Annotated in this window: 100 protein-coding genes (1 of these 100 running past the window's edge); 42 read left to right on the top strand and 58 right to left on the bottom strand. The window is 61.0% G+C overall.

Annotated elements, in window-relative coordinates; translation table 11 throughout:
• Positions 1-48 carry the beginning of a 2-aminoethylphosphonate--pyruvate transaminase gene (locus tag BMZ46_RS22635; RefSeq protein ID WP_074689039.1) on the bottom strand. It extends 1,062 nt beyond the left edge of the window, so 48 of the gene's 1,110 nt are visible here — the first part of the coding sequence; its start codon is at positions 46-48; the stop codon falls past the left edge of the window.
• Between the two features lie 113 nt (positions 49-161).
• Here BMZ46_RS22635 and BMZ46_RS22630 point away from each other — a divergent pair, with 113 nt between their 5' ends.
• The gene (locus tag BMZ46_RS22630) at positions 162-1,022 is read left to right on the top strand and encodes a LysR substrate-binding domain-containing protein (RefSeq protein ID WP_074689037.1); all 861 of its coding nucleotides are present in this window, start codon (positions 162-164) and stop codon (positions 1,020-1,022) included.
• 149 nt (positions 1,023-1,171) lie between these two features.
• Here the strand turns inward: BMZ46_RS22630 and BMZ46_RS22625 are convergent, their stop codons facing one another.
• Entirely contained in the window at positions 1,172-2,044 is an 873-nt protein-coding gene (locus tag BMZ46_RS22625) for a LysR family transcriptional regulator (protein ID WP_074689036.1), read from the bottom strand.
• A 270-nt stretch (positions 2,045-2,314) separates the two neighbouring features.
• On the opposite strand from BMZ46_RS22625, the gene BMZ46_RS22620 reads away from it, so the two are divergent.
• Both BMZ46_RS22620 and BMZ46_RS22615 read left to right on the top strand, forming a co-directional pair.
• Positions 2,315-3,640 (top strand): MFS transporter, encoded by a 1,326-nt coding sequence (locus BMZ46_RS22620; protein ID WP_074689034.1) that lies wholly within the window; start codon positions 2,315-2,317, stop codon positions 3,638-3,640.
• Between the two features lie 66 nt (positions 3,641-3,706).
• Positions 3,707-5,104, top strand: a complete 1,398-nt coding sequence (locus BMZ46_RS22615) for an FAD-dependent oxidoreductase (RefSeq protein ID WP_170844910.1) — start codon at positions 3,707-3,709, stop codon at positions 5,102-5,104.
• 3 nt (positions 5,105-5,107) lie between these two features.
• On the opposite strand, the gene BMZ46_RS22610 is transcribed toward BMZ46_RS22615, so the two are convergent.
• Positions 5,108-6,514, bottom strand: a complete 1,407-nt coding sequence (locus BMZ46_RS22610) for a type VI secretion system Vgr family protein (protein ID WP_074689030.1) — start codon at positions 6,512-6,514, stop codon at positions 5,108-5,110.
• Between the two features lie 220 nt (positions 6,515-6,734).
• On the opposite strand from BMZ46_RS22610, the gene BMZ46_RS22605 reads away from it, so the two are divergent.
• Positions 6,735-7,439, top strand: a complete 705-nt coding sequence (locus tag BMZ46_RS22605; protein ID WP_011335021.1) for a YebC/PmpR family DNA-binding transcriptional regulator — start codon at positions 6,735-6,737, stop codon at positions 7,437-7,439.
• Positions 7,440-7,477: 38 nt separating this feature from the next.
• Here BMZ46_RS22605 and BMZ46_RS22600 read toward each other — a convergent pair whose 3' ends face one another.
• Together BMZ46_RS22600 and zapE are read right to left on the bottom strand one after the other, a co-directional pair.
• Positions 7,478-8,791 carry a leucine-rich repeat-containing protein kinase family protein gene (locus tag BMZ46_RS22600; RefSeq protein ID WP_074689028.1) on the bottom strand — a complete coding sequence of 438 codons (1,314 nt, stop codon included), beginning with the start codon at positions 8,789-8,791 and terminating at the stop codon, positions 7,478-7,480.
• Positions 8,792-8,853: 62 nt separating this feature from the next.
• Positions 8,854-9,987, bottom strand: coding sequence for a cell division protein ZapE (gene zapE / locus BMZ46_RS22595; RefSeq protein WP_074689026.1), 1,134 nt, complete (start codon positions 9,985-9,987; stop codon positions 8,854-8,856).
• 287 nt (positions 9,988-10,274) lie between these two features.
• Between zapE and BMZ46_RS22590 the strand changes: the two genes are divergently transcribed.
• The 7 genes from BMZ46_RS22590 (at position 10,275) to BMZ46_RS22560 (ending at position 16,698) form a co-directional block, all read left to right on the top strand.
• Positions 10,275-10,784, top strand: a complete 510-nt coding sequence (locus BMZ46_RS22590) for a Csu type fimbrial protein (RefSeq protein ID WP_039767541.1) — start codon at positions 10,275-10,277, stop codon at positions 10,782-10,784.
• A gap of 101 nt (positions 10,785-10,885) precedes the next feature.
• Positions 10,886-11,419: a Csu type fimbrial protein gene (locus tag BMZ46_RS22585; RefSeq protein WP_074689024.1), complete on the top strand. Its 534-nt coding sequence runs from the start codon at positions 10,886-10,888 to the stop codon at positions 11,417-11,419.
• Between the two features lie 20 nt (positions 11,420-11,439).
• On the top strand, positions 11,440-11,976 hold the full coding sequence (locus tag BMZ46_RS22580) for a Csu type fimbrial protein (protein ID WP_039767536.1): 537 nt from the start codon (positions 11,440-11,442) through the stop codon (positions 11,974-11,976).
• A gap of 4 nt (positions 11,977-11,980) precedes the next feature.
• The gene (locus BMZ46_RS22575; RefSeq protein WP_074689022.1) at positions 11,981-12,481 is read left to right on the top strand and encodes a Csu type fimbrial protein; all 501 of its coding nucleotides are present in this window, start codon (positions 11,981-11,983) and stop codon (positions 12,479-12,481) included.
• A 24-nt stretch (positions 12,482-12,505) separates the two neighbouring features.
• Positions 12,506-13,288 (top strand): fimbrial biogenesis chaperone, encoded by a 783-nt coding sequence (locus BMZ46_RS22570; RefSeq protein ID WP_039767533.1) that lies wholly within the window; start codon positions 12,506-12,508, stop codon positions 13,286-13,288.
• A gap of 84 nt (positions 13,289-13,372) precedes the next feature.
• Entirely contained in the window at positions 13,373-15,730 is a 2,358-nt protein-coding gene (locus tag BMZ46_RS22565) for a fimbria/pilus outer membrane usher protein (protein WP_074689020.1), read from the top strand.
• The gene (locus BMZ46_RS22560) at positions 15,727-16,698 is read left to right on the top strand and encodes a Csu type fimbrial protein (RefSeq protein ID WP_039767528.1); all 972 of its coding nucleotides are present in this window, start codon (positions 15,727-15,729) and stop codon (positions 16,696-16,698) included. Before BMZ46_RS22565 ends, BMZ46_RS22560 begins: the two co-directional genes overlap by 4 nt.
• 5 nt (positions 16,699-16,703) lie before the next feature.
• Here the strand turns inward: BMZ46_RS22560 and BMZ46_RS22555 are convergent, their stop codons facing one another.
• Complete coding sequence (locus tag BMZ46_RS22555; RefSeq protein ID WP_074689018.1) at positions 16,704-17,456, bottom strand: anti-sigma factor family protein; 753 nt, start codon at positions 17,454-17,456, stop codon at positions 16,704-16,706.
• Positions 17,453-17,959, bottom strand: a complete 507-nt coding sequence (locus BMZ46_RS22550; protein ID WP_011335011.1) for an RNA polymerase sigma factor — start codon at positions 17,957-17,959, stop codon at positions 17,453-17,455. The genes BMZ46_RS22555 and BMZ46_RS22550 overlap by 4 nt, the downstream gene beginning before the upstream one ends.
• A gap of 157 nt (positions 17,960-18,116) precedes the next feature.
• Here BMZ46_RS22550 and BMZ46_RS22545 point away from each other — a divergent pair, with 157 nt between their 5' ends.
• Together BMZ46_RS22545 and BMZ46_RS22540 are read left to right on the top strand one after the other, a co-directional pair.
• Entirely contained in the window at positions 18,117-19,211 is a 1,095-nt protein-coding gene (locus tag BMZ46_RS22545; RefSeq protein ID WP_074689016.1) for a catalase family peroxidase, read from the top strand.
• On the top strand, positions 19,208-19,753 hold the full coding sequence (locus tag BMZ46_RS22540) for a cytochrome b (protein WP_011335009.1): 546 nt from the start codon (positions 19,208-19,210) through the stop codon (positions 19,751-19,753). The genes BMZ46_RS22545 and BMZ46_RS22540 overlap by 4 nt, the downstream gene beginning before the upstream one ends.
• Positions 19,754-19,760: 7 nt before the next feature.
• On the opposite strand, the gene BMZ46_RS22535 is transcribed toward BMZ46_RS22540, so the two are convergent.
• Together BMZ46_RS22535 and BMZ46_RS22530 are read right to left on the bottom strand one after the other, a co-directional pair.
• A complete protein-coding gene (locus tag BMZ46_RS22535) occupies positions 19,761-20,969 on the bottom strand; it encodes an MFS transporter (protein WP_074689014.1) in 1,209 nt (402 codons plus the stop codon).
• 146 nt (positions 20,970-21,115) lie between these two features.
• Positions 21,116-22,267, bottom strand: a complete 1,152-nt coding sequence (locus BMZ46_RS22530; protein ID WP_074689012.1) for a M14 family metallopeptidase — start codon at positions 22,265-22,267, stop codon at positions 21,116-21,118.
• 97 nt (positions 22,268-22,364) lie between these two features.
• Between BMZ46_RS22530 and BMZ46_RS29180 the strand changes: the two genes are divergently transcribed.
• Positions 22,365-22,583 (top strand): hypothetical protein, encoded by a 219-nt coding sequence (locus BMZ46_RS29180; RefSeq protein WP_134333879.1) that lies wholly within the window; start codon positions 22,365-22,367, stop codon positions 22,581-22,583.
• A 163-nt stretch (positions 22,584-22,746) separates the two neighbouring features.
• Here the strand turns inward: BMZ46_RS29180 and BMZ46_RS22525 are convergent, their stop codons facing one another.
• Positions 22,747-23,085: a DUF6124 family protein gene (locus BMZ46_RS22525; RefSeq protein WP_039767517.1), complete on the bottom strand. Its 339-nt coding sequence runs from the start codon at positions 23,083-23,085 to the stop codon at positions 22,747-22,749.
• Positions 23,086-23,214: 129 nt separating this feature from the next.
• On the opposite strand from BMZ46_RS22525, the gene BMZ46_RS22520 reads away from it, so the two are divergent.
• Entirely contained in the window at positions 23,215-23,871 is a 657-nt protein-coding gene (locus BMZ46_RS22520; protein WP_039767691.1) for a LexA family protein, read from the top strand.
• 39 nt (positions 23,872-23,910) lie between these two features.
• Here BMZ46_RS22520 and BMZ46_RS22515 read toward each other — a convergent pair whose 3' ends face one another.
• The 4 genes from BMZ46_RS22515 to BMZ46_RS22500 are packed head-to-tail and all read right to left on the bottom strand — an operon-like array spanning position 23,911 to position 29,472.
• Entirely contained in the window at positions 23,911-25,860 is a 1,950-nt protein-coding gene (locus tag BMZ46_RS22515; protein WP_074689010.1) for an acetyl/propionyl/methylcrotonyl-CoA carboxylase subunit alpha, read from the bottom strand.
• Positions 25,860-26,675 (bottom strand): gamma-carboxygeranoyl-CoA hydratase, encoded by an 816-nt coding sequence (locus tag BMZ46_RS22510; RefSeq protein ID WP_039767512.1) that lies wholly within the window; start codon positions 26,673-26,675, stop codon positions 25,860-25,862. The genes BMZ46_RS22515 and BMZ46_RS22510 overlap by 1 nt, the downstream gene beginning before the upstream one ends.
• A 13-nt stretch (positions 26,676-26,688) precedes the next feature.
• Positions 26,689-28,296, bottom strand: a complete 1,608-nt coding sequence (locus BMZ46_RS22505) for a carboxyl transferase domain-containing protein (RefSeq protein WP_074689008.1) — start codon at positions 28,294-28,296, stop codon at positions 26,689-26,691.
• A 12-nt stretch (positions 28,297-28,308) separates the two neighbouring features.
• A complete protein-coding gene (locus tag BMZ46_RS22500) occupies positions 28,309-29,472 on the bottom strand; it encodes an isovaleryl-CoA dehydrogenase (protein ID WP_039767508.1) in 1,164 nt (387 codons plus the stop codon).
• 201 nt (positions 29,473-29,673) lie between these two features.
• Between BMZ46_RS22500 and BMZ46_RS22495 the strand changes: the two genes are divergently transcribed.
• Complete coding sequence (locus BMZ46_RS22495) at positions 29,674-31,371, top strand: AMP-binding protein (RefSeq protein WP_074689006.1); 1,698 nt, start codon at positions 29,674-29,676, stop codon at positions 31,369-31,371.
• A 54-nt stretch (positions 31,372-31,425) separates the two neighbouring features.
• On the opposite strand, the gene BMZ46_RS22490 is transcribed toward BMZ46_RS22495, so the two are convergent.
• The 5 genes from BMZ46_RS22490 to BMZ46_RS22465 form a co-directional block, all read right to left on the bottom strand.
• Positions 31,426-31,782: a DUF6124 family protein gene (locus BMZ46_RS22490; RefSeq protein ID WP_074689004.1), complete on the bottom strand. Its 357-nt coding sequence runs from the start codon at positions 31,780-31,782 to the stop codon at positions 31,426-31,428.
• Positions 31,783-31,869: 87 nt separating this feature from the next.
• Entirely contained in the window at positions 31,870-32,235 is a 366-nt protein-coding gene (locus BMZ46_RS22485) for a DUF6124 family protein (protein WP_074689002.1), read from the bottom strand.
• 1,069 nt (positions 32,236-33,304) lie between these two features.
• A complete protein-coding gene (locus BMZ46_RS22475; RefSeq protein ID WP_039767500.1) occupies positions 33,305-34,204 on the bottom strand; it encodes a hydroxymethylglutaryl-CoA lyase in 900 nt (299 codons plus the stop codon).
• Between the two features lie 54 nt (positions 34,205-34,258).
• The gene (locus BMZ46_RS22470) at positions 34,259-34,660 is read right to left on the bottom strand and encodes a MerR family transcriptional regulator (RefSeq protein WP_074688996.1); all 402 of its coding nucleotides are present in this window, start codon (positions 34,658-34,660) and stop codon (positions 34,259-34,261) included.
• 55 nt (positions 34,661-34,715) lie between these two features.
• A complete protein-coding gene (locus tag BMZ46_RS22465; protein WP_064380747.1) occupies positions 34,716-35,660 on the bottom strand; it encodes a LysR family transcriptional regulator in 945 nt (314 codons plus the stop codon).
• A 189-nt stretch (positions 35,661-35,849) separates the two neighbouring features.
• Here BMZ46_RS22465 and BMZ46_RS22460 point away from each other — a divergent pair, with 189 nt between their 5' ends.
• Positions 35,850-37,079 (top strand): acyl-CoA dehydrogenase, encoded by a 1,230-nt coding sequence (locus BMZ46_RS22460; RefSeq protein WP_074688994.1) that lies wholly within the window; start codon positions 35,850-35,852, stop codon positions 37,077-37,079.
• A gap of 172 nt (positions 37,080-37,251) precedes the next feature.
• Here the strand turns inward: BMZ46_RS22460 and BMZ46_RS22455 are convergent, their stop codons facing one another.
• Together BMZ46_RS22455 and xthA are read right to left on the bottom strand one after the other, a co-directional pair.
• A complete protein-coding gene (locus BMZ46_RS22455) occupies positions 37,252-38,586 on the bottom strand; it encodes a substrate-binding domain-containing protein (RefSeq protein WP_074688992.1) in 1,335 nt (444 codons plus the stop codon).
• A gap of 116 nt (positions 38,587-38,702) precedes the next feature.
• Positions 38,703-39,515, bottom strand: a complete 813-nt coding sequence (gene xthA / locus BMZ46_RS22450) for an exodeoxyribonuclease III (protein ID WP_039767492.1) — start codon at positions 39,513-39,515, stop codon at positions 38,703-38,705.
• Between the two features lie 174 nt (positions 39,516-39,689).
• Here xthA and BMZ46_RS22445 point away from each other — a divergent pair, with 174 nt between their 5' ends.
• The 7 genes from BMZ46_RS22445 (at position 39,690) to BMZ46_RS22415 (ending at position 50,939) form a co-directional block, all read left to right on the top strand.
• Positions 39,690-40,340 (top strand): GNAT family N-acetyltransferase, encoded by a 651-nt coding sequence (locus BMZ46_RS22445; RefSeq protein WP_074688990.1) that lies wholly within the window; start codon positions 39,690-39,692, stop codon positions 40,338-40,340.
• A 66-nt stretch (positions 40,341-40,406) separates the two neighbouring features.
• Positions 40,407-42,134 carry an autotransporter assembly complex protein TamA gene (locus BMZ46_RS22440; RefSeq protein ID WP_074688988.1) on the top strand — a complete coding sequence of 576 codons (1,728 nt, stop codon included), beginning with the start codon at positions 40,407-40,409 and terminating at the stop codon, positions 42,132-42,134.
• Positions 42,131-45,805, top strand: a complete 3,675-nt coding sequence (locus tag BMZ46_RS22435; RefSeq protein ID WP_074688986.1) for a translocation/assembly module TamB domain-containing protein — start codon at positions 42,131-42,133, stop codon at positions 45,803-45,805. The genes BMZ46_RS22440 and BMZ46_RS22435 overlap by 4 nt, the downstream gene beginning before the upstream one ends.
• 263 nt (positions 45,806-46,068) lie before the next feature.
• Entirely contained in the window at positions 46,069-46,551 is a 483-nt protein-coding gene (locus tag BMZ46_RS22430; protein ID WP_011334990.1) for a MarR family winged helix-turn-helix transcriptional regulator, read from the top strand.
• Positions 46,541-48,010 (top strand): efflux transporter outer membrane subunit, encoded by a 1,470-nt coding sequence (locus BMZ46_RS22425; RefSeq protein WP_074688984.1) that lies wholly within the window; start codon positions 46,541-46,543, stop codon positions 48,008-48,010. Before BMZ46_RS22430 ends, BMZ46_RS22425 begins: the two co-directional genes overlap by 11 nt.
• A 15-nt stretch (positions 48,011-48,025) precedes the next feature.
• Positions 48,026-49,228, top strand: coding sequence for an HlyD/EmrA/EmrK family protein (locus BMZ46_RS22420; protein WP_039767481.1), 1,203 nt, complete (start codon positions 48,026-48,028; stop codon positions 49,226-49,228).
• A 181-nt stretch (positions 49,229-49,409) separates the two neighbouring features.
• Positions 49,410-50,939, top strand: coding sequence for a DHA2 family efflux MFS transporter permease subunit (locus tag BMZ46_RS22415; protein WP_039767480.1), 1,530 nt, complete (start codon positions 49,410-49,412; stop codon positions 50,937-50,939).
• A 140-nt stretch (positions 50,940-51,079) separates the two neighbouring features.
• Here the strand turns inward: BMZ46_RS22415 and lpxH are convergent, their stop codons facing one another.
• On the bottom strand, positions 51,080-51,835 hold the full coding sequence (gene lpxH, locus BMZ46_RS22410; protein WP_074688982.1) for a UDP-2,3-diacylglucosamine diphosphatase: 756 nt from the start codon (positions 51,833-51,835) through the stop codon (positions 51,080-51,082).
• Positions 51,832-52,338: a peptidylprolyl isomerase gene (locus BMZ46_RS22405; RefSeq protein ID WP_039767476.1), complete on the bottom strand. Its 507-nt coding sequence runs from the start codon at positions 52,336-52,338 to the stop codon at positions 51,832-51,834. Before BMZ46_RS22405 ends, lpxH begins: the two co-directional genes overlap by 4 nt.
• A gap of 250 nt (positions 52,339-52,588) precedes the next feature.
• On the opposite strand from BMZ46_RS22405, the gene BMZ46_RS22400 reads away from it, so the two are divergent.
• The 3 genes from BMZ46_RS22400 (at position 52,589) to BMZ46_RS22390 (ending at position 57,184) form a co-directional block, all read left to right on the top strand.
• Entirely contained in the window at positions 52,589-54,289 is a 1,701-nt protein-coding gene (locus BMZ46_RS22400; RefSeq protein ID WP_074688980.1) for a glutamine--tRNA ligase/YqeY domain fusion protein, read from the top strand.
• A 20-nt stretch (positions 54,290-54,309) separates the two neighbouring features.
• The gene (cysS, locus tag BMZ46_RS22395) at positions 54,310-55,692 is read left to right on the top strand and encodes a cysteine--tRNA ligase (protein WP_039767472.1); all 1,383 of its coding nucleotides are present in this window, start codon (positions 54,310-54,312) and stop codon (positions 55,690-55,692) included.
• A 280-nt stretch (positions 55,693-55,972) separates the two neighbouring features.
• Entirely contained in the window at positions 55,973-57,184 is a 1,212-nt protein-coding gene (locus BMZ46_RS22390) for an MFS transporter (RefSeq protein ID WP_074688978.1), read from the top strand.
• A gap of 16 nt (positions 57,185-57,200) precedes the next feature.
• Here BMZ46_RS22390 and BMZ46_RS22385 read toward each other — a convergent pair whose 3' ends face one another.
• Positions 57,201-59,051 (bottom strand): sigma-54-dependent Fis family transcriptional regulator, encoded by a 1,851-nt coding sequence (locus BMZ46_RS22385; protein ID WP_074688976.1) that lies wholly within the window; start codon positions 59,049-59,051, stop codon positions 57,201-57,203.
• A gap of 270 nt (positions 59,052-59,321) precedes the next feature.
• Here BMZ46_RS22385 and BMZ46_RS22380 point away from each other — a divergent pair, with 270 nt between their 5' ends.
• The 6 genes from BMZ46_RS22380 to BMZ46_RS22355 are packed head-to-tail and all read left to right on the top strand — an operon-like array spanning position 59,322 to position 65,274.
• Positions 59,322-60,416, top strand: a complete 1,095-nt coding sequence (locus BMZ46_RS22380; RefSeq protein WP_039767464.1) for an ABC transporter ATP-binding protein — start codon at positions 59,322-59,324, stop codon at positions 60,414-60,416.
• The gene (locus BMZ46_RS22375; protein ID WP_007951488.1) at positions 60,416-61,528 is read left to right on the top strand and encodes an ABC transporter ATP-binding protein; all 1,113 of its coding nucleotides are present in this window, start codon (positions 60,416-60,418) and stop codon (positions 61,526-61,528) included. Before BMZ46_RS22380 ends, BMZ46_RS22375 begins: the two co-directional genes overlap by 1 nt.
• Positions 61,525-62,391, top strand: coding sequence for a carbohydrate ABC transporter permease (locus tag BMZ46_RS22370; RefSeq protein ID WP_007951487.1), 867 nt, complete (start codon positions 61,525-61,527; stop codon positions 62,389-62,391). The genes BMZ46_RS22375 and BMZ46_RS22370 overlap by 4 nt, the downstream gene beginning before the upstream one ends.
• A 9-nt stretch (positions 62,392-62,400) precedes the next feature.
• Positions 62,401-63,201, top strand: a complete 801-nt coding sequence (locus tag BMZ46_RS22365; RefSeq protein WP_007951486.1) for a carbohydrate ABC transporter permease — start codon at positions 62,401-62,403, stop codon at positions 63,199-63,201.
• A gap of 10 nt (positions 63,202-63,211) precedes the next feature.
• A complete protein-coding gene (locus BMZ46_RS22360; protein ID WP_039767461.1) occupies positions 63,212-63,484 on the top strand; it encodes a DUF2160 domain-containing protein in 273 nt (90 codons plus the stop codon).
• Positions 63,485-63,531: 47 nt separating this feature from the next.
• Complete coding sequence (locus tag BMZ46_RS22355) at positions 63,532-65,274, top strand: ABC transporter substrate-binding protein (RefSeq protein WP_064380728.1); 1,743 nt, start codon at positions 63,532-63,534, stop codon at positions 65,272-65,274.
• Positions 65,275-65,329: 55 nt separating this feature from the next.
• Here the strand turns inward: BMZ46_RS22355 and BMZ46_RS22350 are convergent, their stop codons facing one another.
• From BMZ46_RS22350 to BMZ46_RS22320, 8 genes are all read right to left on the bottom strand, one after another.
• Positions 65,330-65,707: a type II toxin-antitoxin system VapC family toxin gene (locus BMZ46_RS22350; RefSeq protein WP_039767456.1), complete on the bottom strand. Its 378-nt coding sequence runs from the start codon at positions 65,705-65,707 to the stop codon at positions 65,330-65,332.
• Positions 65,704-66,135 carry a type II toxin-antitoxin system Phd/YefM family antitoxin gene (locus tag BMZ46_RS29405; protein ID WP_074688974.1) on the bottom strand — a complete coding sequence of 144 codons (432 nt, stop codon included), beginning with the start codon at positions 66,133-66,135 and terminating at the stop codon, positions 65,704-65,706. Before BMZ46_RS29405 ends, BMZ46_RS22350 begins: the two co-directional genes overlap by 4 nt.
• Positions 66,136-66,293: 158 nt before the next feature.
• Positions 66,294-67,172 carry an alpha/beta fold hydrolase gene (locus tag BMZ46_RS22340; protein WP_074688972.1) on the bottom strand — a complete coding sequence of 293 codons (879 nt, stop codon included), beginning with the start codon at positions 67,170-67,172 and terminating at the stop codon, positions 66,294-66,296.
• A complete protein-coding gene (locus tag BMZ46_RS22335) occupies positions 67,169-68,119 on the bottom strand; it encodes a class I SAM-dependent methyltransferase (RefSeq protein WP_074688970.1) in 951 nt (316 codons plus the stop codon). Before BMZ46_RS22335 ends, BMZ46_RS22340 begins: the two co-directional genes overlap by 4 nt.
• Positions 68,116-69,339, bottom strand: coding sequence for a YcaO-like family protein (locus tag BMZ46_RS22330; protein ID WP_074688968.1), 1,224 nt, complete (start codon positions 69,337-69,339; stop codon positions 68,116-68,118). Before BMZ46_RS22330 ends, BMZ46_RS22335 begins: the two co-directional genes overlap by 4 nt.
• A gap of 50 nt (positions 69,340-69,389) precedes the next feature.
• Positions 69,390-69,518: a hypothetical protein gene (locus tag BMZ46_RS29615; RefSeq protein ID WP_256574470.1), complete on the bottom strand. Its 129-nt coding sequence runs from the start codon at positions 69,516-69,518 to the stop codon at positions 69,390-69,392.
• Between the two features lie 372 nt (positions 69,519-69,890).
• On the bottom strand, positions 69,891-71,300 hold the full coding sequence (locus BMZ46_RS22325) for a heavy metal sensor histidine kinase (RefSeq protein WP_074688966.1): 1,410 nt from the start codon (positions 71,298-71,300) through the stop codon (positions 69,891-69,893).
• Entirely contained in the window at positions 71,297-71,971 is a 675-nt protein-coding gene (locus BMZ46_RS22320; protein WP_007951475.1) for a heavy metal response regulator transcription factor, read from the bottom strand. Before BMZ46_RS22320 ends, BMZ46_RS22325 begins: the two co-directional genes overlap by 4 nt.
• 407 nt (positions 71,972-72,378) lie before the next feature.
• Here BMZ46_RS22320 and BMZ46_RS22315 point away from each other — a divergent pair, with 407 nt between their 5' ends.
• The 5 genes from BMZ46_RS22315 (at position 72,379) to BMZ46_RS22295 (ending at position 78,784) form a co-directional block, all read left to right on the top strand.
• Positions 72,379-73,626: a TolC family protein gene (locus tag BMZ46_RS22315; RefSeq protein ID WP_074688964.1), complete on the top strand. Its 1,248-nt coding sequence runs from the start codon at positions 72,379-72,381 to the stop codon at positions 73,624-73,626.
• A 49-nt stretch (positions 73,627-73,675) separates the two neighbouring features.
• A complete protein-coding gene (locus BMZ46_RS22310; RefSeq protein WP_074688961.1) occupies positions 73,676-74,869 on the top strand; it encodes an efflux RND transporter periplasmic adaptor subunit in 1,194 nt (397 codons plus the stop codon).
• Positions 74,870-74,884: 15 nt separating this feature from the next.
• Positions 74,885-78,037: an efflux RND transporter permease subunit gene (locus BMZ46_RS22305; protein WP_074688959.1), complete on the top strand. Its 3,153-nt coding sequence runs from the start codon at positions 74,885-74,887 to the stop codon at positions 78,035-78,037.
• A gap of 134 nt (positions 78,038-78,171) precedes the next feature.
• Positions 78,172-78,372 carry a co-regulatory protein PtrA N-terminal domain-containing protein gene (locus BMZ46_RS22300; protein ID WP_039767439.1) on the top strand — a complete coding sequence of 67 codons (201 nt, stop codon included), beginning with the start codon at positions 78,172-78,174 and terminating at the stop codon, positions 78,370-78,372.
• Positions 78,373-78,451: 79 nt separating this feature from the next.
• On the top strand, positions 78,452-78,784 hold the full coding sequence (locus tag BMZ46_RS22295) for a DUF2790 domain-containing protein (protein ID WP_039767437.1): 333 nt from the start codon (positions 78,452-78,454) through the stop codon (positions 78,782-78,784).
• 149 nt (positions 78,785-78,933) lie between these two features.
• On the opposite strand, the gene BMZ46_RS22290 is transcribed toward BMZ46_RS22295, so the two are convergent.
• Together BMZ46_RS22290 and BMZ46_RS29175 are read right to left on the bottom strand one after the other, a co-directional pair.
• A complete protein-coding gene (locus BMZ46_RS22290) occupies positions 78,934-80,259 on the bottom strand; it encodes an OprD family porin (RefSeq protein ID WP_074688957.1) in 1,326 nt (441 codons plus the stop codon).
• A gap of 147 nt (positions 80,260-80,406) precedes the next feature.
• Positions 80,407-80,586, bottom strand: coding sequence for a hypothetical protein (locus BMZ46_RS29175; protein ID WP_134333884.1), 180 nt, complete (start codon positions 80,584-80,586; stop codon positions 80,407-80,409).
• Between the two features lie 327 nt (positions 80,587-80,913).
• Between BMZ46_RS29175 and BMZ46_RS22285 the strand changes: the two genes are divergently transcribed.
• Positions 80,914-81,387 (top strand): GNAT family N-acetyltransferase, encoded by a 474-nt coding sequence (locus BMZ46_RS22285; protein ID WP_074688955.1) that lies wholly within the window; start codon positions 80,914-80,916, stop codon positions 81,385-81,387.
• A 58-nt stretch (positions 81,388-81,445) separates the two neighbouring features.
• On the opposite strand, the gene nuoN is transcribed toward BMZ46_RS22285, so the two are convergent.
• The 22 genes from nuoN to BMZ46_RS22175 all read right to left on the bottom strand — a co-directional run bounded on the left by nuoN (position 81,446) and on the right by BMZ46_RS22175 (position 107,460).
• Positions 81,446-82,909: an NADH-quinone oxidoreductase subunit NuoN gene (nuoN, locus tag BMZ46_RS22280; protein ID WP_011334964.1), complete on the bottom strand. Its 1,464-nt coding sequence runs from the start codon at positions 82,907-82,909 to the stop codon at positions 81,446-81,448.
• A 7-nt stretch (positions 82,910-82,916) separates the two neighbouring features.
• Positions 82,917-84,449: an NADH-quinone oxidoreductase subunit M gene (gene nuoM, locus BMZ46_RS22275; RefSeq protein WP_039767431.1), complete on the bottom strand. Its 1,533-nt coding sequence runs from the start codon at positions 84,447-84,449 to the stop codon at positions 82,917-82,919.
• Positions 84,450-84,488: 39 nt separating this feature from the next.
• A complete protein-coding gene (nuoL, locus tag BMZ46_RS22270; protein WP_074688953.1) occupies positions 84,489-86,342 on the bottom strand; it encodes an NADH-quinone oxidoreductase subunit L in 1,854 nt (617 codons plus the stop codon).
• Entirely contained in the window at positions 86,339-86,647 is a 309-nt protein-coding gene (gene nuoK / locus BMZ46_RS22265; RefSeq protein WP_003180046.1) for an NADH-quinone oxidoreductase subunit NuoK, read from the bottom strand. Before nuoK ends, nuoL begins: the two co-directional genes overlap by 4 nt.
• Before the next feature lie 3 nt (positions 86,648-86,650).
• Positions 86,651-87,151, bottom strand: a complete 501-nt coding sequence (nuoJ, locus tag BMZ46_RS22260; protein WP_007951462.1) for an NADH-quinone oxidoreductase subunit J — start codon at positions 87,149-87,151, stop codon at positions 86,651-86,653.
• 9 nt (positions 87,152-87,160) lie between these two features.
• Positions 87,161-87,709 carry an NADH-quinone oxidoreductase subunit NuoI gene (gene nuoI / locus BMZ46_RS22255; protein WP_007951461.1) on the bottom strand — a complete coding sequence of 183 codons (549 nt, stop codon included), beginning with the start codon at positions 87,707-87,709 and terminating at the stop codon, positions 87,161-87,163.
• Between the two features lie 11 nt (positions 87,710-87,720).
• Positions 87,721-88,728: an NADH-quinone oxidoreductase subunit NuoH gene (nuoH, locus tag BMZ46_RS22250; RefSeq protein ID WP_039767427.1), complete on the bottom strand. Its 1,008-nt coding sequence runs from the start codon at positions 88,726-88,728 to the stop codon at positions 87,721-87,723.
• Complete coding sequence (gene nuoG / locus BMZ46_RS22245; protein ID WP_074688951.1) at positions 88,725-91,439, bottom strand: NADH-quinone oxidoreductase subunit NuoG; 2,715 nt, start codon at positions 91,437-91,439, stop codon at positions 88,725-88,727. Before nuoG ends, nuoH begins: the two co-directional genes overlap by 4 nt.
• A gap of 136 nt (positions 91,440-91,575) precedes the next feature.
• Positions 91,576-92,931, bottom strand: a complete 1,356-nt coding sequence (nuoF, locus tag BMZ46_RS22240) for an NADH-quinone oxidoreductase subunit NuoF (protein ID WP_074688949.1) — start codon at positions 92,929-92,931, stop codon at positions 91,576-91,578.
• The gene (nuoE, locus tag BMZ46_RS22235) at positions 92,928-93,425 is read right to left on the bottom strand and encodes an NADH-quinone oxidoreductase subunit NuoE (protein WP_003223804.1); all 498 of its coding nucleotides are present in this window, start codon (positions 93,423-93,425) and stop codon (positions 92,928-92,930) included. The genes nuoF and nuoE overlap by 4 nt, the downstream gene beginning before the upstream one ends.
• A 2-nt stretch (positions 93,426-93,427) precedes the next feature.
• Positions 93,428-95,212 (bottom strand): NADH-quinone oxidoreductase subunit C/D, encoded by a 1,785-nt coding sequence (nuoC, locus tag BMZ46_RS22230; protein WP_074689310.1) that lies wholly within the window; start codon positions 95,210-95,212, stop codon positions 93,428-93,430.
• A gap of 69 nt (positions 95,213-95,281) precedes the next feature.
• A complete protein-coding gene (locus BMZ46_RS22225) occupies positions 95,282-95,956 on the bottom strand; it encodes a NuoB/complex I 20 kDa subunit family protein (protein ID WP_007951456.1) in 675 nt (224 codons plus the stop codon).
• Positions 95,957-95,966: 10 nt separating this feature from the next.
• Positions 95,967-96,380 carry an NADH-quinone oxidoreductase subunit A gene (locus BMZ46_RS22220; protein WP_003223812.1) on the bottom strand — a complete coding sequence of 138 codons (414 nt, stop codon included), beginning with the start codon at positions 96,378-96,380 and terminating at the stop codon, positions 95,967-95,969.
• 548 nt (positions 96,381-96,928) lie between these two features.
• Complete coding sequence (gene aceA, locus BMZ46_RS22215) at positions 96,929-98,254, bottom strand: isocitrate lyase (RefSeq protein ID WP_039767419.1); 1,326 nt, start codon at positions 98,252-98,254, stop codon at positions 96,929-96,931.
• 475 nt (positions 98,255-98,729) lie between these two features.
• Complete coding sequence (locus tag BMZ46_RS22210; RefSeq protein WP_039767417.1) at positions 98,730-99,482, bottom strand: secretin N-terminal domain-containing protein; 753 nt, start codon at positions 99,480-99,482, stop codon at positions 98,730-98,732.
• A 245-nt stretch (positions 99,483-99,727) separates the two neighbouring features.
• Positions 99,728-100,153, bottom strand: a complete 426-nt coding sequence (locus BMZ46_RS22205; protein WP_007951452.1) for a GNAT family N-acetyltransferase — start codon at positions 100,151-100,153, stop codon at positions 99,728-99,730.
• A complete protein-coding gene (locus tag BMZ46_RS22200) occupies positions 100,146-101,321 on the bottom strand; it encodes a ribosomal protein uL16 3-hydroxylase (RefSeq protein WP_007951451.1) in 1,176 nt (391 codons plus the stop codon). The genes BMZ46_RS22205 and BMZ46_RS22200 overlap by 8 nt, the downstream gene beginning before the upstream one ends.
• Before the next feature lie 86 nt (positions 101,322-101,407).
• Positions 101,408-102,778: an adenylosuccinate lyase gene (gene purB / locus BMZ46_RS22195; protein WP_039767413.1), complete on the bottom strand. Its 1,371-nt coding sequence runs from the start codon at positions 102,776-102,778 to the stop codon at positions 101,408-101,410.
• 127 nt (positions 102,779-102,905) lie between these two features.
• Entirely contained in the window at positions 102,906-103,529 is a 624-nt protein-coding gene (hflD, locus tag BMZ46_RS22190) for a high frequency lysogenization protein HflD (protein ID WP_074688947.1), read from the bottom strand.
• Positions 103,526-104,650, bottom strand: coding sequence for a tRNA 2-thiouridine(34) synthase MnmA (gene mnmA / locus BMZ46_RS22185; RefSeq protein ID WP_074688946.1), 1,125 nt, complete (start codon positions 104,648-104,650; stop codon positions 103,526-103,528). The genes hflD and mnmA overlap by 4 nt, the downstream gene beginning before the upstream one ends.
• Before the next feature lie 59 nt (positions 104,651-104,709).
• Complete coding sequence (locus tag BMZ46_RS22180; protein ID WP_074688944.1) at positions 104,710-105,156, bottom strand: NUDIX hydrolase; 447 nt, start codon at positions 105,154-105,156, stop codon at positions 104,710-104,712.
• Positions 105,157-105,234: 78 nt separating this feature from the next.
• Positions 105,235-107,460: an NADP-dependent isocitrate dehydrogenase gene (locus BMZ46_RS22175; protein ID WP_074688942.1), complete on the bottom strand. Its 2,226-nt coding sequence runs from the start codon at positions 107,458-107,460 to the stop codon at positions 105,235-105,237.
• 480 nt (positions 107,461-107,940) lie between these two features.
• On the opposite strand from BMZ46_RS22175, the gene icd reads away from it, so the two are divergent.
• Entirely contained in the window at positions 107,941-109,197 is a 1,257-nt protein-coding gene (gene icd / locus BMZ46_RS22165) for an NADP-dependent isocitrate dehydrogenase (RefSeq protein WP_007951441.1), read from the top strand.
• Positions 109,198-109,276: 79 nt separating this feature from the next.
• On the opposite strand, the gene BMZ46_RS22160 is transcribed toward icd, so the two are convergent.
• Entirely contained in the window at positions 109,277-109,558 is a 282-nt protein-coding gene (locus tag BMZ46_RS22160) for a cold shock domain-containing protein (RefSeq protein ID WP_039767406.1), read from the bottom strand.
• A 224-nt stretch (positions 109,559-109,782) separates the two neighbouring features.
• Here BMZ46_RS22160 and clpS point away from each other — a divergent pair, with 224 nt between their 5' ends.
• Positions 109,783-110,166, top strand: a complete 384-nt coding sequence (gene clpS / locus BMZ46_RS22155; RefSeq protein ID WP_011334948.1) for an ATP-dependent Clp protease adapter ClpS — start codon at positions 109,783-109,785, stop codon at positions 110,164-110,166.
• A 30-nt stretch (positions 110,167-110,196) separates the two neighbouring features.
• Entirely contained in the window at positions 110,197-112,467 is a 2,271-nt protein-coding gene (gene clpA / locus BMZ46_RS22150; protein WP_007951436.1) for an ATP-dependent Clp protease ATP-binding subunit ClpA, read from the top strand.
• Between the two features lie 122 nt (positions 112,468-112,589).
• Here clpA and BMZ46_RS22145 read toward each other — a convergent pair whose 3' ends face one another.
• Positions 112,590-114,008, bottom strand: a complete 1,419-nt coding sequence (locus BMZ46_RS22145; protein ID WP_074688940.1) for an IS1182-like element ISPfl3 family transposase — start codon at positions 114,006-114,008, stop codon at positions 112,590-112,592.
• Positions 114,009-114,440 lie beyond the last annotated feature (432 nt).

The raw sequence follows: 114,440 nt of genomic DNA, 5'->3' as shown, positions 1-114,440 counted from the left end.
GGTGGTCAACGGGCCGGGAGTGAGCAGGATGGGTGCGGCAGTACTCATTCGTGTGTCCTCGCGATAGCGCTGTGGGATGAAGCTACGGGGCCTACGTTGCAATTCGCCGGATCATCAATCAAATTGTTTGTTGTTATGCCAGCCATCAGTGAGGGTTATTCATGAACCTGTTCCAGCTCCGCGCCTTCGACGCCGTGGCCCGGGAAGGCAGCTTTACCCGTGCCGCTGCCCGGTTGTTCATCAGCCAGCCGGCGGTCACCGGGCACATCAAGGCGCTGGAGGAGCATTACCAGATCACCCTGTTGCGACGCACGGCGCGCCGGGTCGAGTTGACCGAGGAGGGCACCAAACTGGCGGCGATCACCCGGGCGATGTTCGGCCTGGCCGAAGAGGCGCAGGCGCTGCTCGAAGCCAATCGGCAGTTGCTGACCGGACGCCTTGAGGTGGCGGCGGACGGCCCGCACATGGTCATGCCGATGCTCGCCAGCCTGAGGGCGCGCTATCCGGGGATCACGGTGAATCTGCGGTTGGGCAATGCTCAGGAAACCTTGGCGGCGTTGTTGTCCGAGCACGCCGACGTGGCGGTGCTGACCGAGGTGGAACCGCGCAAAGGGCTGCATCTGCAAGCGTTGAGTGAATCGCGAATCTGCGCGCTGTTGCCGGCGGGACATCCGTGGGCGGCTCGCAGCGGTGAGGTCAGGCTCAAGGAACTGGATCAGGTGATAATGGTCTTGCGCGAGCCGAGTTCGATTACCCGGCGCACCTTTGATCAGGCCTGTGCCCAGGCGTCGGTCAGCCCACGGGTGTTGCTGGAACTGGACAGCCGCGAGGCGGTGACAGAGGCGGTGGCGGCTGAGTTGGGGGTAGGGGTGGTGTCGTCGGTTGAGGTCAGCCATGACCCCCGTGTCGTCGCGATTCCCATTGCGGGAGAAGGGTTGGTGAACCGGCACATGATTGGCTGCGTGGAGCGACGGCGGGAGTTGCGCTTGATTCAGGCGTTTTTCGGATTGGCCCCCACCTGATACCCACCAGATCGTTCCCACGCTCTGCGTGGGAATGCCTCAACGGACGCTCCGCGTTCGGCTTTGGAAGGGACGCGGAGCGTCCCGGGCTGCATTCCCACGCGGACGGTTCGACGCCTCGACGTGGGAACGATCGACGTAGGAACGATCTACAGGAGGCTTTCGCGCACCATTTCGAGAAACGTCGCCACCACCCGCCGCGAACTCTGCTCGCGCAGGCACACCAGTGTCTCGGTCAACCGCCGGGTGCAATCGGTGATCGGCAGCGCGCAAACCCGTGAGTCCGCACCAAACTCCGCCGCCGACACCACCCCCACGCCAATCCCCACCACCACCGCCTCTCGCGCCGCTTCCCGGCCCTCGACCTGAATCGCCGGGCGGATGCGGAAGCCGGCGCGGGCCATTTCTTCTTCCAGGGTCTGGCGGGTCACCGAGCCGTGTTCGCGCAGCACCAGCGGCGTGTCGTCCAGATCTTCCAGGCAGATCGATTCACGCTCGGCCCACGGATGATGGCGCGAGACGAACGCCACCATCGGGTCGTTGCGCAGCGGCACACACAGCAGGCGTTCATCGCTGACATCGCGCCCGAGCAACGCCAGATCGGCCTGATAGTTGAACAGTCGGAACAGCGATTCATCGGTGTTACCGGTCTCGATCTTTACGCTGATCCCCGGGTAGCGTTCGCAGAACCGGGCGATCTGCGGCAACACATGCACCGGCGCATCCACCGCCAGAATCAGGCTGCCGGTCCGCAAGGCCTGAGACTCCTGCAACAACTCCTGAGCTTCGGCCTCGACCACAAACAGACGCTGGGTGATCGCCAGCAAGCGTTCGCCCAAATCGGTCAGGCGCACCGAGCGTTTGTTGCGATGGAACAGCAACACACCGAAGCGTTCTTCCAGCTTGCGTACCTGGTCGGAAATCGCCGGCTGCGTCAGATAAAGCCGCTCGGCGGCCTTGGTGAAGCTTCCGTGCACGGCCACGGCGTGAAAGGCTTTGAGCTGTGCGTGTGAAACCGACATGTTCTGACTCCAGTAACAAGCTGAGCTTATGTGTGAAATACGATAAATCGATTTTATTTATTAAACAGTAATTGCTTTGATCGGCTCACGCCAACGCTGACTGCCCGGTCGGGCAGCGATGCTGGCCATGAGCCTGTGCGTGCAAAACCAGGACTCATCTGACCGGTGTCGCCAAAGGGACGGGGTGATATCGCAGTGCTCAACAATAAAAACACAGGCGTTTACTCATCGATTCTGCCGGCACACTCACACCCTGAGGTCAGAACCACAATGAACAAGCACATCGGCACCCTTGCGCGTTGGCGCATGCAGATCTTCGCTGTCACCTGGCTCGCTTACGCCGCGTTCTATTTCACCCGCAAAGCCTTTTCGGTGGCCAAACTGGGCATCGCCGAAGACCCGAGTTTCACCCTCGACAAAATGGCCATGGCCAACCTCGACGCGATTTACCTGGCGGCCTACGCCATCGGCCAGTTCACCTGGGGCATGCTCGCCGACCGCTTCGGCCCACGGGTCGTGGTGCTTGGCGGGTTGCTGATTTCCGCTGCGGCAGCGCTGGTGATGGGCAGTTTTGCGACCTTGCCAATCTTCGCCACCTGCATGTTGATTCAGGGCCTGGCGCAGTCCACCGGTTGGTCGGGGTTGTGCAAGAACCTCGGCAGTTTCTTCCCTTCCGAGCAACGCGGGCGCGTGCTCGGGTTGTGGAGTTCCTGTTATGCATTTGGCGGTCTGGTGGCCTCGCCGTTCGCCGGTTGGTGGGCGTACACGCTGATCGGTTCGTGGCACGCGGCGTTCATTTCCAGTGCGGCGGTGGTCGCGGTGGTGGCGGTTTTGTTCTTTATCTTCCAGCGCGACAAACCGGAAGACGTCGGCCTGCCCGCCGTGGAGCCGGAGCCGGTGATCAGCACCGAAGAAGCCGAGGCCAACAGCAAACTCAGCGTCTGGGAGCCGCTCAAGGAAATCCTGCGCAACCGTACGGTGCTGGTGCTGGGTCTGGCGTATTTCCTGCTGAAACCGGCGCGTTACGCGATTCTGCTGTGGGGCCCGGTGATTGTGTTCGAGCAGATGCCTTCGGTCGGCAAGGTCGGTGCGGCGATCATTCCAACGGCATTTGAACTGGCGGGCCTGCTGGGTCCGATCATGATCGGCCTGGCCTCGGACAAACTGTTCGGCGCCCGCCGCATGCCGGCCTGCGTGTTGAGTCTGCTGGCGCTGACCGTGACCCTCGCGCTGTTCATGGGCGCCTTGCACACCGGCAGCGTGATGCTGGTGGTCGCATTGTTGTTCGTGATGGGCCTGACCCTGTACGGCCCGGATTCGATGATCAGCGGCGCAGCCGCCATCGATTTCGGCAAGGCCAAGGCCGGCGCCACGGCGGCCGGATTCGTCAACGGCTGCGGCTCGGTCGGTGCGGTGCTCGGTGGTTTGCTGCCGGGTTACTTCGACTCGGTGACGGTGTTCATCGTGTTCGCCGGTTGCGCGCTGTTTTCGGCGCTGGTGCTGATTCCGCACTGGAACAGCCGCCCGGTCGGCGTCATGGAACCACGTGCCTACGTGCCCAACCGCGCCCTGACGATCAAACCCCTGCGTAACTGAAAACCCTCGCCTCGCGGCCTGCTGCGGCACTCGCGGCAGGCTGTGCCGTGGCCGACTGACTGGAGAATTTTCATGAGACCGTTTTGGCTGGAGCAGGCTTTGCAGCTCGACACGTCCGAACCTTGCCCGCCGCTGCAAGGCGATGTGCGCACCGACGTGTGTATCGTCGGCGGCGGTTACACCGGGTTGTGGACGGCGATCATGCTCAAGCAGCAGAACCCCGAGCTCGATGTGTTGCTGATCGAAGCCGACATTTGCGGCGCCGGCGCCAGTGGGCGCAACGGCGGTTGTGCGCTGTCGTGGTCGGCGAAGTACTTCACTCTGGAACGACTGTTCGGCGTCGAGGAGGCGGTGCGGCTGGTCAAGGAATCCGAGCGCAGCATCCACGCCATCGGCGAGTTCTGCGAGCAGTACGGCGTGGATGCCGATTACCGCCTCGACGGCACGCTTTACACCGCCACCAACCGCGCGCAATGCGGCTCGACCGATGCGGTGATTGCGGCGCTGGAGCGCAATGGCATCAACTCGTTTACCCAGCGGCCGGTCGCCGATGTACAGCGCATGGCCGGATCGGAAAAACATCTGGAAGGCTGGTTCTCGCCGGCCGCCGCCAGCGTGCAGCCGGGCAAACTGGTGCGCGGCTTGCGCCGGGTGGCGTTGCAACTGGGCGTGCGGATTCATGAAGGCACGGCGATGACCGGGCTGGAGGAGGGCCGGCCGGCGCGCCTTCACACGGCGAGCGGCCGGGTGACCGCCGACCGCGTGGTGCTGGCGATGAACGCGTGGATGGCCCGCGCGTTCCCGCAGTTCGAGCGCAGTGTGGCGATCGTCTCCAGCGACATGTTGATCACCGAACCGCGTCCGGATCTGTTGCAGGAAATCGGTTTGACCAGCGGCGTGACCGTGCTCGATTCGCGGATTTTCGTGCACTACTACCACAACACCCCGGACGGTCGGATCATGCTCGGCAAGGGCGGCAATACCTTCGCTTACGGCGGGCGGATGTTGCCGGTGTTCGACCAGCCCTCGCCCTATACCGGGTTGCTCAAGCGCAGCCTCGACGACTTCTTCCCGGCCTTTGCCGATGTGAAAGTCGACGCAACCTGGAACGGCCCCTCGGATCGCTCGGTCACCGGCCTGCCGTTCTTCGGCCGGATGAGTGCCAGCGGGAATGTGTTCTACGGTTTCGGTTATTCCGGCAGCGGTGTCGGGCCGTGCCACATGGGCGGGCAGATTCTCGCCTCGCTGGTGCAGGGCCTCGACAACCCGTGGACGCGTTCGCCACTGGTCAACGGGCCGCTGGGTTACTTTCCGCCGGAGCCGATCCGCTACCTCGGCTCGCTGATGGTGCGCAACGCCATTCGCCGCAAGGAGCGCGCCGAGGATCACGGTCGGCGGCCCCGGCATCTTGATGTGCGTCTGGCGAAATTCGCGGCGGCGGCGGGCAAGGCCGACAAGGCTTGAGCGTCAGCGCGGTGGGGCGGAGCGGTTGAGCAGCCAGTCGAGCAAGAGGTCGTCGTCGGGCTCGGCTTCCGTGGGCTGCGACGCTCGGGGGCGGCAGGCGTCGAGGCAGAGGATCGGTCGGTCGGGATCGCTGTCGAGAAAACTGACCCAGACTTCGCTGCCGGCGCAGGGAAGATTTTCCCGAGGTACGCAGGCGTCGGCATGGGGCATGACCAACGGCAGCCACAACCCTTCGCTTGCGCCGTCAGGTGAATGTTCCGGCCATAACCGGACGGCCATGCGTCCCTGATCGTCCACCTGCGCCGGTTGCCCCGGTGCACCAAGCAATTGCGCCGGGTGATACCCCGGAATTCGCGGACGCGGTTGTTTCGGCGGCGGGCGAAACGGGGTCGACCAGGGCAGCGCCGAGAAGTCGTTGTGATACCGGCGAACCGTGGGTACCGGATCGAGAATCGAAGGTTGCTGGCCCTGATGACGCAATTCGGTGATCAGCCACTGCTCGTTGAAGGCGTTCACCGGGTGCTCCGTGACTTGCAACAGGCGTCCGCTGAGCAGGCGCAGACAATCGCTGCGGCCCTGAATCGAGCGCGACCGGCAGCGTTGGCGCTCGAGTAGACGGCGACTGCGCTGGGTGGCGTGACGTTGCGCAGTTGGCAGAGACTCCTGTGGGGCGACGGCACTGCCCAGCGTGTGATTGGCGGCCTCCTGACCCTTGATCGGTTGCCCTCGCTCTCGTACGCCGGCAGGCATCGGAGGCAATATCGCCTCATGCCGCTGGGACAGGCTGCTGAGGCCGCTGGTTGGCGCATCGAGTTGGGTGTTGAAAGGAATCGCCGTCAGTTGCTGTGGCAGGCTCAGGCTGTCATCGGCGAACACCACCACATGGCCGTCCGGCTGATGTTCGAAGTGGTAGTGAATGCCTTCCTCTTCGCAAAGCCGTTGCAACAGGGCCAAATCGGTTTCGTCGTACTGAATGCAGAACGGACGCGGCGGATAGTGGCCGACGGTCATCTCGATCCGGTAGCTGTGGGCAGGCAGGTGATGTTCGCTGAGCAGTTGCTCAAGGATGGCCGGCACGCTCAGTTGCGTGAATACCCGGCGTACGGGATGTTGCTCCAGCGTTTGCAGATGCGGCATCAGCACCAGTTGGTAGGCGATCCGGTGCGTTGCGCGATGTTCGCAGCTGGCACTTTGAATGATGCCGTGAACTCCGTGGTCGTCGTCCAGATGCAGAAACGCCGTCTGATGCAGCAACGTGCCGGGTGACCAGGCGGGCGCCAGGCCCATGACCTCGATCTCGAACCGATAGGGCTGATTCAACGCTTCATGACCGCTGAAGCGCAGGACCGGCAGGCTAATTCCGCCTTCGGCCAGGGTCAGCGAAAACGGACTTTCCTTGTCATTGAGCATGTGGGTCGGGCTCTGTCAGGCAATACGGGCGAAAGAGGGTACGAAAACGCGACGTTGATTGGACGTGGCAAACCGGTTTTTCAGAATCGCCCTACAAGGCGCGTAGAAGATGTCGATCCGCAGCGGATTTTTTGGTCGATTGCCGACTTTAGGCCGTATAAACTTGCCGCCATGCGTCGGCCAATAGATGTCTCGGCGCCACAGATCAAGAGAGTGAGTAATGGGCGCACAGTGGAAGGTTAAACACAAAGAAGCGGCAGCCAATGCCAAGGGCAAGATCTTCGGCAAACTGGTGAAGGAAATCACCATTGCTGCGCGTAACGGTGCCGATACCGCCACCAACGCACACCTGCGTCTGGTGGTCGAACAGGCCAAGAAAGCCTCGATGCCCAAGGAAACCCTGGACCGCGCCATCAAGAAGGGCGCAGGCCTGCTGGGCGAAACCGTTCAGTACCATCGCGTGACCTACGAAGGCTTCGCGCCGCATCAGGTGCCGCTGATTGTCGAGTGCGTCACCGACAACATCAACCGCACCGTGGCGGAAATCCGCGTGGCGTTCCGCAAGGGTCAACTGGGTGCTTCCGGTTCCGTTGCCTGGGACTTCAACCATGTCGGCATGATCGAAGCGTCGCCGGACACCCCGGACGCCGATCCGGAAATGGCCGCGATCGAAGCCGGCGCGCAGGATTTCGAAGCGGGCGAAGAGGGTGCGACCCTGTTCCTGACCGACCCGACCGACCTCGATGCCGTGCAGAAAGCCCTGCCGGAACAAGGCTTCACCGTGCTGTCGGCCAAACTCGGCTACCAGCCGAAGAACCCGGTCAGCGGTCTGAGCGACGAGCAGATGGCTGAAGTCGAGGCGTTCCTCGAAGGCCTGGACAACCATGACGACGTGCAGGACATGTTCGTCGGTCTGGCCGGCTGACAACCCAAAAAATCGCAGCCCTCGGGCTGCGATTTTTTTCAGGCGTGCTGTAACGCCTGGCTGATCTCGCCGAACCCCGGCCGCGCCAGCACGTCCGGCTGACAGCACTGCTGTTCCAGGGCCTCCAGCGCCTGACGTTGTTCATCACTCAACCCCGAGTCGATGCGCGCCAGCAGTTCCCCCAGCAGAATCCCGAATGCCCGCACTTCGAGGCGTTGCAGCGCACGGGTTTCAGGCGTGTCCGCCGTGGCATGGAATGACGCCGCGCCAAAATCCCCCAGCAGACAATCGCCCTGATCGTTCAACAGAATGTTGTGTCCGTAGAGATCGCCATGGGTGATGCCGTGACGGTGCAGATGCCCGGCGACCGAGGCGATGCCCCGGGCAATACGCAGGGCGACGTCGGCACTGAAACGGCAATCATCGGCATACACATCCCGTGAACAGGACGCCAGGCTCGGCAGTCCGGCCAGGTTGCGGTAACTCGAATCGATCAGTTGCATCACCAGGCCTTGCTGACCATCGGGATGCTGGTCGATGCGGCCTTCGACGCGGATCAGGTTCGGGTGCAGCCCGGCGGTGATGCACGCGTTCATTTCATGCAGCGGCGAGCCGTCGCTGGTCATCTCGCCCTTGTACAACTTGACCGCCACGGGCGTGGCCGGCTGATTCGCAGGCTGCCACTGTGCCCGGTAAATCACCCCGGAAGCGCCTTCGCCCAGCCGTTGCTCCAGCTGCAGCGCCGACCAGTCGATCAGGGGCGCGTTGTTGAGCGCGTCGGCATCGGCTTCGGTTTCCAGCGGATTGCCGGCGTAGGCCAGCCAGATCAGGCTCGGCAAGGTCAGCAGCCATTGCGGCAGCTCGGTCAACTGGTTGGCGGCAATACGGATCAGTTCCAGCCGATGGCACTGGCTCAGTGACGGCGGCAGCGTGCGCAGGCGATTGCCGGCGAGCATGAGCTTTTGCAACAGCGGACGCTCGCCCAGTTCCGTGGGCAGGGTTTCGATGGCGTTGTCGGTCAGGATCAGCCAGCGCAACTGCGGCGGCAGCGCCGCGCCGGGCACCTGAGTGATCCGGTTGGCCTTGAAACCGATCATCGTCAGCGTCTGACACTGGCCCAGGCACGCCGGCAACCGGGTGAACTGATTGTCCGAGCAGAACAGCACGCGCAGGCGCGTCAGACGATGCAAGTCGTCCGGCAGACTGCTCAGGGCATTGCCGCTGAGGTTGAGCACTTCCAGCGTGTCGGCCAGGTTGAAAATCTCCGGTGGAAATTCGCTCAAGCCTTCAGCCAGATCCAGCCGGGTGATGCCCGACAGTTCGCCGGCGCGCAGTTGTGCAAGGGTGTGCATGAAAAGGATCGCTATCTGGAAGGCGCCCGAGCGCCGGAAATGGGCGGCATGATAACGGCAAATCAGCCCGGTTCGTGCACTTCGCGCAATTGCCCGAGCCGGCTGCGGGTGCGGGCCAGATCGATCGCCTGGCCGCCGAGGCTTTCACGCAACGGGAGCCGGCCGAGCAGGGTCAGGTGCTTGTCCTGATCGTAGAGCACGTCGATCAGGTTGATGAAGCGCTGCTGGGCGGCGATCGAACATTCGCCCAACTCCGGCAGCTCATCGATGATCCAGTGGTCGAAGCGCCGGCACAGTTCCAGATAATCCATCACGGCGGTGGGCTGTTCGCAGAGGTCGTTGAAGGTAAACCCGACACGCCGGTCTTCGCACAGTCGCGCCTGCAAATGGCGGCTGCCGACTGCCAATGGCAACGGCGTGGTGCCGAGTGGCGGCAGCTTCAAAGCCTGGCGCTGCGCCGGGGTGGCCGGCCAGACGTAATAGCCTTGGGTGAACACCTGATGCGCATGCCGACGCGCCTGGCTGCGGTAATCGTGCGGGCCGCCGACTTCCATGACCTGCATGCGCGCATTGATCAGGTCGATCACCGGTTTGAACCGCGCGTGGTACAGCGGGTTGGGCAGCAAGCCTTCGGGCGGGTAGTTGGAGGTCACCAGCAACAGGATCCCGCGCTTGAACAGCGCCTTGAACAAGCGGGAGATGAGCATCGCATCGCCGATGTCATGCACATGAAATTCATCGAAACACAGCACCCGACAATCCATCAGCAGCGCATCGAGGGTAACGGCCAGGGCATCGTCGCAGTCACGATGCTCGAACATGCCTTGGTGCAACTGGGCGAAGAACCCATGGAAGTGCAGACGGCGCTTTTGCGCGATCGGCAACGCCTCGAAGAATCCGTCCAGCAGCCAGCTCTTGCCGCGCCCGACCGCACCGTGCAGATACAGGCTGGGCGGGGTTTGCGCAGGGGTGCCGAACAACAGGCCGGCCTGCTGCGCCATGCAGTCGATGACCCGCTGCTGGCTGTGGCTGAGGGTGTAGCCCTGGCCGTGGGCCTTTTGCCGGAAGTAGTCGCGGACCGATTGCGCGCTGGCAGCGCACTGGCCCGCAGCGGTACTGGAGCGTTTGCCGAAGAAGCGGCGCAAGGCTGGCCAGCGATGGGTCAGACGCGAACGTTCGGGCGGTCGGGCGGGCACTGCAGTCACTCCGTCATCATCGGGCCGGCTCCCCGCGAGCGCGGCGGCGTAGTGTAACCAGACGGGTAGTTTTGCTTCCACTGCGCTTTATCGTTTTTCCAGACAGTAATCTGCGGTGTGTACAGGTTTTTTCAACATTATGAATCGACCTGTTGCCAACCTTTCGAAACAATTCCCGGCGGGTGACTGGATCCAATCGACTGGCGCAATCGGTGTCCGTTGCTAACCTGAAACACTGTAACGGCAGATACGCCGTCGCGATCAGGGAGCGGGCGGTGAAAGCAGGGATGGTCTGGGCATTGCTGGGCGGGCTCGCGGCACCGGTCCACGCCGCCGATCTTCAGGTCGAGGTGCGGGTCGATGTGCAGCGCGGTTGCCAGTTGGTTGGCCAGCAACGTGAAGCCGGTATCGAACAACTGGGCGTACTCGACTTCGGCACCACGGCGCGGCTCGGCGACCGGGACGGGCCACTCGGAGCGGCGCTGACGAATTCGCGCCTGCCGCGTCTGGAATGCAACCCGGACACCCCGTACCAGTTGCGTGTCGATGGCGGCCTGCACGGTGGCGTCGGTGAGGTGCGCTATATGGTGGGGGAGGCCGGCAGCAAGCCGATTCCTTATCGCCTGTATCAGGACGCTGCGCGGCGGGTGCCGCTGGTGGTGGATGTGCCGGTCAGTGGCCGGGTGCCGGACAGCGGCACGGTGGACTTGCCGCTATACGGGCGGATCGAACGGATGGCAGAAGTGCCACGGGTCAGCCGGTATTCGGATCTGGTGAAGGTGACGGTCACTTGGTGATCGCGGCGTTTTTTCAGCCATCCGCTGGATCCGGGTGGCGCAGGGAAGGGCGTTCAGTGATGAGCGCAATGTTCGAGTGATCCTGAAGGAGTAGGCGCTCAATGATGGACAGACACGGGCGGGTAATCGCCATAGCCACGCTGCTTATGTTCGCCGAGGTCGCGCCAGCGGCAGTCAGTGGGCAGATCGTCGCGCGGCTGACGTTGATCGCCGGCTGCGAAGTGACCAACGCCTCCAGCCCCGCCAGCCCGGTGGATGGGCTGGGCTCTCTCGATTTCGGCCAGCAGGGCCCGACCTGGAACGCACCGATCAAGGCCAGCCTCAGCGAAGCGGGCAGCGGCCAGCTCAACGTCGCCTGCAATCCTTCGGTGACCGGCTTCACCGTGACCATCGACGGCGGCGCTCATGGCGACGGCACCACACGCCGCCTGAGCAACGGGCGCCAGACACTTCCCTATCAGCTGTTTCTCGATGCCTCCGGCAGCCAGAGCTACAGCATTGGTCAACAACACAATTTCGCTGTCACCAGCGGCGCACAGATACCCATTCCGGTATTTGGCTCGGTGGTGGCGAACACCCGTGCGGTACCGGCCGGTGTCTATACCGACACCCTGACGGTGACGCTCGACTGGTAACCCCGTAGAGGACGGACACCATGCGTACGATTGCATCAAGGATAGGTTTGTCGTTGCTCGGCCTGACGCTCGCTTCCAGCGTCAATGCCGCCACCACGGTCACCGGCCAGATCACTTCCAGCCTGACCCTGATCAGCAGTTGCCAGGTCAACGGTTCCGGTGGTTCTACCGGGCTGAACTTCGGTGCGTTGAACTTCGGCACCGCCAACAGCCTGTTCACCACGGCGACCGGACAGGTGCTGGGTGGTGGGGGCGGGGCGCTGTCGATCCTGTGCTCGGCTGGCACCACGCCGACGGTCAAGGTCCGGGCGGGCGCCCATGACGGGCTCTCGCCGGGCGGCACTCGCGCGTTGTATGACGGAGTGGCCAATTACGTGCCGTATGACCTGTACACCGACGCCGGGCACTCGCAATTGCTGGCCATCGACGGGGTGATCAACCTCGCGGCCAGCACCGGTGTGGCGCAGACCGTGAACATCTACGGTCAGGCGGTGGGCAAGGCCGGGCTGCCGGCGGGCACGTACACCGACACGATTTCCGTTGAACTGACGTTCTAGCGCCATGGGCCGGCATGGCTGTGCTTCGCTGCTCCTGCTGTGTGCGGGCAGCTTGCCGCTGCCGTTGGCGGCGGTGACCAGTCAGAGTTTTCAGGTCAGCGCCACGGTGACACCGGGCTGTCTGGTGGTGGGGGGCGTATCGAATTATGGCGGGCTGAATTTCGGTTCGCGCTCGGCGCTGGCCACCGGCACGGTACAGGTCGCGTTGACCGGTGGCGTGACGCTGCAATGCACGCCGGGGGTGGCGCTGAACATGACGGTCGATGGCGGCCAGTACAACAGCGGCGGGCGACGCATGCAGATCAGCGGAGGCAGCGCGAAGGTGGCGTATGCGCTGTTTCGCGATGCGGCGTACAGCCAGAGCCTGGGCATCGGCCAGAGCGTGGCGGTGGCCTACAGCGATGCGAACAACATCAGTCTGCCGATCTACGGGCAGGTGCAATTGCCGGGCAATCAACCCGGGGGGACATACAGCGATGTGTTGCAGGTGCAGCTGTCGTGGTGATGTGAAATGACAAGGAGCAGGTTTATGGGGTTTTTCACGTCACGCTATTCGTTCGCGTGTTGCGCCGTGCTGGCGCTGGTCATGTTCGGGACGCTCAAGGCCCAGGCCGCCAGTTCGGTGCTGATCTGGCCGATCGACCCGGTATTGGAGGCCGATCAGCAGGCCAGTGCGCTGTGGCTGGAAAATCGCGGTACTGAAACCGCCAACCTGCAGATCCGCGTGTTTGGCTGGAGCCAGAGCGGTTTCGAAGAGCAGTACCGCAATCAGCGCGAGGTAATCGGCAGCCCGCCGGTGGCGAAGATCGAGCCGGGTCAGAAGCAACTGGTGCGCCTGACCCGCACCAAGGACGTGCCGCCAGGCCAGGAGCTGGCGTACCGGATCATCATCGATGAAATCCCCTCGGCCCAGCCCCCCGTTGCCGAAGACGGCAAGACCGCTGCGGCGATCCGCTTCCAGATGCGCTACTCGGTACCGCTGTTCGCCTATGGCGCGGGTTTGTGGAGCAAGGAGGACAGCGCCCGCCAGCGTGATCCCAAGGGCATCGGCCTGCCGCAATTGAGCTGGCGCACGGTGGCGGTGGAGGGCCGTCCTTATGTGGAAGTGCGCAATCAGGGCGCGGTTCATGCGCGGCTGACCGATGTCGCCATCAAGCAGGGTGGACAAAGCAAACCGTTGGCCGAGGGTCTGCTCGGTTACGTATTGCCCGGCGCGGTGATGCGCTGGCCGGCACCGGGGCCGGTGGCGGGAGAGCTGGCGGGACGTATCAATGGCGCGGCCAAGGTGCAGAGCATTCCGCCGGCGCGATAGCCGTAGTGAGCCATGTCGAAGTGTTCAGGCTTCGGCGCCAGCGGTTTCAGGAGGAATCAGTCCATTGACGGACGTAACACGCTAATGAGTCCGGGATGGGCTCGCCGTATTCAGCGTCCGTTGTGGCTCATGACCGGCGCGTGGTGCCTGATGTTCATTCATCCATCCGGGGCCGGTGAACTGCCGCCGCCTCCCAGCGGCATGGAGGCCGTGAGTGATGCACAGTTGTTTCTGGAACTGGTGGTCAACCAGATGAATACCGGTCGGGTGGTGGCGGTGGAGCAGCGCGGCGGGCGCCTGTTCCTGCCGGCCAGCGTATTGCGCGACACCGGCATGAAGCTGCCGGAAGAGGCCGGTGCCGAAGTCGATCTAGACGGCCTGCCGGGCCTGCACAGCGATTACGACAGCGTCAGCCAGCGCTTGCTGCTCGACGTGCCGCCGGACTGGCTGCCGGAGCAGTTCATCGGTAACCGTGAAGTCTATCCGCGCACCCCGGCGCTGAGCAGTTTCGGCGCTTTGTTCAACTATGACCTCTACCTCAATGACACCGACGACGCCGGCACTTATCTCGCGGCGTGGAACGAGGTGCGGCTGTTCGACAGTTGGGGCACGTTGTCGAACACCGGGCAATATCGCCGTACGTTGTCGGGGGATGCGGTCAGCACGCTGGACAACGGCTATCTGCGTTACGACACCACCTGGCGCTACTCCGATGATGAACGGATGCTGACCTACGAGGCCGGGGACGTGGTCAGCGGCGCCTTGCCCTGGAGCAGTTCGGTGCGGCTGGGCGGCGTGCAGTTCTCACGGGATTTTGCGGTGCGTCCGGATCTGGTGACCTATCCGCTGCCGCAGTTCGCCGGGGAAGCGGCGGTGCCGTCCTCGGTGGATCTGTTCATCAACGGCTACAAGTCCAGCAGCACCGACCTGCAGCCGGGCCCGTACACCCTGACCAACATTCCGTTCATCAACGGCGCTGGCGAAGCGGTGGTGGTGACTACCGATGCGCTGGGCCGGCAGGTGTCGACCACGGTGCCGTTCTACGTCACCAGCAGCCTGTTGCAAAAGGGTCTGAGCGATTTTTCGGTGGCCGCCGGTACGTTGCGCCGGGATTACGGCCTGAAGGATTTCAGCTACGGTCCGGGCGTGACTTCGGGCAGTCTGCGCTACGGCGTCAGCGACACCTTTACCCTGGAGAGTCACGCCGAAGCGGCGGATACCCTGACCCTAGGGGGACTGGGTGGCAACCTGCGGCTGGGCAATTTCGGGGTTCTCAACAGTGCGATCAGCCAGAGTCGTTTCGACGGTGACGGCGGGCAGCAGCTGAGCCTCGGTTATCAATACAGCGGCCAGCGCTACAGCTTTTCCTATCAGCGTCTGCAACGCCGTGACCGCTATGCCGACCTGACGGTCGTGGACAGTCCCTACACCACACTCAGCCGGCGCAGTGAACAGGCGACCCTGAGCCTCAACCTCGAGCGCTGGGGCAGTCTCGGCGTCGGTTATTTCGATATTCGCGCGGCAGACGAAACCCGCACGCGGTTGCTCAATCTGAGCTGGAGCAAACCGCTGTGGCGCAACAGCAGTTTCTACCTGTCGGCCAACCGCGAAATCGGCGACAGCAACTGGGCGGTGCAGGCGCAACTGGTGATTCCGTTCGACCTGCGCGGCAGCCTGGCCATCAGCAGCGAACGCAGCAAGACCGGGCAGACGCAGCAGCGGGTCAACTACAGCCGCGCTGTGCCGTCCGAGGGCGGAGTGGGCTTCAATCTCGGCTACGCCAAGGGCGACGGCGCCGATTACCGCCAGGCCGATGTGACCTGGCGCCTGCAATCGGTGCAACTGCAGGCCGGCGTCTACGGGACGTCCGACGCCGAAACCCGTTGGGCCGATGCCAGCGGCTCGCTGGTGTGGATGGATGATCAAGTGTTCGCCGCCAACCGCATCGACGATGCGTTCGTGGTGGTCAGCACCGACGGCTACGCGGACATTCCGGTGCGTTACGAGAACCAGCAGGTCGGCCAGACCGACCGCAACGGCCACTTGCTGGTGCCGTGGAGCAGCGCCTATTACCGCGGCAAGTACGAAATCGATCCGCTGAACCTGCCGGCCAACGTGCGCAGCCCGAATGTCGAGCAACGTGTAGCGGTGCGCCGGGGCAGCGGCTATCTGCTGGAGTTTCCGCTGAGCCGGGTGATCGCCGCGAGCATCGTGCTGGTGGATGCGCAGCAGAAGGAGTTGCCGCTGGGCAGTGGCGTGCTGCACGAGCAGAGCGGCACGCGGACGGTGGTCGGCTGGGACGGACTGGTCTACCTGGAAAACCTCCAGGCGCAGAATTCGCTGCGGGTGACTCTCGCGGACGGCAAGACCTGCCAGGCGCAATTCAGCGTCGATCTGCAGCAGAATGAAGTGCCGCTGATCGGCCCGCTGGTGTGCCAATGATCCGGGCGCGGCTTGCTCTGTGGCTGTTGTTGCTGCTGCCGGGGCTGGCGCAGGCGCTGTGTTCGGTTGTCACCACCACGCCGGCCGGGTTCGGGAACATCAGTTCGATCGCCGTGCGCACCACCTCGCAACCCAGTTCCACTTTGAATGGAGGCTTGAGTTGCACCGGTTCGCTGCTGTCGCTGTTGACCAACAATGATCATTTCTGGGCCACCGTCACCTCGACCCAGAGCGGTTTGCTCGGGCCCACCGGCGACGTGATCGGTTACACGATCTACGCCAACAACAGCACCAGTTACCCGCTGACCCGAGGCACCGCCTATGACTTCGCCCGCAACGGCATCATCGACGCCCTCGGTTTGCTCAGCGGTACGGTGCCGAAAACCGTTCCGCTCTACTTCGGCACCACCATCGGCAGCAACGTGGCGGCCGGGGTGTATACCGAGACCCTGAGCATTTTCTGGAACTGGAATTATTGTTCGGGCATCGGTGTCGGCGGGCTTTGCCTGGGCCGCGACATCAACAGCGGTACCACGACACTGACGGTCAACCTGACGGTGTCCAACGATTGCACCATCACCGCGCCGAACATCGCTTTCGGCAGCGCGCCGGTGGTCAGTGCGTTCACCCAGGTTACGGGGCAAACCATCAACCTCGCCTGCACCAAGGGCAGTGCCTATACCGTAGGGCTGAATGACGGGCAGAATGCGCTGAGCGTCGGCGGACGACGGCGGATGATTTCCGGCAGCAACTATCTGGCCTACGACATTTTCAAGAGTGCCGGGACCACCCGTTGGGGCAGTGTCGGCGCGGCCCGCCGGGCCAGCAGCGATGCCGAGGTCAACCCCGGCAACGGCCTGGGCACCGGTAGCCAGATCTTCAATTACAACGCGAAAATCTACACCGACCAGACCACGCCGCCCGCTGGAACCTATCTGGACAATGTGGTGCTGGATGTGGGGTTCTGAACCGGTTAGAAACTTACGGATTGCTTGAGCATTTTCGCTGTGGGTGTGTCGGTCGGACTGACCATCGCGTAGTTGTAGCCTTTGCCGGACCAGTACTCGGCCTGCAGATCCCCGTCCTGGCGGCTGCCCCGTGGCAGGAAGGTATTTTTCGGTCCCGGTGGACGCACATAGAAACTGACCTTGTGCCCGCTCTGGTCTTCATACATCACCATCGCCGCCGGGCCTTCATCGGTGCTCAGCAGACGACCGCTGACCGGTGCAAAACCGGCCGACGTCAGGTCCGGCAGGCGATTGGCCTGAGTGAAATAACGGTCGAGCCAGCGCTGGATGTCACCGTCGCCATCGACCTTGTAGTCCGCCGGCAGAAGCCCTTGCTGGGCGATCAAACGATACGCCTGCAAGGCATCCGTCATCGGCGCCGGAGGATGAAACACGGTCATGTCCCGGGCCTTCCAGCCACCGACACCGCCGAGGCTGACGGCAATCAGCAACACCGCCGCGCTGGCCCACTGGCGGCGCGATTGGCGTTTGAGGCGCTGACGGATCAGCGCCGGATCAAGGTCGGGATTGGCCGGCTGTTGCAAGGCGCCGCCGAGGGCGGCACGCAGGTGCTGGGCGTCCTGTTGCCAGGCGCGAACCTGCGCCGCTTCGTCCGGGTGACTGGCGAGCCAGGTTTCCAGCACATGCCGGTCGGCCTCGCTGAGCTGGTGGTCGACGTAGGCGAGCAGGTCGCGTTCGTTGGGGGGCAGACTGATCATTTGAGTATCCGCAAGGAAGGGCTGCTGATTTCCCCGTCGCTGAGCTGGCGCAGGGCCTGGCGAGCACGGGACAGGCGCGACATCACGGTGCCGGTGGGGACGTCGAGAATCTCGGCGACCTCCTTATAGGTCAGGCCTTCGACCGACACCATCAGCAGCAGCGCGCGCTGTTCGGTGGGTAGTCGGTCGAAGGCCTTCAAGGTCGATTGGGCAATCACGGTGCGTTCCACCGAGGGCTCGGCGTCATCGCGGCCGGTGAAGAATTCGAGCATCCGCGCATACCGCCGCGAACGCCGATGCGCATCGAGAAACTGCCGGTACAGGATCGAAAACAGCCAGGCGCGCAGATCGCCGTCGGCGCGTTTGTCGCCCCAACCCGACAGCGCGCGCTCCAGACTGGCCTGTACCAGGTCGTCGGCGCTGCTGCTGTTGCGTGTCAGCGACACGGCAAAACGCCGCAATCTGGGGATTATTTCTCGCAGTTGTTCGTCGAATTCGCTCATGAAGTTCTGCTAGTCGCTACGCTGTGGACTAGGAAGACGCCCGGCATTGGAGGTTATTCCACGTTCTGAAAAATAAATACCGGGCCGTGGAATAAATCCCGATGGCGTGCGTCTTGCTGATTCTTCCTACTTGTGGCCGATGGCCCTGGAGTGCTTCATGGTTGATCGCAGTTCATCGCCCGGCGGGCCACAACGCCCGCCACTGAGTGCCGCGAGCCTGGTGTTGCGTCTTGGCGGAATCGCCGTGGTAGTCGCAGCCCTGGCCGGGGCGTTTGCCTACGTTCATGGTTCATTTGACCCACAACGCCTGACGCCAAAAGCGCTGGTCGATGTGCTGGAAAAGAACAACGGCGTGCATCCGGGCTTTCGCCGCAATCACGCCAAAGGTGTGTGCGTGATCGGACATTTCGAGAGCAGCGGCGAGGCTCGCTCGTATTCTGTCGCGCAAGTGTTCAACGAGCCGCGCACTCCGGTGGTCGGGCGCTTTGCGTTGCCAGCCGGCAGTCCGTATGCGCCGGACAGCGCCGTACCGATCCGCAGTCTGGCGCTGCGTTTCACTCAGGCCAACGGCCAGCAGTGGCGCACCGGGATGAACAGCATGCCGGTGTTCCCGGTTGGCACGCCCGAGGCGTTCTATCAGTTGCAGCAGGCGCAATCGCCGGATCCCGCCACCGGTAAACCGGACCCGACCAAGGTGCCGGCATTTTTTGCCGCACACCCGGAGGCCGTGCCGTTTCTGACCTGGATAAAAACCGCCAAACCCTCGGCCAGTTACGCGACGGAAACCTACAACAGCGTCAACGCGTTCTATCTGGTGGATGCCAGCGGCAAGAAGCAGGCGGTGCGCTGGAGCATGACGCCTCTGGCCCAGGACGCTGCCGGTGCGACCGCGCCTGAAGGTAGCGATTTCCTTGAAAAAGACCTGGTGCAGCGCCTGGCGGAAGGGCCGTTGCGCTTTCAGTTGAACATCACCTTGGCCAACGCCGACGATCCGGTGAACGATGCGAGCAAGACCTGGCCCGCCGGCCGCAAGATGTTGAACGCCGGCACCCTGGTGCTGGAAAAGACCCAGCCGCAGCTCAGCGGCGAATGCCGTGACATCAACTACGATCCGCTGGTGCTGCCGGCCGGCATTCAGGGTTCCGACGATCCGCTGCTGGCCGCGCGCTCGGCCGGTTACGCCGATTCCTACCTGCGTCGCACCAGCGAAGTCAGCCAACTGCCAACCGGCAAAAAGGAGGCTCGCCCATGAGCACGCAACCGACTCATTTCAATCCGCTGGCGCGGTTGCTGCACTGGTTGATGGCGTTGATGATCATCGCGATGTTGTTCATCGGCGCCGGTATGGTGACCTCGGTGTCGGCGCGGCATGAATGGTTGATCAACCTGCATAAACCGTTGGGCATCGCGATACTCGCTTTGGTGATCGTGCGCATTCTGGTGCGACTGGGCACCCGTCAGCCGCCGCTGCCGGCGGATCTGCCGGGCTGGCAAGTGATGGCGGCCAAGGCCTCTCATCTGTTGCTGTACGCGCTGATGCTGGTATTGCCGCTGCTCGGCTGGGCGATGATCAGCGCGGCGGGGGATCCGGTGATGCTCGGCACGTCCCTGCAATTGCCGTCGATCGTGCCGGCGGATGCGCAGGTGTTCGCGTTGCTGCGCAAGGCTCACGGGTATCTGGCGTATCTGCTGTTCCTGACCGTGCTGCTGCACCTGGCGGCGGCGCTGTTCCATGGCTGGGTGCGCCGCGACGAGGTGCTCGACAGCATGCTGCGGGGACGCAATCGCGGTTGATCGTGTGTCAGTCCGACGTGGCGAGGGCGCAAGCCGCCTCGCCACGTTTCCGGGTGGCCAGCGTTCGCCACCAGTACAGCAACGCGACCATGTTGATTGCGGCACCCAGCCAGCAGACGCCCGGCCATCCTGCCCAGGCGTACATGGCCGTCGAGGCGATTGAGCCCAAAGCGCTGCCAATTGAATAAAACAGCATGTAGCCGGCGGTCAGTCGGCTCTGCGCCTCCGGGCGGACGATGTAGATCATGCTCTGGCTGGTGACGTGCACGGCCTGCAAGCCCAGATCCAGGGTGATGACGCCAAGCAGCAGCGCCCACAACGAAGACTGGGTCAGTGCGATCGGCAGCCACGAGCCCAGCATCAGCAGCAGCGACAGACCGCTGACCCATTGCCCCCATCCTCGATCCGCCAGATGTCCGGCTCTGGCGGCGGCGAGTGCACCCGCCGCGCCGGCGAGTCCGAACAATCCGATCTCCCTGTGGGAAAGCGACAGCGGCGGGGCGGCCAGCGGCAACACCATCGGCGTCCACAGCACCATGGCGCTGGCGAAGGTGAGCAGGGCGAGGATTGCTCGTTGGCGCAACACCGGTTCCTCACGAAAGAGGCTGAACACTGAGGCGATCAATGCCACGTAACGTGTGGTCGGCCGTGCGTCTTCATCTTTGGGCAACACCCGAAACAGCAGCGCGGCCATCACCAGCGTCAACCCCGCCGACAGCAGATAGATCGAGCGCCAGCCGGCCAGATCAGCCATGCCGCCGGCCACCGTGCGCGCCAGCAGAATGCCGACGACGATGCCGCTGGTGATCACGCCCACAACCTTTCCCCGTTGTGCCGGGACGGCCAAGGTTGCGGCGTAGGCGACCAGAACCTGGGTGACCACGGCCAGCAGGCCGGTCAAAGTGACGCCGATCAGCAGCCAGGCGCTGTTCGAGGCCAAGGCGATCATCAGCAGGGCCGCGGCGGACAACAGTGTTTGCATGACGATCAGCCGGCGGCGGTTGAGCAGGTCGCCGAGGGGTACGAGCAATAACAGCCCGAAGCCGTAGCCGACCTGGGTCAAGGTCATGACGATGCCGATGCTGCCCGGCGAGATCTCGAAGGCTTCGGCCATCGCATCCAGCAGCGGCTGGGCGTAATACACGTTGCCCACCGCGAGGCCGCAAGCGATGGCGAAGAGCAGCACGACACCTTTATCGAGTGTTGCAGTTCTCATGTCCCGGTTCCTTTCAGGTTTCAAGTTGAAACTTGAATGACGGTAAGTAATCCGGTTTTGATTTGCAACCTGATTGAGTAAAAGTCGGCGCAAAAAAAAGATCGCAGACAGGCTGCGATCTTTCGTGAAGCGAAACTCAGGGGCGATCAGCGCAGGGTGTCGACCATGTCCGCGATGGTGGTCAGCACGTCCTTGCCCAGTTGCTTCGATCGCTTGCCCGACCAACCGGTGAACGGGTTCGGCGCATCATCGTGATCCTTGAACGGCATTTCCAGGGTCAGCGACAGGCAGTCGAACTTCTGGCCGACGCTGTTGCAGGCCAGAGTCATGTTGGCCTGACCCGGTTCGTCGCGGGTGTAGCCGTACTTGGTCTGGAAGTCTTTGGTGGTGTGTTTCAGGTGGCTGCGAAAATGCTCTTCGAGCTTCTCCAGGCGCGGGGTGTAACCCGGGTTGCCTTCGCAACCGGCAGTGAACACGTGGGGAATTTCTTCGTCGCCGTGTACGTCGAGGAACAGATCGACGCCGTACTTTTCCATTTGCTGTTGTACGAAAAGTACTTCGGGGGTGACTTCCTGACTGGCGTTCTGCCAGGCGCGGTTCAGGTCCTGGCCCATGGCATTGGTGCGCAAGTGACCGTGGAAGGCTCCGTCCGGGTTCATGTTCGGTACCAGGTACAGATCGGCGCTGGCCAGCAGTTTGTTCAGCACCGGATCGTCATGATGTTCCAGGCGTTCGATCACGCCTTCCATGAACCACTCGGCCATGTGCTCGCCGGGGTGTTGCTGGGCGATGATCCAGATCTTGCGGCGACCTTCGGCGCCAGTGCCTTTGCGCAGCAGCTGAATGTCGCGGCCTTCGACGCTTTTTCCGGTGGCCAGCAGTTCGGTGCCGGCCTTGGTCAGCGCCTGCTCGATCAGCCAGTCATGACGGCCACGGCTGTAGGGCTCGAAGTAGGCGAACCAGGCGTGGGTCTGCTCGGCTTCGAGGCAGAAGCGCAGGCTGTCGCCTTCGAATTGGGTCGGAATGCGGAACCAGTTGACGTGATCGTAAGAGGCGACCGCCTGATAGCCGGTCCAGGCCTTGTTGTAGGAGGACTGACTGGCGTTGACCAGTCGGAACCAGTGTTCCTGATGAACGTGCAGGCCGCTGGCCTTGAAGTGGAACCACTGGAAATGGCCGCTGCGGGTATCTGGCCGAATTGCCAGAACCGGGTTGAGCGGGTTGCTGATGTCGATGACTTGGATGTTGCCGCTGTCGAAGTTGGCGCTGATGTCGAACGAAGATTTGGCCACGGTCATAATCGATTCCTGAATATGATTTTTATGGCGGCTACTTTACACGCAAGACAGGGGTGAAACCGAGGGAAATTGCGGGTTGCGGCGGGGGGCGTCTTCCGTGACGCGGATGCAGCTTAGTGGCTATGCGATTGATTCTCAAGTGCTAATTGGCATTACTTTGCCCCAATGCGGCCGGGGTTCGCTTGCCAGGCAATATTCTTTTGATATTATCCGCGCCATCGAATTTGCGGCACCCAAAGACTTCATTAGCCTGAAGCCACAAGCCAGAAAACTGGCAAAAAAAAGACCCGGCAAAAAGCCGGGTCAAAAACCGTGATTAGCCTGATGAGGAGATAGTCCAGAAGACCGACCTAAGGTCTCTGGTCCATCGACTGATCTCGCGACCAGCTGCTTGCAATAATAATCATTATCATTTGCAAGTCAAATGTTTTTATCTGCGCGATTGGAAAGTTCTTTCCTGTCCGTCCGAACTCCCGTCTTCAGCGAACCGCGCCATCGAGCGAGTGATCGACCATCGCTCGTGCCATGTCCACCATGTGCACGACCGAAAACGCCAGATCCCGATTGACGCCCTGTAAGCCATCCGCAGCCTTGAACGCCGTGGCTGCTGCGCATCGCAGCAGGTCGGAGGCGTGGACCAGGGATTCTTCGCCACTCAGGTTGCTGTTCACGCCGAAGAAGCGTTCCTCTGCATCCGGTTCTGACACAGCTGGTTTCAAGTAATAGTCCAACGCCCGTTGCGCAGCGGCACACCCTTGCGGGGAGGTGAAGGTGGTATCCATTTGCAGGTCGGGCAAGTCTTTGCTGGTGATATTCATGGTGAAAGGTCACTCCTTGGTCGATTCAAATCCGTGACCCAAGAATAGTACTATCAGTATTTGTGACCAGAATTTAAATACTACAATATGTGTTTTGCCGGCCGCAGGCGTCCACGTATGGTGCCGCACATGGATAAATGGATTGAGTTGGTCAAGGCCAAAATGAGTGAACTCAACGTCACTCAAGTCGAACTCGGCGAGCGCGTCGGCATGTCGCAGGGCGGTATCGGCCATTGGCTGAACAAGCGCCGCGAGCCCGGCATCACGCAGATGAACCGCGTGCTGAAAGCGCTGGGCATGGAGTATCTCGAGGTCGCGGTGGTGATTCGTGAACCGCAGATCGATGCGGACGACGAAATGCCCCTGGCGCAGAAGTACAACCCTTACTTTCGCTATCCGGTCAGCGAGTGGAATGCGCCGGTCGAGGCCCGCGAGAGCCAGCCAGCGTATTCGAGTGCCAAGGACAAGCGACGTTTCGAACTGACGGATTACCACGCCCGTGGCCCGGCGTTCTGGCTGACGGTGACGGGTAACGCGATGACCGCGCCCACCGGGCAGAGCATCGGCGAAGGGATGATGATCCTGGTGGATCCGGCGCTGGAAGCCGAGCCCGGAAAACTGGTGATCGCCCAGTGGCCGGACAGCGACGAGGCGATTTTCCGCAAGCTGATCGAAGAGGGCGGCCAGCGTTACCTGGTGCCGCTCAATCCGACCTGGCCGAAAGCCTTGTTGACCGACGAGTGCCGAATCATCGGTGTCGTGGTTCAGGCAACGGCCAAATACTAGTCAGATCGATCCTCGCCAGGCGTAGGATCGATCCACCTTTCAAGCTTCCTCCAACTCGACCAGCGCGCTGCCTTCGCTGACCATTTCGCCTTCCTGGCAATACAGCGCCTTGATCACCCCGGCATGGGGCGCGCGGATGCTGTGCTCCATCTTCATCGCCTCGAGCACCACCAATTGCGCACCGGCTTCAACCGCTTGCCCGGCCTCCACCAGCACCCGCACGATGCTGCCGTTCATCGGCGCCGTCAGACCGCCCTGATGGCTGTGGCTGGCGTCGACAGCGCTGATCGGGTCATACGTTTCAACGCGTCGCAACTCGCCGTCCCATTGCAGAAACAGCACCTCTTCACGACGAATCGCCCGCAGCTGCCGACGCAGCCCGTCGTGCTCGAGTATCAGTTGCTCGCCGATCAGTTTTGCACTGCCGCCAGCACCGAGCGTCAACGCCCGGTCCTGCCCCTCGCAACTCAAATGCAGAGTGATTTCCCGTGGCAACCCAGCGCGCAAACCGCTGGGAAGCGCCCAAGGCGAAGCCGGATCATCCGCCCGAGCCATCCCCGGCAGGCTCTGTGCAAAAGCCTGCGCCGCCGCCTCCCAGAACTCATCGCTCAGCGCAGCAGGCGCTGGCAGCAACTGTTCCTGATAGCGCGGAATAAACCCGGTATCCAGCTCGGCCGCCGCGAACGCCGGATGACCGATGATCCGCCGCAGGAAGTTGATGTTGGTCTTCAACCCGCCAATCGCAAACTCATCGAGCATGCTCAGCAGCCGCAACCGCGCCTGCTCACGATCTTCGCCCCAGGCGATCAACTTGCCGAGCATCGGGTCATAGAACGGTGAAATCTCGTCGCCTTCCTCAACGCCGCTGTCCACACGGCGCCCCGGCCCTGCGGCGGATTCGCGATACAGATCCAGACGCCCGGTTGCCGGCAGGAAGTCATTCGACGGATCTTCCGCATACAATCGAACCTCAATCGCATGCCCGTTCAGCGGCACCTGATCCTGGGTGATCGGCAGTGCTTCGCCGCGAGCAACGCGAATCTGCCAGGCCACCAGATCGAGCCCGGTGATGGCTTCGGTGACCGGGTGTTCGACCTGCAGCCGCGTGTTCATCTCCATGAAGAAGAACTCGCCGCGAGCGTCCAGCAAAAACTCCACCGTGCCAGCGCCGACGTAACCGATGGCCTGCGCCGAACGCACAGCCGCTTCGCCCATCGCACGGCGCAGCTCCGGGCTCAGCCCCGGTGCGGGTGCCTCTTCGACGACCTTCTGGTGCCGACGCTGAATCGAGCAGTCGCGCTCGTTCAGGTACAGGCAATTGCCATGCTGATCGGCAAACACCTGGATTTCCACATGGCGCGGCTTGAGCAGGTATTTCTCCACCAGCATCCGCGAGTCGCCGAACGACGACTGCGCTTCACGCTGTGCGGAGGCCAGCGCTTCAGCCAGTTGACTGACGTCCTCGACGACCTTCATGCCTTTACCGCCACCGCCAGCGGTGGCCTTGAGCAGCACCGGATAGCCGATGCGCTCGCAAGCATCGCGGAAGGTGTCCAGATCCTGAGCTTCGCCGTGATAACCCGGCACCAGCGGCACGCCGGCAGTTTCCATCAACGCTTTTGCGGCGGATTTGCTGCCCATCGCGTCGATGGCCGAGGCGGGTGGGCCGAGGAAGATCAGGCCGGCCGCTTCGATGGCGCGAGCAAACCCGGCGTTCTCCGACAGAAAGCCATAACCCGGATGAATCGCCTGAGCGCCGCTGGCCTTGGCCGCCGCGATCAGTTTGTCGATTTGCAGGTAGCTGTCAGCCGCTTTGCTGCCGCCCAGATCCACACGGATATCCGCTTCACGGCTGTGCCGCGCTTCGCGGTCGGTGGCGCTGTGCACGGCGACGGTGGTCATGCCCAGCGCCTTGGCGGTACGCATGACCCGGCAAGCGATTTCGCCACGGTTGGCCACCAGCAGGGTGGTGAGAACAGGTGCGCTCATCAACGCGGCTCCTTGGTGGTGGTTGCGGCTTGCCAGCTCGGCGCACGTTTCTGCAGAAAGGCTCGTAGACCTTCCTGGCCTTCCGGGCTGACACGGATGCGCGCGATGGCGTTTTCGGTGTAGCGGCGCAGGGCCGGCGTCAGCGCGCCGTTGCCGACCTCACGCAGCAGATCCTTGCTGGCGCGCATGGCGGCGGGGCTGTTGAGCAGGAGGTTGTCGATCCATTGTTCGACTTTCTGTTCAAGCTCGGTTGCCGGATAGCTTTCGGACAGCAATCCAATCTCACGCGCCCGTTGGCCGCCAAAACGCTCGGCCGTCAGCGCATAACGCCGCGCCGCGCGCTCGCCGATGGCTTGCACCACAAACGGACTGATCACCGCCGGCGCCAGGCCAATGCGTACTTCCGACAGGCAGAACTGCGCATCATCGGCGCCGATCGCCATGTCGCAGCAACTGATCAGACCCAGCGCGCCGCCGAACGCCGCGCCTTGCACCACGGCCACGGTCGGGATTTTCAGTTTGGCGAGGTTGTACATCAGCTCCGCCAGTTCCCGAGCGTCGTCGAGGTTGGTGTGGTAATCGAGTTCGGCCGATTGCTGCATCCAGGCCAGATCCGCGCCGGCGCTGAAGTGTTTGCCGCGTCCGCGCACCAGCAGGAAACGCAGGCTGGCGTCGCTGGCGACCTTGTCCAAAGCCAGGATCAGTTCGCGGATCATCTCGGCGTTGAACGCGTTGTTCTTTTCTTCGCGGCTCAGCCACAGGGTCGCGAATCCCCGTGGATCGCTGTGCAATTCGAGGGTGTTGAAGTCGCTCATGAGGTTCTCCCGATCACATCCGGAACACGCCGAAGCGGCTCGGTTCGATAGGCGCGTTCAACGACGCGGACAAGGCCAGGGCCAGTACATCGCGGGTCTGCGCCGGGTCGATGACGCCGTCGTCCCACAGTCGTGCGCTGGAGTAGTAGGGGTGACCCTGCTCTTCGTACTGGTCGAGAATCGGTTGCTTGATCTCGCTTTCCTGTTCCGCACTGAAGGCCTGACCGCTGCGTTCGGCCTGCTCGCGCTTGACCTGAACCAGCACGCCGGCCGCCTGTTCGGCGCCCATCACGCCAATCCGCGCGTTCGGCCACATCCACAGGAACCGCGGATCGTAGGCCCGCCCGCACATACCGTAGTTGCCGGCGCCGAAGCTGCCGCCGATGATCACGGTGAATTTCGGCACCTTGGCGCACGCCACAGCGGTTACCAGTTTGGCGCCATGCTTGGCGATGCCGCCGGCCTCGTATTTCTGGCCGACCATGAAGCCGGTAATGTTCTGCAGGAACAGCAACGGAATGCCGCGCTGGCAGGCCAATTCGATGAAGTGCGCGCCTTTTTGCGCGGCTTCGGCGAACAGGATGCCGTTGTTGGCGAGGATCGCGATCGGGTAGCCGTGCAGATGGGCGAAGCCGCACACCAGCGTCGTCCCGAACAGCGCTTTGAATTCATCGAACACCGAACCGTCGACCAGTCGCGCAATCACTTCGCGCACATCGAACGGCTGCTTGGCGTCCGCCGAAACCACGCCGTACAACTCGTCGCTGGCGTACAGCGGTGCAATCGGCGCGCGCTGCTGCACTTCGCCGAGCTTGCGCCAGTTGAGGTTGGCGACGCTGCGGCGGGCGAGGGCGAGGGCGTGCTCATCGCTTTCTGCGTAATGGTCGGCGACCCCGGAAGTCTTGCAGTGCACATCGGCCCCGCCGAGGTCTTCGGCGCTGACCACTTCACCGGTCGCGGCTTTCACCAGCGGCGGGCCGGCGAGGAAAATCGTCGCCTGATTGCGCACCATGATCGCTTCGTCGGCCATCGCCGGTACGTAAGCGCCGCCTGCGGTGCAGGAGCCCATGACTACGGCAATCTGCGGAATGCCCATGGCGCTCATGTTGGCCTGGTTGAAGAAGATCCGCCCGAAGTGTTCGCGATCCGGGAACACTTCGTCCTGACGCGGCAGGTTGGCGCCGCCCGAGTCCACCAGATAAATGCACGGCAAGCGGTTTTGCTGGGCGATGGTCTGGGCGCGCAGGTGTTTCTTTACGGTCAGCGGGTAGTACGAGCCGCCTTTCACCGTCGCGTCGTTGGCGACGATCATGCATTCGACGCCTTCCACGCGGCCGATCCCGGCAATCACGCCAGCGGCCGGCACGTCCTCGCCATAAACGGCATGGGCGGCCAATTGGCTGATCTCCAGAAACGGCGAGCCCGGATCAAGGAGGCGGTTGATGCGCTCACGCGGCAGCAGTTTGCCGCGCGAGGTGTGACGTTCCTGAGCTTTCGCGCCGCCGCCCTGGGCCACTTGGGCAAGGAGGGTGTGCAGGGCGTCGACCTGTTCGAGCATCGCCGCGCTGTTGGCGGCGAACTCCGCTGAACGAGGGTTGAGCTGGGTATGCAGGATAGCCATGGACAGCTCCGTTTAGCGGGTTTCGTTGAACAGTTCGCGACCGATCAGCATGCGACGGATCTCACTGGTGCCGGCGCCGATTTCGTACAGCTTGGCGTCACGCAGCAGACGACCGGCCGGGAATTCGTTGATGTAACCGTTACCGCCGAGAATCTGGATCGCATCAAGGGCCATTTGCGTGGCGCGTTCTGCGGTGTAGAGGATCACGCCGGCGGCGTCCTTGCGCGTCGTTTCGTTGCGCTCGCAGGCCTGGGCCACGGCGTAGAGGTAGGCGCGGCTGGCGTTGAGCTGGGTGTACATGTCGGCGACCTTGCCCTGGATCAGCTGGAACTCGCCGATGCTCTGGCCGAACTGCTTGCGGTCGTGGATGTACGGCACGATCAGGTCCATGCACGACTGCATGATTCCGGTCGGGCCACCGGACAGCACGACGCGCTCGTAATCGAGGCCGCTCATCAGCACTTTCACACCGCCGTTGAGCACGCCGAGGATGTTTTCTTCTGGTACTTCGACGTCATCGAAGAACAGCTCGCAGGTGTTGGAGCCGCGCATGCCGAGTTTGTCGAACTTGTTGCTGCGGCTGAAGCCTTTCCAGTCACGTTCGACGATGAACGCGGTGATGCCGTGCGGGCCTTTTTCAAGGTCAGTCTTGGCGTAGATCACATAGGTGTTGGCGTCGGGACCGTTGGTGATCCAGGTCTTGCTGCCGTTGAGCACGAAACGGTCGCCGCGTTTATCGGCGCGCAGTTTCATCGAGACCACGTCGGAACCGGCGTTCGGCTCGCTCATCGCCAGAGCGCCGACGTGTTCGCCGCTGATCAGCTTCGGCAGGTATTTGGCTTTCTGTTCGTGGTTGCCGTTGCGGTTGATCTGGTTCACGCAGAGGTTGGAGTGGGCGCCGTAGGACAACGCCACCGAAGCCGAGCCACGGCTGATTTCTTCCATCGCCACCACGTGCGCCAGGTAACCCAGACCAGCGCCGCCGTACTCTTCGGGCACGGTGATGCCGAGCAGGCCCATGTCACCGAACTTGCGCCACAGATCGGCCGGGAACAGGTTGTCGCTGTCGATCTGCGCGGCACGCGGGGCGATCTCCTTGGCGACAAAGGACTGAACCTGATCGCGCAGCATGTCGATGGTTTCACCGAGGGCAAAGTTCAGGGATGGGTAGCTCATGGGTCACCTTTTGGCTTTTTTGTAGGGTGGGGAGAAGGGCGTTTCAGTTCTCACCTTTACGTTAACGTAAGCCTGTGACGAATGGCTGTCAATCACCCTTTACGTTAACGTCAACTTGAGCGAGAGTAGGGCCAGTTCTGAATGGTCGGAGCTGCCGTGGCTCCGTTCCAACACCCACTAATAAAGACAATAGGGGTCGTCATGGATCAACCCAGTGCAAACCCGCAGCGCAGCTATACCCGTGGTTCCCAGGACAAAGCCTTGCTGGCGATGACCATCGGGCAGAAGTTCGACGAGACCGTCGCGCAGTACCCGGACGGCGAGGCGTTGGTGGTGCGTCATCAGCAGCTGCGTTACACCTGGCGGCAACTGGCCGATGCGGTAGACGTGCATGCCAGAGCGCTGCTGGCGTTGGGTTTGCAGACCGGTGATCGGCTCGGCATCTGGGCACCGAATTGCGCGCAGTGGTGTATCACGCAGTTCGCCACCGCGAAGATCGGCGTGATCCTGGTCAACATCAACCCGGCCTACCGCAGCTCCGAACTCGAATACGTGCTCAAGCAATCCGGTTGCCAATGGCTGGTCTGCGCGGGGGCATTCAAGAGCTCCAACTATCACGGCATGTTGCAAGGCTTGCTGCCGGAACTGGCCGAGCAATCCATCGGCGAACTGCGCAGCGAGCGCCTGCCGGAGCTGCGCGGCTTGATCAGCCTCGATCCGCAGCCGCCTTCGGGTTTTCTTCCGTGGTCGCAACTGGCAGATCTGGCCGCCAGTGTCTCGCCAGCACAATTGCATGAACGCAGCGACAGTCTGCACTTCGATCAACCGGTCAACATCCAGTACACCTCCGGCACCACCGGTTTCCCCAAGGGCGCGACCCTCAGTCACTACAACATCCTCAACAACGGTTACATGGTCGGCGAAAGCCTCGGCCTGACCGCCGCCGATCGCCTGGTGATCCCGGTGCCGCTGTATCACTGCTTCGGCATGGTCATGGGCAACCTGGGCTGCATCACCCACGGCAGCACGATGATTTATCCCAACGATGCCTTCGATCCGCTGCTGACCCTGAGCACCGTCGCCGAAGAAAAAGCCACCGCGCTGTACGGCGTGCCGACCATGTTCATCGCCATGCTCGATCAACCGCAGCGCGCCGAGTTCGACCTGTCGACCCTGCGCACCGGGATCATGGCTGGCGCCACTTGCCCGATCGAGGTGATGCGCCGGGTCATCAACGAAATGCACATGAGCGAAGTGCAGATCGCCTACGGCATGACCGAAACCAGCCCCGTGTCCCTGCAGACCGGCCCATCCGACGAACTGGAACTGCGCGTCACCACCGTCGGCCGCACCCAGCCGCAACTCGAAAGCAAAATCATCGACGAGGCCGGCAATCCGGTGCCGCGCGGCACCATCGGCGAGCTGTGCACCCGTGGCTACAGCGTGATGCTCGGCTACTGGAACAACCCGAATGCCACCGCCGAAGCCATCGACGCGGCAGGCTGGATGCACACCGGCGACCTGGCGAGCATGAACGACGAGGGTTACGTGTGCATCGCCGGGCGTAACAAGGACATGATCATCCGTGGCGGTGAGAACATTTATCCGCGCGAACTGGAAGAATTCTTCTTCACCCATCCAGCGGTGGCGGATGTGCAGGTGATCGGCATTCCCTGCTCGCGTTACGGCGAAGAAATCGTCGCCTGGATCAAATTCCATCCCGGCCACAGCGCCACCGAACAAGAACTGCAAGCGTGGTGCAAGGAGCGCATCGCTCACTTCAAGACACCGCGTTACTTCAAGTTTGTGGAGGAGTTTCCGATGACGGTGACGGGCAAGATCCAGAAATTCCGGATGCGCGAGATCAGTATCGAGGAGTTACGTAGCAACGAGGGCTGACGATTAGAGCTTTCGAAGCCAGGGCGCGGACCCTGGCTTCGAAAGCGGCGCTTATTACTTTACCTCTACATTTTCCAACGCTTGATTCACCGCCAACTCACCCAGCATCACCACTTGCGCAATACCCAACAGGGTCTTGCGGTTCGGCCCCTCCAGCAGGCCGGCAAACTCACCGAGCATGACCGTGGCTGACGCGAGGGATTCGCAGGCATTGGCCAGCAAGGATTCCGTGTCGGTTTGCGGGTTGACCATGAACATGTCGTTTGGAGTGTAAGGCGTGGCCATGATCCGGGCTGCCGGTGTCAGGTAATAGTCGAGGGCGCGTTCGGCTGCGTCGTGGAGTTTTCTTGAATCAGGAAATTCGTAGGGGGACACCGGATCTTCTAACGGTGGAATGACGGTCTTGGACATCAGCTGGAACTCCGGAAAGAGTCGCTTGAGGATTTTTATAGACGGCTGCCAGGCAGTGAGGGGACAAGCCCCTCAACGAGGCGGCAACTACCGCGCGATGTGATGGTTATCCAGCACACGATTGACCAGCAGCTCACTCAGCATGATGACCTGCTGCAGTATCTGCATCGCCTTGCGCTGCGACGGATCGACGGTGTTGCCAATATCCCGGGCCATGTCACTGGCCGACGACAGCGTTTCGCACGCTTCGACCAGCAGCGTTTCGTCATCCATTGTTGGATTGACCAGATAGATCTTGCCGGGCTTGCGCGATGGCTTGGACGTCTTCTGCGCCCCAGGATCGAGGTAATGATTGATCGCCCGCTCGGTGGCCGTTTTTATGTTTTCGGCTTCGAGTGCGGCGTCGTAGGGGATTGAATCGGTTTCTGGCGGGTTTGGTGTGGCTTTGAACATACGTGCAACTCCTATCGCAGATCTCAAGGAGCCATCACCCACGCTACCAAACGATGGGTGGCGGCCATACGCGGGTTGGTAGACCGGCTGCAATAGGAACCCGGCGCTCACGAATGAGCCCCACGCATGACCACCATAAAACAGAGCCCCCCAAAAGGGCCTGCATACGGTGTTGCCATACAGCTATTACAGACGGGCTACCAAACCCGATCACTGTTTTTCAGTGACAGGGAAACGATATAGCCCACCCCATAGCCGCGTAAGCCGGCGGATTCTGGCGTACGCGTAGGCAACGACGCAAGGTGCTGTAGCCCTTATGGCGTAACGGTTCGTGTACTTTAAACGCGCATGCGGCGTCGTGTTTACACACAGCAAAAGCCGTGAACCCACCGTGTTTTTGTTGGGATTACTTGTATGTGGGGCTGGATGTTGAGGCACGGCATCAATTGCCTTATTGAGATCATGCCGAGTAAGCGCTTGCAGGAAGATCGAGATGGGGGGGAGTTCCGTCGCGGACAATTTCAGAACGCCAGACAGCACAAAGGGGAGCCGAAGCTCCCCTTTAATTTTGTCGTCGCGTGCTCTTTTTTATTATTGAGGGGCGGTCTGTTGTTGTTTTTGGCAACCGTGGCCCTTTACCGCTGTTTTTGGCGACCCCCATCCGGGGTCAAGAGCAAACGTATTTTTTTGAGCGCTGATCTGCTTTCTCGTCTAGCGATCCAACCGATTCGGGAGCTACCTGAAGGTAGTTTTATTGTTCTCTGCCCGGTTGCGGGTCATTCCGAGGAATACCCTGAAAAGCACACCTTCTCCAAAAAAATCTGTTAGCTGCGTCTCTGTCGTGTTGTTTTTGTTATGTCAGAGTCGGTACGTCTTATTTTTATTGGTTTGCTGCTTTTTATTCTTGTTATGCCATAGAGATAGCAGAAGCCGTGCCAACTTTTCAAAACCCTTGTAAATCAAGGGATTGAGATTTTTGAAGGATTTTTCCTTCAGGCAAAACCAGACAATTTGTTTCCGTGTTACTCGCTTGTGCCCACGTTTCGCGCTCGGCGGTAACACCATCCCCTCACTGTGCGCTACGAGCCTTGGCCACACGCGAACCGGTCGGGCGACCCAGCACCGCACTGATCTGCTGGCCGGCGGCAATCAAGGCGTCGAGGTCGGTACCGGTCTCGATGCCCAGGCCATTGAGCAGGTACACCACGTCTTCGGTGGCGACGTTACCGCTGGCGCCTTTGGCGTACGGGCAGCCGCCGAGGCCGGCGATAGAGCTGTCGAACACCGCGATGCCTTCCAGCAGGCTGGCGTAGATGTTGGCCATGGCCTGGCCGTAGGTGTCGTGGAAGTGGCCGGCGAGTTTCTCTCGCGGCACTTGCTTCGACACTACTTCGAACAGCCGGCGAGTGGCGCCCGCGGTGCCGGTGCCGATGGTGTCACCCAGCGAAACTTCGTAGCAGCCCATCGCGTACAGCTCGCGGGCGACCATGGCGACTTGTTCCGGCGCGACTTCGCCTTCATAAGGACAGCCAAGCACGCAGGACACGTAACCGCGCACGGTAACGCCGTGCTGTTTCGCCGACTCCATGATCGGCGCGAACCGCGCCAGGCTTTCGCTGATCGAGCAGTTGATGTTGCGTTGCGAGAACGCTTCGGACGCGGCGGCAAACACCGCGACTTCCTTGACCCCGGCGGCCAGCGCATCTTCGAAACCGCGCAGGTTCGGCGCCAGTGCGCCGTAGGTCACGCCGGGCTTGCGCTGGATCTGCACGAATACATCAGCGGAACCGGCCATCTGCGGCACCCACTTGGGCGAGACGAAACTGCCGACTTCTATATAGCCGAGGCCGGCGGCGCTCAGCGCGTCGACCAGTTGCACCTTGTCGGCGACGCTGATGGGCTGGGCTTCGTTCTGCAGGCCGTCACGCGGGCCGACTTCGATCAGGCGTACTTGGGAGGGGAGGGACATGGCGTTGACCTGCTCTTGGAATTCCTGCGGAACCCCTTGTGGGATTTATTTAGGTTACTGAACGGATTGCTGATTCTTGAGCGTCTGCTCCAGCGCCTGCACGCAGCGTTCTTCGGCGGTGTCGAGCTCCAGCTTCATCTGTTCGATGTCCAGCAACTGCTGCTCGAGCTGTTCCCGGCGCTCGCTGATTTTCGCCAGCATGCTGTTGAGTTGTTTGGTGTTACCGCTGGAGGGGTCGTAGAGCTCGATCAGCTCGCGGCACTCGGCCAGGGAGAAACCGATGCGCTTGCCCCGCAGGATCAGTTTCAGGCTGACCTTGTCGCGCGGCGAATAGATGCGTTCCTGGCCTCGGCGCTCGGGGCTGAGCAGGCCTTGTTCTTCATAGAAGCGGATCGCCCGGGTGGTGATGTCCAGCTCGCGGGCGAGGTCGGAAATGCTGTAGGTCTGGCTGCTCATGAAAGCGCTCGAAGAAGGGTCTTGGCGCTAAGCTAATGGCAGGTTGACGTTTACGTCAAGTAGCGGGCGTCTGCAGCTTGTCGAGCTTCTTCTCGTGCGCTGTCACTTGCTGGCACAGCTCGATCATCTGCTCGCGCATCCAGCGGTTGGCCGGGTCCTGATCGGTGCTTTCGTGCCAGTACAAATGGGTTTCCACCGGCGGCACATCGTTGACCGGCAGATTGAACGCATGCAGGTCATGGCGCCGGGCGAACCGCTCCGGCACGGTCATGACCATGTCGGTCTGCTGCAACACCTGGGACGCCATCAGGTAATGCTGCGAGCGCAGGGCAATCTTGCGCTGAATGCCCATTTTGCCCAGCGCCAGATCGACATGGCCCAGGCCACTGCGGCGGCTGGAAATATGAATGTGGGTCAGGGACAGGTAATCGTCGAGGGTGAATTTTTCCTTGGTCGCCAGCGGATGGCCCTTGCGCATGGCGCAGACGTAACGGTCTTCCATCAGCTTGACGTGGCGTACTTGCGGGTCGGTGTTGAGCGGCGCATCCACGGCAAAGTCGAGACGCCCGGCCGCCAGTTCCTTGGTGGTTTCCCGGCGCTTGGACAGGAAACTTTCGATGATCACCGTCGGCGCCAGACGACGCAGGCGCTGGAACAGTGGCGGCAGAATCACCGCTTCGGTCAGGTCGGTCATGCTGATGCGATAGGTCTTGACCGCTTGCGAGGGGTTGAAGATGCGGCTTTCCTGAACCGAAACCCGTAACAGCGACAGCGCGTTGCGCACCGGGCCAATGATGTTCTGCGCCATGGGCGTCGGCACCATGCCCTGGGCCGTACGTACGAAGAGCGGGTCGTTGAAGGTCTCGCGCAACCGCGCCAAGGCGTTGGACACCGCCGGCTGGGTAATGCCGACAATCTGCCCGGCGCGGGTCAGGTTGGCTTCGGTGTAGATCGCGTCGAAGACGATGAAAAGGTTGAGGTCGACCTTGCTCAGATTCATTACGCGGCTCTCTTGTTATAGGTGCTTGTTATAGGTGAATGGCGCGGGTCAGGGCGGCCAGGAAAATCAACCAATCATATATCGGTGATGAATGTTTATACACGCCGAGAATAGGCTAGGTAAATTATCAGCGCTGTTCTAGCATCGATTGCATGACTTAAACAACCTGCCGAAAAAAGGTAATTGCTCATGGATTTCGCTTATTCGCCCAAGGTGCAAGAACTGCGTGAGCGCGTGACCGCGTTCATGGACACTTACGTTTACCCGGCCGAAGCCGTGTTCGAGCGTCAGGTCGCCGAGGGCGATCGCTGGCAGCCGACGGCGATCATGGAAGAACTCAAGGCCAAGGCAAAGGCCGAGGGACTATGGAATTTGTTTCTGCCTGAGTCGGAACTGGGCGCTGGCCTGACCAACCTCGAATACGCGCCATTGGCGGAAATCATGGGCCGTTCGTTGCTCGGTCCCGAGCCGTTCAACTGCTCCGCCCCCGACACCGGCAACATGGAAGTGCTGGTGCGTTACGCCAACGAAGAGCAGAAACAGCGCTGGCTCGAACCGCTGCTGCGCGGCGAGATTCGCTCGGCGTTCGCCATGACCGAGCCGGACGTCGCGTCCTCCGACGCCACCAACATGGCCGCCCGTGCCGTGCGTGATGGCGACGAGTGGGTCATCAACGGCAAAAAATGGTGGACCTCCGGCGCCTGCGATCCGCGCTGCAAGATCCTGATCTTCATGGGCCTGAGTAACCCCGACGCCCCGCGTCACGCTCAGCACTCGATGATCCTGGTACCCGTCGACACTCCCGGCGTGAAGATCCTCCGTCCGCTGCCGGTGTTCGGTTACGACGACGCGCCCCACGGCCACGCCGAAGTGCTGTTCGACAACGTGCGGGTGCCGTACGAAAACGTCCTGCTCGGTGAAGGACGCGGCTTCGAAATCGCACAAGGTCGCCTTGGCCCAGGCCGGATTCACCACTGCATGCGTTCGATCGGCATGGCCGAGCGCGCACTGGAACTGATGTGCAAACGTTCGGTAAGCCGCACCGCGTTCGGCAAACCGCTGGCGCGTCTGGGCGGTAACGTCGACAAGATCGCCGACTCGCGGATGGAAATCGACATGGCACGCCTGCTGACCCTGAAAGCGGCGTACATGATGGACACCGTGGGTAACAAAGTCGCCAAGAGCGAGATCGCGCAGATCAAGGTCGTCGCGCCGAACGTCGCATTGCGGGTGATCGACCGGGCGATTCAGATCCATGGCGGGGCCGGGGTGTCGAACGACTTCCCGTTGGCCTACATGTACGCCATGCAACGCACCCTGCGCCTGGCCGACGGCCCGGACGAGGTGCACCGCGCGGCGATCGGCAAGTTCGAGATCGGCAAGTATGTGCCGAAGGAAATGCTGCGTAGCGAGCGCTGATTACAGACATTCCGCGTCAGTCCTGATCGTTCCCACGCTCTGCGTGGTAACGCAGCCATGGACGCTCTGCGTCCACTGTGACGCGGAGCGTCACGGTATGCATTCCCACGCAGAGCGTGGGAACGATCACCGGCCTGACGCCTCGCCGTGGGAACGATCAGTGGTTCGACGCTCAGTAAACCCAAACCTCAACCCGCCGATTCTTGATCCTGCCTTCATCCCCGCTGTTGGTCGCCACCGGCATCAGCGCGCCAAACCCGCGCACCTCGCGCAATACCACGCCGTTTTTCACCAGCTCCCTGCGTACCGCCATCGCCCGCAGCTTCGACAGCAAATCCGCCCGCGCCGGGTCGTCCTTGGCGTCGCCGAATCCCACCAGTGTTACCGCGCGGTCAGTCTTGTCGTGGTGCTTTATATAGTCGAACACCCGAGCCAGATCCTGGCGGGCCTTGTTGTCGAGGCTGGCGCTGCCTTCTTCGAAACGGAAGTTCACCGTCAGACGCTGGGCGTGGCGGCTGAGGGATTGATAACCCTCGGGCATCAGCGCATTCGGTGTGACGGCGATGGCCTGCACGGTCTGGGCAATAAAACCGTTGGCCGCAACAATCACCTGGCCCCGACGGCTTTGCGCAAAGTCCACCAAGGCCTTGGCCCAGGGATTGTTGCTGTCGGGCGGCAGATAGAAGAACAGCCGCCGCGACAGCGGATAGTCTTCGGTGGCGATCAGGCTGGCGAGTGGCAGCATCGCCTGGGATTGCCCGTCGACAATCGCCACGGCCTTGGCCTGACGCAGATAGGGCAGGCCGATGAAACCGATGGCCTGAGGATCGGCACTGACCGCGTCGGACAATTGTTCGCTGGATTCAAACCGTTTCGCGGCATTGCTCAGGGATTTCCCACGACGGCTGAGGACAAGTTCCTTGAACGTGTCGTAGGTGCCGGACTGATCATCCCGCGTATATAAATGAATCGTCCCCCCCTTGCCGCCGACGTCTTCCCACGTCTTCGCCTCGCCGCTGAAGATTCGCGCCAGTTGTTCGGTGTTCAGTTGATTCAGCGGATTGTCGGGATGAAGGATGATCGCCAGGCCATCGATGGCGATGACTTGTTCGGCGCCGGGGCTTTTCAGATCGCCCCGGGCTTGCAGGTTCAGCAGTTCGCTGTCTTTGATCGGGCGCGAAGAGGCGGCCAGATCGGCGCTGGCGTTCTTGAGTGCAGTGAAACCGGTGCTCGAGCCGTGGGCAGCGATTTCCACCACGACCCTCTGGCCCTGGGCCGTCAGGCCGACGACTCGTTGTTCGTTGGCGGTGTCCGGGGTTTCGCTGTGGACTTTCAACAGCCCCTGGTCTTGCAACAGGCCTTCCACCAGCGCCGGGCCGAGCGCCGCGCCAATGGTGTTGGAACCCTGGATGCGCAATGCCGGGCCGTTCTCGGGAATGGGCAACGCCGCAACCGCTACCTGCAGCAAGGCGCTCAGGAGAAAGACAAACAGAACACGCAGGGTCATGCCGGCACCGCTTGCAGCCAAGGGGATTGCCGGGGAGATTAAGTCAAAGACGTTTCTGAAAGATGACAGGACAGAAGATCACCACCGCTGGCTGTGATCTTCTGCTTTCAAGCGAATCAGCTCAATTCCAGCCAGATCGGCGCATGGTCCGAAGGCTTTTCCATCCCGCGCAGTTCATAGTCGACGCCGGCGGCTTTCACCCGTGGCAGCAAACCGTGGGACGCCAAAATCACATCGATGCGCAGGCCACGTTTCGGCTCGTCTTCAAACCCGCGGCTGCGGTAGTCGAACCAGCTGAACGTGTCGGTCACGTCCGGGTTCAGGTGACGGAAACTGTCGGTCAGGCCCCAGTTTTTCAGGCGGGCCATCCACTCGCGCTCTTCCGGCAGGAAGCTGCACTTACCGGTTTTCAGCCAGCGCTTCATGTTGTCCGGGCCGATGCCGATGTCGCTGTCTTCCGGAGAGATGTTGACGTCGCCCATCACCACCAGCGGCTGTTCATTGTGGAACTGGCTTTCCAGCAGGACTTGCAGATCGCTGTAGAAGCGCTGTTTGGCCGGGAACTTGGTCGGATGGTCGCGGCTTTCACCCTGTGGGAAATAGCCGTTCATGATCGTCACCGGCACGCCGTTGGCGTCGGCGAACGTGCCCCAGATGAAGCGCCGCTGCGCGTCTTCTTCATCGGTGGCAAAACCTTTGTGTACGGCAATCGGTTCCTGGCGCGAGAGCAGGGCGACGCCGTAATGGCCTTTCTGGCCGTGGAAATACACGTGATACCCCAGGGCCCGCACTTCTTCCAGCGGGAACTGGTCGTCGTGGACCTTGGTTTCCTGCAGGCCGATGACGTCCGGCTGATGCTTTTCGATCAGCGCCGCCAGCTGATGCGGACGGGCCCGCAGTCCGTTGATGTTGAAGGAAACGATCTTCATGGTCGGCAGTCCTGGCAAAAGGGCGATGCTAGCTGACATGTAGGATCTGGGCCAGCGTGGCGGTAGTCCATATGCGCTGCTAATGTCTTTCGGGTGTGGGAACGATCCCTTCAGCCCAAGGCTCGTATAACAAGAACGGGGCCTCTTGAGTCCCGTCCAGGGAGAATCACCGTCATGCCTGAAACCCAAACCGCCATCGCCGACATTCATATGCTCGACCGCGGCTATTCCCGTGAAGCGCGATCCCTTCTTTATCAGGCTTATCGCCACGAGCCGACCTTCGCTTATCTGTTCGAAGCAGAGCGTCCGGGTTACGAGCAACGGGTGCGCGCCACGGTACGGGAGCTGGTCAAACAGCATTTCCTTCAGGATCTGCCGGCCATCGGCCTGCTGGTCAACGACCGCTTGATCGGCATCGCCCTGATCGCGCCGCCGCAACGGCGTCTGGGCGTTACCGAAAGTTGGGCCTGGCGTTTGCGCATGGTGCTGAGCACCGGCTTCCGCTGCACCCGCCGTTATCTGGAATATCACGCTGCCGTTGAAGCCTGCGTGCCGACCGACTCGGTGCACATGCTGCCGCTGCTCGGTGTGCATCCACAATTTCAGGGCAAGCATTTCGGCGAGCAACTGCTGCAAGCGGTGCACAACTGGTGCGCGGTGGACGAAAGCTCCCAAGGCGTGATTCTCGACACCGGCAACCCGCGCTATCTGGAGTTCTACAAGCGTCAGGGTTACGAGGAAATCGGCGAAGTGGCCGTCGGCCCGGTTCGCGAGCACGTGTTTTTCCACGCCAACCCGCGGGTGTTACAAACAGCAACGGGATGACCATCGAACTTTTTCGGAAATTTCCTGTTCTATCACGCTCCCAAGCCCGTGATAGCATCCGCGCCTATGAAGTTTCCAGGAAGATTTACCAGTGGCGTGCTCATGCTGTTAACCAGCTGCGCGGCGCTGGCGCAAAGTGAATTGGATGTGCGGATCAAACCGTCCAACGATGAACTGAAAGCCAATATAGAAGGCTATATCGGCAGTCTCGGCGATCGTGACGAAGAAGCCTTGCAGCGCTTCAGTCGCGGCGCCGAAGAACAGGCGCGCAAGGCGGCCCAGGCCTTGGGTTATTACCAGCCGCAGATCGAAAGTGACGTCAAGGGCGGTGAAAAACCGCGTCTGGTGCTGAACATCGATCCCGGCGAGCCGATTCGCCTGCGCAACGTGACCGTGCGTGTTGACGGTCCGGCGGCCTCTCTCAAATCCTTTCGAGTCCCCAAGAGTGACGTGCTCAAGCCCGGCGCGGTGCTCAACCATGGGCGTTACGAAGACGCCAAGCGCCTGATTCAGAACCAGGCCTCGCGTTATGGCTTCTTCAGTGGCCGTTTCACCAGCCAGAAATTGATGGTCGATCCACGCGCCGGGGTCGCCGATGTCGAACTGATCTACGAAAGCGGCCCGCGTTATGCGCTGGGCAAGGTCAGCTTTGAAGGCGACACGCCGTTCGACGAAGACCTGCTGCAACGCATGGTGCCGTTCAAGGCCGGCGAGCCGTATGACTCCGAGCTGATCGCCGAACTCAACCGCGACCTGCAATCGAGCGGATATTTTGAAGGCGTGCGGGTCGACGCCGCGCCGACCGCCGCGAAAAACGACGTGATCCCGGTGGACGTCAAACTCGACACCCGCAAGCCGCGCACCATGGGCCTGGGTCTCGGTTACTCCACCGACGTCGGCCCGCGCATCAAGGCCAACTGGACCCGCCACTGGGTCAACCCCCAGGGCGACAGTTATGGCTGGGAGGCCGAACTGTCGGCGCCACGGCAGAACGTCGGCCTGTTTTACGACATCCCGCTGGACCCGCCGCTGACCGACAAACTGCGCTGGGCCGGCGGTTATCAATACGAGGACATCGACGGTTCCGACACCTTGAGCAAGCTGTTGACCTTCGGCCCGGAATGGCACAGCAAATTGCCCAGCGGCTGGCAGCGGGTGATCTCGCTGAAATGGCAGCGCGAGGAATACCAGCTTGGCGACGACTCCGGTCTGAGCACCTTGCTGATGCCCGGCGTCAGCTATTCCTACCTCAAGAGTGACAACCGCATCGACCCGCACAACGGCTATCGCCTGACCTTCGAAAGCAAAGTGGCGAAAGAAGGCCTCGGCTCGGACAACAACCTGCTTTATGGCACGGCGCTGATCAAAGGCCTGACCACCGTGTTCGACAAGCACCGTTTGCTCGGTCGGGTGCAGGTCGGCGGCAGCGCCACCAACGGCTACAAATCGGTGCCGCCGTCGCTGCGCTTCTTCGCTGGTGGCGATCAGAGCGTGCGCGGTTACGACTATCAGAGCCTGTCCCCGGAGAACTCCGAGGGCGACCGTATCGGCGGGCGCTACATGATTGCCGGCAGCGTCGAGTATCAATACTCGATCGCTGAAAAATGGCGGATCGCGACCTTCGTCGATCAGGGCAACTCCTTCAACAAACTCGAACTGCCGAACCTCAAGACCGGGGTCGGTATCGGTGTGCGCTGGGTCTCACCGGTGGGGCCGATCCGTCTCGACCTGGCCCATGCGCTGGACGACGATGGCGGCATCCGGCTGCACTTTTCCATGGGGCCTGAGCTGTGAGGCGTGGTTTGAAAATATCGGCGCTGGCGCTGTTGTCGCTGGTGCTGCTGATTGTATTGAGCATCACCGCTGTCCTCGGAACGCAGGCCGGCAGCCGTTGGGTGCTGGGTCTGGTGCCGGGCCTGAGCGTCGACGATTTCCAGGGTCGTCTCGGTGGGCAATGGAGCGCCGATCATCTGCTGTGGCAGCAGGACAGCAGCCGCGTCGAGCTGAGCAAACCGATCTTCGAATGGTCGCCGCTGTGTCTGACGCGCATGACGTTGTGCATCGAACAGCTCAAGGCCGATACCGTCAGCCTGCAATTTCCGCCGAGCGAAGAAGTCACCGAAAGCGGCCCAATCAAACTTCCTGATCTGCAATTGCCCGTGGCCATCGAGCTGGGCGACGTGCAGGTCGGCAGCCTGTTGTTCAACGGCAGCGAAGAATTGAAAGGCCTGCAACTGGCGGCGCACTGGACGGCCAAAGGCATGCAGATCGACAGCGTGAAACTGCAACGCGACGAGTTGAGCCTGAACCTGTCCGGCCTGTTGCAACCGACCGGCAACTGGCCGCTGAACATCGCCGGTGATCTGACCTTGCCGTCGCCCGCTCCCGAGCCGTGGACGCTGGCGCTGAAAATCGACGGCGACCTGCTGAAAACCCTCAACCTGCACGCCGACAGCCGTGGCTACCTCAACGGCCAGTTGAGCGGCGAGCTGCAACCGCTGGCGGAAAACCTGCCGGCCAAAGTGCGGATCACCTCGGAGGCGTTCAAGCCGAGCGCCGATCTGCCGGATACCCTGCAATTCAATCAACTGGTATTGACCGGCGAAGGCGACCTGAAAAACGGTTACCAACTCATCGGCAATGCAACGCTGCCTGCCGAAAAAGGCCCGGTGGCGTTGCTGCTCAAAGGCAAGGTCGACGCCAAGGGTGCGCAGATTGCCGGCCTCGATCTGACGGCCAACGACAAGCAAAGCCTCAAGCTCACCGGCAACGTCGACTGGAGCAAAGGCCTCAGCGCCCAGGCGAACATCAACTGGCTGGATTTTCCTTGGCACCGGCTCTATCCGGAAATCGACGAGCCGCAGGTCGCGTTGCGTACCTTCACCGGCGAAGTCTCCTACACCGACGGTCAGTACCTCGGTAACTTCGCCGCCGCTGCAGATGGTCCGGCGGGGGCGTTCAGCCTGAGCAGTCCGTTCAGTGGCAATCTCAAGCAGATCTTCCTGCCGCAACTGAAACTCGAAGCCGGGCAGGGCAAGGCCGAAGGCCATGTGAACGTGCAGTTCGCCGATGGCATTGCCTGGGACACCGCGCTGGAACTGTCGGCGCTCAACCCGGCGTATTGGGTTGCGGAGCTGCCGGGCACCCTGGCCGGCCCGTTGAAGAGCAAAGGCGAAATGAAGAACGAGCGCCTGAGCCTGAATGCCGACCTCGATCTGAAAGGCAAACTGCGCGGCCAACCGGCGATCCTGCAAGCCAAGGCCGACGGCGCGGGCGAGCAGTGGAATCTGAATGCCCTGCAAATTCGCCTCGGCGACAACAGCATCAACGGCAAGGGCAGCCTGCAACAGAAGCTCACCGGGCAGATCGACATCAAACTGGCGCGTCTGGCCCAGCTCTGGCCGCAGCTGCGCGGGCAGATCAACGGTCGGGTCGATGTTGCCGGTACGCTCAAGGCACCGCAGGGCAAGCTCGGTCTGCAAGGTTCGCAACTGGCGTTCCAGGACAATCGCCTGCAAAGCCTTAACCTCGATGCCACCCTCGACAGCGCGCAACGGGCGAAAATCGACCTCAAGGGCAGCGGGATTCAGGCCGGCGACACGTCGCTGGGCACCCTGACCGCCAGCGCTCAGGGCGATATCAAAAGCCAGAAACTCAACCTCGACCTGCTCGGGCCGAAGCTGAAACTGGCGCTGGGCCTGGACGGCAATCTGGACAAGGGCAACTGGCGCGGGCGTCTGGCCAGCGGTGACATTCAGGCCGGCGGTCAGGACTGGAAACTGCAAAACCCGGCGAAACTCGAGCGTCTGGCCGACGGCAAGATCAACTTTGGCACCCATTGTTGGATGTCCGGCAATGCCAGCCTGTGCGGTGAAGATCAGCGCCTGATGCCGGAGCCGAAGCTGCGTTATCACCTCAAGCAATTCCCGATCGATAGCCTGGCGCAATGGCTGCCGAAGGATTTCGCCTGGCAGGGCAAGCTCAACGCCGACCTGCAACTGGACCTGCCGGCCAGCGGCCCGAATGGCCAGATCAGCGTCGATGCCAGCGGCGGCACCTTGCGCATGCGCGAGAAGGATCAGTGGGTCGACTTCCCGTACCAGACCCTCAAGCTCACCAGCAAACTCACGCCCAAGCGCATCGACACTGATCTCAACTTCGTCGGCGGCAAGCTCGGTGAACTGATGGTGCAGGCGCAGCTCAATCCGCTGCCGAAGAACAAACCGCTCAGCGGTACATTCCGCCTCAGCGGGCTTGATCTGTCGGTGGCGCGGCCGTTTGTGCCGATGGTCGAAAAACTCACCGGGCGCCTGAACGGCAGCGGCACGATTTCCGGTGGCCTGCTCGCGCCGCTGGTCAACGGCACCGTGCAGCTCAGCGACGGCGAAGTGTCCGGGCCGGAGTTGCCGATCGAGCTGCAAGCGTTGCAACTGCAAGCGGTGATCGCCGGTGAGGCTGTGCAATTGAACGGCGGCTGGAAAAGCGGCAAGAGCGGGCAGGGCAGTCTGAACGGCAACATCGCCTGGGGTCAGGCGCTGGTGGTGGATCTGGCGCTCAAGGGCACGCAATTGCCGGTCACGGTCGAGCCCTACGCGAAACTGGAGGTAGCGCCGGACCTGAAGATTTCCATGGCCGGCGATGAGCTGGCGATTGCCGGCAAGGTGCTGGTACCGAAAGGCGAAATCACTGTGCGGGAACTGCCGCCATCGACGGTGAAAGTCTCCGATGACACGATCATCGTCGGCGCGCAGACCGAAGAGGGCAAGCCGCCGCTGGCGATGAAAATGGACATCGATGTGGTGGTCGGCCAGGACAAATTGAGCTTCGCCGGATTCGGCCTGACCGCGAACCTGCAAGGCCAGGTGCACATCGGCGACAACATGGATACTCGCGGCGAACTGTGGCTCAACGACGGACGCTACCGCGCCTACGGCCAGCGCCTCACGGTACGTCGCGCGCGTCTGCTGTTCGCCGGGCCGCTGGATCAGCCGTATCTGGACATCGAAGCGATTCGCCAGACCGATGACGTGATCGCAGGCATCCGCCTGAGCGGCAGCGCCGAGCAGCCGACGACACAGATCTTCTCGGAACCGGCCATGAGCCAGGAACAGGCGCTGTCTTATCTGGTGCTGGGACGTCCGCTGAGCACCACCGGCGAGGACAACAACATGCTCGCGCAGGCCGCGCTCGGCCTGGGCCTGATGGGCAGTTCCGGGGTCACCAGCAGTCTGGCCAGCGACCTGGGCATTCAGGACTTCCAGCTCGACACCCAGGGCAGCGGCAACACCACCAGCGTGGTGGCCAGCGGCAACATCTCGGAAAAACTCAGCCTGCGCTATGGCGTCGGCGTGTTCGAGCCGGCCAACACCATCGCCTTGCGTTACAAACTGAGCAAAAAGGTTTACCTCGAAGCCGCCAGCGGCGTGGCCAGTTCGCTGGACATCTTCTACAAGCGGGATTTCTAGCCCGCTTTCCCTCTCCTCCTGATCGTTCCCACGCTCCGCGTGGGAATGCAGCCCGGGACGCTCCGCGTCCCATTCAACGGCGGATGCAGAGCGTCCCTTTATGCATTCCCACGCAGACGGTTCGACGCCTCGACGTGGGAACGATCTTGCGCGGTCAGTTATCGGCTAATTACAAAGCAACCTAACTATTACGTTGACATTCGCTGCCTAGGCAGTAACATCTCGACATACATTCACTGCCTAGGCAGTTATTAGGTGAGCACATGAAGCATTTCACCCCAGACGAATTCCAGCATTGCCATCTCGGCCTGTTGCTCGGCCGTGCCGCTTTACTCAAGGACAAGATCATCGACACCCACATGGAACCCCACGGCATCACCGCCGCGCAGTTCAAGGTGTTGATCATCATGGCCCAGTTCGGCGTCGACACCCCGGCCGAGCTGTGCCGGCACCTGTCGCTGGACAGCGGTTCGATGACGCGGATGCTTGATCGTCTGGAGCAGAAAGGTTTTCTGGTTCGCCAACGCAGCGAAGGCGATCGCCGTCAGGTGCAACTCAAACTCACCGAGCAGGGCCAGCAACTGGCCGATCGCCTGCCGCACATCGGCGCCGACGCCATGAATGAACTGGCCGGCGCCGTGACCCCAGACGAGTTGAAAACCCTGGAATACATCCTCAAGAAAATTTTGCTGGCAGCCGGTGACCCCATCACCATCCAGCGGTTAGGTGAACACAATGAGCGGTAAAACCTTGCGCAGCAGCCTGACACTGGTGCTGTCGGCGATGATCCTCGCCGGTTGCGCCAACTACAGTGGCCTCGATACCCAGGGCGCGAGTCTCGATGCGAAAACCCTGAAAGCCGGGCAATCGCTCAACGGCGTGACCCTGTCCCAGGCCGCCTGGCCGAAGAGCGACTGGTGGACCAGCCTTGGCGATCCGCAGCTCGATGGCCTGATCCGCGAAGCCCTGAAAGACAGCCCGGACATGCAGATCGCCGACGCGCGCGCCCATCAGGCCAGCGCCGCCGCGTATGCCGCCGATGCCGAGCGCTATCCGACCCTCGACGCCAGCGCCGGCATCAGCCGTTCGCGTCTGGCCAAGGATCAGGACCCGCGAGGGCAGGGCGATGCCTACGCCACCGTGCGCAACATCAGCGCCGGTTTCAATTACAACTTCGACCTCTGGGGCGGTCAGCGTGACGCCTGGGAAGCCGCACTCGGTCAGGCCCGTGCCGCCGAAGTTGACCGTCAGGCCGCGCAACTGACCCTCGCCGCCGACGTGGCTCGGGCCTACAGCGATCTGGGTCAGGCGCACATCGTCTATGACCTGGCCAACGAAGATTTGAAGCGCACCAAACAGATGCTCGACCTGAGCCAGCGTCGTTTGAGCTCGGGGATCGACAGCCAGTACCAGTACCAGCAGACCCAAAGTCTGGAAGCCAGCTCCGAAGCCAGCCTGATCGACGCCGAAAAACGCCTGAACAGCGCAAAAATCGCCCTGGCCGTGCTGCTCGGCAAAGGCCCGGATCGCGGCAACGAAATCGCTCGGCCGAAAGTCCTGCAAGCCAGCGCTGTCGCACTGCCATCGATGCTGCCGGCCGAACTGCTGGGCCGTCGCCCGGATCTGGTCGCGGCGCGCTGGCGTGTCGAGGCGGCAAGCAAGGACATCGATTCGGCCAAGACCCGCTTCTACCCCAACCTGAACCTGTCGGCTTCGGCCGGTGCCGAATCCTTGTTGGGGGACGCGATGTTCGGTTCCGCCAGTCGCTTCTTCAACATTGCCCCGACGATTTCGGTGCCGATCTTCGATGGCGGACGTCTGCGCGCCAACCTCGATGCCCGCGACGCCGATTACGACCTCGCCGTGGCGCAGTACAACAAAAGCCTGGTGAAAGCCCTGGGCGATGTCAGCGACACGATCAACCAGTTGCGTGACATCGGCCGGCAGATCGGCGCCCAGCAGCACGCGACCGAGATTGCCCAGGATTCTTACAACACCGTCGTCCAGCGTTACGGTTCCGGCATCGGCAACTACCTGGACGTGCTCAGCATCGAGCAGCAATTGCTGCAGGCCCAGCGTCAGCTGGCCAACCTGAATGCCGAGCAGATCGACCTGTCGATTCAACTGATGCAAGCGCTGGGCGGCGGCTTCCAGGGGCAAACCCTGACCGCAGCCAACGCCACCCCAGCCACGCCGCACAACTAATTCAAGGTACTTGTCATGGCCACTGCCGAAAACACACAAGCTCAAGACAACGCCCAGGACACTGGCAATCCGCGCAAACGCAAGGTGATGCTGCTGGTGCTGGCCGTTGTGGTTGCCCTCGCCGGTGCCGGTGTCTGGGCGTATCACGAATTCATCGGGCGCTGGAGCGAAAGCACCGACGACGCCTACGTCAACGGCAACGTGGTGGAAATCACCCCGCTGGTGACCGGCACCGTGGTCAGCATCGGTGCCGACGATGGCGATCTGGTGCATGAAGGCCAGGTGCTGATCAACTTCGACCCGAACGACGCCGAAGTCGGTCTGCAAAGTGCCAAGGCCAATCTGGCCCGCACCGTGCGTCAGGTGCGCGGTCTGTACAGCAACGTCGACGGCATGAAGGCCCAGGTCAATGCGCAACAGGCCGAAGTGCAAAAAGCCCAGGACAACTTCAACCGTCGTAAGAACCTCGCGGCCGGCGGGGCGATTTCCCAGGAAGAACTGTCCCACGCCCGCGATGACCTGACCTCGGCACAAAACGCCCTGGCCAACGCCAGGCAGCAGTTGAAAACCACCAGCGCGCTGGTCGATGACACCGTGGTCTCCTCGCACCCGGACGTGATGGCCGCCGCCGCGCAACTGCGCCAAGCCTACCTGACCAACGCTCGCAGCACTTTGATCGCGCCGGTTACCGGTTATGTCGCCAAACGCACCGTGCAACTCGGTCAGCGTGTGCAGCCGGGCACTGCGCTGATGGCGGTGATTCCACTGGATCAGCTGTGGATCGACGCCAACTTCAAGGAAACTCAGCTGCGTGACATGCGCATCGGCCAACCGGTGGAGATCGAGTCGGACATCTACGGCAGCGACGTCAAGTTCAGCGGCACCATCGACAGCCTCGGCGCGGGCACCGGCAGCGCGTTCGCCCTGCTGCCGGCGCAGAACGCCACCGGTAACTGGATCAAGATCGTGCAGCGTGTGCCGGTACGGATTCACGTTAACGCCGAAGAGCTGGCCAAGCACCCGCTGCGCGTCGGTCTGTCGACCAATGTCGAGGTCAACTTGCACGACCAGAGCGGTCCGGTACTGGCCCAGCAGCCGCCGCAAAAGGCCTCGTTCAGCACCAACGTCTACGACCGCCAACTGGCCGAAGCCGACGCGATGATCACCCAGTTGATCCACGACAACAGCGCCGCGGTCAGCAAGACTGCGCAACGCTGATTCCATCCTGTGGGAGCGAGCTTGCTCCGGGCGGCGTTCCGACGATGGCGATTTTCAATTCAACAGTTTTGTTGGCTGAACCGCCGTCTTCGTCGGAACGCCGCCCGGAGCAGGCTCGCTCCCACAAGGGCGGCTGCGTCATTAACGGACGCAGCGTCAATCAGGTTCCAAAGGATTCGCGATGAGCAATAACGCCTCTTTTACGCCACCCAGCCTGTTGCTCAGCACCATCGGCCTGTCGCTGGCGACCTTCATGCAGGTGCTCGACACCACCATCGCCAACGTGGCGTTGCCGACCATTTCCGGCAACCTCGGCGTGAGTTCGGAGCAGGGCACCTGGGTCATCACCTCGTTCGCCGTGAGCAACGCCATTGCGCTGCCGCTCACCGGCTGGCTGAGCCGTCGCTTCGGCGAGGTGAAGCTGTTTCTGTGGGCGACCATCCTGTTTGTGCTGGCTTCGTTCCTCTGCGGAATTTCCACATCGATGCCGGAACTGATCGGCTTCCGCGTGCTGCAAGGCCTGGTGGCCGGGCCGTTGTACCCGATGACCCAGACACTGCTGATTGCGGTGTATCCGCCGGCGAGGCGAGGCATGGCCCTGGCGTTGCTGGCGATGGTTACGGTGGTGGCGCCGATTGCCGGGCCGATCCTCGGAGGCTGGATCACCGACAGTTACAGCTGGCCGTGGATTTTCTTCATCAACGTGCCGATCGGGATCTTCGCGGTGATGGTGGTGCGCCAGCAGCTGGCCAAACGCCCGGTGGTCACCAGCCATCAGCCGATGGATTACGTCGGGCTGATCACGCTGATCATCGGCGTGGGCGCGTTGCAGGTGATCCTCGACAAAGGCAATGATCTGGACTGGTTCGAGTCGAACTTCATCATCATCGGCGCGGCGATTTCGGTGATCGCGCTGGCGGTGTTCGTGATCTGGGAAATGACCGACCAGCATCCGGTGGTCAACCTGCGGCTATTTGCCTATCGCAACTTCCGCATCGGCACGCTGGTGCTGGTGCTGGGTTACGCCGGGTTCTTCGGCATCAACCTGATCCTGCCGCAGTGGTTGCAGACCCAGATGGGCTACACCGCGACCTGGGCCGGGCTGGCGGTGGCGCCGATCGGCATTCTGCCGGTGCTGCTGTCGCCGTTTGTCGGCAAGTACGCGCACAAGTTCGACCTGCGCCTGCTGGCCGGGCTGGCGTTCCTGGCGATCGGCCTGAGCTGCTTCATGCGTGCTGAATTCACCAACGAGGTGGACTTCCAGCACATCGCTCTGGTGCAGTTGTTCATGGGGATTGGCGTGGCGCTGTTTTTCATGCCGACCCTGAGCATTCTGATGTCGGACTTGCCGCCGAGCCAGATTGCCGATGGTGCGGGTCTGGCGACGTTCCTGCGGACATTGGGCGGCAGTTTTGCGGCGTCGTTGACTACGTGGATCTGGATTCGCCGGGCGGATCAGCATCATGCCTATATGAGCGAGAGCATCAGCACCTTCGAGCCAGCGACTCGCGAGACCTTGCATTCGCTGGGTGGCGCGAGCCAATCGGCCTATGCGCAGATGGATCAGATCCTCACCAGTCAGGCGTACATGCTCTCCACCGTGGATTACTTCACGCTGTTGGGATGGGGGTTTATGGGGTTGATATTGATTGTTTGGCTGGCCAAGCCGCCGTTTGCTGCCAAGGCAGGCCCGGCGGCCAGCGGTCACTAAGTCCGGGATCCCGCAAGATCGTTCTCACGTCGAGGCGTCGAACCGTCTGCGTGGGAATGCAGCCCGGGACGCTCCGCGTCCCATGCCGAAGCGGACGCGGAGCGTCCATTGAGGCATTCCCACGCAGAGCGTGGGAACGATCAGACGGTGGTGGGGGCGGGCAGTGCTGGCGGCGGTGCGAAGTCGAACGGCGCCAACGCAAACCCGTTATCATCCACCTGCAACGCCCAACCCTGACGATCCCAATCCCCCAGCACAATTCGCTTCGCCGCCTGATCGCCGATCTGCAACTTGTGGATCGCCGGGCGATGGGTGTGCCCGTGAACCAGGGTTTTCACCCCGTATTCCTGCATGATCCGCGGAATTTCCTCCGGCGTGACATCGACGATGTCATTGGCCTTCATCCGCGTCTGCGCCCGGCTTTCGCTGCGCAGCTTGCGCGCCAGTCTTTGCCGGGTGCGCAAGGGTAGGTTGCGCAGGATGAACAGGCTCAGCGGGTTGCGCAGGTAGCGGCGCAGCTTCATGTAGGCTTCGTCGCGGGTGCACAGGCTGTCGCCGTGCATCAGCAATACGGGCTCGCCGTAAAACTGCACGACACTCGGGTCCTTCAACAGCGTGCAGCCGGCCTCTTTGCAGAAGGCCTTGCCGAGCATGAAGTCGCGATTGCCGTGCATCAGAAATATCGCCGTGCCGCTATCGCTGAGTTCGCGCAGGGCCTGGCAGATGGAACGCTGGAAGGGCGTCATGGCGTCGTCGCCAATCCACGCTTCGAAGAAGTCGCCCAGAATGTACAACGCACTCGCCGAGCGGGCGCGTCCGGCGAGCAAATCCAGAAACGCCCGGGTAATGTCCGGGCGCTCCTCCTCCAGATGCAAGTCTGAAATCAGCAATATCACGCTTCGATGATCTCGGCTTTCTCGATGATCACGTCGTCTGCGGGTACGTCCTGGTGGCCTGCCTTGGACGTGGTGGAAACGCCTTCGATCTTGTCGACAACGTCGGTGCCCGAAACCACTTTACCGAACACGGCATAACCCCAGCCCTGAGCGGTCTTGGCGGTGTGGTTCAGGAAGCTGTTGTCGGAGGCGTTGATGAAGAACTGCGCCGAAGCCGAATGCGGGTCCATGGTACGGGCCATGGCGATGGTGTACTTGTCGTTCTTCAGACCATTGTCGGCTTCGTTCTGGATGCTCGGGCTCTTGTCTTTCTTTTCTTTCATGCCTGGCTCGAAACCGCCGCCCTGGATCATGAAGCCTTTGATGACGCGGTGGAACACGACGTTCTCGTAGTGACCTTTCTTGACGTATTCGATGAAGTTGGCGGTGGTGAGAGGCGCCTTTTCAGCGTTCAGTTCGATGACGATGTCACCGAAGTTGGTGGTCAATTTAACTTGAGTCATGATCGATGCTCTTTATAAGGAATTCGTGGGTATTGGGACATTTGGGCCCCGTACCGGTTCAGCCCGTGAGGGCCAAGGTGCGCAGTTTAGCGTGACAGGCGCGAATTTCGAGGCTGTTTTTCAAAACCCGGCGATTAAATGCATTCCTTTTAAGCCCTGCTCTGTCAGGGGCTTGACAGCATCGGCTATGATAGCCGCTTTGTTTTGTCAGGCCCGTGTCCCGGCCGCGCACTGTACGTTCAAGGATCCTATGAGCAAGCCCACTGTCGACCCTACCTCGAATTCCAAGACCGGCCCCGTTACGCCGGTCAATTTCCTGCGCCCGATCATCCAGGCGGACCTGGACTCGGGTAAGCACACGCAGATCGTCACCCGTTTCCCGCCTGAGCCCAACGGCTACCTGCACATCGGCCACGCCAAGTCGATCTGTGTGAACTTCGGCCTGGCCCAGGAGTTCGGCGGCGTCACTCACCTGCGTTTCGACGACACCAACCCGGCCAAGGAAGACCAGGAATACATCGACGCGATCGAAAGCGACGTCAAATGGCTGGGCTTCGAATGGTCCGGCGAAGTGCGCTACGCCTCGCAATATTTCGACCAGTTGCACGACTGGGCCGTCGAGCTGATCAAGGCCGGCAAGGCCTACGTCGACGACCTGACGCCCGAGCAAGCCAGGGAATACCGCGGCAGCCTGACCGAGCCGGGCAAGAACAGCCCGTTCCGCGACCGTTCGGTGGAAGAGAACCTGGACTGGTTCGCCCGGATGCGCGCCGGTGAGTTCCCGGACGGTGCCCGCGTGCTGCGCGCCAAGATCGACATGGCCTCGCCGAACATGAACCTGCGCGACCCGATCATGTACCGCATCCGCCACGCCCATCACCACCAGACCGGTGACAAGTGGTGCATCTACCCGAACTACGACTTCACCCACGGTCAGTCGGACGCCATCGAAGGCATCACCCACTCGATCTGCACCCTGGAGTTCGAAAGCCATCGTCCGCTGTACGAGTGGTTCCTCGACGCACTGCCAGTGCCGGCGCACCCGCGTCAGTACGAGTTCAGCCGTCTGAACCTCAACTACACCATCACCAGCAAGCGCAAGCTCAAGCAACTGGTTGACGAGAAACACGTCAACGGCTGGGACGATCCGCGCATGTCCACGCTGTCGGGCTTCCGCCGCCGTGGCTACACCCCGGCATCGATCCGCAACTTCTGCGAGATGATCGGCACCAACCGTTCCGACGGCGTGGTCGACTTCGGCATGCTCGAGTTCAGCATCCGTCAGGACCTGGACGCGAACGCCCCGCGCGCCATGTGCGTGCTGCGTCCGTTGAAAGTCGTGATCACCAACTACCCGGAAGGCCAGATCGAGAACCTCGAACTGCCGCGTCATCCGCAGAAAGAAGAACTCGGCGTGCGCCAGCTGCCGTTCGCCCGTGAAATCTACATCGACCGCGATGACTTCATGGAAGAGCCGCCAAAAGGCTACAAGCGCCTGGAGCCGAACGGCGAAGTGCGTCTGCGCGGCAGCTACGTTATCCGCGCCGACGAAGCGATCAAGGACGCCGACGGCAACATCGTCGAGCTGCGTTGCTCCTACGATCCGGACACCCTGGGCAAGAACCCTGAAGGCCGCAAGGTCAAGGGCGTGATCCACTGGGTGCCGGCCGCTGCCAGCATCGAGTGCGAAGTGCGTCTGTACGATCGCCTGTTCCGTTCTCCGAACCCGGAGAAAGCCGAAGACAGCGCGAGTTTCCTGGACAACATCAACCCTGACTCACTGCAAGTGCTGACCGGTTGTCGTGCTGAACCCTCGCTGGGCAACGCACAGCCGGAAGACCGTTTCCAGTTCGAGCGCGAAGGTTACTTCGTCGCGGATATCAAGGACTCGAAACCAGGCCAGCCGGTATTCAACCGTACCGTGACCCTGCGCGATTCGTGGGGCCAGTGATCAAGTCTTAAGGAAACACCGTGCTTACGATCTACAACACGCTCACCAAGAGCAAAGAAGTATTCAAGCCGCTGGATGGCAACAAGGTGCGCATGTACGTCTGCGGGATGACCGTGTACGACTACTGCCACCTGGGCCACGGCCGCAGCATGGTCGCGTTCGACCTGGTGACCCGCTGGTTGCGGTTCAGCGGTTATGACCTGACCTACGTGCGCAACATCACCGACATCGACGACAAGATCATCAACCGGGCCAACGAGAACGGCGAGTCGTTCGAAGCGTTGACCGAGCGCATGATCGCGGCGATGCACGAAGACGAAGCGCGCCTGAACATCCAGAAGCCGGACATGGAGCCGCGCGCCACGGATCACATCCCTGGCATGCACGCGATGATCCAGACCCTGATCGACAAGGGTTACGCCTACGCCCCGGGCAATGGCGACGTGTACTACCGCGTCGGCAAGTTCATGGGCTACGGCAAGCTGTCGCGCAAGAAGATCGAAGACCTGCGCATCGGTGCGCGGATCGAGGTCGACGAAGCCAAGGAAGATCCGCTGGACTTCGTGCTGTGGAAAGGCGTCAAGCCGGGCGAGCCGAGCTGGGAATCGCCGTGGGGCGCCGGGCGTCCGGGCTGGCACATCGAGTGCTCGGTGATGTCCACCTGCTGCCTCGGTGAGACTTTCGACATTCATGGCGGCGGCAGCGATCTCGAGTTCCCGCACCATGAAAACGAAATCGCCCAGAGCGAAGCGGCCACCGGCAAGACCTACGCCAACGCGTGGATGCATTGCGGCATGATCCGTATCAATGGCGAGAAGATGTCCAAGTCCTTGAACAACTTCTTCACCATTCGCGACGTGCTCGACAAGTACCACCCGGAAGTCGTGCGTTACCTGCTGGTGTCGAGCCACTACCGCAGCGCGATCAACTACTCGGAAGACAACCTCAAGGACGCCAAGGGTGCACTGGAGCGCTTCTACCATGCGTTGAAAGGCCTGCCGAACGTGGCGCCGGCTGGCGGCGAAGCGTTCGTCGAGCGCTTCACCACGGTGATGAACGACGACTTCGGCACGCCGGAAGCCTGCGCGGTACTGTTCGAGATGGTCCGTGAGATCAACCGTCTGCGTGAGAGCGATCTCGATGCAGCGGCCGGTCTGGCGGCGCGTCTGAAAGAACTGGCCAGCGTGCTGGGTGTGTTGCAGCTCGAAGCCGATGACTTCCTGCAGGCCGGCGCCGAAGGGCGTGTCGATGCCGCCGAAGTCGAGGCGCTGATCGCTGCGCGTCTGGCGGCACGTGCCGGCAAGGACTGGGCCGAATCCGACCGCATCCGCGACCAGCTCACCGCCATGGGCGTGGTGCTGGAAGACGGCAAGGGCGGCACGACCTGGCGTCTGGCTGACTGATCGCTGCGCTTGCTACAAACAAAACCCGCCTTGTGCGGGTTTTTGTTTTTCTGTCCGCATTGATCGTTCCCACGCTCCGCGTGGGAATGCAGCCCGGGACGCTCCGCGTCCCATGCCGAAGCGGACGCGGAGCGTCCAATGAGGCGTTCCCACGCAGACGGTTCGACGCCTCGACGTGGGAACGATCCAGACAATGTGTGATTGCTTTTGGCATTCGCATAGGTCTTGATAGCGCACGCGGCAGGATGCTCATCAGCGGCGAATCCGGAAGGGAGGAATCATGGCTAATCACTATCGCGAGTTGGTATCTACACCCGGCGCGACCGGGCTGATCCTCGCGAGCTCTATTGCCCGACTGCCCCAGGCAATGATCGGCATCGGCATCATCACCATGCTGGTGCAGCAGACCGGCGTTTACTGGCTGGCCGGCGCAGTCGCCGGTACGTTTACCCTGGCCAATGCGCTGCTCGGCCCGCGCATCTCGAAACAGGTTGATCGGCGAGGCCAGAGTCGCGTGCTGCCCGTCGTCACGGCGTTCAGCATCGTCATGTTGCTGGCGCTGATTGTTGCCGTGCACCTGAGGGCGCCGGCCGCGCTGTTTTTTGTGCTGGCGGCACTGGCGGGGACGATGCCGAGCATGCCGTCCATGATCCGCGCACGCTGGACGCAGCTGTTTCGTGGCAAGCCACAACTGCACACCGCGTTCTCGCTGGACACGGTCCTCACCGAACTGGCTTATATCATCGGCCCGCCACTGGCGATCGGTTTGAGCGTGAGTTTCTTCGCGGAAGCCGGGCCGCTGGTGGCGGTGGGGCTGCTGGCCGTCGGCGTGACGGCGTTTCTCATGCAGCGTCAGACCGAACCGAAAGTCGTGGCGGGTAACCGGAAAAACAGCGGTTCGACCCTGCTGATTCCCGGCGTTCGCACCATTGTCCTCGCGCTGCTGGCGATGGGCGCCATTGGCGGATCGATCGATGTCGCCGTTGTAGCGTTCGCCAATGCCCAGGGCTGGCCAGCCTCCGCTACCTTCATTCTTGCCGCCTATGCGTTCGGCTCGCTGGTGGCGGGCCTGACCTTCGGCGCGTTGCGGGTTTCGCTGGCGATTGAAAAACAGTTCTTTATCGGGATCCTGGTCACGGCAGTCACCGGCGTATTGCCGATTTTCTCACCGGACGTTTATGTCCTTACCGCGATGCTGTTTATCGCCGGCATCTCGTTCGCGCCGACCATGGTTGTGGTCATGAAGCTGGGAACAATCATCATCCCAGCAGCGAGGATGACCGAAGGCCTGACGTGGATGACCACCGGAATCAGCATCGGCGTGGCGCTCGGCGGCATGCTGGCGGGGCTGGTGATTGATGCTTTTGGTGCACGGGCAGGGTTCGCGGTCGCGATTGCTGCAGGTCTGATGATGATGGTCGTGGTGCTGATGGGCCTGCGGACGTTGGCGGCCGCATCGGCTGCGCCTGTTGAACCAGCAATTTCGGCCTGACCCGCTATGGGGGCGCTCAGCTTTCAAGCTGCCGCAATCGCTTGTACAGCGTATTGCGGCTCACCCCCAATCGCCGAGCCAGGTGGGAAATATTCCCGCCGGCCAGTTGCAACTCTCGGTTCAGCGCCTCGGCATCGTTCAGGTCGATGCCCAACGGCTCGGCCACTTCCACCGGCTCCATCTCCAGATCGACGAAGAAGTCGTCCGGCAAATGCTCGGGCCGAATCGGTTGTTCCTCGGCCATCGCCAGCGCCACCTGCATCACGCTGCTGACCTGACGCAGATTGCCCGGCCACGGGTGCCGTTCAAACAAGTCCAGCACCTCGCGACTCAATCCCGCCCACTGCGACGGCTCGCGATGTTGCTCCCACAGGCGTTTGAACAGCGCCTGCTTGTCGCTGCGCTCGCGAAGCGGTGGTAATTCGAGAGTCAGGCCGCCGATGCGGTAGTACAAGTCTTCGCGAAAGCGCCCCAGTTGCACCTGTTCCCGAAGCGAACGGTTGGTGGCGGAGATGATCCGCAGATCCACCGGGAACAGCTCGCTGCTGCCCACCGGTTGCACGCAGCGCTCCTGCAGCACCCGCAACAGCCGGGCCTGGGTCGGCAGCGGCATGTCGCCGATCTCGTCGAGGAACAGCGTGCCTTTGTCGGCCTTGCGAATCAGGCCGATGCTGCCTTTCTGGTTGGCGCCGGTGAACGCGCCTTTCTCATAGCCGAACAGCTCGGACTCCACCAGTTCGGCGGGGATCGCCGCGCAGTTGACGGCAATGAACGCCTGTTTGCTGCGGGAGCTGGCCTGATGCAGGGCTTTGACGAACACTTCCTTGCCGACCCCGGTTTCCCCGTGAATAAGCAGCGGGATGTCCTTTTCCAGCAGACGTTCGGCCTGGCGCACGGCTTTCTCCACGCGGCTGTCGCCGAAGTGCAAAGTGCTCAGGCTGATGGCCGTGGGTGCGGCGACTTTCGGTTCGGCGGTTCTTGTTTCAGTGAAGACCCGCGCCTGAACCGGCGCCTGTTTAGGTCGCTTCAACAAACACTGGAAACGATTGCGCCCGGAAGTCTGCAAGGCAAACGGCAAACCGTCCGGCTGATTGATCAACTCCAGCAACGAGACCTTGAACAGGCTTTCAACGCTGACCCGCGACAAGCGCACACCCAGCAGATTGTCGGCCCGACGGTTGGCCGACAGCACCTGACCGCTCTCATCAAAGATCAGCAGCCCGGCCCACTGGCTGTCGAGATTGTTCAACCCGGTGTTGAAGGTCAGTTGAAAGTGCTGGCCATGGAACAGGTTGAGGATCAGCCGGTTTTCCACGGTCTGGCTCATCATCTTGACCATGCCGAGGGTGTGCGAGGGCGGCAGGTAGCTGTCGCTGGACACATCGAGTACGGCGATGACCTTGCGCTCGGCATCGAAAATCGGTGCGGCGGAACCGGTCATGAAGCGGTTGGCCTTGAGAAAGTGTTCATCGTGTTCGATGTGCACCGCCTGCTCGCAGGCCAGCGCCGTGCCGATGGCGTTGGTGCCGCTGGCGCGTTCGATCCAACTCGCTCCCGGTTGAAAACCCCGCGCCAGACTCGGCTCGATAAAGCGTTGCGTGCCCCACGAGGTCAGCACCTGGCCCTGATTGTCGGCGAGCATGATCAGGCAGTTGGAATTGCTGAGGATGTTTTCGTAGTAGGGCAAGACTTCCTGGTGGGTGGTCTGCACCAGCGCGTGATGGCTGTCGAGCAGATGCGCGATGCCGGCGGCGGGCAACTGATCAAAGGCCGGGGCGCTTTGGTGATCCAGACCGAACGCGCGGCAACGTTGCCAGGAACTCTGGACGAGGGCGTCGTGGGACAGCGGCGGGGCAGTTGCGGCCATGATTGGCAGTCTCTGAAGGGTGCTTTGTTGTTTTTGTTATGGCTCGTTCGACGAGCAAAAAGCATCCATAGAGTGTTGTTCACTATTGTTCATTGTCAATCGCCAAACTGTTCAATTGTTCAGTCGCGACTGTTCACTTGTGTTCAGCTACGAACCACGGTTTGCGTGGCTTTCAGCGAATCTAACGGTAAATCAACAGCTTGCCGTTTCTGGCACGAATGTCGCTCTACAGGACAGGTCGCTTGACTCCAATAATAAAAAGGCCGAGCCATGTCACTCACCCTGGAGCACGTCTGCCGTACCGTCGAGGGCCAGACCTGGATCGACGATGCGAGCCTGAAATTCGAACCTGGATCTTTCAACGTTTTGCTCGGACGCACGCTGTCCGGCAAGACCAGTCTGATGCGCCTGATGGCCGGTCTGGACAAGCCCGACAGCGGCCGCATCCTGATGAACGGCGTCGACGTCACCCAGCGTCCGGTGCGTTTGCGCAACGTGTCGATGGTCTATCAGCAGTTCATCAATTACCCGACCATGACGGTGTTCGAGAACATCGCCTCGCCGCTGCGCCAGGCCGGGATCTCCAACGAACAGATCCAGAGCAAGGTGCAGGAAACCGCGAAGATGCTGCGCATCGAAAAGTTTCTGCAGCGTTATCCGCTGGAACTGTCCGGCGGCCAGCAGCAGCGTACCGCGATGGCGCGGGCGCTGGTCAAGGATGCCGAGCTGATTCTGTTCGACGAGCCGCTGGTCAACCTCGATTACAAGCTGCGCGAAGAGCTGCGCCAGGAAATGCGCGAGCTGTTCAAGGCGCGCCACACCATCGCCATCTATGCCACCACCGAACCCAACGAAGCGCTGGCGCTGGGCGGTACCACGACCATTCTGCACGAGGGCCGGGTGATCCAGAGCGGCCCGTCGACCGAGGTCTACCACCAGCCACAAACGGTGCTGGCCGCCGAATTGTTCTCCGAGCCGCCGATCAACCTGATGCCGGGGCGTATCGCCGGTAACGAAGTGAGTTTCGCCAACTTCGTGCACTTCCCGCTGAACGTCGATCTGCGGCCAGTGGGCGAGGGCGAGTTCCGTTTTGGTGTGCGCCCGAGTCATATCTCGCTGGTGCCGAGCAACGACGACGACCTGGAACTGGCGGTGACCGTCGAGGTGGCGGAAATCAGCGGTTCGGAAACCTTCCTGCACGTGCGCAACGAGCATTTTCTGCTGGTGTTGCATTTGCCGGGGGTTCACGAATACGACGTCGATGCGCCGATCCGCATCTACATTCCGACCCATAAACTGTTTGTGTTCGATGCGCAGGGCCGTCTGGTGCAGGCACCGGGCCGGCGCGTCGCGAGGGTTGCCTGATGGCCGAAATCCGTTTGCAGCACCTCGCCCACAGCTACAGTAAAACCCCGAGCGGGCCCGAGGATTACGCGATCCGCGAGATGGACCACATCTGGGAGCAGGGCGGCGCCTATGCCTTGCTCGGCCCTTCGGGTTGCGGCAAATCGACCTTGCTCAACATCATTTCCGGTCTGCTCAGCCCGTCCCAGGGCCATGTGCTGTTCGACGGCAAAGCGGTCAACGACCTGACCCCGGAGAAGCGCAATATCGCCCAGGTGTTCCAGTTCCCGGTGGTGTACGACACCATGACCGTGTTCGACAACCTGGCCTTTCCCCTGCGCAATCAGGGCCTGGCCGAGGCGAAAGTGCACAGCAAGGTGCAGGAAATTGCCGAAGTTCTCGACCTGCAAAACCTGTTGAGCAAAAAGGCGCGCAACCTCACCGCCGACGAAAAACAGAAAGTCTCCATGGGCCGTGGCCTGGTGCGCGATGACGTCTCGGCGATTCTGTTCGACGAGCCGCTGACGGTGATCGACCCGCACCTGAAATGGAAACTGCGGCGCAAGCTCAAGCAGATCCACGAGCAGTTCAACATCACCATGGTCTACGTAACTCACGATCAGCTGGAGGCTTCGACTTTTGCCGACAAGATCGCGGTGATGTACGGCGGCCAGATCGTCCAGTTCGGAACGCCACGGGAATTGTTCGAGCGGCCGAGCCACACCTTTGTCGGCTACTTCATCGGCAGCCCGGGGATGAACCTGATCGAAGTGCAACCGCAACCGGGCGGGGTCGGTTTCAATTCAACCCATCTGCCGCTGTCCGACGGCTTGCAGCGCCATATCGAACACGGCCAGTGGAAAAATCTGAAGGTCGGCATCCGTCCCGAGTTCATCCATGTGTGGGACGAGCCGTTTGATGACGCGATGCAGGCGCGGGTCGTACACGTCGAAGACCTCGGCACCTACAAGATCATGACCCTGGATCTGGACGGCGCACCGCTGAAAGTGCGCCTGGCCGAGGACAAACCGGTGCCCCAGGGCACTGCGTACATCAGTTTTCCGGCGCAGTGGCTGATGGTCTACGCCGACGAGTTTCTGCTGGATGCCACCGACAGCGAGGTACAGCCATGAACAAGGTGCAGAACAACAAGGCGTGGTGGCTGGTGTTGCCGGTGTTCCTGCTGGTGGCGTTCAGTGCCGTGATCCCGATGATGACCGTGGTCAACTATTCGGTGCAGGACATCTTCGACCAGTCCAGCCGCTACTTCGTCGGCGCCGACTGGTACAAGCAGGTGCTGCTCGATCCGCGTCTGCACGACTCGTTGCTGCGCCAGTTCATCTACTCGGCGTGTGTGCTGCTGATCGAAATCCCCCTCGGGATCGCCATTGCCCTGACCATGCCGACCAAGGGTCGCTGGTCGTCGGTGGTGCTGATCGTGCTGGCGATCCCGTTGCTGATTCCATGGAACGTAGTCGGCACCATCTGGCAGATTTTCGGCCGCGCCGACATCGGCCTGCTCGGTTCAAGCCTCAACGCCATGGGCATCAGCTACAACTACGCGGCCAACACCATGGACGCCTGGGTCACCGTGCTGGTGATGGACGTCTGGCACTGGACTTCACTGGTGGCGCTGTTGTGTTTCTCCGGCCTGCGGGCGATTCCCGATGTGTATTACCAGGCCGCGCGCATCGACCGGGCCTCGGCCTGGGCGGTATTCCGGCACATTCAGTTGCCCAAGTTGAAGAGCGTGCTGCTGATCGCGGTGATGCTGCGCTTCATGGACAGCTTCATGATCTACACCGAGCCGTTCGTGCTCACCGGCGGCGGGCCGGGTAACTCGACGACCTTTCTGAGTCAGACCCTGACCCAGATGGCCGTAGGCCAATTCGACCTGGGGCCGGCGGCGGCATTCTCGCTGGTGTACTTCCTGATCATCCTGCTGGTGTCCTGGCTGTTCTACACCGCCATGACCCACAACGATGCCAACCGCTGAGGCCCGGCCATGAGCAAAAGAAAGCTGATCCCACTGCTGCTCTACATCCTGTTCCTGCTGGTGCCGATCTACTGGCTGCTGAACATGTCGTTCAAGAGCAACACCGAAATCCTCGGCGGACTGACCCTTTTCCCACAGGATTTCACGCTGGCGAACTACAAGGTGATCTTCACCGACCCGAGCTGGTACACCGGTTATATCAACTCGCTGTACTACGTCAGTCTGAACACGATCATTTCTCTGACCGTGGCGCTGCCGGCGGCGTATGCGTTTTCGCGCTACCGCTTTCTCGGTGACAAGCACCTGTTCTTCTGGCTGCTGACCAACCGCATGGCGCCGCCGGCGGTATTCCTGCTGCCGTTCTTCCAGCTGTATTCGTCGATCGGCCTGTTCGACACCCACATCGCCGTGGCGCTGGCGCACTGCCTGTTCAACGTGCCATTGGCGGTGTGGATCCTTGAAGGCTTCATGTCCGGGGTGCCGAAGGAAATCGACGAAACCGCCTACATCGACGGCTACAGCTTTCCCAAGTTCTTCGTGAAGATCTTCATTCCGCTGATCGGCTCCGGCATCGGTGTGACAGCGTTTTTCTGCTTCATGTTTTCCTGGGTCGAACTGCTGCTGGCGCGCACGCTGACCTCGGTGAACGCCAAACCGATCGCGGCGGTGATGACGCGCACGGTGTCGGCATCCGGGATTGACTGGGGCGTACTGGCGGCAGCGGGGGTGTTGACTATTCTCCCCGGCATGCTGGTGATCTGGTTCGTTCGCAACCACGTGGCCAAGGGCTTTGCCCTGGGCCGGGTCTGAGGAACTGATGATGGAATGGATGAGCTGGACCGTCCCGACGGCGGCGTTTTTCATCGTGATCGGGTTGATCCTGGTGGGCATGACCACCTGGGAACTGCGCTCGCCGAGCATCTTGCGGCGAGGGTTTCTGCCGATTGCCACCACCCGTGGCGATCGTTTGTTCATCGGTCTTCTCGGCAGCGCCTACCTGCATCTGCTGGTAATCGGCGTGACCGACTGGAGCATCTGGGTAGCGTCCGCGTTGTCCCTGGTGTGGCTGTTGGCTGTGATGCGTTGGGGCTAGTCGAATCGCTCGGCAATCGTGCTCCGAAAACCTAACAGGAGGTCTCTATGTTCGATAAGAAAAATAAGCTGCGACATAGCATTTCATTGGCAGCCATGCTGGCACTCAGCGGTTTGAGCGCGTCTGCCTGGGCCGACGCCTACGAAGATGCCGCAAAAAAATGGATCGGCAGCGAGTTCAAACCGTCGACCCTGACGGCAGATCAGCAGCTCGAAGAACTGAAGTGGTTCATCAAGGCGGCCGAGCCGTTTCGCGGGATGGACATCAAGGTGGTTTCGGAAACCCTGACCACCCACGAATATGAATCCAAGGTGCTGGCCAAGGCCTTCAGCGAAATCACCGGCATCAAGCTGACCCACGACCTGCTGCAGGAAGGCGATGTCGTGGAAAAAATGCAGACGGTGATGCAGTCGGACAAGAACATCTACGACGGCTGGGTCAACGACTCGGACCTGATCGGTACGCACTTTCGCTACGGCAAGACCGAATCGATCACCGACCTGATGGCCAACGAAGGCAAGAACTTCACCTCGCCGACCCTCGACATCAAGGACTTCATCGGCATCTCCTTCACCACTGCGCCGGACGGCAAGATCTATCAATTGCCCGATCAGCAGTTCGCCAACCTGTACTGGTTCCGTGCCGACTGGTTCGAACGCGCCGACCTGAAAGCCAAGTTCAAGGAAAAGTACGGCTATGAACTGGGCGTGCCGGTGAACTGGTCGGCCTATGAAGACATCGCCAAGTTCTTCAGCGAAGACGTCAAGGAAATCGACGGCAAACGCATTTACGGGCACATGGACTACGGCAAGAAAGACCCGTCGCTGGGCTGGCGCTTCACCGATGCCTGGTTCTCCATGGCCGGTGGCGGCGACAAGGGCATTCCCAACGGCTTGCCGGTGGACGAGTGGGGGATTCGCGTCGAGGATTGCCACCCGGTCGGCTCCAGCGTGACCCGCGGCGGCGACACCAACGGCCCGGCGGCGGTGTTCGCCACCACCAAATACGTCGACTGGCTGAAGAAGTACGCGCCACCGGAAGCGGCGGGCATGACCTTCTCCGAATCCGGCCCGGTGCCGTCCCAGGGCAACATCGCCCAGCAGATTTTCTGGTACACCGCGTTCACCGCCGACATGACCAAGCCGGGCCTGCCGGTGGTCAACGCCGACGGCACGCCGAAATGGCGCATGGCACCGTCGCCACGCGGGCCGTACTGGGAAGAGGGGATGAAGCTCGGTTATCAGGACGTGGGCTCGTGGACCTTCATGAAATCCACGCCTGAGAAACAGAAACTCGCGGCCTGGCTGTACGCGCAGTTCGTGACCTCGAAAACCGTGTCGCTGAAGAAAACCATCGTCGGTCTGACGCCGATTCGCGAGTCGGACATCAACTCGCAAGCGATGACCGATCTGGCACCGAAACTCGGTGGTCTGGTCGAGTTCTACCGCAGCCCGGCCCGTGTGCAATGGACGCCGACCGGCACCAACGTGCCGGACTACCCACGCCTGGCACAATTGTGGTGGAGCCACATCGCCGAAGCCGCCAGCGGCGAGAAGACCCCGCAACAGGCCCTCGACGGTCTGGCCAAGGATCAGGACGCGATCATGACCCGTCTGGAACGCTCCAAGGCCCAAGCGGTGTGCGCCCCGAAAATGAACCCCGAGCGCGACGCGCAATACTGGTTCGACCAGCCGGGCGCACCAAAACCGAAACTGGCCAACGAGAAGCCGAAAGGCGAAACCGTGAGCTACAACGAACTGCTCAAGTCGTGGGAGGCGGCACGCAAATAAGCGCTTTTGCGGGACGGAACGGCACCTTCGGGTGCCGTTTTTCTTTGTGCGGGATTCAGACCAGAACAGCCAGATCTGTGTACTGAGCCACCAGGGGATCGGCGGTTAGCAGCTTCATCGGCTCAATCATGGCGGTTGCAACAATAAGCCGATCGAATGGATCGCGATGGTGGTGTTCAAGCTCCTTTACGGCAATGGCGTGTTCTGAGGTCACTGGGAGTTCTATAAAGCCGCTGTCGAGGCTGTATTGCCTTATTTCTTCGAGATCTACATTCAACTTACCGAGCCCGACCTTGATTGCCATCTCCCAATAGGTCGCAGCGCTGATATAGATTTCGGTGGCGTTCTCAATCAGTTTTCTGGCTTTTGCGGAGAGTCTGGAATCGTCTGAAAGCGTCCAGAGCAGAATGTGGGTGTCGAGCAATACCCTCATGACTGGCCACCCTCAAATGCGTCGAGCATGTCATCCGATAGTGGCGCGTCGAAGTTTTCGGGAAGCACGAGTTTGCCCTTCATCGCACCTATGCGCGGACCGTGAGACTTGGTGACAGGAACCAGACGAGCGAGTGCACGCCCATGTTTGGCAATTGTAATGATCTGCCCCGAGGCGGCCTCATCGACGAGTCTGGATAGATTGTTTTTGGCTTCGGCCAACGGAACGATGATCATCATGTTTTCCTCATATTCTGGACAAATATAGCCAGAATCAAGGGGGCCGGCAAAGTCCCGGATTTGTTCTGTGCAGGTGGGGGGCAAACCTGCACGTCGCGCTATATAGGGAAATTGCATGACTTTGCTCCGTCGCTCGACCACCGATGAATCGAAGCTGCTCACCAGCTCAAAAAAGATTTCACGTTTCATTGTCCGTTCTGGCCTCAGCCGCTTGGTAAACCGTGACCCAAGATAACGTCTTGTTTCCTGGTGTGGCTGTAGGACGAGACGGGCATTCTGGAGAGAGCTTTCTGTGTTCCCGGCGGGACGGGCCAGTAACGGAAAAAGATCCTACGGCCATATAACGCTCACCTTTCGATTTCACGTTTCACCGCCCGACGCACCGCTTTGAGGAGGGCGTTTTCAAAGGCGTTGTGCCCGGCGTGCAGCAGCCGGCAGTGGATGTTCATGCGTTGCCTGAGCCAGCGCACGCTGGCCATGCCATGGGTGTCGCGGATGCCCTGGATCAGCAAGGTATTGTCGTCGAGGGTCGGGTATTCGTCCTTTGGCGTGAAGAAATAGTTTTGCAGGTGGTAATGCAGTTCGAGGCGGATGGCGAGCACAGCTTCCTCATCGACGAAGCGCTCTAGAGTGGCGCGGCAAATCGTCTGGCCTGTGCGCCGCAAGACGGCATTCAACCATTCGATGGCGGCTCGGTGTTGCTGCGATGGACAGCCTTCGCCGAGGATCCGGTAGATGTCCCTGGCGCGGTCGCCGGTCGACGTTTGAGGCGATTGTGCCAACCCGTCATTGAGTGCCTGATCGTAGGCCCGGACATTGGCGGCAAACGGCACGAATACCGAAACCAGCGTGGTTTTCAGCAGGTGCTGCGGATATCGCTGTTGGTACTGGATCGCCAGCCAGCTACCCCATGACACGCCAAGCACGCTGATTTTTTCGAAGCCGAAATACTGGCGCAGGGCATCGATGTCTTCGACACACAGCCCGGTAGTGTTGTCCCGCAGTTCGCCGTAAGGCGTCGAGCGCCCGCAGCCCCGTTGGTCGAACAGGATGATGTCGAACCGACCCGGTTCGAAGAACTGCAAATGGTGGCGGCTTATACGTCCGCCGGGCCCGCCATGGAGGAAAAACACCGGTTCGTGTCCCGGAACACCATGCCGTTCCCAATAGAGTTGATGGCCGTCGCCGGTCGGGTAATAACCTCGGCTATGCAGGGAAAAGCTCATGGCGCCGGAACCGTCAGACGATAGAACTGGAACAGCTCGATTTGCCCTGGTCGTGCCGCGACACTGGATTCAAGTTTCAGGTGATGGATGGAGGCAAGCCAGGTGACCGGAATCAGCACCGGGGTGTGACCGAAGACGAGGATCGTGCCACCGGGATTGACGCAGCGGATCAGCGATTCGAACGCTACGTGGGCCTCACGGCGGGTCAAGACTTCGGCGTTGAGGAAACGCAGGATCAAGACATCGCAGCGAATTCCGGAATTGAAAGCTTCACTCGCCTCCAGCACGTCAAATTCGACGGATGTCCCGCTGTGCCAGCGCCTGGCATGTTCGATCATCGAGGCCGAACGGTCAGTGCCCAGGCACAGACAGTCGGGCAGGGCGCGGGCGAGGTGGGCGATGAACGCGCCGGTCGAACAGGCCGGGTCGTAAATCAGTGCGCCTTTTTCAGTGATGGCCTGGAGCAGCCCGGCGCAGTATTCGCGCAAGTGCTGCTCGTCAGTGTTCAGCTGTTCGGCCAGTGATTCGTTGCATTGCCAGAAGTCTGCCGGGCAGACCGCTTCCCGGCCCGCCTCATCCAGCAGCGGGAAGGGAACCAGGATCTCGCTGTCAGCCTGATGCAATGCATGTTCAAAGACCTGCGCTTTCTCCGCGGGTGAGGCCGTCCGATAGCCGATCGACAACCCGTCATCCCCCCACAATGAATGCAGATGCGGGCCAAACAACATGTCGGGTTTGAGCGAGCTGCTGGCCTGCCATCGAAAATGCCGGTCACGTTGCAGGAGCTTGCGGCCGACCCAGAGCTCATCGTTTACCCGCAGGAAAAAAACGTGATGCAGTCCGCTGCCTCGCGGTTCGAGGAAGTGGCCAACAGCGCCGTTCTCGTTGAGGTAAAGGCGCATGGATCGGGCCAGTGTCAGCTCCCGGTTGCGATCGGGTCGGCTCATGGGGCGGGCCTCTCCAGAGTACGGCCCCGGGCTTGCGGGATGACGACGTTACCGCTGCACACCACGAAGAAGCGTTCCAGTCCGGGGATCACCACGTTGAGCAGGGTCGTGCCGAGCTCGGTTCGCTGCAGGACCGCTGCACCCAGCGTACGGCCATGAATCCGCAGGTCTTGAGTCAGCAGGTGCAGTTGATTGCCCACCGACAGGTTTTTAGCGGCATCCGGCAGTCTCACCTCGTGTTGAGCGCAGCGATACAGCAGCGCCTGCGGATCGAACTGCGCACAGCGCAGCAGGCGCGGGAAGGGCTGGAGGTTGCGCAGCGCATTGGCCAGTGTCTGGCGATATTCAGGTTCGGCGGCACTCAGTTGCAACTGCACCAGTTCAGTGAGCGCCCGCCACGCCGCGTGCCGCGGGTCGAGGGAGCTACCGCTGCCGAATACCTGTGGGTGAGCGCCCGGCTTCGTGGTGAAGGCCAGAAAGGTTCGCGTCTTGAACTCGGTGCTGATATCCACCAGCACGATTTCGCCGTCGATCTCTTGTTCGGCATCAGCCCAAAGACGATCGAGATCGTCGCGTTCAGTGAGACGCGCCACCCGTCGCAGTGGCGGATGGTTCTGATAATAAAAATGATCGAGCAGAAACAACGACACGGCGTCGCGCTCGATGCATTCGTTGGCGGCGTGCAGCATCGCTTCGTGGTAAGTGGCGCCAATGGCGGTGCCGCTGTTGCTGGCGTAGCGCTGCACGGCACGGTAGTCCGCCATGCCCGGTGACGAGGGTAAACGTGAGCCGTTCGGCGAGGTCAGCGCCACCGGGTAGGAAAACCGGTCATGCCACGGCGGACAGACATAGGTCCGGCAGGGGATGCGCACGTTTTGCTGGCAAGTGAGCCTGTGCAGAAGCGAGTCATCGGCAAACACCGGCGTGTCTTTGAAATAGCGTTCCGTTTCGTGGTGAACATCGTAGGTACAGAGCTCATCCGTCCAGTAATGCTCGAGCGCTTCATAGAGCGCGCCCAGGTGCGCCTGATCCGCATAACCCTTGCCGGAGCCACGGGCATGACGGTTGTCGCCGCCATGAAGACTCGCCTGAACTGCAACCACTTTGCTGCCGAGGGTGCGGGTGTGCGGTGTGAGGCCCAGGCGTGAAAGTTCGGTGTGAATACGCCGTTCTGCCTGATCGGCCGTGAGCTCACGCTCGGCCAACGTTGTCTTGTGCATGATTTCCTTCCTGGAAAGCCCGCGAGGGCGCAAGGCCCCCGCGGGTTCTGTCACTCGGCGTTGAGTTCCGCCTGTTCTTCCTCGGTCAGTTGCAGCGCTTCGATCTGCTCTGGCGAGGGCGCTTCCTGCTCTTCCAGTTCATCGATAGGGTTTGCGTTCCAGCTGCCCATGTAGCCCATGATGTTGCTCCTTGGTTGTTGTTTGGGAGTGCTGTTGCAAGCACGAGCCGAATCTAAAAGGGCGGTGAGGGCGGGGTCAAAAATGTCCGGATGTGTCCAGTCGCGGGTTTGAGCGGTGTCGAAATACGTACTGATAAAGCGTGAATTGACGCTGCGAGGACGTGTTTCTGAGGGGCCGCACTGCGTTGCAACGGGCGAGCCACGCGAAAGGAATCAGCGGTTTGAGGCGTTCTGTCTTTTGCCGCTGTCAGACGTTTCAGCGCAGGGGCGACGCAAATTCGTGCTGAAGGATTTACGGGGATGGATGCAGCACTTGTGCGGCGATTTTTCCCATGAGGTTTGAGAAAACACCGCACAAATCGGCTTGAAGGTTCAGTGCCGTTCCGGGTGCGTCACGGGAAACACCAGACTGAATATCGTCATCGCCCCCGGTCGGCTTTGAACCTGCGCAGAGCCCTGATGCAGGGTCATGATCGAGTGCACGATGGCCAGTCCCAGGCCGGTACTGCCCTGTGACCGGGTGCGGCTGCTGTCGACCCGGTAAAAACGGTCGAACAGATACGGCAGGTGCTGCGCTTCGATGCCCGCACCGGGATTGCTCACCCGCAATGACACCTCGTTCGGCGCCTGTTCGATGAACAGCGAAACGGTCTTGCCGGACGGGCAGTGGCGCAGGGCATTGGACAGCAGATTGGAAATCGCTCGCTGAATCATCAGCCGGTCGCCCGACACCTGAGCGCTGCCGATGACTTTCAGGTCGATCTGTTTGTCCTGCGCCGTCAGAGAAAACAGGTCAGCCACCCTGGACGCCTCTTCTTCCAGCGCAATCGGCTCGAACGAGGCATGCGCCGCAGGCTGGCTGGCCTGGGCCAGGAACAGCATGTCCGAGACAATCCGCGCGACCCGCTCCAGCTCTTCGGTGCAGGACACCAGAACGTTGGTGTATTCCTCGACCGACCGCTCGCGCGACAGCGTCACCTGGGCCTTGCCCATCAGGTTGTTGATCGGCGTGCGCAGCTCGTGGGCCAGGTCATCGGAGAACTGCGACAACTGCTGCACGCCGCTGTCCAGGCGATCGAGCATGACGTTGATGCCCTGCGCCAGTTCGCTGAGTTCCTGGGGCATGTTCAGCACCGACAGGCGATGGTCGAGATCCTGCGTCGTCACTCGCGCCGCCACTTTGCGAAACTCGCGCAACGGTGCCAGCCCTCGCTGCACGGCACCCCATGCGGTCAGGCCGATGAATACCAGCAGCAACGGCAAAGCCATCAATGTCGAGCGCAAATAAGCACTGAGCAAGGCCTGATCGTGGGCGTTATCCATCGACAGCAGGACCGGTACGCTGCTGCCGTCCTTGAGGCGAATCAGCTTGGAGACGGTGAGAAACTTCGCACCTTCGGCATCGGCGCTGTCGGTGTGGGTCAACTGATCGGTTGTCGCCCGTACCGCCTTCAGTTCAACGCGCGGATCGGTCAGACCCGAACCGGACTTGAGCAGCGGGGTGCGCAGGTTGTTCAGGTCATAAATAGTCAGGGTCAGGTTGTCGTGCCCCATGACCTGATCGAGCAGAATGTGCGGCTTGGCGCTGATCTCGCCGGTGTCGAAGTACAGCGTCAGGCTGTGCTCGACCTGTTCCAGCTTCTTTTCCAGGCTGTCGCGCGATAGCGCGTTCAGCTCGTGGGTCAGGGCGAAATACGCGAGGATCGCCAGGAACACCACCAGCAGCGCGCCGAGAATGCTGACCGTCAGACCCAGCCGCAGCGACAGGCTCGCAGGCTTCATTCCCGCGCCTCCAGCACATAGCCGACACCGCGCAGGGTGTGGATCAGTTTGCTGTCGAACGGGTCGTCGATCTTCGCCCGCAAGCGACGGATCGAAACTTCGACCACGTTGGTGTCGCAGTCGAAATTCATGTCCCACACCAGCGAGATGATCTGGGTGCGGGTCAGCACTTCGCCGGACTGGCGCATCAGCAGGTGCAGCAGGGCAAACTCCTTGGTGGTCAGGTCGATGCGCTGGGTGCCGCGAAAGGCCCGGTGACGGCCCGGATCGAGTTCCAGATCGGCGACCTTGAGCACCTGCGGCACCGGAATATTTTCACTGCGCCGCATCAACGTGCGTACCCGGGCCAGCAGTTCCGGAAACTCGAACGGCTTGACCAGATAATCGTCGGCGCCCAGGTCCAGACCCCGGATCTTGTCCGCCAGCCGCCCGCGTGCGGTGAGCATCATCACCCGGGTGGAGTGGGTGCGACGCAGTTGTTCCAGCACGCTCCAGCCGTCGAGTTCCGGCAGATTCACATCGAGAATGATCAGGTCATAAACCTGTTGTTGCGCCAGGTGCAAACCATCCGCGCCATTGACCGCGTGATCAACGATATAACCACTTTCGGTCAGGCCCTGATGCAAGTATTCGGCAGCTTTAAGCTCGTCCTCGACGACAAGGATTCGCATGATGTTTCACCACTTTTAATGAATGGGTATTTAAGTAAGTGAGTCTGGAAGTTGCAGTTTTTGCAGGGACTTCCTGACGGACTTGGAGCTGAGTGGCGTGTACCGTAAAGGCTGTAGTGGCTACAGAGTCAACGCCTGAGCCCTTTAAATCGGCCATCCGCGACAGCCTGTCGCAGCGAAATGGCGCTTTTTCCATGACTTCCATTTCGGCAAGTGCTGTTCGGCGGATAACTAACGTGCATTTGTTTCGATGTATTGCAACAAAGCCATTCGAACTTCGAATCCTAGAGCAAAACAACTTCGATTAACCGTGGATAACGGATTTGTAATGTTCACGTCACCTTGTCGATAAGTTCAAAACCCTACCGTGGCGCCATCAACGATTCTTGATTGAAGGAAGTCTTCCATTGCCCGGTTTAATTGAACTGACGGCGCGCTCACGCCTGAAAAAAACCGCCAGCGGCCTGTTGTTGCTGGCTTGTACCAGCCTTGCCAGTGCGTCGACTTTGACGCTGGATCAGGCGTTGCAAACCGCCTTCGCCAGCAACCCGGAGCTGGCCGCCGCGCAGTGGGAAATCGGCATTGCCGAAGGTGACCGCAAGCAGGCCGGGCTGATCCCCAACCCCGAGGTGTCGTGGGAGGCCGAAGACACCCGGCGTGAATCACGCACCACCACGGTGATGCTCAGCCAGCCGATCGAGCTGGGCGGCAAGCGCGGCGCGCGGATTGATGTGGCGAGTCGTGCCCAGGATGCCGCCGGCATCGAGCTGGAGCGCAAGCGCAACGTCCTGCGCGCCGACGTGCTTCAAGCGTTCAACGGCGCGCAGACCGCGCAGCAACGTTTGCAACTGGCCCGGCAGTCGCTGCAACTCGCCGAGCACGGTTTGCGTGTGGCTCAGGGGCGGATCGAGGCGGGCAAGTCGTCGCCGGTAGAAGGCACGCGGGCGCAAGTGCAGCTTTCGGAAGTGCGCCTGGAATTGAGCCGCGCCGAGCGTGATCAGGCCAATGCGTACCAGCAGTTGGCGCAGGTCATGGGCGCACCGTTGCCGACGTCGACTACGGTGCAGACCGCAACTCAAAGTCTGCCCAGCGTACCGCCGCCCACCCGTTTGCTTGAGCGTCTGAACGAGACCGCGGAGCTGCGGCTGGCCAGGTTGCAGATCGACCAGCGCGAAGCGTCGCTGGGGCTGGAAAAGTCCCAGCGGATTCCCGATCTCACCGTCAGCATCGGCAGCCAGTACAGCGAAACCGGGCGCGAGCGGGTCAACGTGGTCGGGCTGTCGATGCCGATTCCGCTTTTCAACCGCAATCAGGGCAACGTGCTGGCGGCGGCGCGGCGTACCGATCAGGCGCGGGACCTGCGCAACGCCACCGAACTGCGCTTGCGCACGGAAATCCAGACCACGCTGGCGCAATGGCAGACCGCCAACGGCGAAATCCAGGCATTCGACCGGACCATCCTGCCCGCCGCGCAAAGTGCGGTCGACAACGCCACTCGCGGTTTCGAAATGGGCAAGTTCGGCTTCCTCGACGTGCTCGATGCCCAGCGCACATTGATCGCCGCTCGCAGCCAATACATCCAGGCGGTGAGCGAGGCGACCGACGCCCGGGTCCGCATCGAACGCATCTTCGGCGACCTCAGCGCCAACCCTTGAATTTCAACGTTCTGATTACTGCGCGATGGTTTGGCGCAGAGGAGTTTCCATGGATAAAAAACTGATCGTGGTTGCTGCGGCGACCTTGGCGCTGGGCATTGGCATCGGCTCGATGTGGAGCGGCAATGCGTCTGTCGATGCGCATGCCGATGAAGCGGCGGAGCACGCCGACCATGCCGAAGAAGGCGCCGCCGCTGACGGCAGGCACGACGAAGAAGGGCACATCGAACTGACGGCCGAGCAGATCGCGGCGGCGGGGATTCAACTGGCCGCCGCCCGGGCGCAGAACTTCAGCCTCGGTCTGTCGTTCCCCGGCGAAGTGCGCTTCGACGAAGACCGCACCGCGCATGTGGTGCCGCGCGTACCGGGCGTGGTCGAGTCGGTGTCGGTCAATCTTGGGCAGTCGGTGAAGAAGGGCCAGTTGCTGGCGGTGATCGCCAGTCAGCAGATTTCCGATCAGCGCAGCGAGCAGGCAGCCGCGCAACGCCGCTTGGCCCTGGCCCGCACGACGTTCGAACGCGAGAAGAAACTGTGGCAGGACAGGATCTCCGCCGAACAGGATTTCCTCCAGGCACGTCAGGCCCTGGAGGAAGCCGAAATTGCCGTGAGCAATGCCCGGCAAAAGATCAGCGTGCTCAGTGGCAGCGTGGTCGCCACTGGTGGCAATCGCTATGAACTGCGCGCGCCTTTCGATGGCGTGGTGGTAGAAAAACACCTGACGCCGGGCGAAGTGGTCGATGAAACCACGGCAGCGTTCACGCTCTCGGATTTGTCGCGGGTGTGGGTCACGTTCGGCGTGTCACCGAAAGACTTGAACAAGGTGCAAGTGGGCAAACCCGTCACCGTCAGTGCGGCGGAATTGAACGCCGAAGTCAGCGGCACCGTGACCTACGTCGGCAGCCTGCTCGGCGAACAGACCCGCACCGCGACCGTGCGCGTCACCCTGGAAAACCCGCAAGGCTCCTGGCGCCCGGGCCTGTTTGTCACCGCGCTGGTCGCCACCGACAGCCGCCAGGCCAAAGTCGCCGTACCGGAAACCGCAATCCAGACCGTCGAGGACAAGCCCACGGTGTTTGTGCGCACCGACAACGGCTTCAAGGCGCAAGCAGTGGAGCTGGGCAGTCGCGCGGCAGGCCAGGCGGAAGTCATCGCCGGACTGGAACCGGGCGTGCAAGTCGCCAGTACCGGCAGCTTCGTCCTCAAATCGGAGCTGGGCAAAGCCTCGGCCGAGCACAGTCATTAATCGCGGAAGACTCCCATGTTCGAACGCCTGATCCAGTTTGCCATCGAGCAGCGCATCATCGTGCTGCTCGCCGTTCTGCTCATGGCCGGCCTCGGCATCGCCAGTTATCAGAAACTGCCGATCGACGCCGTGCCCGACATCACCAACGTCCAGGTGCAGATCAACACCGGTGCAGCGGGATTCTCGCCACTGGAAACCGAGCAGCGCATTACGTTCCCGATTGAAACCGCGATGGCCGGTTTGCCAGCGCTGGAGCAGACCCGCTCGCTGTCGCGTTCGGGGTTGTCCCAGGTCACGGTGATCTTCAAGGAAGGCACCGATCTGTTCTTTGCCCGGCAATTGGTCAACGAACGATTGCAGTCCGCCAAGGAGCAGTTGCCCGAGGGCGTGGAAGCGGTGATGGGGCCGATCTCCACCGGGCTCGGCGAGATCTTTTTGTGGACGGTCGAGACCAAGGAAGGCGCACTGAAGGACGACGGTACGCCCTACACGCCGACCGACTTGCGGGTGATTCAGGACTGGATCATCAAGCCGCAACTGCGCAACGTCCCCGGCGTGGCGGAGATCAACACCATCGGCGGTTTTGCCAAGGAATATCAGATCGCGCCCGATCCGAAAAAACTCGCGGCCTACAAACTGACCCTCACCGATCTGGTGACGGCGCTGGAGCGCAACAACGCCAACGTCGGCGCCGGGTACATCGAGCGCAGCGGCGAGCAATTGCTGATTCGCGCGCCGGGCCAGGTAGCGAGCACCGAGGACATCGCCAACATCGTCATGGCCAACGTCGACGGCACGCCGATCCGGATCAAGAACGTCGCCACCGTGGACATCGGCCGCGAACTGCGCAGCGGCGCCGCCACGGAAAATGGCCTGGAAGTGGTGCTTGGCACGGTGTTCATGTTGATCGGTGAAAACAGCCGCACGGTCTCCCAGGCCGTCGCCGCGAAGCTCGAACAGATCAACAAGTCGTTGCCCGCCGGCGTGATCGCGGTGCCGGTGTACGACCGCACGCATCTGGTCGACAAGGCCATCGCCACGGTGAAGAAGAACCTCGTCGAAGGCGCGATTCTGGTGATCGCAATCCTGTTTCTGTTCCTCGGCAATATCCGCGCTGCGCTGATCACGGCGATGGTGATTCCGCTGTCGATGTTGTTCACCTTCACCGGCATGTTCAGCAACAAGGTCAGCGCCAACCTGATGAGCCTCGGCGCGCTGGACTTCGGCATCATCGTCGATGGTGCGGTGGTGATCGTCGAAAATACGCTGCGACGACTGGCCCATGCGCAGCAGCATCACGGGCGTCTGCTGACGCGATCCGAACGTTTCCATGAAGTGTTTGCAGCAGCGAAAGAGGCGCGGCGACCGCTGATTTTCGGCCAGTTGATCATCATGGTGGTGTACCTGCCGATCTTCGCCCTGAGCGGCGTCGAGGGGAAAATGTTCCACCCGATGGCGTTTACCGTAGTCATCGCGTTGCTTGGCGCCATGCTGTTGTCCGTGACTTTTGTGCCGGCGGCGATTGCGCTGTTCGTGACCGGCAAGGTCAAGGAAGAGGAGGGCGTGGTGATGCGCGGCGCGCGTCGCGTTTATGCGCCGACGCTGAACTGGGTCATGTCCCATCGGACGATGGCGGTCGGCGCGGCGTTGGCTGTGATTGTGCTCAGTGGCGTGGTCACCAGCCGCATGGGCAGCGAGTTTGTGCCGAGTCTCAGCGAGGGCGATTTTGCCTTGCAGGCGTTGCGCGTGCCGGGCACCAGCCTGACGCAATCGGTGGACATGCAGCAGCGGCTGGAAACGTTGATCCTGGCCAAAGTGCCCGAGGTTGAACGCGTGTTCGCCCGTACCGGTACTGCGGAAATCGCCTCTGACCCGATGCCGCCGAACATCTCCGACAGCTACGTAATGCTCAAGCCCAAAGAGCAATGGCCGGAGCCGGGCAAGTCCCGCGAAACCCTGATGGCCGAGCTGCAACAAGCCGCGGCAACGCTGCCGGGCAGTAACTATGAACTGTCGCAGCCGATCCAGTTGCGCTTCAACGAGCTGATCTCCGGCGTGCGCAGCGACGTGGCGGTCAAGGTGTTCGGTGATGACATGGACGTGCTCAACGCCACGGCGGCGAAGATTGCCGTCGCGATGCAGAAGGTCAACGGCGCGTCCGAGGTCAAGGTCGAGCAAACCAGCGGTCTGCCGGTGCTGACCATCAATATCGACCGCGACAAGGCCGCGCGTTACGGGCTCAACGTCGGCGATGTGCAGGACACCATTGCGGTGGCCGTCGGTGGGCAGAAGGCCGGCACTCTGTATGAGGGGGACCGTCGATTCGACATGGTGGTGCGCTTGTCCGACGCCATGCGCAAGGACATCGACGGGTTGTCGGCACTGCTGATTCCGGTGCCGGCGGCGGGTGGTGATGCTTCCAGTCAGATTGGCTTCATTGCGCTGAAGGACGTTGCCAGCCTCGATCTGGTGCTGGGGCCGAATCAGGTCAGCCGCGAGAACGGCAAGCGCCTGGTGATCGTCAGCGCCAACGTGCGTGGGCGCGACATCGGTTCTTTTGTCGCCGAGGCGGGCGATGCGATCGAGCGCGACGTGCAGGTGCCGGCAGGTTACTGGACCACCTGGGGCGGGCAGTTCGAGCAACTGCAATCGGCGGCCAAGCGCTTGCAGATCGTGGTGCCGGTGGCGTTGCTGCTGGTGTTCGGGTTGCTGTTCATGATGTTCAACAACCTCAAGGACGGCTTGCTGGTGTTCACCGGGATTCCGTTTGCGCTGACCGGCGGGGTCATGGCGTTGTGGCTGCGGGATATTCCGCTGTCGATCTCGGCGGGTGTCGGGTTTATCGCGCTGTCCGGCGTGGCGGTGCTCAACGGGCTGGTGATGATCGCGTTTATCCGCAACTTGCGGGAGGAAGGGCGCTCGCTGTCCGAAGCGATTCACGAAGGTGCGCTGACGCGATTGCGCCCGGTGTTGATGACGGCGCTGGTGGCGTCCCTGGGCTTCATTCCGATGGCCCTGGCGACCGGCACCGGGGCCGAGGTGCAGCGACCGCTGGCAACGGTGGTGATTGGTGGAATTCTGTCCTCGACCATTCTCACGCTGCTGATCCTGCCGGCGTTGTATCAGCTGGCGCATCGTCGGGATGAGGAAGCGCCTACGGCGGCCTAGTCAATTTTTCCCTCAACAACAGGCCCGCCATTGCGGGCCTTTCTACATAACGGATATGTAATTTCGGCGCCACCGTCACGAAAGGTTCGGATTGTTACCTTGATCCCGTCAGTGACTTGAATGAGGAATGAACGATGAAACTTGCACAGATTGGCGCGTTTGCCGTGGCTCTGATGATGTCTTCCCTGGTGTTGGCCGAAGGTGGCGGCGACCGCACTTTCGACCGAATGATGGCCGCCAATGACCGCTCGATGGAGGTGTTTGCTGCGAAGGAAAAGGCCCGTGATCCGTTCGTTGTGAACGACAAGAAGGACGACAAGACCCAAGACCTGTAAGCGTGCTGCCAGTGAATGAGCCCGTCATCGCGCATCGATGGTGGGCTTTTTTATGAGTCGTGTTTTGAAGGAAACGAATATGAAAACTCTAAAGCTGTTGGCGTTCACCGCTGTCATGGCGATGTCCTTGAATGTGTTGGCCGAAGGCGGTGGCGACAGAACGTTCGACCGGGCGCTCAGTGCCAACACCAAAGCCATGGAGCAGTACGCGGCCAGTCAGGGCAAAGCGGCGCCGGTGGTCAAGGAATACGGGTACGGAATGAAGCTGGATGTGAAGAAGGTGGTGAGCGTTGTCCGGCCGAAAAATGAATGCGCGGTCGTGCCGGCTGCGATGACTTACGAGGACTCCAAGGGGCAGCTCAATACGGTCACTTACAACGTGATGGGCAATTGTCGTCAGCAGGGTGGCTGACGCTAATCCCTGCTGAAACGCCCGGTTCATGTGCAGTGAGTCGGGCTTTTTTTCGGGCGCAAAAAAGGCGCCCCGAAGGACGCCAAAGATTCACCTCTTACCAAAGGAGCAAGGAGCTTCTAAAGGTGAATGGGCATTGCTCGTGAAACTCAGAGAATCGCCAGCGGGTATTCGACGATCACCCGCACTTCATCCAGGTCTGACTCGAATGCGGTGGCGCGGGTCGTGGCCTGGCGCAGACGCAGCGACAGGTCTTTCATCGAACCGCTCTGCACCACGTATTTGACTTCGATGTCACGCTCCCAGCGCTTCTGGTCAGTCAGCGGATTGCCCTCGGCATCGCGGCGCATGTACACGGCGTTGGCGTTGGAGTAATCGGCGTCGGTGCCGCGTGCATAACGGGTCATGAACGACAGGCCCGGTACGCCGTAAGTAGTCATGTCGAGGTCGTAGCGCACCATCCAGGAACGCTCTTTCGGTGAGTTGAAGTCGCTGTACTGGATCGAGTTGTCGAGGAGGATCGAGTCGGACTGACGCAGGTAATCGAAGTCGTCATTGCCGTTGTTGCGCTGGTGGGAAATGGCGACGGAGTGGGCGCCGAGTTTCACGCCGACGCGGCCGCTCCAGATGTTGTTGTCGAACTCGCCGAGCAATTGTTTGCCCTCGTCGACAGCCTTGTAGTAATTCAGGCCGCCGAACAGCGACAGGTCATCCGACAGTGGATACGTCCAGGCGGTGCCGGTGTAGTACTGGTTCCAGGCATCTTTGAGGCGGCTGGAGTACAGGCTGAAACTCAGGTTTTTGTTCAGCGCGTAATCGCCGCCGCCGTAAGCAATCCACGGCGAATTGACCGGGCCGGCATAGAAGGTCGCGAAGTTTTCGCGCAGGTCGCTGGACACCGGTTGGCTCATCGCATGCAGCCGGCCGCCCTGGATCGACAGACCTTCGATGCTGGTGTTGATCGCCGTCACGCCGCGAAAACTTTCCGGCAGCAATCGCGAATCGCCCGCCGCGACCACCGGGTTGGCCGGGAACACATCACCGACTTTCACCACCGTATCGAAAGCCCGCACTTTGGCGGCGCCACCGACCTTGCTGTATTCGTCCCGCGCTTCACCGTCGCTGTTGACCGGCAATACATCGAACGAACTGCGGCCACCGTTACGGCCGTCGCCGGTGTCGAGCTTCAGGCCGATCATCGCAAACGCATCCACCCCGACCCCGACGGTGCCCTGGGTGAAACCGGATTCGAACTTGCCGATGATGCCGTGGGCCCAGGCTTCGGAATAACCATTGCCCGTGGGACTGGACTGGCCGTTGCGGTGGTCACGGTTGAAGTAAAGGTTACGGTTGAGCACCGTCAGGCTGCTGCCTTCGATAAACCCTTCGGGTTTTTCTTCTGCAAACACCGTGGACGGCCCGGCGCCGACAACCACTGCCAGAGCGGCCATCGACATTTTTGTGTTGTTAACCATCAATCACTCCTTGGGTTCGGCAGAACGGGAACGAGCTTCGGCGTGGGTTTTATTGTTCGACGGACAAGGGGCCCGCCGGCATGGTCGCCGGGTGTCATCGTTGCAGGCTGCAGATAACGCGGAGATGATTGGGGAATTACAATTTCGTTAGGTGGATTTGGTTGGTGTTCGACTATTCAGCTTGGGGCAGATTTCTATTTCCCCACTGGTGATCGGTATTCGCTTTGGCAAATTCAGCGTGTGGGTTTTCAGAGTGATTTTGCCTTCGCGTGCGGCTGCCAAGTCTCTGAGGCCATCCATCAGTTCCGAAAAAATTTCGCGTTTCATTGTTCGTCCTCGTCTCGATTGAGCTCTTGAGCAGGCAAACAACATAGTGGTATTGCCCCTGGGCTGGCTGTAGGACGAAACGGATATGCTGGCGAGAGCTTTCGATAAAGAAGAGAAGAAGCTTCGCAATTGACGTGACCGAACAATCCGCAGCACTATCCAGCCATGAATGCCCAACATCGAATGACCATGATGTGCTCCTCTATGACCGCTTCCGGCGGGCCATAAGGTCATGCATGTCTGGTCAATGACGTGTTACCCAAAGCCCCGCCAGAAATGGACGGGGCTTTTTCATTGCCCGTCCGCACATGGCTCAAGGAGAGAGATATGTTCGAAATGAAAAGAGCCGAACCGGACGATGCCGGGATAGCGTTCGAGATTCGGCGACAGGCGATCCGGCATCAATGCATCGGTGCCTACAGCGAGCAGCAAATGCTCGACTGGACAAAGGGCTCGGCGGCAGACGGTTATGACACGCTCATGCAAAAGCATTTCTATCTGGGTTGCGTTGAGGGTGAGCCCGTGGCAACCGGCATGCTCGATCTGGAGCACCGCGAAATCGGCGCAATCTTCATCCATCCGGATTTCATGCAGCGCGGTCTGGGTAAGCGTGTGCTGCACTTTCTGGAAGCGCTGGCACAGGATCTGGGACTGGCAGAGGTTTGTCTGGATGCGACGTTGAATGCCGCTGATTTTTATCGGCGTTGCGGTTACGTCGGGGAGGGGAGTGCGATCTACCAATCGCCTTCAGGTCTGCAACTGGCTTGCGTGCCAATGGTGAAAAAACTCAAGACGGTCTAGACGCAAAAACGGCACCCGAAGGTGCCGTTTCTGTTTCTAGCCAACTATCGCTGAGCGATCAGCCCGCCAGGCCCGATTGCTGAACCAGGGTCAGCAGCGGTTGTGGGTAGACGCCGAGGAAGAACGCAACCACAGCGATCGCCAGCAGCATCACGCCGCCTGCTTTCTGTTCCCAGTGCAGTTGGGCGTCGTGGCGGCGCAGGTTCGGTTCGATCAGGTACAGGGTGACCATCACGCGCAGGTAGTAGAACACGCCGATGGCGCTGCCCAGTACCAAGGAACCTACCAGCCACCATTGGTGCGACTCGACACCGGTAGCGATGATGTAGAACTTGCCGATGAAGCCAGCGGTCAGCGGGATACCGGCCAGGGACAGCATCATCACGGTCAGTACGGCGGTCAGGTACGGACGGCGCCAGAACAGGCCGCGGTATTCGTACAGCGCGTCTGCGTCACGGCCGTTGTACGGCGAGGACATCAGGGTGATCACGCCGAAGGCGCCGAGGCTGGTGATCACGTAGGTGACCAGGTACACGCCGATGGCTTCCACCGCCAGACCCTTGCTCGCCACCAGTGCGATCAGCAGGTAGCCGAAGTGCGCGATGGAGGAGTAACCGAGCAGACGCTTGAGGTTGCTCTGGGTCAGGGCCAGCAGGTTACCGAACAGGATCGAAGCGATGGCGATGATGGTCAGCACGTTACTCAGAACGCCACTGCTTGCAGCAGGGGAGATCTGGAACAGACGAACCATGACCGCGAACACAGCTACTTTCGAAGCGGTGGCGAGGAACGCGGCCACCGGTGCCGGAGCACCTTCGTACACGTCCGGCGTCCACAAGTGGAACGGTACCAGCGACAGCTTGAACGCCAGACCGATCAGCATCATGCCCAGGCCCAGTTGCGCCAGCGAGCTTGGCAGGCCGGTCGCGGCCAGGGCCTGACCGATACCGACGAAGCTCAGCGAACCCGAGTCGGCGTACAGCAGCGCCATACCGAACAGCAGGAACGCGGAACCGGCGGCCGACAGCACCATGTACTTGATGCCGGCTTCCAGCGAACGCTTGTTGAAGAAGGCGTAGGCCACCAGACCGTAGACCGGCACCGACAGCAGTTCCAGACCGATGAACAGGCCGGCCAGGTGCTGCGCGCTGACCAGAACCAGGCCACCGGCGGCGGCCATCAGGATCAGCAGGTACAGTTCTTCACGGTTGCCCGGGTAACCCGAACCGCCATCGCCGAGGTAGGCGTGGGCGAGGGTGACGCAAGCGAGGGTGGCGACCAGGATCAGCGCCATGTACAGGCAGGCAAAGGTGTCGATCTGCAGCAATGGAGTCACGGCCAGAGGCGCGACTTTCAGGGCCGGCAGGATCGACAGCAAGGCCAGGTTCAGACCTGCCACCGAAATCAGGAAGGTCTGCGAGTGGTTGCGGCGCCAGGCGATTGCCAGCATCACCACGATAATGGTGAGGCTGGTGATCAACAGTGGCGCAAGCGCAATAAAGTGTTGAATCGTGAATTCCATAGCGCTCTTACCGGGCCGAAGCGAGTTGAGTGAAGGCGGTGCCGAGCCACTGCTGCACGCCATGCATCGTGGCGGCGGAAGTGTCGAGGAACGGTTGCGGGTAGACGCCGAGGTAAATCAGCAGTACCGCAAGGCCCAGCACCATGATCAGTTCGCGACCGTCCATGCCGTGCAGGATCGAATCCGATTTCGACGGACCGAAGTAAGCGCGGTGGATCATGATCAGCGAGTAGACCGAACCGAACACCAGACCGGAAGTGGCAATCGCGGTGATCCATGGCGCACTGGCGAACGTACCGATCAGGATCAGGAACTCGCCGACGAAGTTACCGGTGCCCGGCAGACCCAGAGAGGCGGCTGCGAAGAACAGGCTGATCGCCGGCAGGTAAGCGATACGCGACCACAGACCGCCCATCTCACGCATGTCACGCGTGTGCAGACGCTCGTACAACTGACCGCTCAGGATAAACAGTGCCGCGGCCGACAGACCGTGGGCCAGCATCTGGATCACGGCACCTTGCAGCGCCAGTTGGCTGCCGGAGTAGATGCCGATCAGTACGAAGCCCATGTGGGAAACGGACGAGAAGGCGATCAGACGCTTGATGTCGGTTTGCGCGAAAGCGAGGAACGCACCGTAGAAGATCCCGATCAGACCGAGGGTCATGGCGATCGGCGCGAATTCGGCCGAGGCGTTCGGGAACAGCGGCAGGGCGAAACGCAGCAGACCGTAGGCCGCGGTTTTCAGCAAGATACCGGCGAGGTCGACGGAACCTGCAGTCGGCGCCTGGGCGTGAGCGTCAGGCAGCCAGGAGTGGAACGGAACCACTGGCAGCTTGACCGCGAAGGCGATGAAGAAGCCGAGCATCAGAATGTACTCGGTGGTCATCGACATCTTGGTCTTCAACAGATCGGCGTAGTTGAAGGTGATCACGCCGGTGCTGTTGTAGTTGACCAGGACCAGACCGAGGATCGCCACCAGCATGATCAGGCCGGAAGCCTGAGTGAAGATGAAGAACTTGGTCGCGGCGTAGATCCGGGTTTTCTTGCCGTCCGAAGAACTGTGACCCCAGAGCGCGATGAGGAAGTACATCGGCACCAGCATCATTTCCCAGAAGAAGAAGAACATGAACAGGTCGAGGGCGAGGAACACGCCGACAACGCCGCCCAGAATCCACATCAGGTTCAGGTGGAAGAAGCCAACGTGACGTTGAATCTCTTTCCACGAGCAGAGTACCGACAGGATACCCAGCAGACCGGTCAGCAGGATCATCAGCAGCGACAGGCCGTCGAGGGCCAGGTGCACGTTGATGCCGAAGCGCTGGATCCAGACGTGCTTGAACTCAAGCGTCCAGGTCGGATCGGCGCCAGGCGCCGGTGCAAATGAATAGTCACCGTGGGCCCACAGCCAGAGGCCGAGGGCGAGTTCCAGGGTCATGGTCAACAGCGCAATCCAGCGGGGGAGGGTGGCGCCGAAGCGCTCACCCAGCCAGCACAGCAGGCCGCCGATGAAGGGGATCAGGATTAGCCAAGGCAGAATCATGACGGGCTCGTTTCCTTTCGCAAATTCGCAAGGTTCATATCAGACCGCTACCAGCACGACAGCGCCGATGACCAACACGGCACCAGCAGCCATCGAGGCGGCGTACCAACGCAGTTGACCGGTTTCAGTACGGCTCAGGGCAGTGTGACCACCCTTGGCCATGCGCGGGATCAGACCGATGGTCTGGTCGAGCGGGTCTTTGCGCAGTACATGGCTGATCGCTAGGTACGGCTTGACGAACAGTTTGTCGTAGATCCAGTCGAAGCCCCAGGCAGCGAACCACCAGGCCGAAAGGAGACGGCCGATGCCGCTGTTGGCGATCGCGGTCACGAAGCGACGCTTGCCGAGGAACAGCAGGGCCGCCAGCAGGATACCGGCCAGGGCGATGGCGCCCGAGGCGATTTCCAGACTGTGCTTGGCTTCGCCACCGGCATGGCCAACGCTCTCCGGCAGCACGCCGTGCAGTGGTGGAACGATCATGGCGCCGACGAAGGTCGACAGCACGATCAGCACCGACAGCGGCAGCCAGTGAGCGATGCCGTGACCGGCGTGGGCTTCGGTCTTGGCTTCACCGTGGAACGCGATGAAGATCAGGCGGAAGGTGTACAGCGACGTCATGAATGCGCCGACCAGACCTGCGTACAGCAGACCGTGGTTGCCGCTGGCGAACGCTTCCCAGAGGATTTCGTCCTTGGAGTAGAAACCGGCGGTCACCAGTGGCAGGGCGGCCAGGGCGGCACCACCGACGATGAAGCTGGCGTAGGCCAGCGGCAGTTTCTTCCACAAGCCGCCCATCTTGAAGATGTTCTGCTCGTGGTGGCAGGCAACGATCACCGCACCGGAGGCAAGGAACAGCAGGGCCTTGAAGAAGGCGTGGGTCATCAGGTGGAAGATCGCGCCTTCCCAGGCACCAACGCCCAGCGCCAGGAACATGTAGCCGATCTGGCTCATGGTCGAGTAGGCGAGGATACGTTTGATGTCGGTTTGTACCAGCGCGGCGAAACCGGCCAGTACCAGGGTCACACCACCCACGATGCCGACCAGGTGCAGAATGTCCGGCGCCAGGGCGAACAGACCGTGGGTACGGGCGATCAGGTAGACACCAGCGGTAACCATGGTTGCGGCGTGGATCAGTGCCGAAACCGGGGTAGGGCCGGCCATCGCGTCCGCCAGCCAGGTTTGCAGCGGCAGTTGCGCCGATTTACCGACCGCACCACCCAGCAGCATCAGGGTTGCCAGCACGATCCAGAAATCGCCGACCTTGAAGTGCTCGGGCGCCTTCACCAGCAACTCCTGGACGTTCAGCGTGCCCAGTTGCTGGAACAGGATGAACAGGCCGATCGCCATGAACACGTCGCCGATACGAGTGACGATGAAGGCTTTGAGTGCGGCGTTACCGTTGTTGCGGTTGCTGTAGTAGAAACCGATCAACAGGTACGAGCACAGGCCCACGCCCTCCCAACCGAAGTAGATGAACAGCAGGTTATCGCCCAGGATCAGGAACAGCATGCTGGCGATAAACAGGTTGGTGTACGAGAAGAAGCGCGAGTAACCGTCTTCGCCACGCATGTACCACGATGCAAACAGGTGGATCAGGAAGCCGACACCGACGACCACACCGAGCATGGTCACGGACAGACCATCCAGGTACAGCGCGAAGTCAGGCTGGAAACCTTCCACCGACATCCAGCGCCACAGCACCTGGGTGTAGACGCCACCTTCCGGTGGCGCGACGTTGAATTGCCAGATCACGTAGGCCGCGACGATGGCAGACAGGCCGATGGAGCCGACACCGATCAGCGCCGACAGGTTTTCCGAGAAGCGGCCGCGGGAGAACGACAGCAACAGGAACCCGATCAGAGGGAATACGAAAGTCAGAAAGAGTAGGTTCATCCGCGCATCTCACTGGCAGCGTCGATATCGAGCGTGTGGAAGCGGCGATACAGTTGCAGCAGGATCGCAAGGCCAATACTGGCTTCGGCGGCTGCAAGGCTGATCACCAGGATGAACATGATCTGTCCATCCGGTTGCGCCCAGCGGGCGCCCGCAACGATGAAGGCCAGTGCAGAGGCGTTCATCATCACTTCCAGACTCATCAACACGAACAAAATGTTGCGGCGGACCATCAGGCCGACCAGACCAAGGCAGAACAGGATGCCGGCAACTGCCAGACCATGTTCGAGAGGGATAGCAGGCATGTCTTACTCCTTCGCCTCGTTACGGCCCAAATGGAACGCCGTGACGGCTGCAGCGAGCAGCAGCATCGAGGCGAGTTCGACCACCAGCAGATACGGACCGAACAGGCTGATGCCCACGGCTTTTGCATCGACGGTGGTGTGGCCGATGGCCTGACCGCTCTGGTGAGCGAACAGCACATACAGCAGTTCGGCCAGCAGCAGGGCGGCGAGAATCACCGGCCCCGCCCAGATCCCGGGCTTGAGCCAGGTGCGTTCCTGCTGAACCGAGGCCGGGCCCAGGTTCAGCATCATCACCACGAACACGAACAGCACCATGATGGCGCCAGCGTAAGCGATCACTTCCAGCACGCCGGCGAACGGCGCGCCGAGTGCGAAGAAGGTCATGGCCACGGCGATCAGCGAAATGATCAGGTAGAGCAGGGCGTGCACAGGATTGGTGTTGGTGACCACACGCAGTGTGGACACAACAGCGATACCCGATGCGAAATAGAAAGCGAATTCCATCGTTCTTCCTTAAGGCAGCAAGCTCTTCACGTTGATCGGCTCGGCTTCGTTTTGTGCGGCGCCTTTCGGCTTGCCCGCAACGGCCATACCTGCAACACGATAGAAGTTGTAATCAGGGTTTTTGCCGGGGCCGGAGATCAAAAGATCTTCTTTCTCGTACACCAGGTCCTGACGTTTGAACTCGGCCATCTCGAAATCCGGAGTCAGCTGGATCGCGGTGGTCGGGCAGGCTTCCTCGCAGAGACCGCAGAAAATGCAGCGCGAGAAGTTGATACGGAAGAAGTCCGGGTACCAGCGACCGTCTTCGGTTTCAGCTTTCTGCAGCGAGATGCAACCCACCGGGCACGCCACGGCGCACAGGTTGCAGGCTACGCAGCGTTCTTCGCCGTCGGGGTCGCGGGTCAGGACGATGCGACCACGGTAGCGTGGTGGCAGGTAGACCGGCTCTTCCGGGTATTGCAGGGTGTCGCGCTTGCGAAAGCCATGGCCGAAGACCATGACCAGGCTGCGCAACTGGGTACCGGTACCCTTAACGATGTCGCCAATATATTTGAACATGGGTCAAATCCTCACTGAACCGCAACCGCAGGTGTGTTCCACAACACAACCGCAGCGGTTATCAGCAAATTGATCAGGGTCAGTGGCAGGCAGAATTTCCAGCTGAAATCCATCACCTGGTCATAACGCGGACGCGGGATGGAAGCGCGCAGCAGGATGAACAGCATGATGAAGAACGCGGTCTTCAGTGCGAACCAGACGAAGGACAGTTGCGGCAGGATGCCGAACGGACCGTGCCAGCCACCGAAGAACAGGGTGACCAGCAGCGCCGAGATCAGGATGATGCCGATGTATTCACCGACGAAGAACATGCCCCATTTCATACCGGCGTATTCAATGTGGTAACCGTCGGCCAGTTCCTGTTCCGCTTCCGGCTGGTCGAACGGGTGACGGTGAGTCACGGCCACGCCAGCGATGAAGAAGGTACAGAAGCCGAAGAACTGCGGAATGATGAACCACAGGTTCTGCGCCTGGTACTCGACGATGTCGCGCATGTTGAACGAGCCGACCTGCACCACGATGCCCATCAGGGCCAGGCCCATGAACACTTCGTAGGACACGGTCTGCGCCGAGGCACGCAAGCTGCCCAGAAGGGCGAACTTGTTGTTACTCGACCAGCCGGCGAACAGCACCGCGTAAACCGACAGACCAGCCATGGCGAAGAAGAACAGCAGGCCGATGTTCAGATCCGCCACGCCCCAGGTCGGGGTGATCGGGATGATCGCGAAAGCGATCAGCAGGGCGGACATGGCCACCACCGGTGCCAGGGTGAAAATCACCTTGTCGGCAAACGGCGGGGTCCAGTCTTCCTTGAAGAACATCTTCAGCATGTCGGCTGCGATCTGGAACATGCCGAACGGGCCAACGCGGTTCGGACCGTAACGGTCCTGCCACCAGCCCAGCAGGCGACGCTCGACAAAGCTGAGCAGCGCGCCTGCGACCACCACGGCCAGCAGGATCACGATGGCCTTGATGACCGTCAGGATCACATCGATCACTTCAGGGGTGAACCAGCTCATTGCGCTGCCTCCTGCAGACCATCAACGGTTTGGCCGAAAATCGCCGGCGGAATGCCTGCCAGACCGGCCGGCAGTGCAACCAGGCCAGCGCCCAGCTCTTCATTGATGCGCAGCGGCAGACGCAGGGTCTGGCCGGCAACATTGAGGCTCAGCAGTGCGCCGTCGTTGACGCCCAGGCGGTCCGCTTCGGACTTGGCCAGCGACACGTAAGCAGCCGGAATGCGTTCCTGAACCGGTGCGGCTTTCGACGAGTTCTCGTCGCTGCCGAACAGGTGATAGAACGGCACGGCTTGCCAGGTGCCCTGTGCCGGGTTGAACGCGCGCGGAACACTGGCGAACCAGTTCAGCGAATCACCGCTGCTTTCGATCAGGCGGGTGCCCGGATCGCCAGCGCGCAGGTGACCACCGACCTCGTCCTGGAACTTGTTCCAGGCCTGCGGCGAGTTCCAGCCCGGCGACCAGGCGAACGGCACTTGCTGACGCGGTTCGGCGGATCCCGAGTAACCTTCCATCGAGAAGGCGAACGCGGTGTCCTTGTCTTGCGGGGTGCGTGGTTCGTGAACGCTGATGTCGGCGCGCATCGCAGTGCGACCTGAGTAACGCAGCGGCTCACGGGCCAGTTTCAGACCCTTGATGCGGAACGAGGCGGACGGCGCGGCGTCGACGATACGGGCCAGTTGCGGGGTGCTCGAAGCAACGGCAGCGGTCACGTGGTCGAGTTGCGTCCAGTCGATCGGCTGGTTCAGCAGGGTAGCGCGCAGGGCGTGCAGCCAGCGCCAGCCTTCGTGGACCAGAATGCTCGCGTCCATGTATTGCGGGTCGAAAACCTGGAAGAAGCGCTGGGCGCGACCTTCCTGGCTGACCAGCGTGCCGTCGCCTTCAGCGAAGCTGGCGGCTGGCAGAACCAGATGCGCGCGGTCGCTGGTGGCGGTCTTCTGATGGTCGGCAACAATCACTACTTTCGCAGCGTTCAGTGCCGCATCGACCTTGGCTTTGGCGGTGCGGGTGTACAGATCGTTTTCCAGCACGACGATGGCGTCGGCCTTGCCGTCAATCACGGCTTGCAGCGCAGCATCGACCGACTCGCCACCGAGCATGGCCAGGCCGAGGCTGTTGGCTTCCGGCACGATCAGGCTGATCGAACCGTTCTTCTCGCGCAGCTTCAGGGCCTTGGCGATGTTCGCAGCGGCTTCGATCAAGGCTTTGGAGCCCAGCGAAGTACCGGCGATGATCAGCGGACGCTTGGCCGCGAGCAGGGCGTCGGCGATGCGCTTGGCCAGCTCCAGGGCTTCGGCGTCCAGACCTTCAACGGCCGGTGCGCTGGCGTCCAGGGCGTGAGCCACGGCGAAACCGATGCGTGCCAGATCGTCAGGAGCGGCGTGTACGCATTCTTCGGCGATGTCGTCGAGCTTGGTTTCAGCCAGGCTGGCGATGAACAGCGGGTTCAGTTCGTGCTGACCGATGTTCTTCACCGCAGCGTCGAGCCAAGGCTGAACGCGCATGGCTTCGGCCATGTCTTCGGCCTTGCCTTTGACCGACTGACGCAGGGCCAGGGCCATGCGGGCGGCGGTCTGGGTCAGGTCTTCACCGAGGACGAACACGGCGTCGTGGTCTTCGATGTCGCGCATGTTCGGCACGGGCAGCGGGCTGTCTTTCAGCACTTGCAGGACCAGACGGATGCGTTCCAGCTCGGAGGATTCGATACCGGAGTAGAAGTGCTCGGCACCGACCAGCTCACGCAACGCGTAGTTGCTTTCCAGGCTGGCACGCGGCGAACCGATACCGACGATGTTGCGGCCGCGCAGCAGGTCGGCGGCTTTGTCCAGCGCAGCATCCAGGCCAAGCTTGGTGCCATCGGCCAGCAGCGGCTGACGTGGGCGGTCGGTGCGGTTGACGTAGCCATAACCGAAACGGCCACGGTCGCACAGGAAGTACTGGTTCACCGAACCGTTGTAACGGTTTTCGATGCGACGCAGTTCGCCGTAACGCTCGCCCGGGGAGATGTTGCAACCGCTCGAGCAGCCATGGCAGATGCTCGGCGAGAACTGCATGTCCCACTTGCGGTTGTAGCGCTCGGAGTGAGTCTTGTCGGTGAACACACCGGTCGGGCAGACCTCGGTGAGGTTGCCGGAGAACTCGCTTTCGAGGGTGCCGTCTTCAACGCGACCGAAGTACACGTTGTCGTGGGCGCCGAATACACCGAGGTCGGTGCCGCCGGCGTAATCCTTGTAGAAACGCACGCAGCGGTAGCAGGCGATGCAGCGGTTCATCTCGTGGGAAATGAACGGGCCCAGTTGCTGGTTCTGGTGGGTGCGTTTGGTGAAGCGATAACGGCGCTCGTTGTGGCCGGTCATCACGGTCATGTCTTGCAGGTGGCAGTGACCGCCTTCCTCGCACACAGGGCAGTCGTGCGGGTGGTTGGTCATCAGCCATTCGACGACACTGGCGCGGAACGCCTTGGATTCTTCATCGTCGATGGAGATCCAGGTGTTGTCGGTGGCAGGGGTCATGCAGGACATGACGATGCGACCACGGGTGTCGTTCTCGTCGGTGTACTGCTTGACCGCGCACTGGCGGCAGGCCCCGACGCTACCAAGCGCGGGGTGCCAGCAGAAATAAGGGATGTCGAGGCCCAGCGACAGACATGCCTGTAACAGGTTGTCTGCCCCGTCGACTTCGAGCGCTTTGCCGTCTACGTGGATAGTGGCCATGGTTCAAAGGTCTTCGTTGGCCCGGTGTCAGCGGGCGTGGCTAATGGAATCTTGTTATCCGTCCGAATCCAGTCAGCCCCGAAAGGCGTCATCGGACGAAAGGCGAAGGGCACGGACCCTTCGCCTTTTTAAGCATTTACGCGCCGACTGTGATCGGCTTCGCCAGAGGCGGGACGGTGGCGCTTGCGGGCGCGATACCGGCTTCGAACTCTGGACGGAAGTATTTGATGGCACTGCCCAACGGCTCCACGGCACCCGGTGCGTGAGCACAGAAGGTCTTGCCTGGGCCGAGGAAGTTGACCAGACCCAGCAGGGTCTCGATGTCACCTGGCTGGCCGCGGCCTTGTTCGATGGCCATCAGCAGCTTGACGCTCCATGGCAGGCCATCACGGCAAGGGGTGCAGAAACCGCAGGATTCGCGAGCGAAGAACTGCTCCATGTTGCGCAGCAGGGACACCATGTTGACGCTGTCGTCCACCGCCATGGCCAGGCCGGTACCCATACGGGTGCCCACCTTGGCGATGCCGCCGGCGTACATTTGTGCGTCGAGGTGTTCTGGCAACAGGAAACCGGTACCGGCGCCGCCTGGCTGCCAGGCTTTCAGCTTGAAGCCGTCGCGCATGCCGCCGGCGTAGTCTTCGAACAGCTCGCGACCGGTAACGCCGAATGGCAGTTCCCACAGGCCAGGATTCTTGACCTTGCCGGAGAAGCCCATGAGCTTGGTGCCCATGTCTTCGCTGCCGTCGCGGGCCAACGATTTGTACCAGTCCACGCCGTCGGCAATGATCGCCGGTACGTTGCACAGGGTTTCAACGTTGTTCACGCAGGTCGGCTTGCCCCACACGCCAACGGCGGCAGGGAAGGGCGGCTTGGAGCGCGGGTTGGCGCGGCGGCCTTCGAGGGAGTTGATCAGTGCGGTTTCTTCACCGCAGATGTAACGCCCGGCGCCGGTGTGGACGAACAGCTCGAAATCGAAGCCGCTGCCCAGGATGTTCTTGCCCAACAGGCCCGCTGCCTTGGCTTCTTCCACGGCACGGTTCAGGTGCTTGGCGGCGGTGGTGTACTCGCCACGCAGGAAGATGTAGCCACGGTAGGTTTTCAGCGCGCGGGCGCTGATCAGCATGCCTTCGATCAGCAGATGGGGCAGTTGCTCCATCAGCATGCGGTCTTTCCAGGTGTTCGGCTCCATTTCATCCGCGTTGCACAGCAGGTAGCGGATGTTGATGGATTCGTCCTTGGGCATCAGGCCCCACTTCACGCCAGTGGGGAAGCCTGCACCGCCGCGACCCTTGAGGCCGGCGTCTTTCACGGTCTGGACGATGGCGTCCTGATCCATGTCGGCGAAGGCCTTGCGCGCAGCGGCGTAACCGTTCTTGGCCTGGTACTCGTCGAGCCAGACGGCTTCGCCGTCGTCACGCAGTCGCCAGGTCAGCGGGTGAGTCTCGGCCGAACGCTGGATGCGGTTGGCAGGACCGAAAGAAGTCAGGGTCATACGTAGCCCTCGAGCAGTTTGGCGACGCCGGCAGGCTGGACATCGCCAAAGGTGTCGTCATCGATCATCAGCGCCGGTGCCTTGTCGCAGTTGCCGAGGCAGCAGACCGGCAGCAGGGTGAAACGACCGTCGGCGGTGGTCTGACCCAGGCCGATACCCAGGTTGTTCTGGATTTCGCTGACCACCGACTCGTGGCCGCCGATGTAGCAGACCATGCTGTCGCAGACGCGAATGATGTGACGGCCGACCGGCTGACGGAAGATCTGGCTGTAGAACGTGGCCACGCCTTCAACGTCGCTGGCCGGGATGCCGAGGATCTCGCCGATGGCGTACAGGGCGCCGTCCGGCACCCAGCCGCGTTCCTTCTGAACGATCTTCAGGGCTTCGATCGACGCCGCGCGCGGGTCTTCATAGTGATGCAGCTCGTGCTCGATGGCCGAGCGCTCGGTTTCACTCAAGGTGAAACGGTCTGTCTGGATAAGCGTGCTGTTCATGCTTAGCGGTCCACGTCGGCCATAACGAAGTCGATACTACCCAGGTACGCAATCAGGTCCGCGACCATGCTGCCTTTGATCACCGATGGGATCTGCTGCAGGTGGGCGAAGCTCGGAGTACGGATCCGGGTACGGTAGCTCATGGTGCCGCCGTCGCTCGTCAGGTAATAACTGTTGATGCCCTTGGTCGCTTCGATCATCTGGAAGGATTCGTTGGCCGGCATGACCGGGCCCCACGAAACTTGCAGGAAGTGCGTGATCAGGGTTTCGATGTGCTGCAGCGTGCGCTCTTTCGGCGGCGGCGTGGTCAGCGGGTGATCCGCCTTGTACGGGCCTTCCGGCATGTTGCGCAGGCACTGGTCGATGATCTTGACGCTCTGGCGCATCTCTTCGACGCGAACCATGCAGCGGTCGTAGGCATCGCCGTTGGCAGCCAGCGGTACTTCGAACTCGAAGTTCTCGTAACCGGAGTATGGGCGCGCTTTACGCAGGTCGAAGTCGCAACCGGTGGAACGCAGGCCGGCACCGGTGACGCCCCATTCCAGGGCCTCTTTGGTGTTGTACTGGGCAACGCCGATGGTACGACCCTTGAGGATGCTGTTCTGCAGGGCGGCCTTGGTATATTCGTCGAGGCGCTTCGGCAGCCATTCAACGAAGTCCTTCACCAGTTTTTCCCAGCCGCGCGGCAGGTCGTGAGCGACGCCGCCGATGCGGTACCAGGCCGGGTGCAGACGGAAACCGGTGATGGCTTCGATCACCGTGTACGCCTTCTGGCGGTCGGTGAAGGTGAAGAACACCGGGGTCATGGCGCCAACGTCCTGGATGTAGGTACCCAGGAACAGCAGGTGGCTGGTGATCCGGAAGAACTCGGCCATCATGATGCGGATGACGTCGACCTTCTCGGGTACCTTGATGCCGGCCAGCTTCTCGACCGAGAGCACGTACGGCAGGTTGTTCATCACGCCGCCGAGGTAGTCGATACGGTCGGTGTACGGAATGAAACTGTGCCAGGACTGACGCTCGGCCATCTTCTCGGCGCCACGGTGGTGGTAACCGATGTCCGGAACGCAATCGACGATCTCTTCACCGTCCAGTTGCAGGATGATGCGGAACGCACCGTGAGCCGAAGGGTGGTTCGGACCCAGGTTGAGGAACATGTAGTCCTCGTTCGGGCCGGAGCGCTTCATGCCCCAGTCTTCAGGGCGGAAGCGCGCGGCTTCTTCCTCGAGTTGTTGCTTGGCCAGGTTCAGGCTGAACGGATCGAACTCGGTGGCGCGCGCCGGGAAGTCCTTGCGCAGCGGGTGACCTTCCCAGGTCGGCGGCATCATGATGCGCGACAGGTGCGGGTGACCTTTGAAGTCAATGCCGAACATGTCCCAGACTTCACGCTCGTACCAGTTGGCGTTCGGCCAGATGCTGGTGACGGTCGGCAAGCTGAGGTCGCTCTCGGACAAGGCGACCTTGATCATCACGTCACTATTACGCTCCAGCGACATGAGGTGATAGAACACGGTGAAATCGGCACCGCCCGGCAGCCCTTGACGCTTGGTGCGCAGACGCTCGTCCACGCCGTGCAGGTCATAGAGCATGACGTACGGCTTGGGCAGGTTGCGCAGGAAGGTCAGGACTTCGACGAGCTTGGCGCGGGCCACCCACAGCACCGGCATGCCGGTGCGGGTCGGCTGAGCGGTGAACGCTTCGGCGCCAAAACGGTTGTTCAGTTCGACGACCACATCCTGGTCGTCTGCCTTATAAGGCGGGATGTACAGAGCACTGCCTGTAGTCATGGTTATTTTTTCGCTTTCGGTCAACGTAAAGAATGAAGCCAGCTTCTCGTTTCTTTGAAACAGACTGGATCAGACTTCGTCAGGGCTGCGCAGGTTGGTGACTGCGATTCGCTGTTCGCGGCGCTGTTCCTTCTGCGAAGGCATGTCGGCGCGATAAACGCCTTGATCGCCAACGACCCAGGACAGTGGGCGACGCTCCTGGCCAATGGATTCCTGCAACAGCATCAAGCCTTGCAGAAATGCTTCTGGACGGGGCGGGCAGCCAGGTACGTAGACGTCAACGGGCAGGAACTTGTCCACCCCCTGAACCACGGAGTAGATGTCGTACATGCCGCCGGAGTTGGCGCACGAACCCATCGAGATCACCCACTTGGGTTCGAGCATCTGCTCGTACAGGCGCTGAATGATCGGCGCCATCTTGATGAAGCAGGTCCCGGCGATAACCATGAAGTCGGCCTGACGCGGTGATGCCCGGATAACTTCGGCGCCGAAGCGCGCGATGTCGTGGGGCGCCGTGAAGGCGGTGGTCATTTCCACGTAGCAGCACGACAGACCGAAGTTGTACGGCCACAGGGAGTTCTTACGTCCCCAGTTGACCGCGCCACTCAGCACGTCTTCCAGCTTGCCCATGAAAATGTTTTTGTGGACTTGATCCTCTAACGGATCGGAAACGGTTTCCCGCTGGCCGATCGGATACTGCTCGTTAGGAGCATCGGGGTCGATTCTGGTGAGATTGTATTGCATTGCCAAAGCCTCATTGTTTCAGCTTCGCCTGCCGCTTGCGACGAGCTTCCGGAGCCCAGTCAAGGGCGCCCACTCGGAACAGGTAGACAAGACCTGCCAACAGAATTGCTATGAAAACGAGAGCTTCGACGAATCCGGTCCAGCCGCTTTCGCGGACGGACACAGACCATGCAAAGAGAAAGAGGGCTTCGATATCGAAGATCACGAACAGCATCGCGACCAGATAGAATTTGGCTGAGAGCCGCAAGCGGGCGCCACCGGTAGGTAGCATGCCGGACTCGAACGGTTCGTTTTTGCTGCGGCCCCAGGCTTTTGACCCAAGGAGGCTGGAGACGCCGAGCATGAAGGCGCACAGGCCGACTACACCCAGAAGGAAAATGGCAAAGCCCCAGTTGTGGGCCATGAGTCCTGTCGCTTCGGGCATGCTGGAAATCCTTAACAGAGAGCAAAGGTCTCTGAGCTTGATAAAGAAATAAGGCAGTGACGATATGTCGCAGCAATCAATCGCGCTGATTTTATGGCTAAACACCCTGCAAGTAAAATTCCTATAGCGAAATTATTTATTGGAATAAGGACATAGCGCACCTCGAAGGGCCCGCAGCCCATGCGTTGCGGGCATTAGCCGGAATTTCAAGAATTATGTTTTGTGGGAAATGTAACGAACATAGTTATCGCTAAATGATAATTGATATCGTTTGCAGTGGTTTCGTAACTGTTTAACGGGTCACTAGTTGGGAAGTTGTCTTATATGCGCGTTACTGCAAGTAGCGGCGGCGCCCGTTTTAGCCGATTTTTGCGATGCGGATACCGTTCTGGATCAATGTTTTGCCTGACAGGCTGTGCCAAATCCTGAGGTGCCCGGAAGACCGCAGGCAAAAAAAACGCCCCGAACCAGTCGGGGCGTCAGTTTTTTCGGCAATGCGGTTAGCTTTCTATACGGTCCGCAAAGGCCGTTCGCTCAGGCGAAGTCGATCAGTGGAACTGTTCTTCTTCGGTCGAGCCGGTCAGCGCGGTCACCGAGGACGTGCCGCCCTGGATCACGGTGGTCATGTCGTCGAAGTAGCCAGTGCCCACTTCCTGCTGGTGAGCCACGAAGGTGTAACCCTTGGCGGCGTCAGCGAATTCCTGCTCTTGCAGCTTCACGTAGGCAGTCATGTCGTTGCGGGCGTAGTCGTGCGCCAGGTTGAACATGCTGTGCCACATGTTGTGAATGCCGGCCAGGGTGATGAACTGGTGCTTGTAACCCATGGCGGACAGTTCGCGCTGGAACTTGGCGATGGTCGCGTCGTCCAGGTTTTTCTTCCAGTTGAAGGAAGGCGAGCAGTTGTACGACAGGATCTGGTCCGGGTATTCCTTTTTGATCGCTTCAGCGAAACGACGGGCTTCTTCCAGATCCGGCTTGGCGGTTTCGCACCAGATCAGGTCGGCGTACGGCGCGTAGGCCAGGCCACGGGCGATTGCCTGGTCCAGACCTGCACGAACCTTGTAGAAACCTTCCTGGGTACGGGTGCCAGTCACGAATGGCTGGTCGTACGGATCGCAGTCGGAAGTCAGCAGGTCGGCAGCGTTGGCGTCGGTACGGGCCAGGATGATGGTCGGTACACCGGCAACGTCGGCAGCCAGACGAGCAGCGGTCAGCTTCTGTACGGCTTCCTGGGTTGGCACCAGAACCTTGCCGCCCATGTGGCCGCATTTCTTCACGGAAGCCAGCTGGTCTTCGAAGTGAACGCCGGCGGCGCCTGCCTCGATCATGCTCTTCATCAGCTCGTAGGCGTTCAGTACGCCGCCGAAACCGGCTTCGGCGTCAGCCACGATTGGCGCGAAGTAGTCGATGTAGCCTTCGTCGCCCGGGTTCTTGCCGGCCTTCCACTGGATCTGGTCGGCGCGACGGAACGAGTTGTTGATGCGCTTGACCACGGTTGGAACCGAGTCCACCGGGTACAGCGACTGGTCCGGGTACATCGATTCGGCGGAGTTGTTGTCCGCCGCGACTTGCCAGCCCGACAGGTAGATCGCCTGGATACCGGCTTTAACCTGCTGCACAGCCTGGCCGCCGGTCAGGGCGCCCATGCAGTTGACGAAATCTTTCTCTGGGCGGAAGGACGGCTTGGCACCCTGGGTGACCAGGTTCCACAGCTTCTCGGCGCCCATTTTTGCAAAGGTGTGCTCTGGTTGAACCGAGCCACGCAGACGGACGACGTCAGCAGCGGAGTAATTGCGAGTCACGCCTTTCCAGCGCGGGTTTTCAGCCCAGTCTTTTTCAAGGGCTGCAATTTGCTGTTCGCGTGTCAGTGCCATGGAGATAAACCTCGTCGCGTCTTTATGAAAAGTTGTTCTGCGGTGGAAAATTCCTTGCGCTCGCTGACCAGAAGCTTAGGTGGTCAGGTCGGGTTCGGCGGGGCAGGCGACGGGATGAACGATGAGCTCGAGGGGAAGTGAGCAGGTAAAGGCGAACTGGTGGGCGCATTCGGGCGTCGTGGGCCTTTATACGAACGACAGTGTAAAGCCGGGTTACCTAATTACGCTTCCGTCCCTCGGGACAACTTCGTTCCAGTCGGCAACCTCGTCAAACACGCCTTGTGGGCGGTACAGACACGAAACGGCTCGCGGGGATGGTTGCGAGCAGCGCTTCGAAGGCCCTTGCCAAGCCTCTGATTAGCGGGAGCGAGGCCATCATGCCTTCGCTTTTTTGGCTCGTCAAACGTTTTGTAGTGCTTTTTTTAAAGCACTACATCTTTCGTCTAATACGACTAATCAGTCAGTTTTTGGTGCTTTAGTCCAGCGTGTCGACTTTCACCCGCAACGTCATGTCATCCCGGCCTTGAGTAGAGTAGCTGCGGGCCAGGCTCTGTTTGTCGGCCTGGGTCTGGCGATTCACGCCGGCGAGGGTGATCCATTCGCCCAGGCGTCCGGTGACGGTTGTGTCGGTGCTTTGCACGTTCACTACATCGGGACGTTCCTGGCTCATGCGGTCACGGTTGGTACTGATGGCCAGGTGAACGGTTTCGCCGGTGACGCTGGCGGTGACGTAAAAGCCCTGGGTGACGTTGCGATATTGCGTCTGGCTGCTGTAATCGCCGTAGGAGTTGGTCTGGCTGCTGGTGATCGGCACGCTCTGGCCGACCTGGATCAGTGCCGGTGCACCTTCGCTGGCCTGGATCTGCTGAATGCCGCCGTCACGGCTGGCGGTGCTGCGGCTGATGATCCGGGTCTGCGCGCCGTTGACCGAATAGCCTTCATCGCCACGACCGTTGTTTTCGTTGGTGTCGACCGTGATCAGCAGGCGCTTGGGCGCGGTGTCGAGTTGCGAGAGCAGGTCCTTGAGTTCTTGAATCTTGCCGGGCTCGGCCTTGACGATCAGTTGGTTGCCATAGGCGCTGACCTGGCCGTCCTTGCCGATGAAGTCCTGAGCCACCGGCAGCATGTCGGCACTGGTGTGGTACTTGAGGGGCACGATTTCTGTGGCTGCCATCACCGAAAAACTGCAGCCGAGCAGCAGGGTGGTGAGCAGGGTGCGTAGGGACATGTCCGTTATCTCCGCTTTCGAAAGGCTTGATATTGCCAGTTTGTCGGCCCGGGGTGGGGCAAGTTGAATCGTAGACAGCAAAACGCCCCGGCATCGTGAGATGGCGGGGCGTTTTAGGTGTTGATCGTTCCCACGCTCTGCGTGGGAATGCAGCCAGTGACGCTCTGCGTCACATGCCGCAAGGGACGCGGAGCGTCCCGAGGGGCATCCCCACGCAGAGCGTGGGAACGATCGGTGCCTGGGTCTTAAGCCGAATGACGAACCATGTCGACATGCGGAATCCCGGCTTCGAGGAATTCCTCGCTGACCAGGTTGAAACCCAGGCGCTCATAGAACGCCGTGGCCTGTACCTGGGCGCTGAGCATCTGCTGCTTCAGGCCGCGTGCTTCCGCTTCGGCAATCACCGCTTGCATCAGCGCATCGCCGACCTTCAGGCCGCGCCAGTCCTTCAGTACCGAAACCCGGCCGACATGCCCGTCGGGCAAGAGGCGGGCGGTGCCGATCGGAAAATCGCCTTCGAAAGCCAGAAAATGCACCGCCGTGGCGTCATCGGCGTCCCACTCAAGCTCGGGTGGAACCGATTGTTCGGCAATGAACACCGTTTCGCGAATGCGGCGGATCTCGGCGTTGTCCTTTTGCCAGTCTGCAACACGTACGCGAATCTTATTCATCGTCGGCGAACCCCAGACTGCCCTGTTTGACCAGTTCGCACAGCAGGCCGCGACCGTCTTCGTCGCTCAGCCAGTCACCGAGGTTGTCGGTGTGCAGGGCGTCGGCGGAGCAGATCAGCTTCAGCAGTTCGCGCAGCTTGCCCGGCAGGTAGCGGCTCTGGCCGCTGGCGAACAACAGCAGGTCGTCATCGACGTCCGACCACGCCAGGCGCGCGCTCGGGTTGCGGATCAGGATGGCGCCGTCTTCGAGTGCGCCGAGCAAGTCTTCTTCCTCGACCTCTTCCGGGCCTACCACCAGCTCTGGATAACGCGGCTCGGTCATGTACTGGCCGAACCAGGTCAGCAGCAGGCGCTCATCGCTCATGTGCTCGGCGAGCAGCGCTTTCAGGCGGCCGAGTGCATCGTGCTGGATCTGATGTGGATCATCGCTGACCGGTTTTGCATCGGCGTCGGTGTAGCGCTCTTCGTCAGTCAGGAACTGGCTGAGGAAGTCGGTGAAGTGGGTCAGCACTTCAGCGGCGCTCGGTGCGCGGAAACCGACCGAGTAGGTCATGCAGTCATCGACGGCAACGCCGCAGTGGGCCAGGCGTGGTGGCAGGTAGAGCATGTCGCCCGGTTCGAGCACCCACTCTTCGGTCTCGTGGAATTCGGCGAGGATACGCAGGTCCGCGTGTTGCAGCAGCGGGCTTTCGGAGTCGCACATCTGGCCGATTTTCCAGTTGCGCTTGCCGTGGCCTTGCAGCAGGAACACGTCGTAGTTGTCGAAGTGCGGGCCGACGCTGCCACCCGGGGCGGCGAAGCTGATCATTACGTCGTCGACGCGCCAGCTCGGCAGGAAGCGGAAATTTTCCAGCAGCTCGCTGACTTCCGGCACGAACTGATCGACCGCCTGCACCAGCAGGGTCCACTCACGCTCCGGCAGTTTGCTGAATTCGTCCTCGGCGAACGGGCCGCGACGCAGTTCCCATGGACGCTCGCCGTGCTCGATCACCAGACGCGATTCGACTTCTTCTTCCAGGGCCAGGCCGGCGAGTTCGTCGGCGTCGATCGGGCTTTCGAAATCAGGAATCGCCTGACGGATCAGCAGTGGTTTTTTCTGCCAGTAATCGCGCATGAATTCGCGCGCCGTAAGACCACCCAGAAGTTGAAGAGGAATATCGGGATTCATATGTAACCTATTGAAAAAAAGCATTTTTCAGACGGGAATAAAAACGCCCGGCGCGGCCGGGCGTCTCAAACGGGTCAAGCAGTCGATCAGATGCGTTTGGCTTGCGCTACAGCGTTGCCGATGTAGTTGGCCGGGGTCAGTTGCTTGAGCTCGGCTTTCGCAGCGGCCGGCATGTCCAGGCCATCGATGAAAGTCTGCAGCGCTTCAGGGCTGATACCCTTGCCGCGGGTCAGTTCTTTCAGCTTCTCGTACGGGTTTTCGATGTTGTAGCGGCGCATCACGGTCTGGATCGGCTCGGCCAGGACTTCCCAGCAAGCGTCCAGATCGGCAGCGATCTTGTCAGCGTTCAGCTCGAGCTTGCTGATGCCTTTGAGGCTCGCTTCGTACGCGATCACGCTGTGGGCGAAGCCGACACCGAGGTTGCGCAGAACGGTGGAGTCGGTCAGGTCGCGCTGCCAGCGGGAGATCGGCAGTTTGCTCGCCAGGTGCTGGAACAGTGCGTTGGCGATGCCCAGGTTGCCTTCGGAGTTTTCGAAGTCGATCGGGTTGACCTTGTGCGGCATGGTCGACGAACCGATTTCGCCGGCGATGGTGCGCTGCTTGAAGTAACCCAGGGAGATGTAGCCCCAGATGTCACGGTCAAAGTCGATCAGGATGGTGTTGAAGCGCGCAATGGCGTCGAACAGCTCGGCGATGTAGTCGTGCGGCTCGATCTGCGTGGTGTACGGGTTGAAGCCCAGGCCCAGCTCGTCTTCGATGAAGGCGCGGGCGTTGGCTTCCCAGTCGATCTGCGGGTAGGCCGACAGGTGAGCGTTGTAGTTGCCGACAGCGCCGTTGATCTTGCCCAGCAGCGGAACGGCAGCGACCTGAGCGATCTGACGCTCGAGACGGTAAACCACGTTCGCCAGCTCTTTGCCCAGGGTGGTCGGCGAAGCCGGCTGGCCGTGGGTGCGCGACAGCATCGGCACGTCGGCGAAGCGGATGGCCAGTTCGCGGATGGCGTTGGCGGTCTGGCGCATCAGCGGCAGCATCACGTCGTCACGGCCTTCGCGCAGCATCAGGGCGTGGGACAGGTTGTTGATGTCCTCGCTGGTGCAGGCGAAGTGGATGAATTCGCTGACCTTGGCCAGCTCCGGCAGCTTGGCCGCCTGCTCTTTGAGCAGGTATTCGATCGCTTTGACGTCGTGGTTGGTGGTGCGCTCGATCTCTTTCACGCGCTCGGCGTGCTCCAGCGAGAAGTTCTCGGCCAGTTCATTCAGAACGGCGTTGGCTTCGGCGGAGAAGGCTGGCACTTCCGGGATGCCGGCGTGAGCGGCCAGGCGCTGGAGCCAGCGCACTTCAACCAGAACGCGGGCACGGATCAGACCGTACTCGCTGAAAATTGGGCGCAGGGCCTGGGTTTTGCCGGCGTAGCGGCCGTCAACAGGGGAAACCGCAGTGAGCGAAGAGAGCTGCATGGGGTGTTCTCGGACAGTCGGGCAACGAAATGGGGCGCGTATCATACATGAAAAAATCCGCCGGTCCGTCGCCAACTGACCGGCGTATTACGCGTTACAGACTACAAAGCTTTTATTGCGCGGCGATTTACTCGCTGCGCATCAACGGATACAGCTCTTTGAGCAATTTGCGTCGGCTGACGACAAGCTGCCAGCGATGACCGCCGAGCTGGCGCCACAGGCGTGCCGAACGAATGCCGGCGAGCAGCAGGGCGCGGATCTTCGAGGCGTTGCTCGGCTGCTGCAGATTGCGCATGTCGCCATGCACCTGAATGCGTTGGCGCAGCGTGCTCAAGGTGTCCTGATACAGCGCACCGCAGGCCGCGATCACGTTTTCGTGGGCCGGGCCGAAATGCTCGACCTGCGACTGGATCTGCGGCAGGCGCTTGCCGATCACGTCGAGCAGGTCGTTGCGCTTGGCCAGTTGTCGCTCAAGGCCGAGCATCGACAGCGCGTAGCGCAGCGGTTCGCGCTGCAAGGTGCTCGGGTCTCGTTCGAGGGCGCCGATCAACGCGCGGTAACCCTCGCGCAGGTTGATGTCGTCGCCGCCGTAAACATCCAGGGTGTCTTTCGGGTCGCGAACCAGCAGGCTGCCGAGCATGCAGCTCAGGCCGGCCTCGTTGGTCTGGCCGGTCTTGGCGATGCGGTCGACCAGCACGGCGGCGAGAAACACGCCGCCCAGAGCGGTCAATTGTTCCTGAGTCGGGCTCATGCCTGGCCGCTCCACGGCTCGGCGACTTCGATCACGCCGCCACCGAGGCAGATTTCACCGTCATAGAACACCACTGACTGGCCCGGCGTGACCGCGCGTTGCGGCTCGTCGAACACGGCACGATAGCCGGTTTCGGTTTTCTCAAGGGTGCAGGCCTGATCGCTCTGGCGATAACGGACTTTGGCGGTCAGACGCAACGGCTGGCTCAGATCGATCGGGTTGACCCAATAGATTTCCGAAGCGAGCAGGGCGCTGGAGAACAGCCACGGATGGTTGTTGCCCTGGCCGACGATCAGCTCGTTGGTGTCCAGGTCCTTGCGCAGCACGTACCACGGCTCGTCGCCGGCGTCTTTCAAACCGCCGATGCCCAGGCCCTGACGCTGGCCGATGGTGTGGTACATCAAGCCGTGGTGGCGGCCGATGACTTCGCCTTCGGTGGTCTTGATCTCGCCCGGTTGCGCCGGCAGGTATTGCTTGAGGAAATCGCTGAAGCGACGCTCGCCGATGAAGCAGATCCCGGTGGAATCCTTCTTCTTGGCGGTTGCCAGCTCGTATTTCTCGGCAATTGCGCGGACTTCCGGCTTTTCCAGCTCGCCGACCGGGAACAGGGTCTTGGCGATCTGTTCGCCGCCGACGGCGTGCAGGAAGTAGCTCTGATCCTTGTTCGGATCCAGGCCCTTGAGCAGCTCGGTGCGGCCGTCGATGTCGCGGCGGCGTACGTAGTGACCGGTAGCGATCAGGTCGGCGCCGAGCATCATGGCGTAGTCGAGGAACGCCTTGAACTTGATCTCGCGGTTGCACAGGATGTCCGGGTTCGGCGTGCGGCCGGCCTTGTATTCGGCCAGGAAATGCTCGAACACGTTGTCCCAGTACTCGGCGGCGAAGTTGGCGGTGTGCAGCTTGATACCGATCTTGTCGCACACGGCCTGGGCATCCGCCAGGTCGTCCATGGCGGTGCAGTATTCCGTTCCGTCGTCTTCTTCCCAGTTCTTCATGAACAGGCCTTCCACTTCATAGCCCTGCTCGATCAGCAGGAGAGCGGAAACGGAAGAGTCCACGCCGCCGGACATGCCGACAATGACGCGCTTCTTGGATGTGTCAGAAGGGGCTGGATCACGCATAGGGATTCAATGAGTGTCTTGAAAAAGGACGCGATTCTATCAGGCTCACGGCCTCAAGGCTAAAGGGAAGGGCGGATCAGTTCGAGGCCGAAGCGATTGCCGGCCAGATAATCGTCGATGCAGCGGATGATCAGCTCGCTGCGCCAGTTATCGCGCTGGGCCAATAATTCGTCGCGGGTCAGCCACTTGGCGCCGACGATGCCGTCGTCCAGTTGATAATCCGGGTGGTGTTTCACCGCTTTGGCGCTGAAGCACACGCGCTGGTAAGTCACACCGTTGCTCGGGGCGGTGTACAGATAAATGCCGATTACGGCGGTGGGTCCGACGTCCCAGCCGGTTTCCTCGAGGGTTTCGCGCACGGCGGCTTCGATCAGGGTTTCGTCCGGATCCAGATGGCCGGCAGGCTGATTGAGCACATTACGCCCGGCCTTGTGTTCCTCGACCATCAGGAAACGACCGTTGTCCTCGACGATGGTGGCGACGGTGATGTGGGGGAGCCATTGCATTGATTGAATCTCCTGGGCGAAAGGCAGAAACACAAACCCCGGCGCATGGCCGGGGTTTGTGATGTTCCCTTTACAACCTTATACCAGCGCAGCGATGGCCGCGTTGAGGGTTGCGCTTGGGCGCATGGCCTTGCTGATCAGCTCGGCATTGGCGTGGTAGTAACCGCCGATGTCCACTGGCTTGCCCTGAACGGCGTTGAGCTCGGCGACGATGGTCGCTTCGTTCTCGGTCAGGGTCTTGGCCAGGGTCGCGAACTGCGCTTGCAGTGCAGCGTCTTCAGTCTGGGCGGCCAGGGCTTGTGCCCAGTACATCGCCAGGTAGAAGTGGCTGCCGCGGTTGTCGATGTTGCCGACTTTGCGCGATGGCGACTTGTTGTTGTCGAGGAACTGGCCGGTGGCCTGGTCCAGGGTCTTGGACAGTACCAGCGCTTTCGGGTTGTTGTAGTTCACACCCAGGTGCTCGAGAGAAGCGGCCAGGGCCAGGAATTCACCCAGCGAATCCCAGCGCAGGAAGTTCTCTTCGACCAGTTGCTGCACGTGCTTCGGAGCCGAACCGCCGGCGCCGGTTTCGAACAGGCCACCGCCGTTCATCAGCGGCACGATCGACAGCATCTTGGCGCTGGTGCCCAGTTCCATGATCGGGAACAGGTCGGTCAGGTAGTCGCGCAGTACGTTGCCGGTCACCGAAATGGTGTCCTTGCCTTCGCGGGTGCGCTGCAGGGTGTATTTCATGGCGTCGACCGGCGCCATGATCTGGATGTCCAGACCGGTGGTGTCGTGATCCTTCAGGTAAGCCTGAACCTTCTCGATCACCACGCCGTCGTGGGCGCGCATCGGGTCCAGCCAGAAAATGGCCGGGGTGCTGCTTGCGCGAGCGCGGTTGACGGCCAGTTTGACCCAGTCCTGGATCGGCGCGTCCTTGGTCTGGCACATGCGGAAGATGTCGCCGGCTTCAACAGCCTGTTCCATCAGCAGGGTGCCTTTGCTGTCGGTCACGCGAACCACGCCGTCGGCCTTGATCTGGAAGGTCTTGTCGTGGGAGCCGTATTCTTCAGCCTTTTTGGCCATCAGGCCAACGTTTGGCACGCTGCCCATAGTGGTCGGATCGAAAGCGCCATTGGCTTTGCAATCTTCGATCACGGCCTGGTAGATGGTGGCGTAGCAGCGATCCGGGATCACAGCCTTGGTGTCGTGCAGCTGACCGTCGGTGCCCCACATCTTGCCGGAGTCACGGATCATGGCCGGCATCGAGGCGTCGACGATAACGTCGCTTGGCACGTGCAGGTTGGTGATGCCTTTGTCGGAGTTGACCATCGCCAGCGACGGACGAACGGCGTAGACCGCCTGCACGTCAGCTTCGATCTGGGCTTGCTGTTCGGCCGGCAGGGATTTGATGCGGGCGTACAGGTCGCCGATGCCGTTGTTCAGGTTGAAGCCGATCTCGGCCAGCACGTCGGCGTGCTTGGTCAGGGCGTCCTTGTAGAACTCGGCAACGATCTGGCCGAACATGATCGGGTCGGAGACCTTCATCATGGTGGCTTTCAGGTGAACCGACAGCAGCACGCCTTGTTGCTTGGCGCTGTCGATTTCAGCGGCGATGAACGCGCGCAGGGCCTTTTTGCTCATCACGGAGCAGTCGAGGATCTCGCCCGCCTGAACGGTGGTTTTTTCTTTCAGGACGGTGGTGGTGCCGTCTTGGGCGACCAGCTCGATTTTCACGGTGTCAGCGGCGTCGATCAGGGCCGCTTTTTCGCTGCCGTAGAAATCGCCGGTGCTCATGTGAGCGACGTGGGACTTGGAGTCCTTGGCCCAGGCGCCCATTTTGTGCGGGTGCTTGCGAGCGTAGTTCTTGACCGACAGCGGCGCGCGACGGTCGGAGTTGCCTTCACGCAGGACCGGGTTCACGGCGCTGCCCTTGACCTTGTCGTAACGCGCCTTGGCATCTTTGTCGGCGTCGCTGGTCACGGTTTCCGGGTAGTCCGGCAGGTTGTAGCCCTGGGCTTGCAGTTCTTTGATCGCGGCTTGCAGTTGCGGAACCGAGGCGCTGATGTTCGGCAGCTTGATGATGTTGGCTTCAGGCGTAACGGCCAGGTCGCCCAGTTCGGCGAGGTGGTCGGCTACGGCTTTGTCGCCCAGTTGCTCGGGGAAGCTGGCCAGAATACGCGCTGCAAGAGAGATATCGCGGGTTTCCACGGCGATATCGGCCGAGGCGGTGTAAGCCTCGATGATCGGCAGCAGGGAATAGGTGGCGAGGGCTGGAGCTTCGTCGGTGAAGGTATAGATGATCTTCGAGCGGGTGGGCATATTCGGATTAACTCTCTCTTCTTTGCTAAAGCGTGCGCAGAAACTCGAGGGGCGCCGGGTAAGCGCGTTCGTTCAAAGTCATCCATGAACCGAATGTCGAGAATCTTCGCGGTGATGTTGGGTGCATCAGTAGAGCGTCAAGCAGTCGGACTGCGGTAACAACCCGACCAATCAGGCGGAAGTCTCGTGCTAGAGAGGCCAGCCGTCGTGACCCTGTGGTCAGCGGGCGGCATTATACATAGGTAGCTGGCAATCTGCCGATGGTTCATGTGCAACGATTCTCGTCCATTGGTCTAAAGGTCGCAGGGCGGGGTGGGGCGTAGAGTCGGCGTGAATGCTTGAGATTGGCGCTTTTCCCTTTGCTTTCAGGCTTGTACGAAACGAGATGTGGCCGCGCCCGGAACAGAGGGTTTGCGTGTTGATTCAACTGGGTTACGCTCGAGCCAAGCCAGATGTTCAATCCAAACAATGGAGTTCAGCATGGGTTACAAGAAGATTCAGGTTCCAGCCGTCGGCGACAAAATCACCGTCAACGCAGACCATTCTCTCAATGTCCCCGATAACCCGATCATTCCCTTCATCGAAGGTGACGGCATTGGCGTCGACGTCAGCCCTGTGATGATCAAAGTGGTTGATGCTGCCGTAGAAAAAGCCTACGGGGGCAAGCGCAAGATTTCCTGGATGGAGGTTTATGCTGGCGAAAAAGCAACTCAGGTTTATGACCAGGACACCTGGCTGCCCCAGGAAACCCTGGACGCGGTCAAGGATTACGTGGTTTCCATCAAGGGCCCGCTGACCACTCCGGTCGGTGGCGGCATCCGCTCCCTCAACGTGGCCCTGCGTCAACAACTCGATCTCTATGTCTGCCTGCGCCCTGTGGTGTGGTTCGAAGGCGTGCCGAGTCCGGTGAAAAAGCCCGGCGACGTCGATATGGTGATCTTCCGCGAGAACTCCGAAGACATTTATGCCGGTATCGAATGGAAGGCCGGCTCCCCTGAGGCCACCAAGGTCATCAAGTTCCTGAAAGAAGAAATGGGCGTCACCAAGATCCGTTTCGACCAGGATTGCGGTATCGGCATCAAGCCTGTTTCGAAAGAAGGCACCAAGCGTCTGGTGCGCAAGGCCCTGCAATACGTGGTGGACAATGACCGCAAGTCGCTGACCATCGTGCACAAGGGCAACATCATGAAATTCACCGAAGGTGCCTTCAAGGACTGGGGCTATGAGGTGGCGAAGGAAGAATTCGGCGCCGAGCTGCTCGATGGCGGCCCGTGGATGAAATTCAAGAACCCGAAAACCGGCCGCGAAGTCGTCGTCAAGGACGCCATCGCCGACGCCATGCTCCAGCAGATCCTGCTGCGTCCGGCCGAGTACGATGTGATCGCTACCCTTAACCTCAACGGTGACTACCTGTCCGATGCCCTGGCGGCGGAAGTGGGCGGTATCGGTATCGCGCCGGGTGCCAACCTGTCCGACACCGTGGCCATGTTCGAGGCGACCCACGGTACCGCGCCGAAATATGCCGGCAAGGACCAGGTCAACCCGGGCTCGGTGATCCTGTCGGCGGAGATGATGCTGCGCCACCTGGGCTGGACCGAGGCGGCCGACCTGATCATCAAGGGCACCAATGGCGCCATCAAGGCCAAGACCGTGACCTACGACTTCGAACGTCTGATGGAAGGCGCCACGCTGGTGTCTTCTTCGGGCTTCGGTGAAGCGCTGATCAAGCACATGTAAGAAAGCCAGCTGCAACGAAACCGCCCGGCTCGAGTGATCGAGCCGGGCGGTTTGTTTTCCGGCAGGTGTCCGGGTCGCTTCAGCTGGTCACTGACTGGTGCCGAGCAGCGGCCGAGGCGGCATCTTTTGCGGCTTCGACATTCTGAATTTTTGTGGCGTGCAGGCCTTTGGGCCCTTGCACGATCTCGAATTTGACGATTTGCCCGGCTTTGAGGGTTTTGTATCCGTCCATTTCAATGGCGGAATAGTGGGCAAAGAAATCGATCTCCTTGCCGTCTTCGTCCTTCCCTTCGCGGGCGTCGGTGTTGATGAAACCGAACCCCTTGGCATTGTTGAACCATTTCACCTTGCCGACAGCCATGCTCAAATCCCTCTGCAACAGTCTCCATCGCTGGAGTATCATCCAATTCATCCGCAGTCGAATCCGTTAAAAAGATTGACTCCGCGGATCTTTTTTCCCCACTGTGGGTTCTATTGGTTGTAACACCGTTTTCCCGATAGTCAAGGTGACCGGGCAGTCGGAGTTGAAAACGTGTCAAGCCGCCCCCACCACTGTATTTGCACAACTGACGAACCTTTCTTTCCATGCATGCAATCAGCCAGATTCGACTAACATTCAATCAGGATCGCCCGCTTCTCCAAAAGGATCTTCCACAGGAGCACGACGACGATTCGGCAGGCGTTGCTGTTCAGGAAGCAAAGCCTGCGTTACAGGCGCCGCCGATGTACAAGGTGGTTTTGTTCAATGATGACTACACACCGATGGATTTCGTCGTCGAAGTGCTCGAGGTGTTTTTTAACCTGAATCGCGAGCTGGCGACCAAGGTCATGCTGGCCGTCCATACAGAAGGGCGGGCAGTATGTGGAGTGTTTACCCGCGACATCGCCGAGACAAAGGCCATGCAGGTCAACCAGTACGCCAGGGAAAGCCAGCATCCGCTACTCTGTGAAATCGAGAAGGACGGTTAATCGCCGACCACTTGGGTATGAGGTGAAGCTATGTTAAACCGCGAGCTCGAAGTCACCCTCAATCTTGCCTTCAAGGAGGCACGTTCGAAACGTCATGAGTTCATGACCGTCGAACACCTGCTGCTGGCCCTATTGGACAATGAGGCTGCCGCCACCGTATTGCGTGCCTGCGGCGCAAACCTCGACAAACTCAAGCACGACCTGCAGGAGTTCATTGACTCCACCACGCCACTGATTCCCGTTCACGACGAGGATCGCGAAACCCAGCCAACCCTGGGCTTCCAGCGTGTACTGCAACGTGCTGTCTTTCATGTGCAGAGCTCGGGCAAACGCGAAGTAACCGGCGCCAACGTGCTGGTTGCAATCTTCAGTGAGCAAGAGAGTCAGGCGGTGTTCCTGCTGAAACAGCAGAGCGTTGCACGCATTGATGTCGTCAACTATATCGCTCACGGCATTTCCAAAGTGCCGGGGCATGGCGATCACTCTGAAGGTGAACAAGATATGCAGGACGATGAGGGCGGTGAGTCTTCTTCTTCAGGCAATCCGCTGGACGCTTATGCCAGCAATCTCAACGAACTCGCACGCCAGGGCCGGATCGATCCGCTGGTCGGGCGTGAAACGGAAGTCGAGCGTGTCGCGCAGATTCTGGCGCGTCGTCGCAAGAACAATCCGCTGCTGGTCGGCGAGGCGGGCGTGGGTAAAACCGCGATCGCCGAGGGCCTGGCCAAGCGCATTGTCGACAACCAGGTGCCGGACCTGCTGGCCAACAGCGTCGTTTACTCCCTCGATCTGGGCGCTCTGCTCGCGGGCACCAAGTATCGCGGTGATTTCGAGAAGCGCTTCAAGGCGCTGCTCAACGAACTGAAAAAACGTCCGCAGGCGATCCTGTTCATCGACGAAATCCACACCATCATCGGTGCGGGTGCTGCGTCCGGTGGCGTCATGGATGCCTCGAACCTGCTCAAGCCGCTGCTGTCGTCTGGCGACATTCGCTGCATCGGTTCGACCACGTTCCAGGAATTCCGTGGCATCTTCGAAAAAGACCGCGCCCTGGCGCGTCGCTTCCAGAAGGTCGATGTTGTCGAGCCGTCGGTGGAAGACACCATCGGTATCCTGCGCGGTCTGAAAGGGCGTTTCGAACAGCACCACAACATCGAATACAGCGATGAGTCGCTGCGCGCCGCTGCGGAACTGGCTTCGCGCTACATCAATGATCGGCACATGCCGGACAAGGCTATCGACGTGATCGACGAGGCGGGCGCCTACCAGCGTCTGCAACCGGTCGAGAAGCGCGTGAAACGCATCGAAGTCCCTGAAGTCGAGGACATCGTGGCGAAGATCGCGCGGATTCCGCCGAAGCACGTCACCAGCTCCGACAAGGAACTGCTGCGTAATCTGGAGCGTGACCTGAAGCTGACGGTGTTTGGTCAGGACGCGGCGATCGATTCGCTGTCGACTGCGATCAAATTGTCCCGTGCCGGCCTCAAGTCGCCTGACAAGCCTGTCGGTTCGTTCCTGTTCGCAGGGCCGACCGGTGTCGGTAAAACCGAAGCCGCGCGTCAATTGGCCAAGGCGTTGGGGATCGAACTGGTGCGCTTCGACATGTCCGAGTACATGGAGCGCCACACCGTATCGCGTTTGATCGGTGCACCTCCGGGGTACGTCGGTTTCGACCAGGGCGGTCTGTTGACCGAAGCGATCACCAAGCAACCGCATTGCGTATTGCTGCTCGATGAAATCGAGAAGGCGCATCCGGAAGTCTTCAACCTGCTGCTGCAGGTGATGGATCACGGCACGCTGACCGACAACAACGGGCGCAAGGCGGACTTCCGCAACGTGATCGTGATCATGACCACCAACGCCGGTGCTGAAACAGCGGCACGTGCTTCGATCGGTTTCACCCATCAGGACCACTCGTCCGATGCGATGGAAGTGATCAAGAAGAGCTTCACGCCGGAATTCCGCAACCGTCTGGATACCATCATTCAGTTTGGTCGCCTCAGTCATGAGGTTATCAAGAGCGTGGTGGACAAGTTCCTCACCGAACTTCAGGCGCAGCTGGAAGACAAGCGTGTGCTTCTGGAAGTTACCGATGCGGCGCGCAGCTGGCTGGCGGCCGGTGGTTACGATTCGGCCATGGGCGCTCGTCCGATGGCGCGTCTGATCCAGGACAAGATCAAGCGTCCGCTGGCGGAGGAGATTCTGTTTGGCGAGCTGGCCGAGCATGGCGGTGTGGTTCACATCGACATCAAGGATGGTGAGTTGACGTTTGACTTCGAGACCACTGCAGAAATGGCTTGACGGCTGGCTTGGCTGTAAAGCGAAAAGGCGCCTTCGCAGACTGTGTGAAAACACACTGACAGGCCTTAGACCAAACGCCCCGACTTATTCGGGGCGTTTGTTTTTGTGCTGAAAAAGGCTCTTCAGCCCATCAGTTGCATCATTTTTTTGGCTCCCAGGACACTGATCGCCCGCTTGAAGTTGTACGCGGTCACGGCCAGTGCCATTTCAGCTTTCGTCCCTTCAAGTTGTCGTAGCAAGAACCGCCCGTTCCCAAATAGCCATTGTTTGAGATTGCCAAACGGGTGCTCCACGATGGATCTGCGTCGCTCCATCATCTCTGGATGCAGTTGCATCCGCTGTGCCATACGCTCAAAGGCTTCCTCTTGTGCGTGGCGTGAGACATAGCGGCGCTGAGCCGTTGTACATTGGGCTTTCAGCGCACATCCAGCGCAGTCGCTGACTGCCGCCTGGTAGATCCGGTCGCCTTTGTAACGCTGTTTCAGGGTTAGCCATTGACCTGCCGGGCACTGGTATCGATCCTGTTCAGCGTCATAGGTAAAGTCCTGGCGCTCGAATAATGTCTCTCCGCCTGGGTTCGAAGTTCGATTTGGCGGCACGTACACGGTAATGGAGGCCTCCTCGCACGCCTGGAATTGCTGGCCATTTGAGTAGCCCATATCGGCTGTCACGGTCAGCGTGTCCTGCCCCAGTTCGGCCTTGGCAGCTTTAGCTATGGGTTCAAGCTGTTTGCGGTCGTCACCATCTTGCGTCACCTCATGGTGCAAAATCAGACAGTGCTCTGCGTCCACGGCTGTTTGCACGTTATAGGCAACACGCGCCCCCTTTGGCGTGCGCATCATTCGGGCATCGCTTTCGTGCGTGTTGAATTGCTCCAGGCCCATCGACTTCATCAAAGCTTGGCAACTACGGTTGTCTTGCTGCTTGGCCTCAAGCTTCGCCAGTGCCGCCTTGATCGCAGTGCGATCGACCACTTGCTCGCCCTCTGCTTTATCAGCGGCATCCAGGTCAGCCAAGTATTGGGCAATCCGCTTATCCAGCTTCTCCTCCTGACGCTTGAGCTGATTCAAATTCAGGTGGCGTCGCGAGGAAGCGACTGCCTGAAACTTGCTGCCGTCGATCGCAACCAGATCACCCGCAATCAAGCCGACGGATCGGCAGAACTGCACAAAAGCTCGGCACGTTGTAACGAAAGCTACTTTGTTGTTCTTGCGAAAGTCGGCGATGGTCTTGAAGTCGGGTTTAAGCCGGTTGATCAACCACATCACTTCGATGTTGCGTTGGCACTCAGCTTCTAGGCGCCGCGACGAGCGAATGCGCTGAAAGTAGCCATAGAGATAGAGCTTGAGCTGATCGGCGGGGTCGTAAGCAGGGCGCCCAATGGCCTTGGGCTGAGCTTTCTCAAAACCGAGCTGGCCCAGATCGAGCTTGGCGACATACAGGTCGATGACTCGTACGAGGTGATCTTCAGGGATCAGTTCCTCCAGCGAGACCGGGAACAGGCTGGTCTGGCTACGGGACTCTCCTTGTATGTAGGCCATAACGAAAAATGCTCCGTATCTTTCGATACGGAGCATTTTCTTAAAGGGCCGGACAGATTGCTAGGTTTTCACACAGTCTGTTCGGGCGCCTTTTTTTGTTTTGGGTGTTTCCTCGGGTTTTGTTTGTATATCCGTTGCTGCGGTAACGGCTTCTTAGGGTTCCGCCCTTACGGCGGGTCACTTTTTCCAAACGCCGAAAAAGTAACCAAAAAGGCTTTACCCTGACGTACGGCCCTCGCTGTGGCTCGGGTTCCTTCGCTCCGGGATTGATCCGGGGGCATCGCCTACGGTTTGCTTCGCTGCACCTCCTCTCGATGCATGCGGCTGCGCCGCACGGTCGCTGCGCTCCCACCCCCGGATCAATCCCTCCACTCAGCCTGCCGACGGGCCCTGCGATCAAAAGCGGTACTCGAGCTAACGCTCATCGTGTTG

This window comes from Pseudomonas sp. NFIX49 (assembly GCF_900115915.1).
In the GTDB taxonomy this organism is placed as follows: Bacteria; Pseudomonadota; Gammaproteobacteria; order Pseudomonadales; family Pseudomonadaceae; genus Aquipseudomonas; species Aquipseudomonas pharyngis.
Note: the sequence above shows the minus strand (reverse complement) of the source record. Positions and strands in the feature narration are given on the sequence as shown.

Excerpts from the sequence above, each read along its gene's own strand:
- BMZ46_RS22630 (WP_074689037.1), top strand. The coding sequence starts at position 162 with ATGAACCTGTTCCAGCTCCGCGCCTTCGACGCCGTGGCCCGGGAAGGC.
- BMZ46_RS22625 (WP_074689036.1), bottom strand. The coding sequence starts at position 2,044 with ATGTCGGTTTCACACGCACAGCTCAAAGCCTTTCACGCCGTGGCCGTG.
- BMZ46_RS22620 (WP_074689034.1), top strand. The coding sequence starts at position 2,315 with ATGAACAAGCACATCGGCACCCTTGCGCGTTGGCGCATGCAGATCTTC.
- BMZ46_RS22610 (WP_074689030.1), bottom strand. The coding sequence starts at position 6,514 with ATGCTCAATGACAAGGAAAGTCCGTTTTCGCTGACCCTGGCCGAAGGC.
- BMZ46_RS22605 (WP_011335021.1), top strand. The coding sequence starts at position 6,735 with ATGGGCGCACAGTGGAAGGTTAAACACAAAGAAGCGGCAGCCAATGCC.
- BMZ46_RS22600 (WP_074689028.1), bottom strand. The coding sequence starts at position 8,791 with ATGCACACCCTTGCACAACTGCGCGCCGGCGAACTGTCGGGCATCACC.
- BMZ46_RS22590 (WP_039767541.1), top strand. The coding sequence starts at position 10,275 with ATGGTCTGGGCATTGCTGGGCGGGCTCGCGGCACCGGTCCACGCCGCC.
- BMZ46_RS22585 (WP_074689024.1), top strand. The coding sequence starts at position 10,886 with ATGATGGACAGACACGGGCGGGTAATCGCCATAGCCACGCTGCTTATG.
- BMZ46_RS22580 (WP_039767536.1), top strand. The coding sequence starts at position 11,440 with ATGCGTACGATTGCATCAAGGATAGGTTTGTCGTTGCTCGGCCTGACG.
- BMZ46_RS22575 (WP_074689022.1), top strand. The coding sequence starts at position 11,981 with ATGGGCCGGCATGGCTGTGCTTCGCTGCTCCTGCTGTGTGCGGGCAGC.
- BMZ46_RS22570 (WP_039767533.1), top strand. The coding sequence starts at position 12,506 with ATGGGGTTTTTCACGTCACGCTATTCGTTCGCGTGTTGCGCCGTGCTG.
- BMZ46_RS22565 (WP_074689020.1), top strand. The coding sequence starts at position 13,373 with ATGAGTCCGGGATGGGCTCGCCGTATTCAGCGTCCGTTGTGGCTCATG.
- BMZ46_RS22560 (WP_039767528.1), top strand. The coding sequence starts at position 15,727 with ATGATCCGGGCGCGGCTTGCTCTGTGGCTGTTGTTGCTGCTGCCGGGG.
- BMZ46_RS22555 (WP_074689018.1), bottom strand. The coding sequence starts at position 17,456 with ATGATCAGTCTGCCCCCCAACGAACGCGACCTGCTCGCCTACGTCGAC.
- BMZ46_RS22550 (WP_011335011.1), bottom strand. The coding sequence starts at position 17,959 with ATGAGCGAATTCGACGAACAACTGCGAGAAATAATCCCCAGATTGCGG.
- BMZ46_RS22545 (WP_074689016.1), top strand. The coding sequence starts at position 18,117 with ATGGTTGATCGCAGTTCATCGCCCGGCGGGCCACAACGCCCGCCACTG.
- BMZ46_RS22540 (WP_011335009.1), top strand. The coding sequence starts at position 19,208 with ATGAGCACGCAACCGACTCATTTCAATCCGCTGGCGCGGTTGCTGCAC.
- BMZ46_RS22535 (WP_074689014.1), bottom strand. The coding sequence starts at position 20,969 with ATGAGAACTGCAACACTCGATAAAGGTGTCGTGCTGCTCTTCGCCATC.
- BMZ46_RS22530 (WP_074689012.1), bottom strand. The coding sequence starts at position 22,267 with ATGACCGTGGCCAAATCTTCGTTCGACATCAGCGCCAACTTCGACAGC.
- BMZ46_RS22525 (WP_039767517.1), bottom strand. The coding sequence starts at position 23,085 with ATGAATATCACCAGCAAAGACTTGCCCGACCTGCAAATGGATACCACC.
- BMZ46_RS22520 (WP_039767691.1), top strand. The coding sequence starts at position 23,215 with ATGGATAAATGGATTGAGTTGGTCAAGGCCAAAATGAGTGAACTCAAC.
- BMZ46_RS22515 (WP_074689010.1), bottom strand. The coding sequence starts at position 25,860 with ATGAGCGCACCTGTTCTCACCACCCTGCTGGTGGCCAACCGTGGCGAA.
- BMZ46_RS22510 (WP_039767512.1), bottom strand. The coding sequence starts at position 26,675 with ATGAGCGACTTCAACACCCTCGAATTGCACAGCGATCCACGGGGATTC.
- BMZ46_RS22505 (WP_074689008.1), bottom strand. The coding sequence starts at position 28,296 with ATGGCTATCCTGCATACCCAGCTCAACCCTCGTTCAGCGGAGTTCGCC.
- BMZ46_RS22500 (WP_039767508.1), bottom strand. The coding sequence starts at position 29,472 with ATGAGCTACCCATCCCTGAACTTTGCCCTCGGTGAAACCATCGACATG.
- BMZ46_RS22495 (WP_074689006.1), top strand. The coding sequence starts at position 29,674 with ATGGATCAACCCAGTGCAAACCCGCAGCGCAGCTATACCCGTGGTTCC.
- BMZ46_RS22490 (WP_074689004.1), bottom strand. The coding sequence starts at position 31,782 with ATGTCCAAGACCGTCATTCCACCGTTAGAAGATCCGGTGTCCCCCTAC.
- BMZ46_RS22485 (WP_074689002.1), bottom strand. The coding sequence starts at position 32,235 with ATGTTCAAAGCCACACCAAACCCGCCAGAAACCGATTCAATCCCCTAC.
- BMZ46_RS22475 (WP_039767500.1), bottom strand. The coding sequence starts at position 34,204 with ATGTCCCTCCCCTCCCAAGTACGCCTGATCGAAGTCGGCCCGCGTGAC.
- BMZ46_RS22470 (WP_074688996.1), bottom strand. The coding sequence starts at position 34,660 with ATGAGCAGCCAGACCTACAGCATTTCCGACCTCGCCCGCGAGCTGGAC.
- BMZ46_RS22465 (WP_064380747.1), bottom strand. The coding sequence starts at position 35,660 with ATGAATCTGAGCAAGGTCGACCTCAACCTTTTCATCGTCTTCGACGCG.
- BMZ46_RS22460 (WP_074688994.1), top strand. The coding sequence starts at position 35,850 with ATGGATTTCGCTTATTCGCCCAAGGTGCAAGAACTGCGTGAGCGCGTG.
- BMZ46_RS22455 (WP_074688992.1), bottom strand. The coding sequence starts at position 38,586 with ATGACCCTGCGTGTTCTGTTTGTCTTTCTCCTGAGCGCCTTGCTGCAG.
- xthA (WP_039767492.1), bottom strand. The coding sequence starts at position 39,515 with ATGAAGATCGTTTCCTTCAACATCAACGGACTGCGGGCCCGTCCGCAT.
- BMZ46_RS22445 (WP_074688990.1), top strand. The coding sequence starts at position 39,690 with ATGCCTGAAACCCAAACCGCCATCGCCGACATTCATATGCTCGACCGC.
- BMZ46_RS22440 (WP_074688988.1), top strand. The coding sequence starts at position 40,407 with ATGAAGTTTCCAGGAAGATTTACCAGTGGCGTGCTCATGCTGTTAACC.
- BMZ46_RS22430 (WP_011334990.1), top strand. The coding sequence starts at position 46,069 with ATGAAGCATTTCACCCCAGACGAATTCCAGCATTGCCATCTCGGCCTG.
- BMZ46_RS22425 (WP_074688984.1), top strand. The coding sequence starts at position 46,541 with ATGAGCGGTAAAACCTTGCGCAGCAGCCTGACACTGGTGCTGTCGGCG.
- BMZ46_RS22420 (WP_039767481.1), top strand. The coding sequence starts at position 48,026 with ATGGCCACTGCCGAAAACACACAAGCTCAAGACAACGCCCAGGACACT.
- BMZ46_RS22415 (WP_039767480.1), top strand. The coding sequence starts at position 49,410 with ATGAGCAATAACGCCTCTTTTACGCCACCCAGCCTGTTGCTCAGCACC.
- BMZ46_RS22405 (WP_039767476.1), bottom strand. The coding sequence starts at position 52,338 with ATGACTCAAGTTAAATTGACCACCAACTTCGGTGACATCGTCATCGAA.
- BMZ46_RS22400 (WP_074688980.1), top strand. The coding sequence starts at position 52,589 with ATGAGCAAGCCCACTGTCGACCCTACCTCGAATTCCAAGACCGGCCCC.
- BMZ46_RS22390 (WP_074688978.1), top strand. The coding sequence starts at position 55,973 with ATGGCTAATCACTATCGCGAGTTGGTATCTACACCCGGCGCGACCGGG.
- BMZ46_RS22385 (WP_074688976.1), bottom strand. The coding sequence starts at position 59,051 with ATGGCCGCAACTGCCCCGCCGCTGTCCCACGACGCCCTCGTCCAGAGT.
- BMZ46_RS22380 (WP_039767464.1), top strand. The coding sequence starts at position 59,322 with ATGTCACTCACCCTGGAGCACGTCTGCCGTACCGTCGAGGGCCAGACC.
- BMZ46_RS22375 (WP_007951488.1), top strand. The coding sequence starts at position 60,416 with ATGGCCGAAATCCGTTTGCAGCACCTCGCCCACAGCTACAGTAAAACC.
- BMZ46_RS22370 (WP_007951487.1), top strand. The coding sequence starts at position 61,525 with ATGAACAAGGTGCAGAACAACAAGGCGTGGTGGCTGGTGTTGCCGGTG.
- BMZ46_RS22365 (WP_007951486.1), top strand. The coding sequence starts at position 62,401 with ATGAGCAAAAGAAAGCTGATCCCACTGCTGCTCTACATCCTGTTCCTG.
- BMZ46_RS22360 (WP_039767461.1), top strand. The coding sequence starts at position 63,212 with ATGGAATGGATGAGCTGGACCGTCCCGACGGCGGCGTTTTTCATCGTG.
- BMZ46_RS22355 (WP_064380728.1), top strand. The coding sequence starts at position 63,532 with ATGTTCGATAAGAAAAATAAGCTGCGACATAGCATTTCATTGGCAGCC.
- BMZ46_RS22350 (WP_039767456.1), bottom strand. The coding sequence starts at position 65,707 with ATGAGGGTATTGCTCGACACCCACATTCTGCTCTGGACGCTTTCAGAC.
- BMZ46_RS29405 (WP_074688974.1), bottom strand. The coding sequence starts at position 66,135 with ATGAAACGTGAAATCTTTTTTGAGCTGGTGAGCAGCTTCGATTCATCG.
- BMZ46_RS22340 (WP_074688972.1), bottom strand. The coding sequence starts at position 67,172 with ATGAGCTTTTCCCTGCATAGCCGAGGTTATTACCCGACCGGCGACGGC.
- BMZ46_RS22335 (WP_074688970.1), bottom strand. The coding sequence starts at position 68,119 with ATGAGCCGACCCGATCGCAACCGGGAGCTGACACTGGCCCGATCCATG.
- BMZ46_RS22330 (WP_074688968.1), bottom strand. The coding sequence starts at position 69,339 with ATGCACAAGACAACGTTGGCCGAGCGTGAGCTCACGGCCGATCAGGCA.
- BMZ46_RS29615 (WP_256574470.1), bottom strand. The coding sequence starts at position 69,518 with ATGGGCTACATGGGCAGCTGGAACGCAAACCCTATCGATGAACTGGAA.
- BMZ46_RS22325 (WP_074688966.1), bottom strand. The coding sequence starts at position 71,300 with ATGAAGCCTGCGAGCCTGTCGCTGCGGCTGGGTCTGACGGTCAGCATT.
- BMZ46_RS22320 (WP_007951475.1), bottom strand. The coding sequence starts at position 71,971 with ATGCGAATCCTTGTCGTCGAGGACGAGCTTAAAGCTGCCGAATACTTG.
- BMZ46_RS22310 (WP_074688961.1), top strand. The coding sequence starts at position 73,676 with ATGGATAAAAAACTGATCGTGGTTGCTGCGGCGACCTTGGCGCTGGGC.
- BMZ46_RS22305 (WP_074688959.1), top strand. The coding sequence starts at position 74,885 with ATGTTCGAACGCCTGATCCAGTTTGCCATCGAGCAGCGCATCATCGTG.
- BMZ46_RS22300 (WP_039767439.1), top strand. The coding sequence starts at position 78,172 with ATGAAACTTGCACAGATTGGCGCGTTTGCCGTGGCTCTGATGATGTCT.
- BMZ46_RS22295 (WP_039767437.1), top strand. The coding sequence starts at position 78,452 with ATGAAAACTCTAAAGCTGTTGGCGTTCACCGCTGTCATGGCGATGTCC.
- BMZ46_RS22290 (WP_074688957.1), bottom strand. The coding sequence starts at position 80,259 with ATGGTTAACAACACAAAAATGTCGATGGCCGCTCTGGCAGTGGTTGTC.
- BMZ46_RS29175 (WP_134333884.1), bottom strand. The coding sequence starts at position 80,586 with ATGAAACGCGAAATTTTTTCGGAACTGATGGATGGCCTCAGAGACTTG.
- BMZ46_RS22285 (WP_074688955.1), top strand. The coding sequence starts at position 80,914 with ATGTTCGAAATGAAAAGAGCCGAACCGGACGATGCCGGGATAGCGTTC.
- nuoN (WP_011334964.1), bottom strand. The coding sequence starts at position 82,909 with ATGGAATTCACGATTCAACACTTTATTGCGCTTGCGCCACTGTTGATC.
- nuoM (WP_039767431.1), bottom strand. The coding sequence starts at position 84,449 with ATGATTCTGCCTTGGCTAATCCTGATCCCCTTCATCGGCGGCCTGCTG.
- nuoL (WP_074688953.1), bottom strand. The coding sequence starts at position 86,342 with ATGAACCTACTCTTTCTGACTTTCGTATTCCCTCTGATCGGGTTCCTG.
- nuoK (WP_003180046.1), bottom strand. The coding sequence starts at position 86,647 with ATGCCTGCTATCCCTCTCGAACATGGTCTGGCAGTTGCCGGCATCCTG.
- nuoJ (WP_007951462.1), bottom strand. The coding sequence starts at position 87,151 with ATGGAATTCGCTTTCTATTTCGCATCGGGTATCGCTGTTGTGTCCACA.
- nuoI (WP_007951461.1), bottom strand. The coding sequence starts at position 87,709 with ATGTTCAAATATATTGGCGACATCGTTAAGGGTACCGGTACCCAGTTG.
- nuoH (WP_039767427.1), bottom strand. The coding sequence starts at position 88,728 with ATGAGCTGGTTCACCCCTGAAGTGATCGATGTGATCCTGACGGTCATC.
- nuoG (WP_074688951.1), bottom strand. The coding sequence starts at position 91,439 with ATGGCCACTATCCACGTAGACGGCAAAGCGCTCGAAGTCGACGGGGCA.
- nuoF (WP_074688949.1), bottom strand. The coding sequence starts at position 92,931 with ATGACCCTGACTTCTTTCGGTCCTGCCAACCGCATCCAGCGTTCGGCC.
- nuoE (WP_003223804.1), bottom strand. The coding sequence starts at position 93,425 with ATGAACAGCACGCTTATCCAGACAGACCGTTTCACCTTGAGTGAAACC.
- nuoC (WP_074689310.1), bottom strand. The coding sequence starts at position 95,212 with ATGACTACAGGCAGTGCTCTGTACATCCCGCCTTATAAGGCAGACGAC.
- BMZ46_RS22225 (WP_007951456.1), bottom strand. The coding sequence starts at position 95,956 with ATGCAATACAATCTCACCAGAATCGACCCCGATGCTCCTAACGAGCAG.
- BMZ46_RS22220 (WP_003223812.1), bottom strand. The coding sequence starts at position 96,380 with ATGCCCGAAGCGACAGGACTCATGGCCCACAACTGGGGCTTTGCCATT.
- aceA (WP_039767419.1), bottom strand. The coding sequence starts at position 98,254 with ATGGCACTGACACGCGAACAGCAAATTGCAGCCCTTGAAAAAGACTGG.
- BMZ46_RS22210 (WP_039767417.1), bottom strand. The coding sequence starts at position 99,482 with ATGTCCCTACGCACCCTGCTCACCACCCTGCTGCTCGGCTGCAGTTTT.
- BMZ46_RS22205 (WP_007951452.1), bottom strand. The coding sequence starts at position 100,153 with ATGAATAAGATTCGCGTACGTGTTGCAGACTGGCAAAAGGACAACGCC.
- BMZ46_RS22200 (WP_007951451.1), bottom strand. The coding sequence starts at position 101,321 with ATGAATCCCGATATTCCTCTTCAACTTCTGGGTGGTCTTACGGCGCGC.
- purB (WP_039767413.1), bottom strand. The coding sequence starts at position 102,778 with ATGCAGCTCTCTTCGCTCACTGCGGTTTCCCCTGTTGACGGCCGCTAC.
- hflD (WP_074688947.1), bottom strand. The coding sequence starts at position 103,529 with ATGAGCCCGACTCAGGAACAATTGACCGCTCTGGGCGGCGTGTTTCTC.
- mnmA (WP_074688946.1), bottom strand. The coding sequence starts at position 104,650 with ATGCGTGATCCAGCCCCTTCTGACACATCCAAGAAGCGCGTCATTGTC.
- BMZ46_RS22180 (WP_074688944.1), bottom strand. The coding sequence starts at position 105,156 with ATGCAATGGCTCCCCCACATCACCGTCGCCACCATCGTCGAGGACAAC.
- BMZ46_RS22175 (WP_074688942.1), bottom strand. The coding sequence starts at position 107,460 with ATGCCCACCCGCTCGAAGATCATCTATACCTTCACCGACGAAGCTCCA.
- icd (WP_007951441.1), top strand. The coding sequence starts at position 107,941 with ATGGGTTACAAGAAGATTCAGGTTCCAGCCGTCGGCGACAAAATCACC.
- BMZ46_RS22160 (WP_039767406.1), bottom strand. The coding sequence starts at position 109,558 with ATGGCTGTCGGCAAGGTGAAATGGTTCAACAATGCCAAGGGGTTCGGT.
- clpS (WP_011334948.1), top strand. The coding sequence starts at position 109,783 with ATGCATGCAATCAGCCAGATTCGACTAACATTCAATCAGGATCGCCCG.
- clpA (WP_007951436.1), top strand. The coding sequence starts at position 110,197 with ATGTTAAACCGCGAGCTCGAAGTCACCCTCAATCTTGCCTTCAAGGAG.
- BMZ46_RS22145 (WP_074688940.1), bottom strand. The coding sequence starts at position 114,008 with ATGGCCTACATACAAGGAGAGTCCCGTAGCCAGACCAGCCTGTTCCCG.